The sequence below is a fragment of the uncultured Ferrovibrio sp. genome (assembly GCF_937960835.1).
Lineage (GTDB): Bacteria > Pseudomonadota > Alphaproteobacteria > Ferrovibrionales > Ferrovibrionaceae > Ferrovibrio.
The window spans coordinates 55,822-139,806 of sequence record NZ_CALGPC010000016.1 but is presented as its reverse complement, the minus strand read 5'-3'; the positions used below and the strand labels follow the sequence as shown (position 1 = coordinate 139,806).

Below are 83,985 nucleotides of genomic sequence, written 5' to 3'. Positions count from 1 at the left end.
TGTTCAGGCCGGACTTGGCCCGAACGTTTCGTCCCGGTTGTTCGGTAGTACCTGCCGCTGACCTGGACATGTTCCGTACCTGCAAATCCTCGATACACACCATCGCGTGGTTTTGGCTGATCGCGGTCGAGGTCTTGTGCAGGAAATCGCGGCGGGCATTGCCGATGCGGGAATGAATGCGCTGGACGCGGGCTTTCGCTTTCTTCCAGTTGTTGCTGAACTTCACCTTGCGGCTCAACGCCTGCTGCGCCTTGCGCAAGCGCGTTTCGTGCCGCTTGAAGCTGTTGAGTGGCGCATAGAACGTACCATCCGATAGCGTGGCGAACCGGGCAATACCCATGTCGATGCCAACCGCGCCGCCCTGCGGAATGGACTGCTCGACCTCGCGCTCCGTCTGAATGCTCACGTACCACTTGCCGCACGACTGGCTCACGGTAATGTTTTTCACCACGCCCAACACTTCGCGGCTGTTGCGATAACGCACCCAGCCGAGCTTGGGCAGAAATAGGCGGCTGTTGGCTTGGTCGAGCTTGATCTGTTTCGGGTCTGGATAGCGGAAGCTGTCTGACTGGCCTTTCTTCTTGAAACGCGGGAAGTCGGCTCGCTTGGCGAAGAAGTTGTTGTAGGCCCTTTCCAAGTCCTTGAGCGTCTGTTGCAGCGGATGCACCGGCGCATCCGCCAGCCACTGGGTATCGGCGCTGTTGCGCCACTCGGTGAGCAGCTTGCACAGCCCAGCGTAACCAAGCTTCTTCTCGCCTTGCTCGTAACGCGCTTTCTGCAACGCCAGCGCCTTGTTGTAGACGAACCGACACGAGCCAGCGAAGCGGCGCATTTGCCGTTCCTGCTGGCCGTTGGGCATCAGTTCGTACTTGAAGGCTTGAAGTCGTTGCATGGCTCAATCATACTCTTGGTCTATGAGTTATGACAGCGAAATTAGACACGGACGGCACTGCGTTTTCAAGATGCACGTCCACTTGGTCTTTGTGGCGAAATATCGTCGCAGGGTGTTCGATGGCGACGCCATCAACCGGCTACGTACGATCTTCGCCAAGGTCTGTGCCGACTTCGAGGCGCAACTGATCGAAATGGATGGCGAGGATGATCACGTTCACCTACTCGTGGAATACCCGCCAAAAGTCGCCGTTTCCAACCTCGTGAACAGCCTGAAAGGCGTCTCCAGCCGCCTGCTGCGCAAGGAGCGACCAGACATCCAGAGGCGCTACTGGAAAGGCGTGCTGTGGTCGCCGTCCTACTTTGCTTCAAGCTGTGGTGGCGCACCGATTTCCATCGTGCGCCAGTACATCGAGCAGCAGCAGACTCCACACTAAAACCAAAAGACAAGGACGGCTACGCCGTCCGCGCTATCCTTCCCCGCCCTGAACGGCGGGGCTTGCCGCGCACCGGGTCACTTCTTGGCTTTCCAGAATGCTTGGGCTTTCCAGAATGCGGAAATCCGACTGCCGGCTTGCGGGTCGCTAGCGCATCCCGGCAGCGGGTCCGAGCCGGGCTTGCAGATAGGCCTGCAGCATCCGCGCTAGTTCGGCCAGCGCCGCCGGCCGGCCCGGCAGGGTAACGTCGGCCTGCAGCGCCGCAGCGGATTTCATCATCTGCAGCACGGCGGCCGCGGCGGCGGCCAGTTCGGCAGCCGGCAGATGCGGCGCGCGGCGCCGCAGGATGGCGGCGACCTGCCGGCGCATCGCCTTGCGGATTTCGACAATCGTCGTCGCATCGATATTGCCGCTGTCGAGCAGCGCGACGAAAGCGGGATTGGCGCTGCGCGTCGCCACCAAGGCGTTGCATAGTGCATGCGCCAGTTCAGGCAACGGCTGCGTCGCCGCCTGCGCCGCAATGCCGCTCAGATGCGCACGCACGATATTCATGTGCTGCTCTAGCAACGCATCAGCCAGCGCTGCCTTGGTCGGAAAGAACTGGTAGAGCGAGCCGATCGACGCACCCGCGCGCGCCGCGATCTCGGTCATCGTCGCGGCGTCGTAGCCTTTTTCGGCAAAGACCGCGGCGCCAGCCGCCAGCAGGGCGGCGACACGCGCCCGGCCGCGTCGACGCGACGGCATCCGGGCCGCGGGCATCGGCGCCCTAGTTGCTGCTGCGGTTGCTGCTCCGCTTGTCACTGATGGCCGCGCGGCTTTCCGCGCGGCGTCGCCCCGGGATTTCGCCGGGGTTGCCTTTTGTGAGGGCATCCTCATATCTCCTTATTCATGAGGATAACCTCATATAACTGCCCTGCAAAGTCCTGGGTGCAATACCCTAAGGCGGCAACGACTGGAGATTCGAATGGATAAGCTCGACCCCCGCAGCACCGCACTGGTACTGATCGACCTGCAGAAGGGCATTCTGCCGCTAGCTCGCGGCCCTTACGGCACCGATACCGTGCTGCGCAATGCCGCCGCGCTGGCCCACCGCGCCCGTGCGCTCGGCATGCCGGTGGTGCTGGTCAGCGTCGGCTGGTCGGCCGGCTATGGCGACATGCTGCGCCAGCCGGTGGACCAGCCCATCGCGGTGCCGCCCGATGCACTGCCGGCGGACTGGACCGAATTGGCGCCGGAATTGGCGCGGCAGCCAGGCGACATCCCGATCCTGAAACGGCAATGGAATGCCTTTCACGGCACCGAACTCGACTTGCAGCTGCGCCGGCGCGGCATCGCGACCATCCTGCTCGGCGGCATCTCGACCAATCTGGGCGTCGAATCGACTGCCCGCGCGGCCTGGGAACATGGCTATGCCGTAGTGCTGGCGGAGGATGCCTGCAGCGCCGTGCACGGCGACGCGGCGCATCGCTTTTCCATTGAAACAATCATGCCACGCATCAGCCGCGTGCGGCGCAGCGCCGACATCCTGTCGGCGCTGGCGGCCTAACGGCAAGGGACTGTTTGCCCCGGCGCTGCACCGGCATTGGCGGCATCACGCCGCTGACGCGCGCCAGCTCTCACCCGCCGCGCAACAGCGCGAGCGTGAGCATCAAGTGGATGCCGAAGCGCGCCCCAGGTCCGGCTCCGCTTCGGTATCCAGCCTGCCTACGCGCAGGCGAAGCTCGAAGGCGGCGGCCTGATCGATTACCGGTGCTATCCTGCGGCAGAAGGAGCACCACTCCGCCCAGAAATCCTCGGACCAGAAATCCTCCGCCCAGAAATCGACCCGCAACGGCAGATCGGCGGCGCCGAAGGGTGTTTGAAATCGCCCGTGGTGGGCGTGAGCGGCCGGTTGGCGAACAGCTGCTGGCGGTATTTGCCGCATTCGCCGTCATCCGTCTGACGCTCTGTCCGCAGACGGCCAATGCATTCCTCGCAGTTTTCCCGGACGTATCCGCAAGCTGGCGATTGTAAAGCCGTATTCGGCTCATTCTTCGCTAGGGAGATCAGCCGCTCTGTGGAATCCTAGCGGCAGGTTCCGTGCTTTCGCGTCATGCAGGCCGGCAACAGACCGGCCGCAGGCCGCCTTCCCGACGACAACTCATGCATGAGGGAGGATAGCCTATGACCACCGGATCATCTGCCGCCCCCAGAGTGGCGGCCATCGTCGGCCCCTATACGGCCGGCAAAACCACTTTGCTCGAAACCCTTCTGTTCGTCGCCGGTGCGATCCCGCGCAAGGGAACGGTCGCCGCCGGCAGCACGGTGGGCGATGCCGCGCCGGAAGCGCGCGCCCGGCAAATGACGATCGAGCCCAATCTCGGCCATTGCAGCTTCCTTGGCGACCCCTGGATCTTCGTCGACTGTCCCGGTTCGGTGGAGCTCGCCCAGGAGACCCTGGCGGCGCTGATGATCGCCGACATCGCCATTGTCGTCGCCGAGCCGGATCCGGCGCGCGCCGTCACCCTTGCGCCATTGCTGAAATTCCTCGACGCGCGCCGCATCCCGCACGTGCTGTTCGTCAACAAGCTCGACAAGACAAGCATCCGCATGCGCGACCTGCTGGCGGCCCTGCAGCAGGTCTCGGCACGCCCGCTGGTGCTGCGCGAGGTTCCGATCCGCGAAGGCGATGGGATCACCGGCTATGTCGATCTGGTGAGCGAGCGGGCCTATCGCTACAACGAAAACAAGCCCTCCGACCTGATCGAGATGCCGGATACCATCCGGCCGCGGGAATCCGAAGCGCGGCAGCAACTGCTGGAGACGATCGCCGATTTCGACGACGCGCTGCTGGAGCAATTGCTGGAAGACCGCACGCCGGCACCCGCCGATATCTATGCGCAGCTCAGGAAGGATCTAAGCGGCGGCTTGATCGTACCGGTCTTCTTCGGCTCGGCGGAACGAGGCAACGGCCTGCTGAGGCTATGGAAGGCTTTGCGGCATGAAACGCCCTCGCATAGCGCAACGGCAAAACGGCTCGGACTGGGCCTGAGCGATGGCGCAATCTGCGGCACCGTATTCAAGACCTTGCATCAGCCGCATACCGGCAAGCTGAGCCTGACCCGTCTGTGGCAGGGCGAGATCGCCGAGAATGCCTCGCTGGGCGGCAAACGCCTGGGCGGGCTGTATCGGGTAATGGGCGGCCATGTCGACAAGACACCGCAGGCGACCGCAGGCGATCTGGTCGCGTTGGGGCGCATTGACGATCTCGTCACTGGACAGATGCTGAATGCAGATGGTCCCAGCGAGATGATCGTCGACTGGCCGCAGCCCGCGCCGCCGGTGCATGCGCTGGCGCTGATGCCGACCGACCGCAAGGATGAAGTGAAGCTGACCGCGGCTTTGCACAAGCTGTGCGAGGAAGATCCCAGCCTGCATATCGAGCAAAGCACGGGACAATTGCTGCTCAAGGGCCAGGGTGAAATCCATCTCAAGCTGGCAGTCGACAAGCTGCAGCAGCGTTTCAATGTCGGCGTGCGGACGGCGCAGCGGTTGACCGCTTACCGCGAAACGATCCGCCAGGGCACGCACCAGCATGCGCGCTTCAAGCGCCAGTCGGGCGGCCATGGGCAATTCGCCGACATCAAGGTGGAGATCGCGCCGCAGCCGCGTGGCGCCGGCTACAGCTTCGTCAACCGCATTGTCGGCGGCGCGATCCCGAAGAACTTCATTCCCGCCGTCGATGAAGGCATCCAGGAAGCCCTGCAACGCGGGCCGCTCGGCTTCCCGGTCGTCGACGTGATGGTGACCCTGGTGGACGGCCAGTTCCATTCGGTCGACTCTTCGGACCAGGCCTTCCGCACGGCTGGCGGCATCGCGATAAGCGAGGGGCTGCCGAAATGCGGGCCGGTACTGCTGGAGCCGATCCAGGCGGTGACCTTTGCTGTGCCGAATGAATATACCGCCAAGGTGCATGCGATCGTCTCTTCACGGCGCGGACAGATCCTGGGCATTGCGGCCAAGGACGACTGGCCCGGCTGGGATGAGATCGAGTGCTACCTGCCGGAAGCCGAGATGCAGGATCTCGCGGTCGAGCTGCGCTCGATGACCTTGGGCGTCGGCACTTTCGTTGCCCGCTTCGATCACCTGCAGGAACTGTCCGGCAAGCTGGCCGACCGCGTGGTGGAGGACCGCCGGCGGGCGCTGGCGGCCTGAACCGCCGCCTGTTCAAAAGGCCGCCTCCACGATGAGGCGGCCTTTTCTAATCCGCGATCACAAACACACAGACCGGCTCGAAACTGGCGGCATAGGTCAGGGTCGGCGCCTCGATGAAGCGCTGATCGTCCGGCTCCAGCACCTGGGCGCAGACGATCGTGTCGACGCTGACGCCGTCCTTGGCGAGCGGGCAGAGCAGCCGCCGCGTGGTTCCCATGCGGCCGCTGCGGGCGCGATAGCGTGTTTCGGAATAGACCGGCAGCCGATGCTGCATTGTCATCCGGTAAAGGCCGGTGAGATACCTGGCATAATCGCGGTTGGGATTGAGCTCGTCGACATATCGCCCGGTGAGATCGAGACCGGCATCGGCATTCATCCGCGTGCCCGACAGGCGATAGCGGAAGCGCGCGCCGCCATCGATGGGTTCGATCAGGGCAAGAATGGGCAGCATCCCGGCCCCGAGTTCGACGGGGTCGATCGCGGGCTTAGGCGGCAGGCGACCCGCCGCCGGCCGCTTGCTGCGCCAATAATTCAGGAAGTCCGCAATGCGGCGGTCGTCCTGCCAAGGTTGCGCCGCCGCATCGCTCATGGCGTCAGCCTGCCGGCACGGTTGCTTTAAGCGATGGCCGTTCGAAGAAGGTTGCAGCCCAGGCGGCAGCCTGCGGGTAGTCCTTGCGCCAGTCGAGATGGGCGTAGCGGAAATCGAGATAGCCGAGCGCGCAGGCGATAGTGACCGTGCCGATATCGACCCGGTTGCCGAAGCTTGGCGCAAGCTTTTCGATCTCGGCCAGAGCGCCGCGCAGCTTTTTCATCTGTCCATCGCTCCAGGCCGTCCAGCGCTTGTCTTCAGGGCGCAGGAAACCTTCGTAGCGCACCAGCAGGGCCGCATCGAGCAGGCCATCGCCAAGCGCCTGCTCGCGCAGCGCGATCCAGCGCGCCGCGCCCGTTGGAAAGAATTTCGGCCCCTGATGCAGGCCATCCAGATATTCGCAGATCACCCGGCTGTCGAAGAGATGCAGGCCCTCGTCGGTAACGAGCGCCGGCACTTTCACCAGCGGATTGGCATTGGCGAGATCCGGACTCTGCTCCACCGGCGTGGTGGTCACGGGAACACGCTCGATCTTCGCATCGAGGCCAGTTTCCATCGCCAGCGCGGTGACTTTGCGCACATAGGGCGAGGTCGGGGAGTAATACAGCTTCATTGGGATTCCTCTGCTAGTCGGGGCAGACTAGGAGGAATTGCGCACCGGAGAAAGGGCGGGCAAAAAAACGCCGGCAATGGCGGTCGAAACCGCCATGGCCGGCGCAAGTGTCCGTCTCGCCACCCGGCCGGAATCGGAGATCGGGCCGGGTAATCGCAGGCCGATGCGCCTCGGCACCGGATGCGTCTTCCACGTAGCAGAATTCATGCCAGCGCCGCGTCCCCGTCTTGCGGTTCAAAAAAGGCGAAAAATCGTGGATAGCTGCGCAAGAAGCAGGCGCGTCCGTATCCGGACTGCCTATCGACCGGGCACAGGGAACAGGTTCAGCCGAGCGGCAGCAACTCGACGGCAACGCCGATGCGATGCGGTCCACCGCCCAGTACCACGCCCCGGACCGGGCTGATATCGCCATAATCGCGGCCCAAAGCAGCGGTGACATGCTGGTCGGAGCAGATCATGTTGTTGGTGGGATCGAGATCGACCCAGCCCAGTTCCGGCCCGCACCAGACCGACAGCCAGGCATGGCTGGCATCGGCACCGCGCAGGCCCGTCGTCTCGCCTTCCTTCAGGGTGCGGATGTAGCCAGACACGTAACGCGCCGCCAAACCCAGGCCCCGCAGCATGCTAATCTGCAGATGCGCGAAATCCTGGCAGACGCCAGCGCGCTGCTTCATCACCTCGCTCACCGGCGTGAACACTTCCGTCGCGGCCGGATCGTAGCGGAAATCGCGGAAGATGCGCTCCGTCAGTTCCTTCGCCGCGGCAAGAACCGGCCGGCTTGGCGTGAAGGATTGCAGCGCATAGGCAACCGCCTCGGCATCGGCCTGCGCAAAAGGCGAGGCGTGAACGAATTCGCTTTCCAGCACCGGCGCAGGAAAGCCGTTGCCGTCCAGCATGTCGCGTAATGACTCCCATGGCGGCGTCGCCTCGGGATCGACGCCGGCGAAAGGATCAACCTCGACTTCGGCGCGCAGTTCGACATCGAAGCGTTTATGCGGCGCGTCGATGGTCAGATAGGCGACGCGATTGCCGAAATGATCGATCTGCGCCGAAAGCCGCCCGGAATTCGGATTGGTCGTCACCGAGCAGGCATGCACGCGCTGACGCGGCAGTTCCGGCAGGGCGAGATGCAGCAGGTGGTAGGAAATATCGACGGCCCAGGAATAGGTGTAGGAGGTCGTATGCCGCAGACGATAGCGCATCGCCGCCCCCTTAAGAGCCGAAACCGAAGCTGTGCGCGACCTGCACATGACTGAAATAGGTGCGCGTGAGCTGATCCGAGATATCCATCAACGCCTGACAGGCCGCATCCAAGCTGCCGCGCAGGCGGTTGGCCAGTTGTGCTTCTTCCTCGCGGCCGATCTCGTCGCGGTCGAAACTGGCGACCAGATCGGCAAAAGGCTGCGTCAGGGCGAGGCAATCGGCGCTGCGCGGCGGCGCATCGGGATTGGGCATGGCATCCAGATGCTGGGCCATGCCATGCAGCTGGAACGCAAGCGCATGCGGATTGCTAATATCCAGAAGCAGCAGATCGAAAACCGCCGCGGCCTGCAAGGCTGAGCGGTAGCGGCGGCGGTAGGTCAGGCTGGAATCGTTGACCTCCAGCGCGATGCGGAATGCGGAATCGGTGCTGGCGCCGATCATCGTCGTCGCCGCCGAGACCGTGCGCGCGATGAAGACGCCGCGTTCCAAACGACGTCCGAAATCGAGGAACCGCCAGCCCGAGCCGCGCGTCATATGCTCCGACAGCATGCCGGAGATCGCCGCGGTGGCGCGGATCATCTGATCGCAGAAGGCCAGGGTGCCGTCGGCATCGCCCAGGGCAGCCGGGCGACTGAGCCGCAGCTCGCCCAGCAGATGATTGAACATCCGCCACATATCGGCGGAGAAGCGATGGCGCGACACCACCGCCAGACGCTCGATGCCATCCAGGGTCTGCCCCAGCAGCTGCCCCGGCGCGCAGGCGCGGGTGAGCGCGCCGGAAAACAGCGCCGTATCCGGCGGCGCCGCGGCGGCCTTCTGGTCGACGATGCCGCAGCGCGCCAAAGTCCGCGCCAGCACCGTCATCTCCACCATGTCGCGGGCAGATGCGAATTCGCCGACCAGACGCGACAGCACTGCCCGCAGCAGACGCGCGCCGTCATCCAGCCGTTCAATGCTGCGGCCCAGCCAGTAGAGATCGTCGGCAACGCGGCTTTGCAGGGTGCCGGAGGAACGGCGCAGGGGCATGCGCTGGCGTGAAGCCGTGCCGCGGATCACCGTCGGCCCCTGCTCCTTCGCCACGACCCAGACATCCTTGTTGATGCCGCCGCGCTGCAGGGTCGCGCCGAAGGGATCGTTCTTCTCGGGCACGCGCGCAAGGCCGCCCGGCATCACCACATAATCGTCGCCGTCGGCGACCACCAGCACGCGCAGAAGAATCGATTGCGGCTCCAGTCCCTTTTCGCCCAGGCCTGGCGAGACGGACGGCAATATCCGCTCCTGCGCGACATAATTGCCCGGCCGCGCCTTGATCCGCTGCAGAAAGGCTGCGCGCTCTGTATCCGGCAGATCGGACACCACGACCGGCTGCTCACCCAGATCGTAGGCGCCGCGCACGACCACGGAATCGAAACGCTGGATGGCTTCCTGCAGCGCATAATCCTGGCCGCACCACCAGGTCGCAATCGAGGGCAGCTTCAGATCCTCGCCGAGGAAATGCCGCGCCAAGGTCGGCAGGAAGGCCTGTAAAGCCGGCGCGCCGACAAGGCCGCTGCCGATGGCATTGCAGATCGCGACATTGCCTTCGCGCGCTGACTGCAGCAGGCCGACCACACCCACGGCGGAATCGGCGCGCAGTTCCAGCGGATCGCACCATTCGCCATCCAGCCGACGCAGCAGCACATCCACCTGTTCGAGGCCTGCGAGCGTCTTCAGGAAGATGCGGCCATCGCGCATGGTGAGGTCGGCGCCTTCCACAAGCGTTGCCCCCAGTTCGCGCGCCAGATAGATATGTTCAAAATAGGCCTCGTTATACGGGCCCGGCGTCAGCAGCACGACGCGCGGATTGTCGGATTGCGTCGGCGCGCGGGCAGCAAGATCGGCCTGCCAGTATTCGAAGAAAGCGTTCAGCGGCCGCACGCGGCATTGCCGCAAGGCCTGCCCCATCAGGCGCGACAGCACCCGGCGGTTCTGCAAGGCATAGCCGGCGCCGACCGGCGCCTGCGTGCGGTCGGCAATCACCCGCCAGACGCCATCGGGGCCGCGCACCAGTTCGGCCGCGTAATGCTGCAGCATGCGCGGCGGCTTACCGGTCATGGAGCGCGCCGGACGCAGAAATTCCCGATGGCCGAAGATCAGCGCCGGCGGAAAGCGCTGCTCGTGCAGCAGCGTCATCGGCCCGTAGAGATCGCGCAGGATCAGATCCAGCAGATGCGCGCGCTGAATTAGCCCGGCTTCGATGCCTTCCCATTCCTCAGCGGAGAGCAGCACCGGCACCGGATCGAGACGCCAGGGCCGCTGCTCGGGCAGAGGCGGCGCGATCTCAGCCGCGCCACGCCCGGAACCACCGGGCAATTCATAAAGATTGTAGGTGACGCCTTCGTTTTCGAGATATTGCCGCCCGCGCTCGGCGCGCTCCGCCAGACCGTTCGCTCCCAGAAGGCTGAGCGTCGCCAGCAGCGGTTGCCAATGCGGGCGGATCACCCCCTGCCCGGTCACCATCTCGTCGAAGGCGTCGAGCGGATTAGGCGGGATGACCGGTATGGCCTCCGCCCCCTTCTGTGAGACCGTGGCCGGCAAGGGCAAGCTCATCTGTGATGACCGAATCGGCAAGGAAGTCTAGCCGGTTCGCAGATCGGGGGTAAGCGGCTGTTCTTGCGCGCAACGATGCCGCTGTGCCGCAATCGATCAATTTCTGTGCAATTTCGTCCAGCTTAGAAGCCGGCTGCGGCGCCGTCGCTGCGCGGATCGGAGGCACCTTCCAGCACGCCGTTGGCATGGCGGACGATGGCGCCGGCATGGCCCATCGTGCCGGTGAAGGCCTCCAGCAGCTCAACGTCATGGCCGGCCGCCTTCAGCTCGGTCACCACTTCACGGCTGAAGCGGCTTTCCAGTTTCAGCGTGACGCTGTTCTCGCCCCAGGTCTTGCCCAAGAGCCAGCGCGGCGCGGTGATCGCCGTCTGCAGATCCTGCCCGAACATGGCATAGCGGCTGAAGAGCGCCGCCTGGGTCTGCGGCTGGCCTTCGCCGCCCATGGTGCCATAGACCATCACGCGGCCATCATCGAAGCGCGCCAGCGCGGGATTGAGCGTGTGGAATGGCATGCGGCCCGGCGCAAGCAGGCGCGGCCCGCCTCCTTCCAGCAGGAAGCTGGAGCCACGGTTCTGCCAATGGATGCCGGTATCGGGCAGCACGCAGCCGGAGCCGAATTCAAAATAGATCGACTGAATGAAGCTGACCGCCAGGCCATGGCCGTCAATGGCGCCCATCCACGTGGTGTCGCCAGCGGAAGCCGGCTGCGGCCAGGGCAAGGCGCGGCGGCGATCGATGCGCGCCGCAAGATCATCCAGCACCTCATCAGTGAGATAATCCTCGGGTGCTTCCGTCATCTCATCGGGATCGCCGACGATCCGGTCGCGCACCAAAAAAGCCTGCTTGGTGGCTTCCACCAAGCCATGGACGTGATCAAAGCCTTCCGCCTCGGCCACATCCAGGCGGTCGAACAAGGCGAGAATCATCAGCGAGGTCAGCCCCTGGGTCGGCGGCGGAAAGTTGTAAAGCCGTGCGCCGCGGATCGCGACGCTCAGCGCATCGCGGCGGCGCACCTTGTGCTGCGCCAGATCCTCCGCCGATACCGGACTGCCGATCCTGGCGAGATCGGCGGCAATACTGCGCGCCAGTTCGCCCCAATAGAAATCGTCGACGCCGCGCTCGCCCAGCAGGCGCAAAGTGCGCGCCAAAGCAGGCAGCTTCATCACCTCCCCGGCCCGCGGCGGGCGGCCTTCGATCAAAAAAGCAGAGGCAAAGCCCGGGACATCCTTCAGCTCGGCCAGCTTGCTGCGCGTCAGGTCTTCCTGGCTGGCGGTGACCGCAAAGCCGTTCTCGCCATGCCAGACCGCATCTTCGACCAGACGAGACAGCGTCATGCGGCCGCCGAGTTCGGTGCTGAAACGCAGCGCTTCCGCCCAGCCGCTTAATGTCGCGGCCACCGTATTGACAGCCAGCGGCCCACGCCAGGGAATGCCGTCATGGCCCTTGCGCCGGTACAGCGCAGGCGTTGCAGCTCTGGCTGCGCGGCCACAGGCCTCGATGGCAATGGGTTCGCGGTCCGGCACGGCGATGAGCCAGAAGCCATCGCCGCCGATGCCGGTCATATGCGGATAGACCACCGACAAGGTAGCCGCCATCGCAACCGTCGCTTCGATGGCGTTGCCGCCCTCGCGCAGGACGCGCAGTCCGGCTTCGCTGGCCAGATGATGCGGGGCGGTCACCATGCCCCGCCGGGCGCGTGCAGTATTCAACATAGCCGGAATCCTAGGACAGCAGATCGTAAAACATACGCAACGCCGTGAAGCCAAGGAAGACGGCAAAAACGCGCTTCAGCTTCTTGGTGTTCAGGCCATGCGCCATCCTGGCGCCCACCGGGGCCAGCAGCATCGAGGTCGGCACGATCAGCGCAAAGCCGATCAGGCTGATATAGCCCAATGACAGCGGCGGCCGGTCCGCAACATCCCAGCCGGTGATCACGAAGCCGATGGTGCCGGGAATGCCGATAATGAAGCCGATGGCCGCGGCCGTGCCGACAGCGCGATGAATCGGATAGCCGAACAAGGAAAGGATCGGCACGCTCAACGTGCCGCCGCCGATGCCCATCATCGCCGATATGGCACCGATTGCGCCGGCGAGACTGATCCTGCCCGCATCTTTCGGCAGATGATCAGAAATGCGCCAGTCCTGCTTGCCGAAACCCATATGCAGCGAGACGACCAGCGCCACAGTTGCGAACACCGCGGTCAGGACCGGGCCGCGCACGAAACCGGCGATGGCCGTCCCGGCGAGCACGCCGATGAAGATCCATAATCCCCAGGCGCGCAGCAGTTCGAAATCGACTGCGCCGCGCCGGTGATGCGCCCGCACTGAGGCCATCGAGGTGATAATGATGGTGGCAAGCGACGTGCCGACAGCGACATGCATGCGCACCGCTTCATCGATGTCGAGCGCATCAAACAGATGCCACAGCACCGGTACGATGACGATGCCGCCGCCCACGCCCAGCAATCCCGCCGTCACGCCGGCCACGGCGCCGGCTGCCAGCAGCAGGGTGCCGAAGATCAGAATCTCGGACAGAGGCAGATTCATAAGGACGGCCTTTATTCCATGCCGTATCCCGCCCGCGTTACCAGCCGATGGCTTTCGGCAGCCAGGTTGCGAGGGACGGATACAGGAAAACGATGGCGAGCGTTATGAGTTGCAGCCCGATGAATGGGACGACACCACGGTATATGTCAAGGGTGGCCACCTGGGGCGGTGCCACGCCTCGCAGATAAAACAGCGCCCAGCCGAATGGCGGCGTCAGAAACGAGCTTTGCAGATTCACCGCGATCAGGATCGCCACCCAGACGAGGTCGACATTGGCGGCCTGCAGGATCGGCAGGAATAGCGGCACGACGATATAGCTGATTTCAATCCACTCGATGAAGAAACCGAGCACGAAGATCAGCGCCATCATGAAGAGCAGCACACCGGTGATACCGCCGGGCACCATGTTGAAGAGGTCATGGACAAGCTGCTCACCCTGCAAACCACGGAAGGCCAGGGCGAAGACCTGAGCGCAGATCAGCACGAACATCATGGTCGCGGTGATGCGCGTGGTCGAATAGACCGCCTCGCGCAGCACCGACCAATTGAACCGTCCGGCGGCGGCAACCACAAGAATGCTGCCCAGAGCCCCCATGGAGGCAGCCTCGGTCGGCGCCGCCACGCCGCCGATGATCGAGCCGAGCACGGCGATCACCAGGCCGATTGGCGGCAGGCCGACGCGCAAGACCTTGATCCAGAGATCGCGGCGCGCCAGGGCATCGCGTTCCTCCACCGGCACCGGAGGGACCTTGTCCGGCCGCAGCCAGCCGAGGCCGAGGAGATAGATGACATAGACGGCCGACAGCAGCAGACCCGGCATCACCGCCGCAGCGAACAACGTGCCGACCGACTGGCCGAGAATGTCGGAGAGCAGGATCAGGATCAGGCTGGGCGGAATCAGCTGGCCGAGTGAGCCCGATGCGCAGATCGCGCCGCAGGCGACGCTCTTGTCATAGCCGCGCCGCAGCAAGGCCGGCAGTGTGAGCAGACCCAGCGTGACGATGGTGGCGCCGACGACGCCGGTGGTGGCGCCCATCATCACGCCGACCAGCACGAGGCCAATCCCCATGCCGCCGCGCAGGCTGCCGGCCAGATGGCCGATCACATCCATCAGTTCATCAGCAAGCCGGGATTTTTCCAGCATCACGCCCATGAAGACGAAAAGCGGAATGGCAATCAGCGTGTAATTCGAGATCACGCCGAAGATGCGCGCCGGCAGCAGATTGAACAGCAGCGCGCCGAAGCCGATATAGCCGAAGACAAAGCCGCTGACGGCGAGCGTCAGCGCAACCGGGATACCAAGCGCGAGAAGAACGAAGAAGGAGACGATACAGGCAATAGCCAGAATTTCATTCAGCGGCATGCTCGGCCAATACGGGAGAAGGCACAGACATCTTAGCAACAGGGCGCATCAGCGCCTGCAAGGCGCCGGCCAGACTCTGCAGAGTCAGCAGGATGAAGCCTGCCGGAATGCAGGCTTTCAGAATCCAGCGATACGGCAGGCCACCCGGATCGGGCGAGCCTTCGCCGATCCGGTAGGACTGCATCACATAAGAAATCGAGAGATAGACGATCAGAACGGAAATCGCCGCAACCAGCAGGAAGGAAATCACCTCGATCATCTGCTGCAGGCGCGGCGAGAACCGTCCATAAAGCACGTCGACGCGCACATGGCCGTCATGCTTGATCGCATAGGCCATGGAAAGCAGCGCGATCGGTGCCATCAGGTGCCATTCCAGCTCCTGCATCGCAACCGATCCGGTATTGAACGCGTAGCGCAGCAGTACATTGAAAGCCATCACGAGGACAATCGCCAGCGACGACCAGGCCGTGACGCGGCCGCAAACCTCGACGATGGCATCCAGCCTTTGCGCTACGCGTTCCATCTCTCAGTCCCTGCCAGTTAGATCGACATTGTCAGATCGACATCGCGGCGCGGATCTGCGACTGATAGACGCTCTCGGAGATGCCGGCCCATTTGTCATGGATCGCCTTGAAGGCCATGAAGCTGTCATGGATCTTCTTGGTGGCGGGATCCTTCGCGGCCGCATCGGCCAGCACCTGCTGGGTGATCTCCTTCAGCTTGGCCACGATCTGCGGCGGCAGCGGCTGCGCGATCACGCCATGGTTCTTCACCAGGTCGTCCAGCGCTTCCGCATTGGTCGCCTCGCACCAGGTATGGCTGATGGTGTTGCAGGCGGCAGCGGCGGCCTTGACGATCTCCTGCAGATCGCTCGGCAGCGACGCCCAGGCCTTGGCATTGATGATCAGCTCGGTGACGTTGGACGGCTCATGCCAGCCGGTGGTGTAGTAATACTTCGCCGCCTTCTGCAGACCGAGGCGCCGATCCTGATACGGGCCGACGAATTCGGCGGCATCGATCACGCCACGCTCCAGTGCGGGGAAGATTTCGCCGCCGGGCAGCAGCTTTACGTCGACGCCAAGCTCGGCATAGACCTTTCCGGCCAGACCCGGGATGCGCATCTTCAGGCCCTTGTAATCCTCGATCGACTGCACCGGCTTGCGGTACCAGCCGGTCATCTGCACGCCGGTATTGCCCATCGGCATCGGCACCAGATCGAAGGGCTTGTAGAGCTCTTCCCACAGCTTCATGCCGCCGCCGTGATACAGCCAGGCATTCATGCCCTGGAAATTCAGGCCGAAGGGAACCGTCGTGAAATACTGCGCGGCAAAGCTCTTGCCGGCCCAGAAATAGGCATTGGCGGCGTTCATCTCCACGATGCCCTTGGAAACGGCATCAAAGCCTTCCAGCGCCGGGATCAATTCGCCGGCGGCGAAATGCTGAATGACCAGGCGACCGCCCGACATCTTCTTCACCATTTCGCAGAAATCCATCGGGCTGCCCGGGCCGGTCACATAGAAAGGCGAACCCGGGCCATAGGCATTGGTCATCTTCCACTGGAAGGTCTTGTTCTGGGCAGCGACGATGTTGGGCTTGGCAAAAGGAGCAACGGCAGCGCCGGCAAGGCCGGCTTTGACGAAGGAACGGCGTTTCATTGGCTTCACCCCGATTGGCTATGGGCTGGCAGCCCGGTCTTGAAGGCACAGCAGGTCTGACGCCCGCCTCGTGTATGCAATCGCAATGCAACCGATATGCCAGCACCAATGCGGCATTAATCTATTGAAATGGCTGAATTTCTATTTTGCGTGAACAGCAGAGGGCGACTTGAAAGTGGCCATCACACACTTTCTGGGCAGCGAAACGCTCAAATAATGGGCTAACTCAGACTTAGGCTAGAGATGATCCAGACCGTGTTGCTGCAGCAGGTCGATCAGCAACTGCCCCGCCCTTGAGCGATGCTGCCGGTGCAGGCGATGCGCCGCTTCGGGGTCGCGGCTGCGGATGGCCTCGACCACCGCAGCATGTTCGGCATTGGAGGTTTCCGGCTTGGGCCGCAGCTTCAAGGTCGCCATGCGGGCGCGGTGCGACTGGTCGCGGACCGTCTCCACCATCGCCTGCAGACGCCGGTTGCGGCTGAATTCGACCAGCAGGCGGTGAAAGCGGGCATCACCTTCCGCCCAGCCGGTCAGATCGTCACGCGCCAGAGCCGCCTCCATATCGGAAAGCGCTGTCTCCAGCGCCTCCAGCTCGGTTGCCGAAAGGCCGCGGCGCGCAATGATCTCCGCCGCCATGGCCTCCAGGCCGGTCAGCAGATCGTAGATCTCGCGCAGATCGTCCATCGACAGCGGCAGAACGCGCATGCCATGGCGCGGCCGCACCTCGACCATGCCGTCCTGCGCCAGGCGGATCAGCGCCTCGCGCACCGGCGTGCGGCTCATGCCGAGCCATTCGGCGACTTCCTGCTCCAGGGCCTGGGTGCCGGGCGGCAGTTCATTGTCCAGAATGCGGCGCTTGATCTCGATATAGGCGCGCTTGGTCTGCGACAGGCGGTGGTCGCGGATCATGCCCCGGCCTGTCATGCCCGACCTACCTGCGGCCGGCAGCCGCTTCAGCCGTTTTGATCCGCCTGCCGAGCCATCTGCGATACGCTGCTGTTCCGGTTCGATGCCCATCATTCCCCCCGCTTCGCCGCGGCGTTTTTTTGCTCATCGGCTGAAGCAGAATAGCGGATTTGATGGCCGCCCTGCCATAAAACGGAAACGAAAAACAGACCGTTCCTCGCCGCGATCTTGCCGCATTCTTTTGTCTGGATGACGGCATGAGACATGCAAGGCTTGCCGCAGCCCTCGCCCTGGCCGCTTCCCTCAGCGCCTGCGCCGGCGATTCCGACCGCGTTTCACCGGATCAGTTCGAGCTGACCCGGCAGACCCGCGAGAGTGAAACTTGGGCCCGGTATCTGCCGCAGGTCTATGGCGGCCTGATGGCCTGCCTGCGCGCCCATCCCGCACAGCCGGCCTATGCCGAACATCTCGTGCCGCAGAATCATGGCATGATCCTGGTGCAGGTGGTGGGCGCCGATGGCAGCGCGCAGGAATGCAGCACTGACACCGATGGCCGCACGACGCCGCAGCTGTCGCCGGTTGCTGCCAGATCGCCCAACGATTCCAGCCCCGAGACGGCCATGTTCACCCCCGCAGGCATGTCCGAGCCGCTGCTGCGCTGCACGACGTTGCATCCGGTCTCCCATCGCGATGGCAAGCTGCTTGGCTGGGTCAGTCTGCCGCGCTCTGGTTGCCACGAGACAGGACCGGCGGCGCAATCGAGCTGGCGGGCTTTCGGCAACGAGCCGTTCTGGAATCTGCGCATCACGCCGGAAGCCATCGTTCTGGACCGGCTGGGCTCGTTGCCGCTGCAATATCCGTCCGAGCCGGGCGAGGAACAGGGCAACCGCTGGAGCTGGAATCTGGCGCCGCCTGATGGCGATCAGCGCAACCGGCTGGAGATGAACATCCTCAATACACCCTGCAGCGACAGCATGGCGGACCGGCGCTACGATTATCGCGCCGAGGGGCGGTTCGGCGGCCAGGAACTGCGTGGCTGCGCGGAGAAGATCAACACGATTCCCTGATATCGCCTTCTGACTTGCAGGCCGCGACGTTGCAGCCCTTGACGCAGCAGGACGGGTAAGGCACGCCTGCGGCCGATGACGCCACAGGAATTGCAATCCCGCCTGCTCTATCGCGATGGGCTGATGCTGGTGCTGGACAAGCCGGCCGGCCTCGCTGTTCATGCCGGGCCTGGCGGCGGCGATAATCTGGAACGCTATTTCGGTCATCTGCGCTTCGGCCTGCCCAAGCCGCCGGCTCTGGCGCATCGTCTTGACCGCGATACTTCCGGCTGCCTGGTGCTTGGCCGACATCCGAAAGCGCTGCGCAAACTGGGCAAGTTGTTCCAGGAAGGCAAGGTCGAGAAGATCTATTGGGCGGTGACGCGCGGCGTTCCGGCGCGGACAGAGGGGCGCATCGATGCGCCGCTGAAAAAACTGAGTACCCGCTCGGGCGGCTGGCGCATAGTGATCGCCGAAGACGGACAGACTTCCGTCACCGATTACCGCGTCCTGGGACAGGCAAATGGCCTGAGCTGGATTGAATGCCGGCCGCGGAGCGGACGCACGCATCAGATCCGCGTTCATCTCGCCAGCCTGGGCTGCCCGATCCTGGGCGATGCGCAATATGGTGATGCGGCGCGAGAGAAAGATGTGCCGCTGCATCTGCATAGCCGCGGCATCACCGTTCCGCTGTATCAGAAGCGGGAACCGATCACGGTTCTTGCGCGTCCGCCCGCTGCCATGCAGGCGGCATTGATGGCCTGCGGTTGGTCAGCCCCTGAGGACGAAGCGAATCAGCAGGCCCACAAGACCGACGGCGGCGACACTGCCCGCCCATAGCGTGACGAACCAGAGCAGCCGGCTCCATAGCGGCCGCTGTTCGGGCTGATCAGTGGTAGCCGGCATGTTCTTCCACCTTGCCGCGGAAAACCCAGTAGGCATAGGCCGTGTAGGCCAGGATGATCGGCATCAGGATCACGGCGCCGATCAGCAGGAAACCCAGACTGGCATCGGGCGCAGCCGCATCCCAGATGGTGATCGAAGGCGGCACCATCAGCGGCCAGAAGCTGATCCCCAGGCCGATATAAGACAGAACGAACAGCGCAAGCGCCGAGAAGAAAGGCAGCGGTTCGGGCTTGCGGCGCTGCAGCCCGCGCCACAATCCGTAAGCCGCCGCCAGCACCAGCAAGGGCATCGGCGCGGTCAGCGCGATATTCGGCCAGCTGAACCAGCGGATCAGGAATTTCTCGCCGAGAAACGGCGTCCACAGGCTGACGGCGCCGATCATGATGACGAGCAGGATGCCGAGACGAAGCGCAAGCTGGTAGCAGCGGTCCTGGATCTCGCCGCCGGTCTTCATGATCAGCCAGGTCGAACCGAGCAAGGCATAGCCTATCACCAAGGCCACGCCAGTCAGCAGGCTGAACGGCGTCAGCCAATCCCACCAGCCGCCGGCATAGGCGCGATCGACGATGGTGATGCCCTGGATGAGACCGCCAAGGGTGACGCCCTGCATGAGGGCTGCCAGCAGCGATCCGCCAAAGAAGCTGAAATCCCAGACGCGCTTCCAGCGCGCCGTCCGCCAGCGGAATTCGAAAGCAACCCCACGGAAGATCAGGCCCAGCAGCATCGCGATCAGCGGCGCATAGAGCGCCGGCAGAATGATTGAATAAGCCAGCGGAAACGCAGCCAGCAGGCCGCCGCCACCCAGCACCAGCCAGGTTTCATTGCCATCCCAGACGGGCGCGACGGAATTCATCGCCACATCGCGCTCCTTCTCCCGCTTGAACAGCGGAAACAGGATGCCGATGCCGAGATCGAACCCATCCATGATGACGTAGGCCAGCACGGCAAAGGCGATGAGGGCGGCCCAGATCAGCGGAAGATCGAGTGTCATGATGTCACCTCTCCGCCCCGGCCGGTTCGCTGCCAGGCAATCTGTCATCGCGCTCAAACATTAGACCGGCCGCCGGCGTGATTCCGGCGGCACGGATTGGCACTTTCCGCTCGGCCGGCTCCTCCCCGCCCGGCGTTTTTTGCAGCAGGCGGAACAGGTAGAAGATGCCGGCGCCGAAGACGATGAAATAGACGACGATGAAGGCGATCAGCGATGTCGCCACACCGGGCAGTCCGATCGGAGAGACGGAATCCACGGTGCGCAGCAATCCGTATATCGTATAAGGCTGACGGCCGACCTCGGTGGTGATCCAGCCGGCGATCACGGCGACAAATCCCGCCGGTCCCATGGCAATGGCGGCGCAATGCAGCCAGCGCGTGGTGTAGAGGCCGCCGGTAAACCGCCAGATCAGGCTGAGCAAGCCCAGCAGCGCCATCAGAAAGCCCAGGCCCACCATGACGCGGAAGCTCCAGAAGACCAAAGTTGAGGGCGGCCGCTCCTCGCGCGGCCATTCCTTCAGGCCTTTGACCTCGCCCTCCCAATCATGGGTCAGGATCAGGCTGCCGAGTTTCGGCACGGCGATGGCAAATTTCGTTTCCTCCGCTTCATCATCGGGCCAGCCGAACAGATAGAGCGGCGCGCCGCGCTGGGTTTCATAATGCCCCTCCATCGCGGCGATCTTGGCGGGCTGATGCTCCAGCGTGTTGAGGCCATGCAGATCGCCGGCAACGATCTGCACCGGCGCGACGATGGTCGCCATCCACATCGCCATCGAGAACATCACCCGTGCACCTGCATTGCCCTGATCCTTCAGCAGATGCCAGCCCCCCGCCGCACCGACCACGAGCGCGGTGGTGAGATAGGCGGCCAGCACCATATGCACCAGGCGATAGGGAAAAGACGGGTTGAAGATCACCGCCCACCAGTCGATCGGGACATATTGGCCATTTGGCGCGATGTCGTAACCGGCCGGCGTCTGCATCCAGCTGTTGGCGGAAAGAATCCAGAAGGCCGAAAGAAACGTGCCCAGTGCCACCATCACCGTGGCGGCGAAATGCAGCCCCTTGCCGACACGGTTCATGCCGAACAGCATCACGCCCAGGAAGCCGGCCTCCAGGAAGAAGGCCGACAGCACCTCATAGCCCATCAGCGGACCGATGATCGGTCCGGCCTTGTCGGAAAAGGCGCTCCAGTTGGTGCCGAACTGGTAGCTCATGACAATGCCGGAGACGACGCCCATGCCGAAAACCACGGCAAAAGGCTTGAGCCAGAAGCGGAAGACCTGGATGTAGACCTCGCGCTTGGTCAGCAGCCACAAACCTTCCAGTACCGCCAGATAGCTGGCCAGCCCAATGGTGAAGGCGGGAAACACGATGTGGAACGCCACCGTGAAGGCGAATTGGAGGCGGGCGAGGAAAACGGGATCGAGCAGGGCTTGCATCGGTTATCCTCTGCGCTGCGGCGCCAGCCAGAAGCCCGGTTCGTGTGCCGGGGCAGACCTGGCACTTGGAAGCTAGCGCCATATATCGTCCTGAAAAGACGAAACCGCCGAATCTTGTGGTCAACTGTGCTGGTCAGCCTGTGCGCACCGGCAAATGTTCCGCTGCGCAAGCTGCTGCAGCCCCCGACCGCGGGAATGTCATGGGACCGCGGAATGTCGTGGGACCGCGGGAATGTCATGGCTGCCTTGCTAAAAACGCAACGATTGGAAACGGTTATCTTTCTATGATGTTCCGCTTCGCATGATGCCTACCAGATGTTGATCCCCCTTATCGTCGCCTGCGCGCTGTTCATGGAAAACCTCGACAGCAGCGTTCTGGCCACAGCCTTGCCCAGCATCGCCGAATCCCTGGGGGAAAGCCCGCTCAAGCTCAATCTGGCGATCACGTCTTATTTGTTTAGCCTTGCCGTCTTCATCCCGGTCAGCGGCTGGGTCGCCGACCGCTACGGCGCCCGCACCGTGTTCCGCGCCGCGATTGCGGTCTTCACCATCGGCTCCCTGCTCTGCGGCCTGGCGGATTCCTTCTGGACCCTGGTGGCGGCCCGCGTCCTGCAAGGTATCGGCGGGGCGATGATGGTGCCGGTTGGGCGCCTCGTGATGCTGCGCTCGGTGCCGAAAGCCGATCTGGTGCGCGCCGTCGCCTGGCTGACGGTCCCCGCCCTGGTGGGCCCCGTGATCGGCCCACCGCTCGGCGGCTTCCTCACCACCTATCTGTCCTGGCGATGGATCTTCTGGATCAACCTGCCCATCGGCCTGCTGGGGATCGTGCTGGTCACGCTCTACATTCCCAATATCCGCGAGGAGAAGCTGCCGCCGCTGGACTGGCACGGCTTCCTGCTGACCGCGGTCGGATTGCTGGGCCTGGTTTTCGGTTTCGAGACCATCGGCCGCGACCTGCTGCCCGATACGGCTGTCGCCGGCCTGCTGCTGGCTGGCGCCATCGGGCTTGGGCTTTATCTGTGGCATGCGAAGCGCCATCCGCATCCCCTGCTCGACCTGAGCCTGCTGCGGGTGCCAACCTTCCGCGCCGGGATCGCCGGCGGCTTCCTGTTCCGCATCGGCACTGGCGCCATTCCCTTCCTGCTGCCGCTGATGTTCCAGCTCGGCTTCGGGATGACGGCCTTCGAGTCCGGCATGGTGACCTTCGTATCGGCAGCCGGCGCACTGACCATGAAGATGGCGGCCGGACCGATCCTGCGCTGGCTCGGCTTCCGCCAGGTGCTGATCGGCAATGCCGTGCTCAGCGGTTTGGCCATCGCCGTCTGCGGCCTGTTCCGGCCGGAATGGCCGCATGCGCTGATCCTGGGCGTGCTGCTGTTCGGCGGCTTCTTCCGCTCACTGCAATTCACCAGCATCAACACGATGACAATTTCCGACATTGCCACCGAGCGGATGAGCCGCGCCACCAGTTTCACCTCGATGATGCAGCAATTGTCGCTGTCGGCCGGCGTGGCCGTCGGCGCGATGGTGCTGCATGCGACGGTTACGCTGAGCGGCGGCCTTGATGCCATGACGGCCGCAGATTTCATGCCGGCCTTCTTCACCGTCGGCACCGCCGCTGCGCTGTCGACTTTCATCTTCGTACGCCTGCCCGCCGATGCCGGGGCCGAAGTCAGCGGCCACCGCCTGGTGGCACCGACCAATCGCCTGAGCCAAGGCACCCCGCCTACAGAGAACGCTGGACGTCCCGCTGAATGACCGAGTTTGATTTTGCCTGGGCAGCCATTCCCGCCCGTGGACTGGCTGCCGCTGTTTTTGTCGCTGGCGTGATCTGGCTGATGGAGCGCAGCTCGCCTTTCATCGGCGGCATCGTTCTGGCTTTGCCGATCGTGACCGCACCGGCCTATGTCTTTCTCGTTCTGCATCACGATCCGGCTTTCATCGGCGAAGCCGCGCTGGGCAGCCTGGCAACGGTGGGCGCCGTGCTGCTGTTCCTGGTCTGCGTCATCGCGATGATCCGGCGCGTACCGATGCCAGCAACGCTGGCCTGCGCCGTGGCAACCTGGCTTGCCACCGCAACCGTGATCCGCTTTCTGCCGTCGAGCCTGACGATCTCGCTGATCGTGCTGGGGCTTTGCGCTGCCACCGCTTGGTGGAGCGGACGCCTGGTGCCGCTGACGGCACCAGCGGCGCGCGGCCGATCACCGCTTTTCGAAATCATCCTGCGCGGTGCAACCGCCGGCCTCTTGGTCATTGGCGTCAGCATCCTGGCCGAGCAGGTCGGGCCGCAGATTGCGGGAATCTTCACGTCCTTCCCGGTGGCCTTGCTGACCGTGTGCTGGTTCCTGCCGCGGCGTCTGGATGCAGCCGGCATCCGCGCCTCCCTGCGCGCAACCCAGATCGGTCTTGCAAGCCACGTGCCCTTTTTCCTCAGCCTGGCGCTGCTCGGCCCCTTTGGTGAGACCGGCGATTTCACTGCTTTCGGCGTGGGAATTCTCGGCTCCATCGCCGTGGCGCTGATCATTGCCCTGCTGCGCCGCCGGCAGGTCAGACGCTAGGTCTTTTGAGCGCCGCCTGAGCGTGATACATCGGCGTTTCGCGTTGCAACCTCACCTCTGCCTGCTGCCATGAATCCCATCTTCGCCGACCTGCCGACCACCATCTTTGAGACCATGTCGCGGCTGGCGGGCCAGCATCAGGCGATCAACCTGGGTCAGGGCTTCCCCGACGATCCCGGCCCGGAAGACGTGCGTCGCAAGGCCGCCGAAGCCGTGATCTCGGGCTGGAATCAATATCCGCCGATGATGGGATTGCCGGAACTGCGCCAGGCGGTGGCTGCCCATTACAAGCGCTTTCACAATCTTGAGCTTAACTGGGAGACCGAGGTGATGATCACCTCCGGCGCGACGGAAGCGCTGGCCGACAGTCTGCTGGCGGTGATTGAGCCGGGTGACGAGGTCGTGCTGTTCCAGCCGATGTATGACGCCTATCTGCCGCTGGTGAAGCGCGCGGGCGGCATCGCAAAATTCGTCGGGCTGAAGCCGCCGCACTGGCGCATTGACGAGGACGCCTTGAAGGCCGCCTTTTCCAACAAGACCCGCGCGGTGATCTTCAACAATCCGCTCAATCCCACGGCCTCGGTGTTTCCGCGCGAGGACCTGGAGCTGCTGGGCCGGTATCTGGAGAAGTACAACGCCATCGCGATCTGCGACGAGGTCTGGGAGCATGTGCTGTTCGACGGCCTGGAGCATGTGCCGCTGATGGCGATCCCGGGCCTGCGCGAGCGCTGCATCAAGATCGGCTCGGCGGGCAAGATCTTTTCGCTCACCGGCTGGAAGGTCGGCCTTGTCTGTGCCGCGGCACCGATCATGAAGGTTTTGGCCAAGGCGCATCAGTTCGTCACCTTCACCACACCGCCGAATCTGCAGGCCGCCGTGGCCTACGGCCTTGGCAAGGACGACAGCTACTTCCTCAATATGCGTGAAAGCCTGCAGGCATCGCGCGACCGCTTTGCTGCTGGCCTGTCCAAGGCCGGCCTGACGGTGCTGCCGAGCCAGGCGACCTACTTCCTCAATATCGATCTGTCGAACGTTTCCAACGACATCGACGACGCGGCCTTCTGCCTGCGCATGGTGGAGGAGGCGAAGGTGGCAGCAATACCGGTCAGCGCCTTCTATGCGCAGGACCATGTAAAAAGCGTGGTACGCTTCTGCTTTGCCAAGACCAACGACAAGCTGGATGGCGCGGTGGAGCGGATCGCCGACTTCGTGAAGCGCGGCTAGAGGCCATTTCGCATCATCGTTGTGGAACGATGGCAGTGATATCACTGCTATCAAATCCGGGCCTTTCGAGCCCCGTTTTCGTACCATTCGAGCCTGTTTGGCTCCATTCGATGCCCGCGCGAAACCAGCGACGACCGGTGCGGCTCGTTCCAGCCTGGACACATTCATCAGGCCGAACGAAGCACCCTCAGGGCCAACATTGCGCCTTTGCCGCATATGGAAATGCGTGGAAACGCGCGCTTCAGGATCAAGCCGGCGATGACGAAAACCCAGCCCTCCCGAGCAGGCCGCCTGAGCAGGCCGGGCCGTGGCGCGCAGAGCCTCCTTCATGATAGGCATAAGCGCCTTCCTCGCGCGGGCGTCCGTCAAGCAGCCAGACAACAAGACCAAACAAGCCCAGATAAAACAAATGACCGCTTATCTGCAGTCTCGCCTCGCTACCAGTCTCCGCGTCTTCTGGCAGCTTTTGAAGATCATGGTTCCGGTGATGATCGCCGTGCGCATCGCCGAGGAACTGGGCCTGATCGAGGCCCTGGCGCCGACATTGGCACCGGTGATGGAGCTGGTGGGCCTGCCGCCGGAAGCCGGCTTCGTCTGGCTCGCCACTTTGACAGTCGGCATCTATGGCGGACTGGGCGCGCTGCCGCTTCTGGCCGATCTGCCGCTTAGCGTCGCCCAGGTCAGCATTCTTTGCGCCATGATGCTGTTCGCCCATGCCCTGCCGGTAGAGCAGGCCATCGTGCGCAAGGCCGGCGCCAGCTTCTGGGCGACCGCCGTATTGCGCTTCGCTACCGCGATCGTATACGCCGCCGCCATCTCCGCGATCAGCAAGGCCACAGGATGGCTGACGCAGCCCGCCGAGACCGGATTGCTGCGCAGCATGGCCCCGGCCGGCGACGGCTGGCTGGACTGGCTGACGGCATCTGGCATTTCGCTGGTGGCGACCTTCGGCATCATCGTCGTGCTCATCCTGCTGCTGGATGTCTTCGAGCGCACCGGCATCACCAAGCGGCTGACGCAGGGCCTGCAGCCGGTGCTGCGGGTATCGGGTTTAAGTGGCGAGATGGCGCCGGTGACGACCGTGGGCGTGCTGCTGGGCCTGACCTATGGCGGCGGCCTGATCATGAAGGAGACCCGTGAGAAGAATTTCGCGCCCGATGCGCGCGTGCTGGCGCTGTGCTGGATTTCACTCAGCCATTCGCTGCTGGAGGATACCGGCCTGATGCTGGCCATAGGTGCCGATATCTGGGTGGTGCTGGCCGGCCGCGTGCTGCTGACCCTGGTTCTGGTGCGATTGATTGCGGCTGCAATGACTGCCGCACCGCAGCTGACACGCTGGCTGGCCGTTTAGAATCTAGACCAGACAGTGCGGACACAGCAAAGAAACCGGCGAATGGCATAGCACGCGGACCAACATAGGAGCAGCCCCTAGGCTGTCTCCTGCCACACCAACCGGTATCGGGGTCTGCACCGGCGGTTCGAGAAGTCGACGTCACGAGAACTGCCTCAGCGGTCTCAATACACAGCACAAGTGACGCTCGACGACCGCCAACGGTCCCGTGCAGCAAGCCTTCAACGTACCCGACGATCAGGCCTCTGTCGCCCTTCATCATACCTGACCCGCGCACCGTAAGTATCTCCATTGATGGTAAAAGCAAAGGAACTACGCGAGATGTCATCAGGATTACCACGGGCGCGGAGCAATCGCCGTGACCGGTGACCGGGAAGTACTAGTTGAATTTACCATGGCTGGTACGGCCACCAGAACGGCTACCGTGCCGGGCCGTGATGGGCTGCAGCATCACCAGTCAACACCTCTTGAAATGTACTCCGATTGTGATCACAATAGAGGCAGGGATCAGAAAGGAAAAAAACCATGCCCAGAACGGCGGAAACCAAGGATGACCGGCTACAGGTACGCCTCGACGCGGAGTCGAAAAGCGTACTCCAGCGCGCGGCCAGCTACCGGCACAAGACGGTCAGCCAGTTTGTCCTCGCGACGGCGCTGGAGGAAGCCGCAAAAGTCATCCGCGAGAACGAAATTGTCACCTTGTCCAGTTCGGATTGGAAGGTGTTCTACGACGCGCTGACCAACCCGCCGGCGCCGAATGCGGCCTTGCGCAAGGCCTTCGCCAAATTCAAGAAGACGGCCGGATGAAGCAGGCACTGGCGCCGTGGCAGATCGTGCCGCTCAATAGCAAGGTCCACGATCGGTTGGCCTTCTCGTGTGGTGCTCCTGAACTCGACCGTTACATCCGGGAGCATGCTTCGCAGGACGTGAAGCGGGATGTTGCCCGCGTCTTTGTGGCTATACCGACCGATACACTGACGGTTCGTGGTTACTACAGCCTGAGCGCCACCAGCTTTCAACGGAGCAATCTTCCGGTCGACCAGGCGAAGCGGCTGCCGCGCTACCCCGTGCCCGCTGCCCTGCTTGGCCGGTTAGCCGTCGATAACAGTATGCGGGGCCAGGGACTGGGCACCTTTCTGCTCATGGATGCCCTGAACCGCATTCTGCTCGCAACGCAAACCCTCGCAGTCCATGCGCTGATTGTCGATGCTAAAGATGACCAGGCCACCGCGTTTTATCGTAAGTATGGCTTCATCCCGTTTACAGGCGAGGGCCGACGGCTGTTTCTTCCGATGACGACAATACGCCAACTGGCAAAATCCTGATCACTGTCATTACCCACCGATCAGACTGAGCGCTTTAATGTTGTGACCGGTTTCAACAATGACAGCATTTGTTAAAATTGACGATTCAGTGAAAGAGAAATAAGCAGAGGGGCAATTTCTCGTTGCAATAACATTACAATGATACATGGCGCCCATATTGCTCTGCATGAATTTTATTGACGAAATCTGAAGACCAAATACGATTTTGAAATTCAGCTTTGCTGAAAAAGCGGCCGCATGAGGTGCTGGGAACACCTCATGCGACCTAACCACAACCCAAGCTCAGCAAGGGAGCTCGGATCATGGCTAAGTCGATTCATAGCATAATTCCGTCTTGTGCAACCGCTCGCACTCGAAGCGGCCATCCGGCAAATCAATGCCCTGCCTCATGGCCGGAGCGTGACATTCACCAGACAATACGCCAGCGAGGCGTTGGCAGCGGAACACAGCAACTGATGGTCTGAGGGAGGCCGGCATGCCTCGCCTGACCGGCATCCGCGATGAGCTGGACCGGCAGCTCATCGCTCTGTTGCAGACCAATGCCCGGCAATCCACCATGACCTTGGCAAAACGCCTGCGGCTGGCGCGCAGCACGGTGCATGAGCGCATCCGCCGGCTTGAGCGCGATGGCGTTATCCGTGGCTACGGCGTTCTGCTCGGCTCGGATCCATATGAGAACCACACCCAGGCGGTCATTCTTCTTGCATTGGCACAACGCCAGCAGCGCCAGGTGATCGATCGCATCAAACTGCTCCCCGAGATCAAACTCTGCGCCACCATAGGAGGCGAGTTCGACCTCATCCTTCTTGCAATAACGCCGCAGCTGGAGGATCTCGATGCGCTGCTGGAGGAGATACAGAAAATACCTGGCGTCGAGCGCTGCCGCCCTCTTGTATTGCTTGCGGAAAAACTGAACCGCCTGACAGCAGCAACGCCCAACTAGATGGAACGATGGGCGGCCGGGCCTGGGGTGCACGCTGAAATGAGTGTCTTTGCGGAACTGTCCCGCTTATGCTCCGATCAGGCGAGGGAAGGAATGCTTGCGCATTGAGGTGCATGACACCGGCGCCGGCATAAGTGCTGCCGACCAGGAAAGGCTCTTTCTGCCTTTCGAGGGCGGCGACCGCAGCTGGGCCAAAGTCCCTGAGGGGATGGGGCTGGGGTTGGCGATTTGCCGGGAACTGGCCGCCGCAATGGGTGGCCATATCGGTGTCTCGAACAGACTGGAGAGGGCGGCTGTTTAGTGTCGGGCAGCAGAACAGACTACGCAGAAAATCGGTAAGTGAGCCCGAGAATAGGCGAAGCTTTCTGCACGAAAAAAGCGAGCGGACCTTTCGATCCGCTCGCCGCACCCCCAACCTAACTCGAAGCACCCAAACTCGTAGGCCGGATCATGCCCGCAGAATTATCCGCGGGCAAATTACTTTCCAGTAATGGCAAGTCTGCAAGTTAACACCAATCACGCCCGGCAGATTCCCCGTCGTCCAGTCATCCCTCGCGGCAGGCATAATTGAAGCTGATCGAGATGCGCTCGGTCTTCGTGAAGCTTGGCGGCACTTCATGGCGCAGCCAGCTTTCGAACAGCACCAGATGGCCAGGCTTTGGCCGCACGCTGAAATGGGTGCGCTCACGCGGCGCAAGATCGTCGCGCTTTGGCGGCGCCGCCATCAGGCGATCCAGGCGCGGATCTTCGAACTTGATCGCCGCAGCGCCTTTCGGTACCTGCACATAGTAGGTGCCGCTGATGAAGGACAGCGGATGCAGATGCAGGCCATGGGTGACCGGGCCCGACATCATGTTGGCCCAGCAATCGGTCATCACAACGGTGCGGCCGCGCATGTCGTAGCCGAGCTCGCGCGCGTAAGCCTTCACATGCGGCGTGATCGCCTTTTCCAGATCGGCAAACAGCGATGAGATGCAATGCAGCTTGTCGTGGCTGCCATAAGAGGTATAGCCGCCGGGATAGTTTTTAGCGCTCCAGCGCTGGCCGGCAATGTCGGCCAATCTTAGCGACTCGCACTCATCGGCGAGATCGCGGTTCAGGCGCTCAAGCCCGCGCGACTTCAGCGGCGCAAAATAGATGCGGGTGGGGAACAGGGAGATGGTGGGCATGGATATCCTGAAAATATCGCCCCGGGCGCGGCCTGCGCAGACGCATCGCCGTTCCGGGAAATGCCCCGATGAACCAGAAAATGCCGCCCCCGGTCAAGCCCGAGGGCATGCAGCATGCTAGAACATCTCGAAATATTCGCGGTGCTCCCACTCGGTGACTTCGAGCTGGAAGCGGGCGATCTCGGCCTCCTTGATATGGAGGAAATAGCTAACGAAGAGATCGCCGAAGGCCGCGCGGTAGCAGGCATTCTCGCGCAAAGCCGCAAGTGCGGCTTCAAGCGAGCGCGGCAGCGGCGGCGCGGGCGTCTCGTAAGGCGCATCGGCCGAGGGCGGCGGTTCCAGCTCGCGGGCAATGCCATCCATGCCTGCGGCAAGCTGGGAGGCGAGATAGAGATACGGATTAGCGGCGGGCTCGCCCAGGCGGTTCTCGATCCGGGTCGCCGCATCGCCAAGGCCGCCGAGCACGCGCGCCATCACGCCGCGATTGTCCTGCCCCCAGATGGCGCGGTCCGGCGCCAGCGAATAAGGCCGGTAGCGGCGATAGGCGTTGATGGTGGGCGCGGCAAAGGCAGCCGAGGCCGGCGCATGGTCGAGCAGGCCGGCGAGAAAATGCCGGCCGAGCGCCGACAGCGGCTGGCCGGCTTCAGTCGGGATGAAGGCATTGGCGCCGGATCTGCGGTCCTGCAGCGACTGATGCAGATGCCAGCCGCTGGAAAAAATGTTCGGCAGCCTGGGCCGGCACATGAAGGTGACGTGATAGCCGTGACGGCGGGCAACCTGCTTGGCTGCAGCACGGAACAGCACCATGGTGTCGGCGGATTCGAGATTGCGCCCGGGCCGGAAGGTGAATTCGCATTGCGTGGGGCCGAATTCGACTTCCATCGAGCGCAAAGGCAGGCCGAGCCCCTGCACATTCTTGCGCAGGATTTCGTAGATCTCGTCATGCTGATCATAACGCTGCTCGGTCAGATACTGATACCCTTGGGTGATCAGGCTGACATCGGGCGGCGTGCCGGGCTGACCTGCATCTGCCGGTTTGAGATGCGGATTCTCAAGCTTGAAGACATGGAATTCGACTTCAAGGCCGGTGACGTAATCATAGCCCTGCTCATTCAGCCTGTTCAGCGTGTTGCGGTAAAGCTGCCGCGTCGAAAACGGCACCGGGCGGCCGTCGGCAAAATAGAGATCACACAGCAGCCAGCCGGTATGCGGCGCCCAGGGCAGCACCTTGAAGGTGGTGGGATCGGGCAGCATCAGGATATCGGCCGCGCCCTGCATCTCGCGCAGACCGAAGCCGCCGCCTTGCGTGAAAACAGGAAAGACCGTGCGGTGCGAGGTATCCTTGGCCAGCAAGGTGGTTGTGAACGAACAGCCATTGCGCAGCGCGGCGGGAAGCTCTTCCGCCACGATGGTCTTGCCCCGCAGCACGCCATGCTGATCGGCGAATGAGAGGCGGATCACGCCAAGGCCGCGTCCGGCAACATCCTTCTCGACGGCCCTGGCGGCCTGCTGCTGCTCGGCAGACCACAGGCCATGCTTGTCGACGAAACTCGGCATGCTGCTCACAAGCGCCTCCGTTCTCAGACCGGCCGTCTGCCGCCTGGATCATTCTGCCGCCTGCGGCATCGGCGCCTTCCAGGGCGCGTTCTGCCGCTTGCGCGCGTCGACGTCGCGCCAGTATGCCTGCCAATCGGTGGTGGCAGCAATGCCATCGACGGTGATCGGGCCGCGGATGCGGCGCGCCTCGGCCTCACTGAGCACCATCAGAGGGCGTTCTTCGCCTTTCTCGACCTGGTCGATGGCCTTCATCAGCATGGAGCGGTAGTTGATGATCGCCTTGTCGGTGCTGCCCAGATGTTCGCGCGTGCGGTCCTGGATCGGTCCCTGGCTTTCCACCGCCCACTGATCGTGCACGTTGATGTCGAAACCCATGCCGGTATAGGTCTGGGTCTTCTGTTGCAGCGGATCGAAGCCGTAATTGTTGCTCTTGTTCAGCCGCGGCATGTAATCGGGCAAGGTGTAGAGCTCCAGCCGCTGGGCGCGCATCTGCGCCTTGTCGACCGGCGCGCCGAAGCTGGTGAAGATCGCATACCAGTAGCAGTTCACATCATCGACCGGCACATGCCATTGCGTGATCGTCATCTCGGCCGACAGCGGAATGACAAAAGCCTGCGGGAACAGCAGATTGGTGACGCGGACATGGGTTGAGCGTTCGCTGATCTGGCGCAGCGCGAAAAGCCGCATGCCGTAATCGGTGCGCTCGATTTCGATCTGCGGGCGGGCGAATTCACGCAGCACCTTGGTCATCGGCATGTCGGAATCGGCAGAGGTTGCACGGAACTGCCGGCCGTAATTGGCGCCCGGATCTTCATCCTCGAAGAAGCGATGCAGGAAGGAGGCATGCGCCGGATCGATGCCGACCTCCAGCGCCTGCAGCCAGTTGCAGGCAATATGGCCCTTGAAGGCGAAGACATGGCTGTCGGGTGCAATGAAGCAATCGAGATCGGCGAAAGCCGGTGGATCGCCCTCACCCAGATAAGCGAACAGAATCCCGCTTTTCAGAACGACCGGATAGCTCTTCTGCCTGATGCGCTGGCAGAGCCTGCTGCCTTCCGGCTCGGCCGGGGTTTCCAGGCAGCGACCGGCGACATCGAACAGCCAGCCATGGAAGGGGCAGCGCAGGCCGCCATCCTCGGGCCGGCCGAAGGCGAGATCGGTGCCGCGATGCGGGCAATCGCGATCCAGCAGGCCGTAGCGCCCCTGCTCGTCGCGGAAGAGGACGAAATCCTGCCCCAGCACCTTCACGGCGCGGACCGGGCGCTGCTCGTCCAGTTCCTCGATCAGCGCCACCGGCTGCCAGTAGCGGCGCAGCAGCCTGCCCGCTGGCTTGTCCGGCCCGACCAGAGTCATGCGCATGTTCTGATCGTGGGTGGTCATGGCGCGCCTCCCTTTATGTCCGATTAACGAACATGTGTGCGATTTTACCCTTGCCGCCAAATTGCGACAAGGCGATAAATCCGCAATGGCCCGCCTTCGCAGTATCGATGCAGAAAAACGCCGCCTGAGCGGCTATGGCCCGGATTTTCTGGAAGCGCTTGCCCGCGGATTGAGCATTCTGTCCGCTTTCGACGCAGATAAGCGCCAGATGACCTTGAGCGATGTGGCGCGCCAGGTGGATCTGCCGCGCGCCACCGTGCGCCGCGCGCTCTATACGCTGGAGCAGCTTGGTTATCTGGAAAGCGACGGACGGCTGTTCCGCCTGACGCCGAAAGTGCTGCAGCTTGCCGGCGCGTTTCTGGGCTCCAGCGGCAATGCGACGGCGCTGCAGCAGACCTGCGACCAGCTTTGCCGCGATCTAAATGAAGCCTGTTCGGCGGCCGTGCTGGATGGCAGCGATGCGGTGATGGTGGCGCATGCCTCGCCGCCGCGCTTCATGTCTTCGGCACCGGGTATCGGTTTCCGTGTGCCGGCCTTCTGTTCGGCTTTGGGCCGCGTGCTGATTGCGGGCATGAATGCCGATCAGCGCGATGCGTATCTCGGCACCGTGGCGCTGAAACCGCTGACGCCGAAGACGGTGACCGGCAGGGCTGAGCTGAAGAAGATCATCGAGAAAGCGGCGCGCGATGGTTATGCGCTGGCTGACCAGGAGGCCGAGCTTGGCTTCCGCTCGCTGGCCGTGCCGGTGCGCCGCTTCGACGGCCGCGTGGTGGCGGCGCTGAATGTCGGTGTGCGGGTCGAACGCGCCACGCCGAAGCAGATGAAGGAGGCCTTCCTGCCCGCGCTGCTGCAGGCCGCGCAGGATCTGAAGGAACGGGTGGTTTAGCCAAGGAGGGCATCATCCGCTGACCTTTCGCCATCCAGCGCAGGATGCCGGGCCGGCCCCGGGCATAACGAGGATGCTTCGCAAACACCAAATTAGCCGTTGAAGCCGCGTGCAAAAATGCCGACCATGGCGGCATAAACGGAGGAAGCCCCATGTTCGATCGGCATTTTGCCGTCTGGCCCCAGGGCGTGCCGCGCCACCTGACGCTGCCGGAAACAAGCCTTTATGAGAACCTTGCCATCTCGGCGCGGCGCTTTCCGCACAAGGCCGCGATTCTCTATTACGGCACGCCGCTCACTTACGCGGCGCTGCAGCGCGATGTGGGCCGGCTGGCGGGCTATCTGGAAAAAGCCTGCGGCGTGAAGAAGGCCGATCGCGTGCTGCTCTACATGCAGAACAGCCCGCAATTCGTCATCGCCTATTACGCCATCCAGCGGCTGACCGCCGTGGTCGTGCCGGTCAACCCGATGAGCCGGACGGAAGAGCTGCGCCATATCGCCAGCGATACCGGCGCCAGCACAATTGTCTGCGGCCAGGAGATTTTCGAATTCGCAAAGCCGCTGCTGGACAGCGGATTGCTGCAACACGCAATCATCGCTGCCTATGGCGATTATGTGCGCGAGCAAACCGATCTGGCCTTGCCGGATGTGGTGGCGGCACCGCGGATCGCGGTCAGCGCCGCCGGTGCGGTAGCGTGGATGGATGCACTGGCAGCAGGACTGGAAGCAGGCCCGCATCGCGCAACGCCGGATGACTGGTGCGTTCTGCCCTATTCCTCCGGCACGACCGGCGCGCCGAAAGGCTGTCTGCATTCGATCCGCAGCGTCACGGCGACCCTGTTCGCCTATGTCGCCTGGAAGCCTGGCTCGCCCGAGGCGGTGCATCTGGTGACCCTGCCGCTGTTCCATGTCACCGGCATGCAGAATTCGATGAACACGCCGATTTTTGCCGGCGCGACCATGGTGATGATGACCCGCTGGGATCGGCGCACGGCGGCCGAGCTGATCCGCCGGCATCGGGTGACGCAATGGCGCAGCATCACCACCATGGCGATCGATTTCCTGTCCGACCCCGAGGTTGCTTCCTTCGATCTGTCCAGCCTGACCGGCATCGGCGGCGGCGGCGCGGCGATGCCTGGTCCTGTGGCGGCCAAGCTGAAGGAACTGACCGGGCTGGACTATATCGAAGGCTACGGGCTGTCGGAGACGATTGCGGCGACGCATATCAATCCGCATGAGCGGCCGAAACCGCAATGCCTAGGCATTCCGATCTTCGATGTCGATTCGCGCGTGATCAACCCGGACACGATGGAAGAACTCGGCCCCAACGAGACCGGCGAGATCGTCGTCTCCGGACCGCAGATCTTTCTCGGCTACTGGAACCGGCCGGAGGAAACGGCGGCGGTGTTCTTTGAGCGCGACGGCAAACGCTTCTTCCGCACCGGCGATCTCGGCTATTACGACGAGGAAGGCTATTTCTTCCTGGTCGATCGGCTGAAGCGCATGATCAATGCATCAGGCTTCAAGGTCTGGCCGACCGAGATCGAAGGCATGATGTATGCCCATCCGGGCATCCGCGAGGTCTGCATCATTGCAGCCCCTGATGCGCATCGCGGCGAGACGGTGAAGGCGGTGATCGTGCCCAAGGACGACGCCACGGATCTAACGCCGGAAAGCATTCAGGCCTGGTGCCGCGAGCGCATGGCGGCTTACAAGGTGCCGCGCATCATCACCTTTGCCGACAGCCTGCCGAAATCGGGCAGCGGAAAGATTTTGTGGCGCGTGCTGCAGGACGAAGAGCGCAGGAAGGCGGCAATGCCGTCAGCCGTGGCGTAATTCGGCGCCGGTCAGCCAACCGTCATCCGACGGGCGTTGCGGGCGAAGGCGGAGAATTAATGCGACAACCGGAAATGGGCCAGCAGCTCGGCCAGCGTCTCCGCCTGCTGGGCCATCGATTGAGCTGATGCGCTGGTCTGCTCGACCAGAGCGCCGTTACGTTGCGTCATCTCGTCCATACTGATGACGGCGGCATTGACCTCCTGAAGGCTGCGCGCCTGCTCCACCGAGGCGGCAGCGATCTCCGCCACAATGTCGCTCACCTTCTTTACCGCAGCGACGATCTCGGTCAGCGACGCGCCCGCCTGATTGACCAGTATCGCCCCCGTCTTGACCTGGCCATTGGAGGCCTGGATGAGCTCCTTGATCTCCTTCGAGGCGCCGGCCGATCTTTGCGCCAGCGCCCGCACCTCCTGCGCCACCACGGCAAAGCCCTTGCCGGCCTCACCAGCCCGCGCAGCTTCGACCGATGCATTCAAGGCCAGAAGATTGGTCTGGAATGCGATCTCGTCTATCAGGCTGATAATATCAGAAATTCTGCGCGCGCTGTCTTCGATATCCTTCATCGCATCGACAGCCTGGCTGACGATCCCGCCGCCCTTGCTGGCAATATCCCGTGCTGCGGCGGCGAGACGATTAGCCTCCTCGGCATTGGCGGCATTCTGATTGACCGTTGCGGTCACTTCGTGCATCGAGGCAGCGGTCTGTTCGAGTGCCGACGCCTGGCTTTCGGTCCGCTGCGACAGATCCTGACTGCCGGCCGAGATTTCGGCGGAAACATCCCGCACTGTCTGGGCGGCATTGCCGATCTGCTGCAGGGCTTGCGCCAGCATGGCGCTGGTCCGGTTGACGCTATCCCGCAACTCGCCATAAAGACCGTGATAGGTTGTCTCCACACGCCGGGTCAGATCACCGGCAGCGATAGCGGCCATGACATTGGCCATGTCGCGGATCATCGCTTCCAATGTGCCGGCCAGGCGGTTGATTTCGCGGCTGACGGTCAGGAAGAAACCGTCCTTGCCGTTCTCATCCAGACGATCTGCAAGATCACCATCGGCAAGGCGGTTGACCAAGGCGGCAATTTCCGCGCCGGCTGCCGCCTCCTGCGCCTCGCGTGCAATGCGCCGCTGCTCGGAAGCCTCCCGTTGCCGGGCGATCTCGGCCTCCGCCGCGTCGCGGGCGATCATGTTGTCCTTGAAGACCTGCACCGCCTCGGCCATGCGGCCGAATTCGTCGCGGCGATCCCGGCCGTAAACCTCAATATCGCGATTGCCGCCCGCCAGGTGAGCCATGACAGCGGTAAGACGCGCCACCGGCACAGTGAGCGACCGCCCTGTCAGCACGGCCATAACGATGCCGATCAGGACGGCAATTCCGCCGACGATCAGGATCAGGTGCAGCATCGTGGCAAACACGGCGGCTGACTCATCATAGACCGCGTCGAACCGTGCCGCTTCACCCGTGCGGGCCTCCGCCAACTGGCGGATCATGCTTTCTGCCTGCTGCGCCATCTTGCCCTGCACAAGGTTGCGCATCGCCTCCACCGCAGCCGTCATTTCGTCGATGGTTGCGACATACTGTTCTGCCGTGGCGGTGATGTTTTCCGCGCTGCGCTTTTCCTCGCCTTGCAGGCGCTCCCGGAGATTGCGCAGACGCGCCTTCACATCGTTTGCGCGCAGGCCAATCTGGGCATAGGCCTCTTGTTCCTGACTGATCAAATATTGGTCGACCGCGACGATCAGTTGAACGATGGCATCATTCGTCCCGGCGATGAGGGCCAGCTGCCGCGAGCCGCCAAAAGCGGCATTTTCCAGCATTTCGTAGATTTCGAAATAAATCTTCTCGGCGGCCGGTACCAGGCGTTCGACATAAAGACGGTTGCGCTGACGCCGCAGGTCGATCGCCTGATTGAGATTGTCTCCATAGTGCCGAAGCTGTTCGACGACATTCTGCAAAACAGCCGTCTGCGCATCGCCGCCCTGTTCCGTCAGAATCCGCTCCAGAGGCTGTGCAATGGAGGCGATCAGGCTGCGTGCTTCGTTATGCGCCGCCTCGTCGCCGGTCTCCACGGCCCAGGCCGCCGTGCGGCTCAAGGCCATGATGTTCCGCTCGATCCCGGCCAGATCCATCATACGGTCCGAGGCGCGGTCGAAGGCCAGAAAGGATGCCGTGCCTTTATCGATGGCGTTCAGTCCTGCCGCCGCGATGACGACGAGGAGCAGGATGAGAAGGGAAAATCCGCCGAAGATGCGGGTTCGGATACTCAGCCGGGAGGCCAGCGCAATAGCCATTTTGGTTCTCGCTTGTCTTTATTTTTCGAGATCAGATTCGTCGGTCCGGATGCCCGCTGCTTAGAATATCAAATGGCAAACGGGCGGATCCTGTTGAGGATGGCTCGTATGGTACTGTATGCCGCCAATGACGAAGTCTTCGGATTGCTGGCCAATGGCCGGCCTTTGATCGTGAGGTGCATTTCACCGAATGCGCCTCGCGCCGTGATCTCGTGAATGTTATCCGAGATGGCCGGGTCCGCGATCATCTGGACCTCGGTGCGATCCAAGCCGAGGGAGGCCAGCGCCACTGTTGCCGCAACATTGGCGTTCTTGGGATAATCCTTCGCGGCGGCACGGGCAGTGCCGCGATAGTGCACGGCCGGTGCGGTCAGGTCATCGAGCGCAACGGCCTGCTCCGCTGGCGTGCCGCGCCATGCAGATGGCGGCTTGCGCGAGGTGTAGGACACCTCGTCAAGGCCTCCGATCAATGCGGCATTCAGTGCATCGATACCGGGAACGGCGCCCGCGGGAAGAATCAGCTGGCTGCCGCCTTCCAGCGCAGCCTCCTGCAATTGACTGCGGAGGTGATCGTCGGCCAGGGCGCCGATTGACGCCGTGATCAGATCGATCCCCTGGCGCAGCAGCGCCGGACCATATTGCCGGACCGCAGAATGGCTGGCGCATTCCACGGCGACCCGGGGCTTGAACTTCAATTCCGCCAGATCGCCGATCACCGGAACCGTTTTCAGCTCCGCAGCGACCGCCGCCACCTTTTCCGGCCGCACCAGGACGGCGCCGATCTCGTACGCACCGCTTTGCGCGGCGTGGCGACGGACCTCTGCGGCAATGGCGCCGTGGCCGATGAGCAGGATTCGGGGAGTCATGATGCTTTGCGTACCGGAGGACCAGCGAAGGCGCTGGCAAACGGGCCGATCGCCGTCATGTCAACTTCCAGCATGCGCGGCCCCGCCTCGGCGGCGACCTTCGCCACCAGCGCTTCGGCATCGGCGATATTGCTCAGGCTGTAATGCTTCCAGCCCAGCGCCTTGGCAAGATCGGAAAAGCTCGGCGTATGAAGGTCGGCATAGTAGTGACGTCCGCCGAATTTGGCGTCCTGGATATTGCGGATGACACCATATCCATTGTCATTCATGACGATCAGCATCAGATCGGCATTTTCCTGCACGGCGGTGGCCAATTCGCCCAGATTGAGCATCAGGCCGCCATCGCCGGAAAGCGCCACCGTCTTGCGGCCATTCGCCGCCAGGGCAGCCCCCACGCCCATCGCCGCGCCCATGCCGATGCCGCCGCCGAGCGCATGCACGCCGTTGCGCGGACCATCGATCTTCAGCAGGCGGTTGCCCCAGGTGCTGTTCGACACGGTCACGTCACGCACCCAGACAAAATCCGATGGCACCGCCTTCTGCAAGGCGGCGACCAGGGCATCATAAGGGCCAAGACTGTCGCGCAGCTGCTTCTCGGCAGCGGCACGGGCATTCCTGGCATCGGCGGCAAAGCGTGGATCGATCTTCGACCGGCCGCTAAGACGCGCCACCAAGCCGGCCAGCGCCAGCTTGGCATCGCCGGCGACGAAGTAGTCAGCGGTATAACCGCGGCCATGCGCCTGCGGGTCTGCATCGATCTGATACAACGGCCGCGGCAGCTTGAGATTATATTTCAGCGTCTCGTTGCCGCGCAGACGCGAGCCGACAACCAGCAAGGCATCGCAGCTCTTGTAGAAATCCTCCACCGGCGCAGAGACGTTGAAGGCACCCAGGCTGCGCTCGTCCTGCTCTGGCAGGATGCCTCGGCCCTGGACGCTGGTCACCACGATGAAGCCCAGATCGGCCAGCGCACGCACCTCCTCGCCGGCATGGCGAGCGCCGCCGCCCAGCCAGATCAGCGGACGCTTGGCCGTGGCCAGACGATCCGCCAGTTCGTCGAGGGCCGCCGCCGACGGTGCGGCAGCGACGACCGGCAGAGGCGCGAGACTGGCAGGCAGCGGAACCAGCGCCTCCTGCACATCGATGGGAATCTCCACGCTGACCGGACCGGTCGGCGCCGTCAAAGCGCAGCGCACGGCTTCCTGCAGAACACCCAGTGCGCTGTCGGGCGACCAGACCCGGAAAAAGGCCTTCGACACCGCCTTCAGCATGCCGGGCTGATCGTGCGCCTCATGGATATAGCTCCAGCCACGGTCCAGATACGGCAATTCGATCTGACCGGTGATATGGAGCAAGGGCGTGCCCGCCGTCCGTGCCTCGACCATCGCGCCGGCGGCATTGCCGGCCGCCGTGCCGGTGCTGGTGACGGCCACGCCGAGATGACCCCGCACGCGGGCAAAGGCATCCGCCATGTTGACCGCGCCAGCCTCGCCTCGGCTGGGCACAAACCGGATCGCATTGCGCCGGCCGAAGGCATCCAGGATCGGCATGTTATGGATGGAAATGACGCCGAAGGCGGTATCGACGCCGCAGGCTTCCAGGAAACGGGCGGTAAGTTCGCCAACGGTGATCTGTTCAGGCATGGACGCGCTCGCTTCTCCTGGTCTTCTTGCCGGATGTTGAGGTGGACATGTCCGCCGTCTGTAATTCGCGCGACATATCGCGGTTGAGCCAGCGGGTAATTTCTGCAGCAGCCGCCAGCACGGCATCCTTCAGGGCGCCATGCATGGCCGGCAGTTCGATATAGGCATCGACGGCGGTGATATTGATGGCGGCGACGATATTGCCGGCGCCATCCCGGACGGGGGCAGCGATTGAGCTGACGCCACGTTCGAAGAACGACTGGCTGACGGCATAGCCCCGCTCGCGGTCTTTCTTCAGCATTTCCTTGAGGGCCGCCAGAGTTGTCGGCGTCTGCTCGCTGAAGCGCTGCAGGGGTTCCGTCGGAAACAGCGCGGCAAGCTGCTCGTCGCTGTACTCGCAGATCATCATGCGCCCCATGACCGTCGCATGAATCGGAAACCGCGTTCCGATATTGACGTTGCTGGCGACGGTCGAGCGCGCTGGGAACCGCGCGACATAGACGATCTCGCGGCCGTCACGCACCGCCATGTGAGCCGACAGTCCGGTTTCGTCGCGCAGGCGCTGAAGGATCGGCTGGGCCACCTCGATGATATCGAGCGATGCCAGATACTCGAAACCGCGGCTTAATAAGGCGGGGCCAAGGCTGAAATGGCGCTCGTCGGGCTCCCGCCGCACATAGCCCATCAGTTGCAGGGTGTGCAGCAGACGGAAAACCGTAGTACGCGAAAGAGACAGCTTCTGAGCGATTTCCGGCGCCGTAAGGCTCGGACGCTCGCGGCTGAATAAGGAAAGAATGCTCAATCCCTGGGCAAGAGCCGGCACCACGTATTTGCCCTGCGGTATGACCTCATCGGCGCTCATCATGCTTCTCCATAAGCATTGCGCGGTCAGTTGAAGACAAATCCGCCATTGACCGGCAGCAGCTGTCCCGTGACGAAGCCGGCGGAGGCACTCAGCAGGAAGACCACGGCGCCGGTCACATCTTCGGGAAATTGCTGCCGCTGCATGGCGCGGCCGGACACATAAAGCTGGTGACGTTCCTGGGGAACGTATTCCGTGGCTTCGACCACAACAAGGCCGGGAGCTATGGCGTTGACAGTGATGTTGTCTGGACCGAGTTCCCGAGCCAGAGAACGCGTCATGGCGATGATCGCTCCCTTGCTGCCGACATAATGCAGCAGCCGCGGCGCTCCCCAGAGGGCGGTATCGGATGCGAGATTGACGATGCGCCCGCCATCTTCCGCCTTGCGCAGCAATGGCGCCATCGCCTTCACCATCAACCAGGTGCCGCGCACGTTGACGCTCATCACCCGATCCCAGGTTTCGATATCGATTTCCTCGAAGGTCTTGCCGCCGATGCCGGTGGCAATCGCGGCATTATTGACCAGGCCGTCCACGCGGCCGTAGCGGTCCGCCACCAGCTTGGAGAAATCCTCGATGGATTGCGGCTGCCCCAGATCAACCGGCAAAAAGATCGCATCGGTCCCCCGCTCGCGCAGGACCTGTGCGGTCGCCTCGCCCCATTCGGCATTGATATCGGCCACGACGATAGCCGCGGCACCGGCCTTGGCGCAGGCTTCGGCGAAGCTGCGCCCCAGGCCGCGGCCGGCCCCGGTAATGACGAGGATGCGCCCCTGCAGCGTCATGCGGTCTTGCGCGCCCGCGCCGGCAGGTAATGCAGAATCCGGTTCTCGATCAGCACGATGGCGCCGTAAAGCGCAATACCGATCAGGGTCAGCATGATGATGGCGACGAAAACCATCGCCGTATTGCCCGCGCCTTCGCCAAAGGTGAGCAGATAGCCCAGGCCGGTATTGCCGCCGACCAGCTCGCCGACCACTACGCCGATCACCGCCAGAGTCGCGGCAATGCGCAGGCCGGCGAAGAAAGGCGGCATTGCGGCAGGGAACTCGATCTTCCAGAAAACCTGCAGGCGGCTGGCGGTAAAAGATTTTGCCAAGCGGACGATATCCGGGTCGATGGCCCGCACGGCGCCCAGCACATTGATCATCACCGGGAAGAAAACGATGAGAACGGCGACCAGGATTTTCGGATAAACGGTATAGCCGAACCAGATCACGAAGAGCGGCGCGAAGGCCACCTTCGGGGCAATCTGCAGCGCCAGGATATAAGGCGACAGCATGAATTCCGCAGTCGGCGACATGCCCAGCACAAAGCCGACAATCATGCCAAGCAGAACGCCGAGCAGGAAGCCGACCAGCACCTGCATCGCGGTGATCATGGTATGGAACAGCAGCCGGTCATTGGCCAGCATGTGCAGGAACTCGTCCCAGACCTTGGAGGCCGGCGGGATGATAAAGGCGGGGATACCGAACAAGCCGGGCAGCCATTCCCACGCAACCAGGAACAGGATCAGCAGAACAAAGCTGCCGATCATCATGCGTTGCGTCGACGTCTGTGGCAAAAGGGCATCCATCGTCTTGATCTCCGCCGGCCTCCCGATTTGGGCCGTTACTGAATGAACTGGTTGGTGTAGAGGTCCTTGACCGGCGTCTTCTCGCGAACGATGCCTTCCTTGAGATAGAAGTCCTGCAGGGCGCTCAGCCGCTGCTCATCCATCTCGCCCAGCACCTTCTGACCCTGGTAGACATATTCGATGTACATCTTGAAGATTTCGGTCATGGCGGCTTCCTTGCCGGCATGCTCGGGCACCGCCTTGATGTAATCGGCGGCGCTGGCGGCCGGATCGTCCATGATCGCCTTCATGCCCTTGAGGGTGGCGCGGACGAGCTTGCGGATCAGCTCAGGATTCTTCTGGATCGTCTCATCCGAGGCGAGGATTGCCTGCGCCATGCTGCGGAAATGCGTATCCGACGGGATGATTTCCAGATTGATCTTGCTGGTGCTCATCACGTTGTAGGTCCAGTCGGGCGTGGAGGCCATGGCATCGGCCTCGCCCGCCGCGAACAGCTTCCAGACGTTGAGCGGACCGACCGCCTGCGCATTGACGTCATTCTTGGTCATGCCCTGCGTAGCTAGCATGCCGAGCAGAGCGAAGAAGGTGGTGTCCTGATAGGCCATCGTGGTGACGGTCTTGCCCTTCAGGTCCTTGATTGACTTGACCTTGTCCTTGTTGATTACCAGCTGCATCAGGGACCGGCCGCCGATGACGGCAACCGACTTCACCGGCACGCCGTTCGGACGCACCAGGATCGGCGTATCGCCGATTGCGCCGCCGATCACGGCATTGCCTGCGCCGACCTGCTTGGCGACATCGACGCCACCCTTGCCGATCTGGAAGGTGACGTTCAGCCCCTCATCTTTGAAATAGCCGCGCTGCTGCGCCACCATCCAGGGACCGAAGGCCGGCAGAACCTGAGGCGCCGGCAGCAGATACGTGACATCCTGGGCCTGAGCGGCCGGAACGGCTGCCGCCAATCCGATACAGGCCAGTCCTCCCAATACGATCTTACGCAATCTTGTCATGACGCCCCCTTTCCTTCTCGATTGTCTGCAATCAGGCCGCTGCCTGATCGATATGCAGAAGTTCCATCAACGCTGACACATACGGGCCAACTTTCGGGCTTTTCCGGCGCTCCATCGGATTGTCCCGATTGCCGATATCGACTTTGATTTCCTCGATGATGCGTCCCGGCCGCTGACTCATCACCAGCACGCGATCGGAAAGCGCGATCGCCTCGGCCAAATCGTGGGTGATGAACAAAGCCGTCTTGCCGGCCTCTGCCAGCGTGCGGCCGAGATCCTGCTGCAGAACCATCTTGGTCTGCGCGTCGAGTGCCGAGAACGGCTCATCCATCAGCAGCACGGCAGGGTCGACCGCCAGAGTGCGGGCCAGCGCCGCGCGCTGGCGCATGCCGCCGGAAAGCTGATGCGGGTAATGATGCACGAAATCCTGCAGGCGGCATTTTGCCAGCAGGTTCTCGGCGATGCGATGACGTTCCTGAGCCGGGCGGCCCTGGATCTCCAGGCCGAGTTCGACATTCTCGCGGATGGTGCGCCAGGGCAGCAGCAGGTCCTTCTGGAGCATGAAGGCGACATGCTCGTTGGGTCGGGTTACCAGCTCGCCATCGACAAAGACCTGACCCTCGCTGACGGGATCAAGCCCGGACCCCATGTTCAGCAGCGTGCTCTTGCCGCAGCCGGACGGGCCGATGATCGACACGACCTCGCCATCGCTGATCGTGAACGATACGTCCTGTACCGCGGTGATCGGCTCGCCATTGCGCTGCTGCGCCGGAAAGCGTTTCGTGACCTTGCGGAACTCAAGGCGAATCTTCGCCATCACCGTTTCTCCGTCAGAAAGCGACTATCGGCATTGGGGGCCCCGGTCTTCTGGCGCCGGGTGTTGCCGTCGAGGCCGCCGGCCACCGCCCATTCGGCGAAGACCGTCGGACCCGGTTCGAAATCGCGCGGCTGCCATTTCTCGGTCAGCTCGTCTTCATCGGCATAGTATTCGACCAGCGCCCCGGCCGGGTTTTTGAAGTACCAGAAATAGGCCGAAGAAATCGGATGCCGGCCAGGGCCAAGCTGGGTCTCCCAGCCGCAGCGCGAGATGTGCAGCCCGCCGCCAAAGACCTCATGGATGTCACGCACAGTAAAGGCAATGTGATTGAGGCCGCGGCGCGCCTCCGGCGTCTGCAGCAGGAAAAGATCGTGATGACCGCCGCGTTCGGCGCAGCGCATGAAATGCCCGCGGCCGGGATAGCGGTCGGACAGGCAGAAACCAAGCTTCTGGTAGAAGGCCGTGGTCGCCTCGAGCGCATTGGTGAAAAAGACGACATGGCCGACCTCGATCGGCTCGGCGCGCTCATAAACCGGACCGGGCACATCGATACGCTCGGTGCGCCCCCAGCTGTTGCTTGCGGCGCCAACGACATCCACCGGACGCTTGCGCGAGACGCGCAACCCCATCCCCATGCCATTGGGATCGATGGCAAAAAGGGTATTGTCCTGTTCGCTAAATCCCGGCGCTGCGGCCAGATGCGGACGATAAGCATCGAGATCGGCCGAACTTTCGACTCCCCAGATCACTTGGCGCAGCGTCGGCCCCTCTTCGAAGGCCGGCGGCAGGCTGGGATCGGTCGTCTTGCGTATCCAGACCTCGCATCCATTCAGGCTTTCGAAATCGAGGCCGTTTTCATCCTCCCGGACCAGCTTCAGCCCCCAATCGAGGAAGAACTTGCGGCAGGCCGCGAGATCGTCGACGCCGTAGGTGATGCGATCAATTCCCAAAACACTCATGGCGTCCCCCGTCACAAATCCAAAACCAGGCGGTCGCCCTTGCAGCGCGACACGCAGATCATCATCGACTTGTTGGCTTCCTGCTCGGCTTTGGTCAGCACGGAGTCCCGATGATCCGGCACCCCTTCCAGCACGCGGATCTCACAGGTGCCGCAGATGCCGTCCAGACAGGAGCTCTCAACGCTGACGCCCTGCTGCACCAATACGTCGAGGATGCTCTTGTCAGCAGGAACGACGTATTCCCGACCGGTACGGGCCAGAACCACCGTGAAAGTATTGCTCTCGGCGGCCGGATCCTGCGGCTTGGGCGAAAAATATTCGACATGGACGAGATCGGCCGGCAGATGCTCCGTGGCCTGCTCGAAAGCCGTCAGCATCGGCGTCGGACCGCAGCAATAGAAATGCGTGCCTGCAGGATACTTCCGGATGATGGCGGCGAGATCGAGCGGACGGCCGCCCTGTTCCTCATCGCAGTGAACATGCACAGGGCCCAGCGCCTGGACAGCGGTCAGAAAGGCCATCCGCCGCCGGTTTCGGGTGGCATAGTGCAACTCGAACTTCCGCCCCAGGGCATTGAGGCGGCGCATCATGCAGAATAACGGCGTGATGCCGATGCCGCCGGCGATGAACACCACCTGCTCGGCATCCTCGACCAGCGGAAAATGGTTGCGCGGGCCGTCGATCGTCAGCATCTGCCCGACGCGCAGCTGATTGTGGATATAGGACGATCCGCCACGGCTGGCCGCATCCAGGCCAACGCCGACCACATAGCGCTGACGGTCCGATGAATCACTCGACAGCGAGTAGCTGCGGACCAGTCCGTTCGGCAGATGAATATCTATATGTGCGCCCGCGGTAAATTCTGGCAGCGGCTCATTGTCCGGGCGGCGCAGCTCCACGCTGATGACGCCTTCAGCCTCCCATTCGATGCGCTGCACGCGCACCGTCAGGGATTTGGAGGAATGAGCCGCATCAGTCATTAATCAAGAACTCCAGGAAGCAGCCGGTCAGGCACGCAGATCAACACTCAAATTGGCGAAGGCATCGACCTCCACGAGAAGGTCCGGAAAGACCAGGCCACTGACCTCGACCAGGGTCGAACAGGGATAGATCGGCTTGAAGAAAGCCGCGCGGGCCGCGTTGACCTCGTCCTTGCGAGCGATGTCGGTGACGTAGACAACCAGCTTGTAGATGTTATGCACACCACCGCCAGCCGCCTCGACCAACTGCCGGATGCGATCGAAGATCGCCAGCGTTTGCTTCTCGACGCTGTCGCCGCCGATCGCCTTGCCGTCCGCACCGCGCGCGGTAATCCCCGACAGCACGATTTCGTCGCCGATGACCAGACCATTCGACCAGGTCGCATTCGGCGGCTCTGCAACGCCCGGCGCGACGATCCTGCGGACTAACTTCGACACGTAACGCTCCTATTCCGCGTGACCTGCAGCAGCCAGGCTCTGCAGTTGCGCTTCGGCCTTGTTGCGGAAGTAACGCCGCAGGCGCACAAGGCCCATATCATGCTGGTAGAGGATCTCGCGCTTGTTGGCGTCGGGTTCGAACTCCTCAAGCATCACGCGATCCTGCTCAAGCACCGCCCAGTGACGGGCCTCGAGCCGGTTCTTATAGAGGAACCGCCAGGTATCCCGCTGCCAGCCGCTCAGCCGGCGGCAGCGCCAATGGAATACTGCCGAAACGCCCGGCGTAATCGGCGTGTACATGCCGACGATATGGAAGTTACCGCCGGGGCCGCCGGTGGGCGGATACGGAATCTCCAGGCGCAGCCAATGGATTCCGGTGTCGCCAAACTCGGTCCAGTCAAAGTTCACGTTGCGCTGGCCGATCTTCTCGAAGACGAAGCCGGTATCGGTATCGCGGATCTGGAATTTCGCCTTGGTATCGCCGAACGACATGGAATGGGACTGCTTATGCAGGTAAGTCCCATGCATCGGGTCCATGACATTGTCATAGACATAGCGGTAATCGCCGCGCCATTCGGCATAGCAGAGGAATGAACTGAACTCTTCCGAGGTCAATTCCTCGGGTAGCTTCATTTCCACCGGATCGGGATGCTGCTCGTCGCCCACATAGGCGAAGATCACGTCGTTGGTTTCCTTGACCGGAAAAACCTTGACGCATTTCATGCCTTCCAGCTTACAGCCCGGGCTGCCCGGCACCGAAACGGCGACGCCATCCTTGCGCACCTGCACCCCGTGATAGCCGCAGGCCAGGCGGTCATCCATCACAATGCCCAGCGACAGCGGCGCACCGCGATGCGGGCAATGGTCCTCCAACGCATTCACCGTGCCGTCGCGCTCGCGCCACAGCACCATCTTGTAGCCGAGCCGGCGCAGGGAAACCGGCTTGTCCTTCACGAAGCTGGACGGGCAAATCGGATACCAGAGATTACGCAGACCCTTGGCGAGAAGATCTTCGACTGCGGCTTCAGAGATTCCGGTCATCGCTGTTCTCCTGAGCTGAATGCATCAAGCGCCAAGGCGTTTCATTTCCTGCCTGAACAGTTCAGGTGTCCAAGGCTGGCCGCCCGGAGCCGGAACGCAATTCTCGTTCAGCTTGGCAACGAGGCCTTCGAGGTCATGGATGCCAGCGGCGTAGCAGCGCTCGATGGCGTCGCCCAACAGATTCTCGTAGGCATCTGGCTCGTGATCCCGGGTCTGATGCGGATTGAGATAAAGCGATTGTGGCTGCATCACTTGCCCCCATTACGCACACGCTCTTTGATTTTTTCGCGGACCGGCAGGAAGTCGTAGGCCGGCATGCATTCAGTGCGGAACACGCCCCAGGCCGAGCGCTCCAGTTCCACGTTCACCGCTCCCAACTTGGAGGGCGGCAGCCGCAGGGTCACGATCTGCCCGAACCCCATAGCGACATACCAGGAAACGACCTCCACGCCCGCCGGCGGAAAGCGATCCCACCACTCGGCCTCTTTCAGCTTGGTCTGGATGGCATCGAGGTTGTTCGACTGATCATGCCGCAGGAACACGGTAAGGAGCATTGTCTCGGCGGTGTCGCTCATGGAGCCATCCCTAGTGCTTCAAAGAGACGTTTCAATAGAGAAACGTCATTTCTTATTTAAAACAGGCTAGAGTTTCGATACGCTTTTGTAAAGCGGATTCTCAGTCAGCGAGTGTTGCATGCATCCCCTTCCCCTTTATCTCGGCGGCGAATGGCGCATCGGCCGCGGCGCTCCCCTGGAAACACGAAACCCGCACGACAACAGCTTGCTGGCAGAGGTTTCGACGGCCGATACCGCGGATGTTGCTGAAGCGGTAAGCTGCGCTGAAAGGGCAATGGCGGATCCGGCATGGCGCAATCTGCTGCCTCATCAGCGGGCGCTGTATCTGCAGCGCATTGCCGCCTTGATCGAACGCGATGCCGAACGGCTGGCACAGCTGCAGCGCCAGGATAATGGCAAGCCCATTCACGAAACGCGGGCCCTGGTCGCCAGCGCAATCGGCACCTTCCGCTATTTCGCAGCCGCTTGCGAGACGCTGGGCGGCGAGATCACGCCGCCGCGTGGCGACTATCTGTCGATGAGTGTTTACGAGCCGCTTGGGCCGATAGCCGCCATCACGCCGTGGAATTCCCCCATCGCAAGCGAAGCGCAGAAAATCGCGCCCGCTCTGGCCGCTGGCAATGCGGTGATCGTCAAGCCCTCCGAGCTCACACCCTTGCTGGCACTGGAACTGGCCAAACTGGCCGATGAGGCCGGGTTGCCGAAAGGCCTGCTTAGCGTGCTGCCCGGCACCGGCGCGATCACCGGCGCGGCCCTGGTGGCGCATCCCGGAATCCGCAAGGTGACATTTACCGGCGGCACGGTCACCGGCCGCGCCATCGGCCGCGTCGCCGCCGACAAGCTGATGCCCGTTTCGCTCGAGCTGGGCGGCAAGTCACCGAATATCGTCTGCGCCGATGCCGATCTTGCCCAAGCCATAAACGGCGTGCTGTTCGGCATCTTCTCAAGCCAAGGGCAATCCTGCATCGCCGGTTCGCGCATCTTCGTTGCCCGCGCCATCTATGACCGCTTTGTCGCGGAACTGGTCCGCCGCACGGAAGCGCTGCGGATCGGCAATCCCGCCGATACGGCGACTCAGATTGGACCGCTTATTTCCCGCGACCACCGCGCCAAGGTGCAAGGATATGTAAAGCTGGCGCAGGAAGAAGGCGGGCGCATCCTGTGCGGCGGCGCGGTGCCGGACGATGCGGGCCTGGAGGCAGGAAACTACTTCCAGCCCGCCCTGATCGACGGCTTGACCAATAGCTGCCGCACCGCACGCGAGGAAATCTTCGGTCCGGTTGGCGTATTGCTCCCCTTTGACGACGAAGACGATCTCATCGCCCAGGCCAATGACAGCGTCTACGGGCTGGCCTGCGGTATCTGGACAGCCGATTACCGCCGCGCCTGGCGCATCGCCCGCGCGGTGGATGCCGGCACGGTCTGGATCAATACCTATAAGCTGTTCAGCATCGCCACACCCTTCGGCGGCAACAAGGAGAGCGGCATGGGACGCGAAAAGGCCCTGGATGGCTTGCGCGCCTATATGCGGCAAAAGAGCGTGTACTGGGACCTGAGCGGACGGCCGCTCCCCTGGGCGAATTGAGAGGCGGGAAATGGATTTCGGAATCAAAGGGCGCAAGGCCATTGTTTGTGCCGGCAGCAAGGGCCTGGGACGCGCCTGCGCGGAAGCACTGGCGGCCGAAGGCGTCGATATCGTGCTGAACGGCCGCGATGCGGAGACGCTGAAAGCGGCCGCCGATGCCATAGCGACGGCGTATCAGGTTACGGTCACGCCGGTGGCGGGTGACATCAGCACGGAAACCGGCCGTGCCGCGCTCCTTGCCGCCTGCCCTGCGCCCGATATCCTGATTAACAATGCCGGCGGACCGCCGCCAGGAAAGCTGCAAACCTGGTCGGATGCCGACTGGTCTCAGGCGCTGGCCAGCAATCTGCGCGCGCCAGCGGCGATGATTGCTGCCGTGGTGGACGGCATGGCCGAACGCGGCTTCGGCCGCATCGTCAACATCACCTCCAGCGTGGTGCGCCACCCGATCGACATGCAGGGCTTGAGCGCCGCGGCGCGCGCGGGCCTGCATGGCCTGGTCAGCACCTTGGTGCGCAGTCACGTCAGCCGCAACGTGACGCTCAACAACATCCTGCCCGGGCCTTTCGCCACTGACCGGCTGGTCAGCAACTTCGCGTTCCGGGCCAAGCAGCAAGGCATCAGTACCGAGCAAGCTCTGGCCGCCCGTCGCGCCGAGTTGCCGGCTGGCCGTTTCGGCGAGCCGAGCGAACTGGGCAAGCTCTGCGCGTTCCTGTGCAGCGCGCATGCCGGCTACATCTCAGGACAAAGCATCCTGATCGACGGCGGAGCGCATCCTCAGATCATCTAAGGAGACCGGCAAGGATCGCATTGAAGCGATCCGGCTTCTCCAGATACAGCGCATGTCCCGCCGCCGGAATCACATGCACGGGCGCTGACGGACGCAGGGCTGCGACCTCCAGATTCCGCGCCGGCGGCGTGATCACATCCGCATCGCCGTAGACGATCTGCAGCGGCATGGCAGGTGGCAGACGTTTTACGTCGGCCTTCACATCCCCCGTCGACAGCATGCGCGCCGCCTGGGCATAGCCATCCGGCCGAATGGCTCCCATTGTATCGACCACGCGCCGGATCATCTCCGGCGAGGCATCTGGACCAAGGAGCCGCGGTCCGCGCTTTTCGGCCATGCCACGCGGCCCCAAAGCCGCAACATCCTCCAGCCGCTGGCTCAGCAGCTTCTGCCGTTCGGCTTCCGGCAGCGAGGCATGACCGATGGCAATACTGGATAATGTGAGGCTGAGAACGCGATCCGGATGGATGGCGGCGAAGCGTGCCGCCATCAGGCAGCCAAGCGAATGTCCGACCAGATGACAGCGCTCCACATCCAGGCTGTCGAGAAAAGCCAGGAGCGCAGCCGCATAATCACCTGCATCCGGGTGCGCCATGCCCAGGGCGGCCGATTTGCCATATCCTGGCGCATCCCAGGCGATGACACGGCAACGATCGGACAATCCGTCGATCTGATCCCGGAAGGAGGCCGCGGCCGAGCCGATGCCGTGCAGCAGTACCAGCGCGGTGCCGCGCCCCGCCTCCAAATACGAGATGGTCATATCCCTTGGAACTTTTCCGTTTCCGGTTCCGGCGTGCCGACCACCATGGTGAATTGCACGTCTGTCGGACCGTCGTTCCGGAAATAATGCTTGCGTCCCGCCGGATTGAAGATGAGGTCGCGCGCGCCAAGGCGCTGTTCGACCACCTTGCCATTCTCCTCCCAGCCAACCGTCAGCACGCCGTCGAGGACGAAATACGTATCCTCGACATCGCGCGCATAGGCGCGAATGCCGGCGCCTCGCGGCAGGTGGATCATGTCCATGCGATAGCGCTGCGGCGGGGCTGCATCCTCGCCAATATAGACAAGGCGGGCAAAACCGGCCGGATCCCAGATCGGCTTGCGATCGCGATACCGCACCACGTGCTGGGCGAATTCCCGCTGACGCGGATCGCTGCTGTCGGGCCGGAAGGGATGCACCTTGGTGGCACCGAAGGCGCGGGCCAGCTCCAAGGGCTTGTCCTTCGGATGGCAGGTATAGACGGGCGGCTCGGGTTTGCCGCTGCCTACGGTAATCTGCATCAGCACCGGCTCGACGCCATCATTGCGGAAGCCATGCGGCCGGCCGGTCTTGTTGAGAACCATGTCCTTGGGACCAAGCTTGACCTCAATCGCCTCGTCGCCCCAGATCCAGCCGACAGTCAGCACGCCCTGCAGAATCAGGAAATGCTCGACCACCTCATGAGCATGGGCGGCAGCGAATTTGCCGGCCGGCTTATGCACCAGGCTGAAGGTGAAATTCTGCGCCTTCAACGTCGCCGGATCGTTGACCTTGGGCGAACCGCCGCCGCCGACATAGCGCATCTGTGCGCGCTCCAGATCAGGGAAGCCGCGATTGCTGGGGAAGGCATCCCAGTCGAAGGTTTTGTCGGTATGCCGGCCAATGAATCCGGCCATGACTTCAGCCAGATCGGCGGCAGCAGGAGAGACAGGATCGGCGGACATGGCAGCCTCTGAGTGATGTCTGAACAGACACGATCAAAGGCCAGTCCGGTTGCAACCTCAATAAAAAAGGACTTAACTTGCGGTTAAGTCCGGGACGCCATGCATGCTGCCGCCGAATTCCGTCACCACCCGCCATTTCGAGATCTTTCTGACCATGCTGCTGAGCCGCAACATGGCGGAAGCCGCCGACAAGCTCGGCATCTCGCTGGCGGCCGTCAGCAAAAGCCTGAAAACCCTGGAACGGGAGACCGGGCTGACCCTGTTCCGGCATGTCAACGGCCGGCTGACGCCGACCGCCGAAGCTGAGCGGCTGATGCCGTTTGCGCAACGCGCCGTCGATCACCTGGAAAGAGCGCGCGAGGTGGCGCTGGCCTTGCGCGGCGGCGATATCGGTCATCTGGTCATCGGTACCGCGGGGCCAGCCCTTGCGTCGCTGCTGCCTGCCGCCATCAAACGCTTTCATGCGCAATGGCCCGATATCCGCGTTGAGGTCCAGATCGACAGTACCCGCAACCTGCTCGACAAGGTGGCCAGCTATCATGTCGATCTGGGAGTCGGCACACCGCTAGTTCGTGAAATTGATGCCCGTGTCATGCAGCTCTGCACGGCGCAGGATCTATGCGAAACCTGGCTGGTTGCCGTCCTGCCGAAAGCACATCGGCTGGCCCGGAACACGACGATCCGGCCGCAGGACCTGGCACAGGAAACCCTGATCGGCCTGCCGGCCGACTCCGCCACCACCCATCTGATCGGTGCAATGTTCCAGCAGGCTGGCGTCGCCTATACGACCCCGATCGTCGCGGCCAACGCCATCGGCGTCTGCAGCCTGGTACAGCAGGGAATCGGGATCGGATTGATCAATCCGCTCGTTATTGCAGAAGGCATCTTTCCCGGACTCGTCGCCAGGCCTTTCCGGCCGCGCGTCCTGCTGCGAACCTGCATTTATTATTCCAAGCTGCATGCGCCCACGCCGCCTGCCGCCCGGTTCATCGAATGTCTTTTGCAGACCGCCGATAGCCTCGTTGCCAAGCTGAAGCCTTGAAAGGCGCGCGGCATCAACGGCCGGCCAGATCCTTTGGTTCGAGGAACAGGCCGAGGATATCCCGCTCGCCCTTGCCGTCCGCCACGGCTGCCTTGACGAGCGAGCGGAAATGATCGGCCAGAAAAAGATGCTGGCTCTGGAGATCGGGAGGCACCTCCAGACATTCCAGGTCCTTCAGTGCCCGAACCAGCGAAAATCCTTCACTGAAGTTGCTGGACAGTATCTTTGGCATCCGGTCGTTGATCAGCGGATGCGCCGGTGCGCCGTTCTGGAAGACATCCAGCAATAACGAGCGCTCGATCCCCAGCTCCTCGCCCAGACGAATAATCTGGGCGAAAATCAGGTTGTATCCGATATAAGCAATCTGATTGAGCGCCTTGATCTGGCTGGCCTGCCCAGTCGCGCCGGCATATCGCACCGTCCTGGCGATAATCTCCAAATAGGGCTGCACAGAGTCATAGGCTGTACGGTCTCCGCTGACGATGGCCACCATATCGCCGGTGATCGCACCACGCTCTCCGCCACTGAGCGGACTTTCCAGATAGACCGCCTTCCGCTCTGCGGCCCGCTCTGCCAGATGGCGTGCCATAGTGGGCGATACCGTGGTGAAATCCACAACCACGGTGCCAGGGGCAAGCGTAACTCTCCAGCCATCGAATAGCCGCGCGACATTGCTGGGCGCTGGCAGGCAGAGAAAGATATATTTATGTCCGGAAGGATCGGCCGACGGATCCGGCGCTATATCCGCGCCCATGGCGGAGATCTGGGCCACAACCGCCGGCGAGATGTCGAAGAAGCGGACCGTCACCCCGGCTTTCAGCAGCCGGGCGATGATCGGCCCGCCCATCTTTCCCGCCCCGATGAACAGGATCGGTTCTCGGGGCGGATGACCGTTCTGCACAGCTCTACTCGGCGGCTAACGCGCCATAATGCTCGTTGATCCGCCGCGCCTGCTCCTCGGCGATCTTTTTGAGCATACGCCGGATGCGGGAGACGCCGATATCGCATTGGATCATGGCTTCGCGGCCCGCCGCCTCGGCGGGAATCGCTTCAATGATCGCCCTGTCCTGCTCGATGACGTAGTCGTGCCGCGCCTCGAGCCTGTTCTTGTACAAAAAACGCCACAGGTCGCGGCGCCAGCCCTGCGATTTCTGGCACCGCATCACCCAGAGATAGGTGCGATGCTCGTCGATCGGAGTGAGATGGCTGACGATGGCGAAGAAGTTGCCGCCAGCAGCCTTCGGATAGGGAATCTGGGTGAAGACGAAAACATTGCTGCCCGGCTTGTAGACAACCTCGGTACGGTCGATGTTCACGCCGCGCTGGTTGTCGCGCTCAATGACGAAACCGTGCTCGGTTTCCGTCAGATTGATGACGCTCGTCTTGACGCCATAGGCCAGAGTGAAGGAATCGGCATGCAGATAGATGGCATGCATCGGATCGAGCCGGTTATCCAGCGGAAGCTGGTAATGGCAGTTCCATTCCTGCGCATAGATGAAGCCCGACCACTCGGGAGAGGTCAGCTCGTTCGGCAGTTCGAGTTCCGGCACATGATCATCGATGCCATCCGAGAAGTAGAGCCAGATCGCGCCGGCTGCTTCACGAACCGGATAACCTTCGATCAGCTTGCGCCCAACCAGAGGACAATTATGGACAGGCGGCACATCGGTGACGGTTCCCGTCCCGTCGACGGCCAGCCCGTGATAGCGGCAAGCCAGTTTTCCGTCGACCACCAAGCCGTGCGACAGCGGCGCGCCGCGATGCGGGCAGAAATCTTCAACCGCGTGCGCCTTGCCCTCCGCATCGCGCCACAACGCGATATGCCGTCCAAGCCGGGTAAGCCGGATAGGCGTGGCGCCCAGATCACTGCTTTTGCAGACCAGATACCATTGATTCAGGATGCCGGTCTTCAGGATCTGCTCGGCTGTGACCGGAAGATTGGGTTTTCTGATCATTGTTACGCACTCTCCGCTAGCCGATGCAGTTCTGCCTGCAGATTCTCAACAGTCCAGGCTCTGCCATCCGGCAGGGTGATGCCCTGAGCATTCAGGCCGGCAGATAGGGCCGCCAGATCGTCGGCACCATTCGCCAGAAGATGTTCAAGGGCATCGCCCAGGCGATCCTCGTATGTCTTGTCAGATGCGACCGCGTTGTCGTTCGCCATCCTTAGCGCTCCTCGGTTACGAACTGATTTGTAAACAAGGCTTCCACCGGGCTCTTTTCACGCACTACGCCTTCCGAGACATAGAAATCCTGCAGCTTGGCCATTCTTTCGGGATCAATCGCGCCCAGAACCTGCTGGCCGGGATACACATGGGTCGCGTAATACTCAAAGATGGTTTTGACGGTGGCTTCGCGGCCATTGTTTTCTGGAGTTGCCTTCACGAAATCGGCAGCGGCCTCCGCAGGATTCTTCATGATATCCTGCATGCCGCGCAGCGTGGCGCGGACAATCCGGCGGATGAGCTGCGGATTCGTCTTAATCAGGTCATCGGAGGCGACAATCGCCTGCGCCATGCTCTGGAAATAGGTATCGCCCGGAATTGCCCGGATCTTGCCCTTCGCCTCGGTGACGTAGCCGATATAGTCAGGAACCGCGGCCATTGCGTCGGCCTTGTTCGACAGGAAGAGCTGCCAGATGCCGCTCGGCCCCGCCGAATGGATGTCGAGATCGTTCTTGGTCAGGTTTGCACTGGCCAGCATGCCGAGCAGTGCATAGAACGTGGTGTCCTGATAGGACAGTACCGTAACCGTCTTGCCCTTCAGATCAGCCGGCCCCTTGATCGGGCTGTCTTCATGAAGGATGAGCTGGGTCACGCCGCGGCCGCCCAGCAGCGCCACGGCCTTAACCGCAATGCCGTTCGGCCGCACCAGGATCGGCGTATCACCCAGAGCACCGCCGATCTGCGCATTGCCCGCACCAACCTGCTTGGCGACATCGACGCCACCCTTGGCAGTCTGGAAGGTGACGGAGAGCCCCTCCTTCTCATAGTAGCCGCGGTATTGCGCAATCGTCCAAGGACCAAAGGCCGGGCGCGCCGCAGGCGCCGGCAAAAGATAGGTCACCTGGTCGGCCGCATGAGCCGAGACCGATAAGAGGCCTGTGAGCCCGAGTGCCGCGATCATCAAATGCCGGAATCTGCAAACCATTTAGTCCTCCACTCCCCGGGCCTTGCGTTCCATATATGGAACAATGTACCTTATATGGGACAAGGGTATGAGCGCATGCCAACCCTGTCAAGACGATTTCTCGATCAGCTCAGGAGGAAGCAGCATGACGATCATCCAAATCAGCAGCCCCGATGTTCCCGAGCCTTCGCATCGGCTGTTTTCGAATTGCCTGCGGGTCGGCGACAGCGTTTTCCTTTCCGGTCAGCATGCCGGCACGGACGATGGCGGACTGCTCGGCGATGGCAGCATGGCGAGCCAGACCCGCGAGACCTTCCGGAAAATCGAAGCGCTGCTGAACGCCGCAGGGAGCTGCATGGCGGACGTGGTCAAGCTGACGTTTTACGTCACCGATCTTTCCCTGCGGAAAGAAGCGAGCCTGGTCCGGCGCGAATTCTTCACCGATCCCATGCCATGCTCGACCCTGGTCGGCGTCTCTGGCCTCGCCGCCCCCAATTTGTTAGTGGAAATCGACGCGGTCGCCGTCCTTGGGGCATCGCGGCGCGAGGGGGAACGAAAATGAGTGGAGTACCGGGACTTGAGCGAGGAATCGCCATTTTGCGGCTCCTCAACAGGGATCGGCGCCGGATAACGGCGCCCGAAATCGTGGCTGAACTCAAGATTCCACGTTCGACGGTCCATCGCCTTTTGCAATGCCTTACGGAACTGGACCTGCTCCGCAAGGAGCCTGGCGATGCCTTCTCGGCCGGAGCGGGCGTACTCAGCCTTGGCTTTGAGTATCTGGCGTCGCTCGATATCGTCCAGCTGGCCAACCCGATCCTCGCCAGGCTGCGCGATGAGACCAATTGCAACACCCATCTTGCCGTTCTGGAGGGCTGCAACTCGATCTTTCTGCTGCGTCACCTCAGCGACATTCCCTTCTCGGCAACCATCAGCGTCGGTTCCTCGATTCCGGTATATGCAACGGTGACCGGCCGCATGATGCTGGTCGACCATTCGGAGGCCGAGATCAGAAGAATGTTCAAGGGCGTTTCGTTCCGCGCCTTCGGTGACAACACGCCGACCTCGGTCGATCAGTTGCTGAAGCTGCTGGAGACCGATCGCGCCAATGGCTATGCCCTGGGTGAAGGCGTCTTCGGCAATGTGCTCGCAATCGCGACCGCAGTTCGAGGTCACGACAATAAAATTGTCGGCGCGATCAGTGCCATCGCCGCGCGCGGGACACTCACCCGGAAGGAACTCCTGACATCCGTGAAGGCAAAGCTGCTGGCAGCCGCCAGGGAAATTTCCCAGTCCATGGGAGCCAGCGCACCGGACATGTCCGGCCGGGGACGGCGCATGGCCGCCGCCGATTAACTCAGCCTGAGAGCAAAAAACTGTTCCTGCCAGGCGCATTGGCCGCGCGAAGCCAAAACTGCAACGATGGCTATTTGAGCGGCAGCATGACGTATTTGCGATAAGCCTCGCGCGAGGCAAGCCGCTCATGCCAAGCCTGGAGATGCGGCAGGACCGGGCGCTCGATCGGCAGGTTGAGCCAGCGATAGACGAAAATCCCGAGAGAGAACTCCGCCATCGTCATCGACTCGCCGCAAAGATAGGGCCGGCTGGCGAGATGGCGATCGAGAATGCGCCAATAGATTTCGTTCTGCTTGCGGCCATTCTCGATGGCGGCATGGTCGCGCTGTTCGGGGGGCGTGCGGAGAAGCCCGAAGAACATGGGCGAAAGGCCGGGCAGGATATGGCAAAGCTGCCAATCCATCCAGCGCTCGGCGTCGGCCCGCTGTTCCGGATCAGCCGGATAGAAGGTGCCGTAAGAGAATTTCGAGCAGAGGTACCGCAGGATCGTATTCGATTCCCACAAGGTGAAGATCTTGCCGTCCACCTCGATCTGGATGGTCGGAATCCGGCCATTGGGGTTCAATGCCAGATAATCGGGATCGTCCAGACCGCCATACTCGCCCCCCAGATCGATCCGCTCGTATTCGATGCCGATTTCATTGCAGCACCAGAGCAGCTTCATCACGTTGGCGGACGTCGCGCGGCCCCAGATCTTCAGCATAATCGTCCTCCCAAAAAGGAAGCGGCGCAGTCTGTGCTGCGCCGCTGTTTTTCGTTACTTGACCAGGCTGTCTTCCGAAAGCCCGTATTTCTTGAAGATGCGCAGCAGAGTGCCGGTATCCTGCAGCTCATCGATGAAGTAGTTGACCCAATCACGGAAGAAGTAGTCGCCCGCCTTCATGGCAAAGCTGACCTTGCTGTAGCCGACCGGCGGACCCGGCAGGCGCACCAGGCTGGGCTGTTCCTCGCCGACCTTGATGAAGGAGTCGACCGGGCTCGCCCAGGCGTCGGCGCGACCAGTCAGAAGCTGGGTGATGCTGTCCGGAGCCGCCTTCACGCGCAGGATCTGCGAATTCGTCATGGCGCGGGTCACGAACATGTCGGCATTCGAACCCAGCGTGACCGAGATGCGGGCCGTCTGCACGTCCATATCCGACCAGGTCTTGTACTTGGCCAGATCGTCACGCCGGATCATCAGGCCGACCGCGCTCTGATAGACCGGGCGCGAATAGGTGACCGACAGCGCCCGCGGCAAGGTGATGGCCAGGGACGGGATGGTGATGTCGAACTTGTTCGACTGGATGCCGGCAATCAGGGTAGCCCAGTTGTCCTCGATCAGTTCGAGCTTGACGTTCAGGCTCTTGGCCAGTTCCTCGACGATCTCATGCGAAACACCCGTCAGCTGATTGGTCTTGGGGTCGCGATAGAAATGCGGATAGATCACCGCCCAGCCAACGCGCAGGGTGCCACGCTTCTGAATGGCGTCCAATGTCGGGCTGGGCTGCTGGGCATTAGCCGCATTGGCGAAGATGGCAACTGTCAACGCCATCACAGCGAGTGAACAGGAACGCAGGATACGGGTTAAACTCATCGCACTGACCTCCTCAGCAGGTTTCTCTTCGAGTTTAATGACTGTTTATTTCACCGAGATGCGCCATGGTCCGGCGCAAGAACGTACGGGTTCTCTCATGCTCGGGTTCGGCAAAAATCTTTTCAGGTGGGCCCTGCTCCAGGATTTGGCCATTCCCCAGAAAACACACACGATCTGCCACATCGCGTGCGAAATGCATTTCGTGGGTAACGATGACCATCGTCATCCCGTCATCGGCCAGTTGACGCATGGTTTCGAGGACCTCGCCGACCAGTTCTGGATCAAGAGCCGAAGTCGGCTCGTCGAACAGCATCAGCTTGGGCTCCATGGCCAGGGCCCGCGCGATTGCAACGCGCTGTTGCTGTCCGCCTGACAGCTTCGACGGATAGACATTGAGCTTCTCTGCCAGGCCGACCTTTTCGAGCTGCCGCTCGGCCAGGGCGCGCGCTTCAGCCTTCGGCAGCTTGCGGACCAGCAGCGGCCCCAGCATCACATTGCCAAGAACCGTAAGGTGCGGGAACAGGTTGAAGCGCTGGAACACCATGCCGATATGAGCGCGCCGCTGATCCAGAATGCTGTCGGCCAGGGGGCGGAAGCTTCCATCCGGCTGATGCAGCCCCATCGGTTCGCCTTCGATGAAGATACGCCCGCGCTCAGGCACCTCCAGCAGGTTGATGCAGCGCAAAAGGGTCGTCTTGCCCGATCCGCTGGCGCCGATCATGACGACAACCTCGCCGGTCGCCACTTCCAGATCAACGTTGTTGAGGACCTGCAGCTTGCCGAAGCTCTTGTGCAGCGCCTCAACTTTCACCATGGATGACATCGTCAAGCCCTCAATCCGCAACGGCGAGCCGCTTTTCGAGCCGGCTTGCCAGATATGAAAGCGCAGAACAAATCGCCAGATATTCGAGCGCCAGGAAGGTGAAAATCTCGAGCGGCCGGAAAGTGGTCGTCGCCAGAACCTGCGCATTATAGGTGAGATCGGCGACGCCAAGGATCGATACGAGCGAAGAATACTTCAGCAGCGTCACGGCCTGATTCACCAGCGGTGCCAGCATCCGCCGCAGGGCCTGCGGCAGGATGATGCGTGTCATGGTCTGCCAGCTCGACAGGCCAAGCGTTCGCGCAGCTTCGCTTTGCCCCCGATCGATGCCGGCAATGCCGCCGCGCACGATCTCGCCGATATAGGCTCCCGATTGCAGTGAGAGCGCGATGATGCACGAAATTGTGGTCTGGAGTTCCAGACCGGTCAGAATGGGCAGGCAGTAATAGACCCAGATCAGCTGCACCAGCGCCGGCGTATTGCGCAGCACCTCGATGTAAAGCCACGCGATCCGCGACAGATAAGGACGCTTCGACAGGCGCAGAACGCCGACGATGATGCCGATGATCAGCCCGATGCCAAGGGCCGAAAGCGTCACCAGAACCGTTATGCCGATACCGGAGACCAGATAATGCCAGTTCGCCCAGACGGCATTGAAGTTAAAGACGTAGTTCATGCGTCGGCCCTTCCCCTGGCCGCTACTCCACTTTAGCTGTTGGCCAGGCTTCGCTTGAAGAATGGGATCGCGATATCGAGAAACTTCTCCGGATACTCCAGCGCCACGCTATGAGCGCATTGGCCGAGAATGACGACGTCCGATTGCGGGATCGACTTACTCAGATGCAGCGACGTGTCCTCTGCGGCGAAGGAGCGATCGTTGGCGCCATGCATGAACACTACGGGACATTTGATGGCTTGCAGTTCAGCTTCCGTCACCGCGCTTGCGCCGATGAATGCTTCCTGCTGACCGTCGTACATCTTGGTGAAGTATTCGCGATAGCCTGGCGCGTTCAGCACCTGCATGCGGCGTTCGATCTCGGCGTCGTCGATCAGCGACTTGTCGAAAACCGTGTTCTGGACCTGGGCAAGCAGCTGTTCTTTCGATTCGGGAAAAACCCAGCCGCGGCCGGCGGTGCGGCGCGCGGTCGCCACGCCCATGGTGCCGGTCGTGACCACGGCTGCCACTTCAGGATGAGCGGCAGCCGCCTTGAGCACCAGGGCGCCGGAGAGGGAATGACCGATCAGTCCGATCCGCGGGCTGTCGACCATCTTGATCAGATGCGACAGCTGGCGCCCCCACATGGCCATGTCGAAATACGGCTCGGTGGTTTTGCGGCCCGATTGACCGTAGCCGATCAGATCGGCCGCCAGAACGTGGAAATGCAGCGCGAGCGGCTCAAGCACCTTGCGGAAATTCGACAGCGTGGATGCTCCGGTTCCGGAGCCATGCATCAGAATCAGCGGAGCGCCGGTGCCGCCCTCCCAGTAATGGATATGGGTGCCTTCGAATTTCGTATCGTTCTCGCGAAGCTTTACCATGGGATCTGTTCGGTGCGGGAATCGTATGGGGCCCAATAGATGAATGGCGGCTGGCCGGATCGGTCCGACCAGCCGCCGGTTTCGTCAGCCTGCCTTGGCTATCCGCTGGCGGGCATGCTGCGTGATCGCCGCCAGTATCTTGGTAACATCCGCCTGGACGCGAGCGAATTCCGGCTTCTTCTTGAAGGTCTTCACGTCCATGAAGAGCTTCTTGTTGATCTCGACCATGATGCTGTCGATGCCGTCCTGGGGCCTGCCGAAGCGGGTGTTCAGCTCGCCGCCGCTATACGGGTCGTTGATCGTGCAGGAATAGCCGAGCGACTGGATCGTCTTCTGGACGAATTCAATGAATTCGCGCGACGAGGTCGTGCCATTCACATCGCCGAGACAGAAATCCGGGCGCTCCTTGCCAGGATCCGGGTGGGTGGGAGCGCCGACGGCCGACATGCAGTGGCAGCTCAGATGGTAGACAAAGCCGAAGGCGGATTTCATCCGGTCGATGTTCTGCTTCAGCTCGGCGTAATAGGGGCGGTGATACTTCTTGATCCGCTCCATCACCTCTTCGACCGTCAGCTTGCGCTCATGCACCGGCTCGCCGTAGCGCGACTTCGACTTCAGCAGGCCCAGGCCACGCTTGGACACCGTCGGCTGGAGGGGAACCGGCCATTCGCCGTCGATCAGATCGGCATCGATATCCAGCTCGTTGCGATTGGCGTCGATCCAGAAGCTCGGAAAGGACGCATACAACATGGTGGCGCCGTAGTCCGGAGCGGCCTCCCACAGATCGTCGACATACATCGAGACGTTGTCGTGCAGGACGGTGAAAGGAACCATCGACCGGAACTCGGCGGGATATTCCCGCCCGCTGCGCGATACATCGACCATAACCGGTACCGGCGGCACTGTCGGATCAAAGCGATGGTATACGCCACGAAGCACGTTACTCATTTACGCCCCCTTGAGGATTCGGTGTTTACTAGGGGCATGGTGACCATAATCTTCGAAAATGTCAAACTTATTCGAATATAGATCGATTTTGCAAAAAACGCAGGGGCCTAATCCATCCTGGAGGCGGACAGGCTGGTCAATGACAAGCGAAATCAATGAGATGGCTGGGGCAGCCGGACTATTCAGCAGGAGTCTTCGCCGGATCCAACATCTGGCCGGCAGTGCCGAGAATGTGCCGGCGCAGTAGCATGCAGGCCATTTCCTCGTCGCGCGCAAGGATCGCGTTCACCAGGGCCTCATGCTCAGAGTACAACGCCTCGCCCTTGATCCGCGGCGGCGGATTGAGGTTGCGGTAGCGAGCCGCATGGTCCCAGAGCATGTTCTGGAAATGCAGCAAAGTCGTTGATTTAGCTGCAGAAAGTATAGCCTGGTGGAAGTCGCGATGGGCGATTTCCCATTCCCGCGTGATCGTTGCGTCGTCGCTGGCATACATCGCGGTATTCTTGAGCCGATGAAACGCAGCCAGAATACGCCCGTCCCAATCCAAATCGGCATACTGGAAAGCATTCCGCAGGGCCAGGGTCTCGATGTGATGGCGTGCGGCCATGATATCAGCGCGATGCTCCGGCGATACGGGCGCCACGCGAAACCCGCGCTGATCCTCGGCAATGACAAGGAGCGAGGTGGAAAGCCGATACAGCGCCTCCCGCAACGGCGTAATGCCAACCGCATAGCGCTCTTTGAGAGAATCCAGTGTAAGTCTTTGACCGGGCTTTAAAACTCCTGTCACGATGTCGTCGCGCAGCCGATCATAGACCCAGGATCCCAGGGTTTTGCCCTCTTCCAGAACTGCGGTGGCAGCCATAAGCCTCTCCGTGATAGGACTTGTGTTTCTTCGAAATTAGGACATAATTTATATACTTTTCACCCAGCCTCCAATCCAGAAGGGCCAAAGTTCAATGAAATTAGTGACTTATGAAACATCCGGTGATTTCCAGCTGGGTGTATTGGACGAAAACGCACAATATGTTCTCAATCTTAGCAGAAGTGGCCTGCCAAACGATATGGTCACCTTGATCGAAATGGGGCCGGCTGCCCTGGAGAAGATCAAGGCAGCCGTTGAGGCAGCTCCGCGCAGTGCCTGGCTTGCCCTGACCGAGGTGACTTTGACGGCCCCGATCCGGCGGCCGCGGCGCAATATCCTCTGCGTCGGCAAGAACTATCACTCCCACGCCAAGGAGTTTCATCGCAGCGGTTTCGACTCGAGCGCCGGCGCCGATGAAATTCCGGCCCTCCCCATCATCTTCTCCAAGGCGCCGACCTCGGTCATCGGTCCGAACGTGGCGATTCCCTCCTATCTGGATGACACCGGCACCACCGATTACGAAGGCGAGCTCGGCGTCATCATCGGCAAGGGCGGCCGCGGCATCAGCAAGCAGGCGGCCATGGACCATGTCTTCGGCTTCACGATCATCAACGACGTCACCGCGCGGCAGCTGCAGCGCGATCACAAGCAGTGGTTCATCGGCAAGTCGATCGACGGTTTTTGCCCGATGGGCCCCTGGCTGGTCACCCGTGACGAGATCACGAACCTGCCCGATATCGAGCTCCGGACTTTCGTAAACGACGAGTTGCGGCAGAAGGCCAAGCTGGCCGACCTGATCTTCGACATTCCGACCATCATCGAGACCATTTCGCGCCGCACTACGCTGGAGCCAGGCGACATCATCGCCACCGGCACGCCGGATGGCGTCGGCATTGGCTTCACGCCGCCGCGCTTCCTCAAGCCGCGCGATACCGTTCGCATCGAAATCGACAAACTCGGCGTTCTGCACAATGTCGTGGGATGATGCGAACAGGGTCGTTTCTGAATTGAAAACAGTGCAAGGCGGAAGGGTTGAGACTCATGACGAGTAAAACGAAGAAGCTGGTCATCAAGAATGGCACGGTCATCGACGGCACCGGCAAGGCGCCCATGGCGAATACCACCGTCGTCGTCGAGGGCAACAAGATCACGTCGGTGGGCGGCCAGATCGACGCTGCCACGCTTACGGACGCGACCGTCATCGACGCGACTGGCAAGTATGTCATGCCTGGCATGATTGATGGCCATGTCCACCTTTCATCGCATCAGGGCGCCATTCCTGGAGTCCGCTATACTTCCAGCCCGGATTTCGCCGCCCTGTGGACGGCGCGCATCGTCAGCCGTGTGCTGCATGCCGGCGTCACCGGCGTTTCCGTGCCAGGCGGCAAATGGTTCGTCGATGCGACCATCCGTGAAGCGGTCAATGGCGGCCTGATCGAAGGACCGCGCATCTTCTGTGCCGGCCGTGCCCTGACCCCCTATGGCGGCATCTTCGACAGCACCAACCCCCTGACCGGGAAGACCGCAGATGATTCGGTCGGCGTGCTTTGCAACACCATTGACGACTACATCCGCGAGACGAAACGGCAGTGCAAGCGCGGCGTCGACATGATCAAGATCGCCGATTCCTACTGGGGCGACACCCAGACAGTCAGTCGCGACGAGATCGCGGCTGTCGCCGACGAAGCGCATCGCCGCGGCAAGGTGGTCAGCATCCACGCGCGCGGATCCGGCTCGACGCGCGACGCCGCACTTGGTGGCGTGGACTGGATCTTTCACGCCGACCTGGCGACCGAGCAGGATCTGGAGGTCGTGGCTAAGGCGGGCATCCCGATTATGCCGGTCTTCACGCAGTGCCAGCTCATCACGGAGCAGGACGAGAGCAAGGGCTTTACCAAGCCGATGCGCGAGCGCGTGAGGGCTCAGCTGGAGAAGAACTTCGAGGCGATCCGCAAGGCGCGTGCCATGGGCATCGAAATCCTGGTTGGCACGGATTCAGGCAATGCTGCCGCATTCGAGCATGGCCGCTATCATGGCCGCGAGGCAGAAATCCTGGTCAATGAAATCGGCATGTCGCCCATGGAAGCCATCGTGGCCTATACCAGCCGCAATGCAAAGGTGATCGGCCTGGATGGCCAGGTCGGCGAGATCGCCCCCGGAAAGCTGGCGGACATCATCATCTGGGACAAGGATCCGCTCGCCGATATCCGTGTTCTGCAAAAACCCGAACTGCTCTCGGCCGTGATCAAGGACGGCCGGGTGATAGATCGCTCCGTTGTCGGTTTCCGCCATCTAGAGACGGAACCTGGCCGAGCCAACATCACGCCGCAGGGTTAATCAGAAGCAACCAGAGCCGGAGCCAGCCTCCGGCTCTGGCACTTTTGGCCACGGCGTTGCCGCCGCCTGGACAGTGGCCGTTCATTCACCCCTGATACGGCCGGGAGAGTGAGATTAAGATGTCTCGCGTTACCATTGCCAATTACCTCGGCGCCGCTCTGAGCGACAGGTTGTCCGGCCATGCCTCCCAACCGCGATTGCTTCCCATACCGGCCAACCGGCCGCCATGGGAGGTTCCTGCCGAAGCAGAAATTCTCATCACCAGCCCCTCGCTAGGCTGGAAGGATGCCCCCTCGCAGCGGCCGGACGGCTGGCCGCGCGCGCTGAAATGGATTCAGCTTTCATCCACCGGCATCGACACATTTCCGACCTGGCTGCTCGAGGGACCGATGGTCACCTGCAGCCGAGGCCTTTCCGCCGTGCCGATCGCAGAGTATGTGATGGCCGCCATCCTCGAAAACGAGAAGCGGCTTTCTGAAAACCAGATCCGCGATGCGGCACAATGGCGGCCGCAGGTGCTGGGCTTGGTCGCCGGAAAAACGATCGGCCTGTTCGGCTTCGGCACCATCGGCCAGGAAATTGCCCGGCGCGCGCGCGCCTTCGGCATGACGGTGATGGCCCACCGGCGCGTGATGCCGCACGAATCGGTGGCAGACGTGACATTCCAGCCGACACTGACCGCCTTGCTGGCTGCCGCCGATTATCTCGTGCTGGCAGCGCCGCTGACGTCGGCGACCCTGCGGATCATCAACGCCGATACGTTGCGCCACGCCAAGCCAGGCATGCATCTCATCAACGTTGCACGCGGACCACTCGTCGACCATCAGGCGCTGCTCGCCGCACTCGACGATCACCTGCTGTCGGGCGCAACCCTGGACGTGACCGACCCCGAACCCCTGCCCCCGGGTCATCCTCTCTATACCCACCCGGCGGTGCGCATCACGCCGCATGTTTCCTATAGCAGCGAAAAGCATTTCGACAGGCTGGCGGACATGATCGTCGCCAATCTTGACCACTATCTGGCCGGCCGGCCGCTGACCGGGCTGGTCGACATGACTGTGGGATATTGAACCGATGCCGCTGCGCATGGCAGTCCCTGCCGCCTTCCTTCCGCTGCGGCACAAGCGCTATCGCGATTTCTGGCTGAGCAATATCTGCACCAATTTCGGCATCTGGATTCAAACCGTCGCCGCCACCTGGCTGATGATATCGCTCACCCCGCGCAGCGACATGGTGGCGATGATCCAGACCGCCATGACCCTGCCCGCGATCATCTCCTGCCTGCTGGGGGGAATCCTTTCCGATCTCTGGACACGCCGCGTCGTTCTGATGGCCGGACAAATGATCGTCATCGGCGGAACGGCCATGCTGGCCATCCTACAGGGATTTGAGAATCTGACACCGTGGCTTCTTCTCGGCTTTACGTTCATGGTCGGCGCGGGCACCCATATGAACCTGCCCGCCATGCAGGCTTCTGCCAGCGATCTTGTCCCTTATGACGACATCCCGCATGCCATCGCCCTGAATGCCATTGGCTACAATATGGCTCGCTCCCTCGGCCCCGCCATTGGCGGCAGCCTGGTGGCGATTTACGGTGTCGCAACCGCCTTCGCCGTCAGCGCCGTTTTGCACCTGATGCTGCTCATTACGCTGCTGCGCAGCAAAATGGGCAGCAAAGGCCGTGAATTTCCGCCGGAGCCCTTCTTCCCGGCCATCGCTGCCGGCTTTCGTTATGCCAGACGCGCGCCTTCTGCCATCGCATCTATGGCCCGCTGCGCGGTCTTCACCTTCTGCGCCGCCGCAGTCTGGGCCCTGCTGCCGCTGCTGGCCGAACGCGAAAATTCTGGAAGCCCTCTTCTCTATGGGATGCTTCTGGCCTGCCTCAGCATCGGTGCTGTCGCCGGCGCGCTGCTGTTCAACAGCTTGCGCAAGAAACTCGGCGGCGAGGCTTTATTGAATACCGGCAGCGGCGTCCTGGCAGTATCCCTGCTGCTGCTGGCCGTCCCCTCCTTCTGGCTGCCGCTGTTGCTGGCCCTGTTCGCCGCCGGCGTGGTCTGGGTGACCAATCTCACCATCCTCAACATCACCGTGCAGCTCTCGGTGGCGGAATGGGTGCGAACGCGAATTCTTGCCCTGTATTACATCGCCATGGCCGGCGGCATGGCCGCTGGAAGCTGGTTCTGGGGCGTCATTACCCAGTCCTTCGGCCTGGAGGTCGCTTTGCTGGGCGCCGCCGGTGTCACGGTCTGCAGCCTGCTGCTTGCCTTTCTGCTGCCGATCCCCGACCAGCTGCCGAACGATCTCGCGCCGATTGAGAATACCTTGCCGGTCGATCTGCCGACGGGCATCGATCCTGCCCGCGATCCGGTCGTCATCCAGGTCGAATACCAGATCGATCCCAGCCAGACCGTTGCCTTTCAGCAAGCCATCGACCAGTTGCGGATCATTCGCCTGCGCGACGGCGCCTATCGATGGGCGCTGTATCAGAGCATCGCCGAGCCCAATACCTGGATCGAAAGCTTCCTGCTCGACTCCTGGACGGAATATCTGCGCCGTCGGCGCCAGCTGACCCAGCGCGACTGGAAGACCATAAAGGCGGTTCGGCAGTTCCACACCGGGCCAGACAGGCCCCGTGTATCGCGCTTCATCCAGCGCCAGCCCTGACGCTCTCAGCCGGCAATCTGGTTCTGCGGCTGCACGAAGCAGCGATATTGGCGCGTCTGACCAAGGCTGTGGCTACCCGGCATTTCCTGCGCGCAGCGCTCGATTGCAGAAACGCAGCGGCTGTAGAACGGGCACCCGCTGCCCTCGGGCCGGGCAATGATCAGGCGGCGAACAGCCTCGATATCATCCCCATCGATATGGGGCACAGCCGCCCAAAGCAGCCGCGTATAGGGATGTGCCGGGTTTTTCAGCACTTCGCTGGCTGGCCCCTCTTCGACAATCATGCCGCGATACATGACCACGACCCGATCGGCAAAGACCTCCGCGATGGAGATGTCATGCGTGATGAACAGGATCGAAAGCCCTTCCTCGCGCCGCAGGTCCAGCAGCAGATTGAGTATCTGTCCGCGGATCGAAACATCGGCTCCCGAAAGCGGCTCGTCGGCAATGATGATCTTCGGCTTGGCTGCCAGGGCTCTGGCAATCCCCAGACGCTGACGCTGGCCGCCGGAGATTTCGTGCGGATAGCGATCGATGAAATTCGCCGCCGGGGTGAGACCGACCCGATGCAGGATTTCCAAGGCTAGCCGTTCCGGGTCTGCGGTGTGCCCGCTGCGGCAGGCAATGGCCTCATAGAGCACCTGACGGATCGAGCGGCGCGGATTGAAGGCGGCCGTCGGATCCTGGAACACCGGCTGCATCGCAATGCGACGACGGCGCAACTCGCGCTTGGACAGGCGCAGCAGATCCCGCCCTTCCAGGCGGACGCTGCCCTTGTCGGGCAGCTCCAATGCCAGCGCTATTTTCGCCAGGGTGCTCTTGCCTGAGCCGCTTTCGCCGACCAGGGCGACGATTTCGCCCGGGGCAATGTGCAATCGGCTGGGCCGCACCGCCTTGACCTCAGACCCGTCCCGACCGACGAAGGTGCGCTCTACCTCGTCGAGTTCCAGAACAGGCGCGGCATCGACAGCGATCATGACAGAGAATTCCCGGATACGATCATGGTCTAGGAGTGCATATGGCAGCGCGCTGAATGACGGCCATTGTCATTCACGTGGGCCAAGGATGGCAGCACGGTATCGCATTGCGGCATCGCGACGCCGCAGCGCGGCGCGAAAGGACACCCCTTGCCCGCCTCGACAAGGCGCGGGACATCGCCGCTGAGAGTGACGAACCGCCCGTCTTCGCCGCGGACCGCGCGGGCGGTATGGATCAGCGCCTGCGTGTAGGGATGTGCAGGGGTCGACAGGATCTTTTCGCGCGCGCCGGTTTCGATCGTGTAGCCGCCATACATCACAAAGACGCGCTCGCAGAGGCTGGAGACGACGCCCAGGTCGTGGCTGATCAGTACCAGGGACATGCCGATTTCGCGCTTGATATCCTTGATCAGAGCCAGAATCTCGGCCTGCGTGGTCACATCAAGCGCCGTGGTCGGCTCGTCGGCAATCAGCACCTTCGGACGGCAGCCCAGCGCAATCGCAATGAGCACGCGCTGTCGCATGCCGCCGGAGAGTTCGTGCGGATAAGCCGTCAGGCAACGCTGCGGCAGGCGTACAAGATCAAGAAGCTCCCGCACGCGGTGATCGACATTCGCGCTCGGATCGTTGAGCCTGATCGCCTCAACGATCTGGCTCCTGATCGTCATCAGCGGATTGAGGTAGCTCAGCGGGTCCTGAAACACCATGGCAAAGGTGCGACCGCGCAGCCGCGCCATGCCTGATTTGTCGACCATGTCATAGGACACGCCGTCGATCTCCATGACGCCGGAAGCCACGCGGGCATTCGTCGCCGGAAGAAGCGCCATCATCGCACGGGCAAAGGTCGATTTCCCCGAGCCCGATTCGCCGACAATGCCGACGCCTTCGCCCATCTTGAGATCGATGAAGGCATTCTTGACCGCGAAGAGCTCGCGCCCGTCGATCTCATAGACGACGCTGAGATCCCTGATTCGCAACATGCTGTCCGCTGCGCTCATGACGGCCCCTTCACGACTTTGGGTCCAATGCCTGGCGCAAGGAGTCACCCAGGACATTGAAGGAGAACACGGTGAGAAAGATCGCCATTCCCGGGAACAGCGACAGCCACCAGGCCTGGAAGATATAGCGCTGCCCGGAAGTCAGGATGCGGCCCCAGCTGATGGTGTCCGGGTTGGTCAGGCCGAAGAAGCTGAGCGACGCCTCCAGCAGAATGGCCTGCGCAACGGTGAGCGTACCAAGCGCAATCACCGGCGCCAGGCAGTTCGGGACAACCTCCTTGATCAGGATAACGGTTTCCGACTGGCCAAGGCAGCGTGCCGCAGTCACGAAATCCAGCCGCTTCACCCGCAGCACCTCGCCGCGCATCAGGCGGGCGGTCTGCGGCCAGGACAGCAGGGCAATGACCAAAATGACGCGATTGTTGCCCGGTCCGAGCAAAGCGACGATCAACGCTGCCAGGACGAAGGTCGGCATCGACTGGAAGATTTCCGTCACCCGCATGATGAGGGTGTCGATGCGTCCGCCGACATAGCCCGAGACGGCGCCGATCAGGCCGCCCAGGATGGTGGCCGCAAAAGCGGCACTGAATCCCACATACAGCGACACCTGGGCACCATGCACGATGTATTGCAGAACATCGCGGCCGAGCTCGTCGGTACCGAATGGAAATTCGGCTGAGGGCGGCGCCATGATCGACATCGAAATCGTATTCGGATCGACATCGCCAAACAGATACGGCCCGACGGTCGCCATCAGGATCAAGGCCAGAATGAAAGCCGCGCTGAACCAGGTGGTTGGTGAGCCGGCCAGTCGTGAAATCGCCCTGTTACGCGCCACGGCTGCCATTGCGCATCCTCGGATCAATTATTTCGTATACGACATCAGTGACAAAGTTGGAGACGACCACGGCCGCTCCGGCGAGCAGGAAGATGCCCTGCAGCGTCGGGTAATCACGGGCGATGATCGAGGCCATGAACAAGGCGCCAAGGCCAGGCCAAGCAAAGACGGATTCCACCAGGATGGCGCCGGTCAATGCCAGGCCAAAGTTGTAGCCGATGACGCTGACGATCGGGACAAGGCCATTCGGCAGGACATGGCGCCAGAAAAGCCGGCGCTGCGACGTCCCTTTAGCCAAGGCCGTAACAATATAGTCGCCCGTCACCGCTTCCTTGAGGCTGGCACGCGCCACACGCGCCACGATGGCCGCATAGAAGATCGTCACGGCAAAGCCCGGCATCGCCCAGTGGGCCAGATAGTCCAAAAAGGGCGGCAGGTCGGTTTGCAGGGCGAACATCCCCTGTGCCGGCAGCCATTGCAGCTCGACGGCAAACAGGATGATCAGGACCTGACCGAGCCAGAAGATCGGCACCGAATAGCCGAACAAGGACAATCCTGTCAGGGTGCTGTCGAGGAAACGGGCCGAGGTCGACAGCGAAACGCGGCCGATGAGGATGCCGAGCAGGGAAGCGAAGATAAGGCCCGGCACCATCAGGGCCAGGGTGTTGAGCGCTTTGCCCAGAATGAGCGAAAGGACTGGCTGCCGGTTGGCGAAGGAATAGCCCAGGTCGCCCTGGAACACATGGCCCAGATAGATCAGCAGCTGCTCGTGGATCGGCCGATCCAGGCCCATCTGGGCCCGCAGCTGTTCGGCATACCCCTCAGGGGTCGGGTATTCGCCGATGATCGAGGTGATCGGATCGCCCGGCGCCAGCCGGACGAGCACGAAATTCAGCACGACGATCACCAGCAGAACCGGAATGGCCCAGACCAGTCTGTTCCAGAACAAGCGCAGCATCGGAAAAACCACCCCCTGCCATGGCCCTTTGGGGCTCAGGCCTGTGCATCCTCTTGTGCCTTCTCCGCTGCGCCGCCCAGCGTTGCGCATAGGGCGGCAGCAAACTGTTCGGTTAGCTCGCGGGATTTCGACACGATCATCTTATGCCCAACGGCGCCGAGCATGCCGCCCAGAGCCGGCTGGCTCATCAACTGCACGCGGGTTGCGCCATCGTCCGTGGTCTCGAATTCAACAAGATCGTTCGAGCGCAGATTGCCGATCGCCCCACGTACCGTACGTCCCACCGAGGAGAACTTCATGTACTTGTGGGTTTCGAATTCCTCGCGCTTGGTAGTGACCTCAAAGGTCGCCGAGAAGAAGCCGATCTTCTGCGCGATGACGACCTTGTACTGATCCTTGTCGAGGATTTCGACGCTTTCCAGTCCAGGCACGCATTTGCTGACCCGCTCCACGTCCTCGAAAAAGCTCCAGACGGTTTCCACCGGCGCCGGCACGATGAAACTTTCACGAATTTCCATGACGTGAATCCTGTTTCTTCTTCACAACTACGCCATCAAGACCAGCACGACTTCAGGCGGCTTTCTTCTCCGCCGCGCGCAAGGCGCGCCAGATCGTCTCCGGCAGGATGGGAATCCGGTTGATCTCGATACCGTATGGCGACAAGGCGTCGCTGACCGCATTGGCCACCGCGCCGGCGGCGCCGATAACGCCGCTTTCGCCAACACCCTTGATGCCGAATGGAGTGACCGGCGAAGGGCTTTCCAGATGCGCGAGCTCGAATTTCGGCATGTCGGCTGCGGTCATCACCATGTAGTCGACCATGCTGCCGTTCACGAGCTGCCCCGAATCCGGGTCGTAGATGATGTTTTCCATCAACGTGGCGCCAAGCCCCTGGCAGATGCCGCCCGCAACCTGACCTTCGACAAGCATGGGATTGAGCATGGTGCCGCAATCATGGGCGACGATGAAACGCTCAAGCTTGAACTCGCCCGATTTCGGGTCCACCTCGACCATCGCCACCACGGCGCCGAAGCCGAAGGACGGACCCGGCTGCGTCCAGTAGGCCGTCGCCTCCAGGCCGGGCTCGTCGCCCTGCGGCAGGTCCATGCCCAGGATCGCCATTTCGGCAATCTCCGAGACCGGCAGCTGTATGCTCTTGTCTTCGTGCGAAGTGATGATGCCGTCGTTGATATCCAGCGATTCAAGTGAAACGCGCAGTTCGTGCGCGGCAAGGCGCAGAATCTTGGCGCGGATCTCACCTGCAGCCTTGCTGATCGCGCCGGCACCAGCCAGCGTTCCGCGGCTGCCAAAGGCGCCGACGCTTTGCGGCGTGCCCAGGGTGTCACCCGGCTTCACGACGACCTGCGAAGGCGACAGGCCGAGACCGCTGGCGGCAAGCTGGGTGAAGGCGGTTTCCAGGCTTTGGCCGAAATTCGGAATACCCGTGAAAACGGTCGCCTGGCCGCTCATGTCGAGACGGATCGTGACGCTTTCGAAGGTGCCGAAGCGGCGGCCGGTATGCCGGCTGATCGACGCCGCGGAATAGCCCGCATGCTCCACATAGCAGGACATGCCGATGCCGACCAGACGTCCCTGCTTGCGAGCTTCGGCCTGACGTTGCCGCTGCTCCTTGTAGCCAAGCTTGTCCAGCGCCAGGTCAAGGCAACGGCTGTAATCGCCGCTGTCGTAGATGGCCCCCGATTTCGAGGTAAACGGCATCTGCTCCTTGCGCACCATGTTCTTCTTGCGCAGTTCCGCGGGGTCCATGCCGAGCTTGCGGGCAATGCGATCGATCAGAACCTCGCGCACGAAATTCGATTCCGGCGGCCCGTAGCCGCGATAGGCGCCCATCGGCACCTTGTTGGTCACGACCACGCGGCGCCGCGCGCGAAAGCCGGAGAAGTTGTAGGGGCCCGGCATGGTGACGCTGGCAAGCACGCTGGGACCCCAGGGACCGTTATAGGCACCGATATCGATGAAGTAATCGTCGTCGAGGGCAATCAGCGTGCCGTCCTTGGAGGCGCCGATCTTGATGCGATGGGTCGATTCGCGGCCATGGACGGTGGCGCGGAAGTGCTCCATGCGATCTTCGATCCATTTCACCGGCCGCCCGGTATCGATCGCAAAGAGGGATGCGATGATCTCTTCCGGATAGAGGCCGAGCTTGTTGCCGAAGCTGCCGCCGATCGTGCCGGCGCTCAGGCGGATCTGGCTTTCCGGCATGCGCAGCGACTGCGCAAGCTGCGAGCGGGTCAGATGCGGCGACTGGTTGGAGGTCACCACATCAAGCATGCCGGCGGCACGGTCATAACGGGCCACCACGCCGCGCGTTTCGATCGGCAGCCCTAAGACGCGGCCGAGCTGGAAACGGTCCTCCACCACGACATCGGCCGCCTCCAGCAGCGGCGTGGGATCGCCGGCGTCGAGCGTGTTGTCGACCACGACATTGGTGCCGAGTTCCGGATGCAGGATTGGCGCGTCGGCGGCGGCGGCCCGCTCGGCATCGACCACATGCGGCAGCGGTTCGTAGTCGATGATGATCTGCTCCAGCGCATCCTCGGCGACATAGCGGTCGCGGGCTGCAACTGCTACGACAGGCTCGCCCTCGAAACGCGCAACATCCTGCGCCATTGCATAATAGCTATGCCGCAGCAATCCGGGCAGCGGACGCAGCACCGAGATCGGCTCGGTCCGGGCACGGATGTCGGCCCCGGTCAGGATCGCAAATACGCCGGGCATGGCGCGGGCTGCCTCGACATCGATGGACTTGATCCGGGCATGGGGATAAGGGCAGCGGCCGATGGCAAGATGGACCATGCGGGGATCATCGCAGTCGTCGACAAAGCGGCCAGCGCCCTGCAGCAGACGCTCGTCCTCCTTGCGCAGCATGTTGACGCCGATGAGCTTGTCCTTGCCGGTCTTCATGGTCTTGTCGTTCATTGTGCCGCCCCCCCCACCTTCTCAAGGTAGGTCTCGACGGCGGTAACGATATTCGCGTAGCCGGTGCAGCGGCAGAGATTGCCGGCCAGCTCCTTGCGGAGGGCGTCGCCCTTCAGCACCTTCTTTTCCTCACCCAGTGCGGCTGCCACCATGAGGAAGCCTGGCGTGCAGAAGCCGCATTGCAGGCCGTGGGCGTTGCGGAAGGCTTCCTGCACGTCATGCAGAACGCCGTCCTTGGCCAGGCCTTCAACCGTGGTGATCTCGTGGCCATCTGCCTGGATCGCCAGCATCAGACAGGATTTGATCGCGCGGCCATCGAACTGCACCGTACAGGCACCGCAGGCCCCCTGCTCGCATCCGGCATGGGTGCCATAAAGCATCAATTCGTGACGCAGAAAGTCGACCAGAAGGCGCCGCGATTCGACCTCCGCCTCATACAGCTTGCCGTTTACGGTAACCTTGATCCGATGCGTGCCGCTCATCGGCCCTCTCCTTTCAAAAGCGCGGTCAATGCACGCGAGATGTAAACTGGTGCCAGGCTAATCCGGTATTCGGCGGTGGCACGCACGTCGTCGATGGGATCGATATTGTCCGGCAATATCTGGCTGGCCTCCGCTATCAACGCTTCCGTCAACGGCTTGCCTTCCAGGAAGGCGCAGAGGCTGGCGGCCGGCAGCGGCCGATCCGACAGCCCGCCCATGCCGATGCGCCAGTTGGTCCAAACGCCGTCCTTCACGATGGCGGCGGCGGCAACGCTGATGGTCGGAAAATCGCCATGGCGCCGGGTCTGCTGGGCGAGTGTCACCCTGGCGCCGGGCATGGCGGGGTAGACGATCTCCACCAGCATTTCGAGCGGATCGACCGCGGTGGTATAGGCGCCTTGGAAGAAATCGATGGCCGCCACTTTGCGGCGCCCTTTCGGGCCGGCAATCACCATCTCGGCCCCCAGGGTTTGGGCACAAAGGGGCATCTGGGCAGCCGGATCGGAATGACACAGGCTGCCGCCCAAAGTGCCCCGGTTGCGGACCTGGCGATCAGCCACACGGCGGACGGCATGCGCCACCAGCGGAAGATGTTCCTGAATCAGAGGCGACGTTTCCAGCATGCGGTAGCGCGTCAGCGCACCGACATGGACGCGGCCGTCTTCCAGGCGAATGGTGTCGAGATCGGGAATCCCGTTGATGTCGATGATGCCGGCTGGCCGCAGCATGCGCATGTTCATCAACGGCATCAGGCTTTGGCCGCCAGCCAAAATTCGTGCGTCGCCGTCAAATCTCCCGAGTGCAGCTAGCACCTCTTCGACGCTACTGGCTTTCACATACTCGAACGCACCCGGCTTCATGGTATTTACACTCTTTTCTTTTGTCGCGGCAGTCGACTAACGGCAGGTTGTTTTTTCCGGTGGGCCAAAGGCTGATGCTACTTTTTCGCTAGAAGCGCCAAGCCGCGGCAAAGCGGCTTGGCGCAAAAGCGGCCTTTATTTCGATAGCCAAGCGTTGTTCCAGGCACCGTAGCCCTGCACGCCCCAGATGCCATTGAGGCGTGCGGAAACCGCATCCTCATGCTGGTATTCATGCAGCGTCATAACCGGCACATCGACGGCAAGGATCTCCTGCACCTTATGGTAGTAGGTCGCACGCTCATCCTGATCGGTCGTACGCGCGCCCTTCTCGAAGAGTGCATCGACCTCCGGATTGCTGTAGCGCGAGGCATTGCCGAAGGGGCGACCGATGGCTTCGCTGACGAAGACGCGGGCAATACCCAGGGCCGGATCGCCGTAGCTGGTGTAGCCGACGATCGTCATGTCGAAATCGCCCTTGTTGTAGATGCGATCCGGGAAGGTGGATCCTTCAGCGACTTCCAGCTTCACCTCAACACCAATCGCGCGCCACATGCTCTTCATCGCTTCGGCCGCCTGCGCCGCATCGGCATCCTCGGCGCGATAGACGAAGGTCAGGTCGAACCGCTTGCCGCGCGCATCCTTGGTCACACCTGCTTCGTCCAGCAGCGCGTTGGCACGCTTGGGGTCGTAGGGATAGAGTTTGCGGTAGTCGATATTCGGGTGGGCCGACCAGCGCAGCTTGCTGGTGAACGGCATGATGCCAAGGCCACCGGTCTCAAACCACACCGCCTTGTAGAGGAAGTCCCGATTGGTGGCCATCATCAGCGCCTGACGCACGCGCTTGTCGCTCAAGTACTTCTTCGTCGTATTGATGAAGGCCATCTTGGCGCCCGGAGCGAAGCCGGAATTCTGCAGCTTCAGGCCCGGTGTCGAACGGACCACCGAGTAATCGCTCGGCGGCACGTAGTAGCCGCCGATATACTGAACCTCGCCGGCACGCAGGGCCTGCAGGCGCGACGAAGCCTGGCTGATGACCTTGGCATAGACCTGGTCCAGATAAGGCTTGCCATTCTCCCAGTAATCGGGATTGCGGACCAGCCGCACGAAATCGCCGCGCTTCCACTCCGCCAGCTTGAAGGGACCGGTACCGACCGGTGCGCTCGAGGAGGCTGGATTGGTCAGCGGATCGGTCCCGCGGAAGATATGCGCCGGCATGATGGCGCCGTTCTGCGGGCAAGCCAGCGACATCAAAAACGGGCCGAAGGACTGCTTCAGCTTGACGATCACCTTGTCGGGAGCCGGCGTCTCAACGCTGTCGATCAGCTTACCACTGGCGGCGAAGATCGGACCGTATTTCGCGCTGACCTCGGTCAGCGAGTACTTGACGTCCTCAGAGGTAAACGGCTTGCCGTCGTGCCAGTTCGCTTTCACCAGATCGAAGGTATAGACGAGTCCGTCCGGAGAGATGGTCCAGGACTTGGCAAGCAGCGGCTGGATCTTCGAATCGATCGAAACCTGCACCAGGCCCTGATAGATCATGCAGCCCAGCAGCTGGTTCGCGTAGTTGGACGACAGATTCGGGTTGATATTGGTCGGATCGCTGCCGATCGCCATGGTGACGACGCCGCCGCGCGGCGGCTCCTGGGCCACAGCCCCATCCGCAAAACCAAAAATTGAAGCAATTCCGGCACTTAGCAGGCCAGTTGCAGCCAAAATACGCCATTTACAAGCCACGGTCTTCATTCACTCCCCCTAAGCTCCTGAACGAAATCCAAGCTCGATGATGGGTTCGATATTCGATAATGTCAAATTCTTTCGAAACTCATGCCGGATGATTTGCCTTTTTGGCCTTTCTGTCGGATCAGGGCCTCCAGCACGGGGGCAGCGGCATTGGTGATGTGCCGGCGCAGCAGCAAGCACGCCATTTCCACATCCCCCTGCTCGATGGTTCGGGTCAGTTCCGCATGCTCGGCCTGCAGCTCGGCTTCGTCCAAAAGCGCAGGCGCCACGATATTTCGGTAACGCGCTGCATGGTCCCAGAGCATGGTCTGGAAATGCAGCAGCGCCTTCGAGCGCGCAGCAGAGAGCACCGCCTGATGGAACCGCCGGTGCGCCGTCTCCCAGGCCCGGCTGATCGGGCCGTTGTCCATTTCATACATCGGCGTGCGCTCAAGCAGCTTGAATGCCGCAAAAATCGCAGCTTTCCAGTCTTCTCCCCCGTGCCGGAAGGCATCGCGCAGAACCAGTGTCTCGATATGCTCGCGGGAGGAAATGATGTCTTGCAGATGCGCCACCGTGACTGGCGCCACGCGGAACCCGCGCTGATCTTCCGCCTCGACAAGGAGAGAAGAGGACAGACGGTAAAGAGCCTCGCGCAAAGGCGTGACGCCGACCGTGTAGCGCTCTTTCAAACTGTCCAAGGTCAGCTTTTGACCTGGCGCAAGCGAGCCGGCGACGATATCGTCCCGCAGGCGGTCATAAACCCAGGATGCCAAGGTTTTGGCGTCCTCGCCAAAAGGCGGCGTTGCCGTCGACGACATTCAAGATCTCCAGCCGCTTTGTTTACACATTCGAATATTCTGTATTATTTATAAGTTTTCCAGCCGCGATGGAAGCCGTATGACCATTACCGCCTCTTTTCCACGCCAGCATCGACAGGGCCGTCCCATGCCGCGCGGCCGCCAGGCGAGCGAGGATGATCATGCCGCTCTGCGCGCCCTGCTGGGCGAGACACCGTTGCGCCGCGATCTCCTGATCGAATATCTGCACGCAATCCAGGATGCGCGGGGCCATCTGCCGACCGGGCTGCTGGTCGCGCTGGCCGAGGCCATGCGGCTGCCGCTGGCCGAGGTCTACGAGACCGCGACCTTCTACGCGCATTTCGACATCGTCGATCACGGCGAGGCGCCGCCGCCGCCCGTCACCATCCGTGTCTGCGACAGTTTAAGCTGCGAGATGGCCGGTGCCGATGCCCTGGCCGAGCAGCTGAAGCAGCTTGGCAGCGATGTGCGCGTTTTGCGCGCGCCCTGCATGGGGCAGTGCGACCGCGCGCCCTGCGCCACCTATGGCAAGAATGTCTTCGCACCGGCCAGCCTCGCTGAGCTGACCGCCGCCCATGAAGGGCGGGCACTGCATCCGACGCTCCCACGCTATCAAGGGCTGCAGGCCTATCGCGCCAGCGGCGGCTACAGCGTGCTGGAGAAATGCCGCAGGGGCATCATCAGCCGCGATGCGCTGATTGACGAGGTCGACAAGGCCGGTCTGCGCGGCATGGGCGGCGCCGGTTTTCCGACCGCGCGCAAATGGCGCGCGCTGCTCGGTCAGCCGAAACCGCGCCTGCTTGCCGTCAACGGCGATGAAGGCGAACCGGGCACATTGAAGGACCGCTTCTTCCTGGAGAACGAGCCGCATGCCGTGCTGGAAGGCATGCTGATCGCCGCCTGGGCCATCGAGGCGGAGGCTGCCTATATCTATCTGCGCGACGAATATCCGGCCTTGCATCACGTCATTGCAGCGGAATTGCAGGCGCTGAAGGAGGCCGGGCTGCTGGACGGACTGCATGTCGAATTGCGACGCGGCGCCGGCGCTTATATCTGCGGCGAGGAATCGGCGATGCTGGAAAGCATCGAGGGCAAGCGCGGCCTGCCGCGCCAGAAACCACCCTATCCGAGTGAGGTCGGTTTGTTCGGTCGGCCGACACTGATCAACAATGTCGAAACACTCTATTGGGTCGCGGCGATTGCCGACAAAGGCGCTGACTGGTGGCGCAGCCATGGGCGTCATGGCTGCACGGGTCTGCGCAGCTATTCGGTTTCCGGCCGCGTGCGGCAGCCCGGCGTGAAACTGGCGCCTGCCGGCATCACAGCAATGGAACTCATTGAGGAATATTGTGGCGGCATGGCGCCCGGTCATCGCTTCGCCGCCTATCTGCCAGGCGGGGCGTCTGGCGGCATCCTGCCGGCCAGTATGGCGGACATCCCGCTCGATTTCGGCAAGCTGGAGCAATACGGCTGCTTCATCGGCTCCGCCGCCGTGATCGTGCTGTCCGATCAGGACGATCTGAAAAAAGCGGCGCTCAATCTGATGCGCTTCTTCCGCCATGAATCCTGCGGCCAATGCACCCCATGCCGGCTGGGTACCGAGAAGGCTGCCGAATTGATGGCGCGGGAGACCTGGGACGAACCGCTGCTGCGCGATCTGGCGCAGGTAATGCGCGATGCCTCGATCTGCGGCCTCGGACAGGCGGCGCCCAATCCGCTGCTTTCGGTGCTGGAGCGATTCAAATGACGCGTTTTATCCTGGACGGCGAAAGCGTCGAGGCAAAGCCGGGCGAGACGATCTGGCAGGCGGCGCAGCGCCACGGCACAACGATCCCGCATCTCTGCTACACGCCGCAGCCCGGCTATCGCGCAGATGGCAATTGCCGCGCCTGCATGGTCGAGATCGAAGGCGAGCGCGTTCTGGCGCCGAGCTGCAAGCGCCAGCCGACCGAAGGCATGGTGGTAAAGACCGCCAGTCATCGTGCCCAGCGCGCCCGCGAGCTGGTCTTTGAATTGCTGCTGGCCGATCAGCCGCCGCGCGAACAGACGCATGATGCGGATTCCAAATTCTGGCAATGGGCATCCGATATCGGCGTCACCGCCAGCCGGTTTCCGCAGCGTCAGAACAAGCCCGCGCCGGATCGCAGCCATAGCGCCATGGCGGTCAATCTCGATGCCTGCATCCAGTGCAATCTCTGTCTGCGCGCCTGCCGCGAGGTGCAGGGCAATGACGTGATCGGCATGGCTTTCCGCGGCCATCACGCCGAGATCGTCTTTGATTTCCGCGATCCGATGGGCAACAGCACCTGTGTTGGCTGCGGCGAATGCGTGCAGGCCTGTCCGACCGGCGCCTTGCTGCCGGCAGCATTGGTGGATGCGCAAAATCGCGGCATCGAGAAGGCGGAAACGAAGGTAGATAGCCTCTGCCCCTTCTGCGGCGTCGGCTGCCAGCTCACCTTCCACCTGAAGGATGACAGGATCCAGTATGTCACCGGGAGGGACGGCCCGGCCAACCACGGCCGGTTATGCGTCAAAGGCCGTTTTGGCTTCGATTACGTGCATCATCCGCATCGCCTGACCAAGCCGCTGATCCGCCGGGACGGCGTGCCGAAACATGGCGGGGATATCGTCGATCCGGCCAATCCCTACACGCATTTCCGCGAAGCAAGCTGGGAGGAGGCGCTGGATCGCGCGGCTTCCGGACTGAAGCGCATCCGCGACAGTCATGGCCCCAAAGCCCTGGCCGGCTTCGGTTCGGCGAAGGGCTCGAACGAGGAAGCCTATCTGTTCCAGAAGCTGGTGCGCACCGGCTTCGGCTCGAACAATGTCGATCACTGCACGCGGCTTTGTCATGCGTCTTCGGTGGCGGCTTTGATGGAAGGCATCGGCTCGGCCGCGGTGACGGCACCCTTCTCCGCCGCCATGGATGCCGAGGTCATTGTGGTCATCGGCGCCAACCCGACGGTGAACCATCCGGTTGCGGCGACTTTCATAAAGAATGCCATCCGTCAAAAGGGCGCCAAGCTGATTGTGATGGACCCGCGCGGCCAGGCATTGGCGCGCTATGCCAGCTATAACCTGCGCTTCAAGCCGGGCTCCGACGTGGCGCTGCTGACCGCGATGCTGCATGTCATCATCGCAGAAGGGCTGACGAATGCAGCTTACATTCAGCGCTTCGTCGATGGCTTCCCCGACCTTGAACAGGCTGTGCGCGAGGCCTCCCCGGAAGCCATGTCCCCGCTATGTGGCATCGCGCCGGATGTCATCCGGCAGGTGGCGCGGCTTTATGCGACCTCGAAAGCTTCGATCATCTTCTGGGGCATGGGCGTGTCGCAGCATGTCCATGGCACCGACAACGCGCGCTGCCTGATCGCCCTGGCGCTGATCACCGGCCAGGTCGGACGGCCGGGCACGGGACTGCATCCGCTGCGCGGGCAGAACAATGTGCAGGGCGCTTCCGATGCGGGTCTCATTCCCATGGTGTTGCCGGACTATCAATCCGTCGAAGATGCGGCCAAGCGCGCGGCGTTCGAAGCAGTCTGGGGACATTCGCTGGACCCGCAGCGGGGCCTCACGGTGGTCGAGATCATGAATGCGACTCTCGCCGGTGAGATCCGCGGCATGTATATCATGGGCGAGAATCCGGCGATGTCGGATCCGGATGCGGCCCATGCGCGTGAGGCGCTGGCCAGTCTCGAGCATCTGGTGGTGCAGGACATCTTCCTCACCGAGACCGCCTTTCATGCCGATGTGATCCTGCCGGCTTCGGCCTTCGCCGAGAAGACCGGCACCTTCACCAACACGGATCGCCGGGTTCAGCTTGGCCGCGCCGCCCTGAAGCCGCCCGGCGAGGCGCGGCAGGACTGGGAGCTGATCCAGGCGATTGCCCAGCGGATCGGCCTCGACTGGCATTACACCCATCCGAAGGACATCTATGCCGAGATGGCGTCTGTGATGCCGTCACTGGCGGGCATCAGCTGGGAGCGTCTGGAGGCGGAAGGCGCTGCAACCTATCCGCAGGGGCATGAGATCATTTTCGGCGACGGTTTCCCGACGGCAAGTGGCCGCGGCCGCGTCGTGCCAGCGAAGGTGTCACCGCCCGCCGAACTGCCTGACGACGAGTATCCTATGGTCCTGTCCACCGGGCGAATTCTGGAGCATTGGCATACCGGCGCGATGACGCGACGCGCCACGCATCTCGATGCGCTGGAGCCGGAAGCCATCGCCATGCTGCATCCGCGCGATATGGAAAAGATGAAACTGCTGCCCGGCGACCGCATCCGCGTGTCGACGCGGCGCGGCAGCATCGAGCTGAAAGTTCGCGCTGACCGCGATGTCGCGGAGAACATGGTGTTCATCCCCTTCGCCTTCTTCGAGGCG

General features: G+C 62.3%; 83 protein-coding genes (1 of these 83 only partly in view). 26 read left to right on the top strand and 57 right to left on the bottom strand.

The features are described 5' to 3' along the window. Positions 1–892, bottom strand: an 892-nt coding sequence (locus Q0603_RS16565; RefSeq protein ID WP_298727726.1) for a transposase, incomplete at its 3' end; no start/stop codon positions are given. A 22-nt stretch (positions 893–914) separates the two neighbouring features. Between Q0603_RS16565 and tnpA the strand changes: the two genes are divergently transcribed. Next, entirely contained in the window at positions 915–1,328 is a 414-nt protein-coding gene (gene tnpA, locus Q0603_RS16560; protein ID WP_298727724.1) for an IS200/IS605 family transposase, read from the top strand. Positions 1,329–1,475: 147 nt separating this feature from the next. Here tnpA and Q0603_RS16555 read toward each other — a convergent pair whose 3' ends face one another. After that, positions 1,476–2,072, bottom strand: a complete 597-nt coding sequence (locus Q0603_RS16555; protein WP_298727722.1) for a TetR/AcrR family transcriptional regulator — start codon at positions 2,070–2,072, stop codon at positions 1,476–1,478. A gap of 220 nt (positions 2,073–2,292) precedes the next feature. On the opposite strand from Q0603_RS16555, the gene Q0603_RS16550 reads away from it, so the two are divergent. Further along, positions 2,293–2,874 carry a hydrolase gene (locus tag Q0603_RS16550; protein ID WP_298727720.1) on the top strand — a complete coding sequence of 194 codons (582 nt, stop codon included), beginning with the start codon at positions 2,293–2,295 and terminating at the stop codon, positions 2,872–2,874. A 102-nt stretch (positions 2,875–2,976) separates the two neighbouring features. On the opposite strand, the gene Q0603_RS16545 is transcribed toward Q0603_RS16550, so the two are convergent. Beyond that, positions 2,977–3,252 (bottom strand): thioredoxin family protein, encoded by a 276-nt coding sequence (locus Q0603_RS16545; RefSeq protein ID WP_298727718.1) that lies wholly within the window; start codon positions 3,250–3,252, stop codon positions 2,977–2,979. 239 nt (positions 3,253–3,491) lie between these two features. Between Q0603_RS16545 and Q0603_RS16540 the strand changes: the two genes are divergently transcribed. Further along, on the top strand, positions 3,492–5,522 hold the full coding sequence (locus Q0603_RS16540) for an elongation factor G (protein WP_298727716.1): 2,031 nt from the start codon (positions 3,492–3,494) through the stop codon (positions 5,520–5,522). A 46-nt stretch (positions 5,523–5,568) separates the two neighbouring features. Here the strand turns inward: Q0603_RS16540 and Q0603_RS16535 are convergent, their stop codons facing one another. The 11 genes from Q0603_RS16535 to Q0603_RS16485 form a co-directional block, all read right to left on the bottom strand. Beyond that, complete coding sequence (locus tag Q0603_RS16535; protein ID WP_298727714.1) at positions 5,569–6,111, bottom strand: PAS domain-containing protein; 543 nt, start codon at positions 6,109–6,111, stop codon at positions 5,569–5,571. Between the two features lie 4 nt (positions 6,112–6,115). Further along, the gene (locus Q0603_RS16530; protein WP_298727712.1) at positions 6,116–6,724 is read right to left on the bottom strand and encodes a glutathione S-transferase; all 609 of its coding nucleotides are present in this window, start codon (positions 6,722–6,724) and stop codon (positions 6,116–6,118) included. A 323-nt stretch (positions 6,725–7,047) separates the two neighbouring features. Further along, positions 7,048–7,926, bottom strand: coding sequence for a transglutaminase family protein (locus tag Q0603_RS16525; protein WP_298727710.1), 879 nt, complete (start codon positions 7,924–7,926; stop codon positions 7,048–7,050). Between the two features lie 10 nt (positions 7,927–7,936). After that, on the bottom strand, positions 7,937–10,516 hold the full coding sequence (locus Q0603_RS16520) for a circularly permuted type 2 ATP-grasp protein (protein ID WP_298727708.1): 2,580 nt from the start codon (positions 10,514–10,516) through the stop codon (positions 7,937–7,939). A gap of 122 nt (positions 10,517–10,638) precedes the next feature. Then, on the bottom strand, positions 10,639–12,228 hold the full coding sequence (locus Q0603_RS16515; RefSeq protein WP_298727700.1) for a gamma-glutamyltransferase family protein: 1,590 nt from the start codon (positions 12,226–12,228) through the stop codon (positions 10,639–10,641). 10 nt (positions 12,229–12,238) lie between these two features. Further along, the gene (locus tag Q0603_RS16510) at positions 12,239–13,063 is read right to left on the bottom strand and encodes a sulfite exporter TauE/SafE family protein (RefSeq protein WP_298727698.1); all 825 of its coding nucleotides are present in this window, start codon (positions 13,061–13,063) and stop codon (positions 12,239–12,241) included. Positions 13,064–13,100: 37 nt separating this feature from the next. Next, positions 13,101–14,426 carry a TRAP transporter large permease subunit gene (locus Q0603_RS16505; protein ID WP_298727696.1) on the bottom strand — a complete coding sequence of 442 codons (1,326 nt, stop codon included), beginning with the start codon at positions 14,424–14,426 and terminating at the stop codon, positions 13,101–13,103. Then, positions 14,413–14,949 carry a TRAP transporter small permease subunit gene (locus Q0603_RS16500; protein WP_298727694.1) on the bottom strand — a complete coding sequence of 179 codons (537 nt, stop codon included), beginning with the start codon at positions 14,947–14,949 and terminating at the stop codon, positions 14,413–14,415. Before Q0603_RS16500 ends, Q0603_RS16505 begins: the two co-directional genes overlap by 14 nt. A gap of 31 nt (positions 14,950–14,980) precedes the next feature. Beyond that, the gene (locus Q0603_RS16495) at positions 14,981–16,081 is read right to left on the bottom strand and encodes a TRAP transporter substrate-binding protein (RefSeq protein WP_298727692.1); all 1,101 of its coding nucleotides are present in this window, start codon (positions 16,079–16,081) and stop codon (positions 14,981–14,983) included. Between the two features lie 237 nt (positions 16,082–16,318). Continuing rightward, positions 16,319–17,101, bottom strand: a complete 783-nt coding sequence (locus Q0603_RS16490; RefSeq protein WP_298727690.1) for a GntR family transcriptional regulator — start codon at positions 17,099–17,101, stop codon at positions 16,319–16,321. After that, positions 17,098–17,253: a hypothetical protein gene (locus Q0603_RS16485; RefSeq protein WP_298727688.1), complete on the bottom strand. Its 156-nt coding sequence runs from the start codon at positions 17,251–17,253 to the stop codon at positions 17,098–17,100. The genes Q0603_RS16490 and Q0603_RS16485 overlap by 4 nt, the downstream gene beginning before the upstream one ends. Between Q0603_RS16485 and Q0603_RS16480 the strand changes: the two genes are divergently transcribed. Continuing rightward, positions 17,245–18,054, top strand: a complete 810-nt coding sequence (locus Q0603_RS16480) for a hypothetical protein (protein WP_298727687.1) — start codon at positions 17,245–17,247, stop codon at positions 18,052–18,054. The two genes, Q0603_RS16485 and Q0603_RS16480, sit on opposite strands and share 9 nt — an antisense overlap. 75 nt (positions 18,055–18,129) lie before the next feature. After that, entirely contained in the window at positions 18,130–18,873 is a 744-nt protein-coding gene (locus Q0603_RS16475) for an RNA pseudouridine synthase (protein ID WP_298727685.1), read from the top strand. On the opposite strand, the gene Q0603_RS19395 is transcribed toward Q0603_RS16475, so the two are convergent. From Q0603_RS19395 to Q0603_RS16460, 3 genes are read right to left on the bottom strand one after another with little or no spacing between them, the layout of a single operon-like run. After that, positions 18,805–18,975 carry a DUF2474 domain-containing protein gene (locus Q0603_RS19395; RefSeq protein WP_366132924.1) on the bottom strand — a complete coding sequence of 57 codons (171 nt, stop codon included), beginning with the start codon at positions 18,973–18,975 and terminating at the stop codon, positions 18,805–18,807. The genes Q0603_RS16475 and Q0603_RS19395 overlap by 69 nt on opposite strands. Further along, positions 18,923–19,930 carry a cytochrome d ubiquinol oxidase subunit II gene (gene cydB / locus Q0603_RS16465; RefSeq protein ID WP_298727683.1) on the bottom strand — a complete coding sequence of 336 codons (1,008 nt, stop codon included), beginning with the start codon at positions 19,928–19,930 and terminating at the stop codon, positions 18,923–18,925. The genes Q0603_RS19395 and cydB overlap by 53 nt, the downstream gene beginning before the upstream one ends. Positions 19,931–19,934: 4 nt before the next feature. Further along, a complete protein-coding gene (locus tag Q0603_RS16460; RefSeq protein ID WP_298727681.1) occupies positions 19,935–21,371 on the bottom strand; it encodes a cytochrome ubiquinol oxidase subunit I in 1,437 nt (478 codons plus the stop codon). Between the two features lie 315 nt (positions 21,372–21,686). On the opposite strand from Q0603_RS16460, the gene Q0603_RS16455 reads away from it, so the two are divergent. The 8 genes from Q0603_RS16455 (at position 21,687) to Q0603_RS19390 (ending at position 29,073) form a co-directional block, all read left to right on the top strand. Continuing rightward, the gene (locus Q0603_RS16455; protein WP_298727679.1) at positions 21,687–23,129 is read left to right on the top strand and encodes an MFS transporter; all 1,443 of its coding nucleotides are present in this window, start codon (positions 21,687–21,689) and stop codon (positions 23,127–23,129) included. Beyond that, positions 23,126–23,929 carry a hypothetical protein gene (locus Q0603_RS16450; protein ID WP_298727677.1) on the top strand — a complete coding sequence of 268 codons (804 nt, stop codon included), beginning with the start codon at positions 23,126–23,128 and terminating at the stop codon, positions 23,927–23,929. Before Q0603_RS16455 ends, Q0603_RS16450 begins: the two co-directional genes overlap by 4 nt. Positions 23,930–23,998: 69 nt before the next feature. Beyond that, positions 23,999–25,153, top strand: a complete 1,155-nt coding sequence (locus tag Q0603_RS16445) for an aminotransferase (protein ID WP_298727676.1) — start codon at positions 23,999–24,001, stop codon at positions 25,151–25,153. 409 nt (positions 25,154–25,562) lie between these two features. After that, positions 25,563–26,504, top strand: a complete 942-nt coding sequence (locus tag Q0603_RS16440; RefSeq protein WP_298727674.1) for a nucleoside recognition domain-containing protein — start codon at positions 25,563–25,565, stop codon at positions 26,502–26,504. Between the two features lie 525 nt (positions 26,505–27,029). Next, positions 27,030–27,311: a DUF1778 domain-containing protein gene (locus tag Q0603_RS16435; protein WP_298727672.1), complete on the top strand. Its 282-nt coding sequence runs from the start codon at positions 27,030–27,032 to the stop codon at positions 27,309–27,311. After that, complete coding sequence (locus Q0603_RS16430) at positions 27,308–27,829, top strand: GNAT family N-acetyltransferase (protein ID WP_298727670.1); 522 nt, start codon at positions 27,308–27,310, stop codon at positions 27,827–27,829. The genes Q0603_RS16435 and Q0603_RS16430 overlap by 4 nt, the downstream gene beginning before the upstream one ends. Positions 27,830–28,304: 475 nt before the next feature. Then, entirely contained in the window at positions 28,305–28,772 is a 468-nt protein-coding gene (locus Q0603_RS16425) for an Lrp/AsnC family transcriptional regulator (protein WP_298727669.1), read from the top strand. Positions 28,773–28,815: 43 nt separating this feature from the next. Beyond that, on the top strand, positions 28,816–29,073 hold the full coding sequence (locus tag Q0603_RS19390) for an ATP-binding protein (protein WP_366132919.1): 258 nt from the start codon (positions 28,816–28,818) through the stop codon (positions 29,071–29,073). Between the two features lie 244 nt (positions 29,074–29,317). Here the strand turns inward: Q0603_RS19390 and Q0603_RS16420 are convergent, their stop codons facing one another. From Q0603_RS16420 to Q0603_RS16410, 3 genes are all read right to left on the bottom strand, one after another. Next, entirely contained in the window at positions 29,318–29,941 is a 624-nt protein-coding gene (locus tag Q0603_RS16420) for a TIGR02466 family protein (RefSeq protein WP_298727667.1), read from the bottom strand. Positions 29,942–30,058: 117 nt separating this feature from the next. Then, positions 30,059–31,498: a glutamine synthetase family protein gene (locus Q0603_RS16415; protein ID WP_298727735.1), complete on the bottom strand. Its 1,440-nt coding sequence runs from the start codon at positions 31,496–31,498 to the stop codon at positions 30,059–30,061. Between the two features lie 48 nt (positions 31,499–31,546). After that, positions 31,547–32,878, bottom strand: a complete 1,332-nt coding sequence (locus Q0603_RS16410; protein WP_298727665.1) for an aromatic ring-hydroxylating dioxygenase subunit alpha — start codon at positions 32,876–32,878, stop codon at positions 31,547–31,549. Between the two features lie 85 nt (positions 32,879–32,963). On the opposite strand from Q0603_RS16410, the gene Q0603_RS16405 reads away from it, so the two are divergent. Both Q0603_RS16405 and Q0603_RS16400 read left to right on the top strand, forming a co-directional pair. Continuing rightward, the gene (locus Q0603_RS16405) at positions 32,964–33,764 is read left to right on the top strand and encodes an IclR family transcriptional regulator C-terminal domain-containing protein (RefSeq protein ID WP_298727663.1); all 801 of its coding nucleotides are present in this window, start codon (positions 32,964–32,966) and stop codon (positions 33,762–33,764) included. A 152-nt stretch (positions 33,765–33,916) separates the two neighbouring features. Further along, positions 33,917–35,599: a long-chain fatty acid--CoA ligase gene (locus Q0603_RS16400; RefSeq protein WP_298727661.1), complete on the top strand. Its 1,683-nt coding sequence runs from the start codon at positions 33,917–33,919 to the stop codon at positions 35,597–35,599. A gap of 56 nt (positions 35,600–35,655) precedes the next feature. Here Q0603_RS16400 and Q0603_RS16395 read toward each other — a convergent pair whose 3' ends face one another. From Q0603_RS16395 to Q0603_RS16330, 14 genes are all read right to left on the bottom strand, one after another. Beyond that, positions 35,656–37,890, bottom strand: coding sequence for a methyl-accepting chemotaxis protein (locus Q0603_RS16395; protein WP_298727659.1), 2,235 nt, complete (start codon positions 37,888–37,890; stop codon positions 35,656–35,658). 68 nt (positions 37,891–37,958) lie between these two features. Further along, positions 37,959–38,756 (bottom strand): aspartate dehydrogenase, encoded by a 798-nt coding sequence (locus Q0603_RS16390; protein ID WP_298727657.1) that lies wholly within the window; start codon positions 38,754–38,756, stop codon positions 37,959–37,961. Beyond that, positions 38,753–40,399: a thiamine pyrophosphate-binding protein gene (locus Q0603_RS16385; protein WP_298727655.1), complete on the bottom strand. Its 1,647-nt coding sequence runs from the start codon at positions 40,397–40,399 to the stop codon at positions 38,753–38,755. Before Q0603_RS16385 ends, Q0603_RS16390 begins: the two co-directional genes overlap by 4 nt. Beyond that, entirely contained in the window at positions 40,392–41,261 is an 870-nt protein-coding gene (locus tag Q0603_RS16380; RefSeq protein ID WP_298727653.1) for an IclR family transcriptional regulator, read from the bottom strand. Before Q0603_RS16380 ends, Q0603_RS16385 begins: the two co-directional genes overlap by 8 nt. Before the next feature lie 26 nt (positions 41,262–41,287). Beyond that, positions 41,288–42,046 (bottom strand): SDR family oxidoreductase, encoded by a 759-nt coding sequence (locus tag Q0603_RS16375; protein WP_298727651.1) that lies wholly within the window; start codon positions 42,044–42,046, stop codon positions 41,288–41,290. Then, positions 42,043–42,837, bottom strand: a complete 795-nt coding sequence (locus tag Q0603_RS16370) for an ABC transporter permease (RefSeq protein WP_298727649.1) — start codon at positions 42,835–42,837, stop codon at positions 42,043–42,045. The genes Q0603_RS16375 and Q0603_RS16370 overlap by 4 nt, the downstream gene beginning before the upstream one ends. A 35-nt stretch (positions 42,838–42,872) precedes the next feature. Then, positions 42,873–43,847, bottom strand: coding sequence for an ABC transporter substrate-binding protein (locus Q0603_RS16365; protein ID WP_298727647.1), 975 nt, complete (start codon positions 43,845–43,847; stop codon positions 42,873–42,875). A 31-nt stretch (positions 43,848–43,878) separates the two neighbouring features. Next, positions 43,879–44,664, bottom strand: a complete 786-nt coding sequence (locus Q0603_RS16360; RefSeq protein ID WP_298727644.1) for an ABC transporter ATP-binding protein — start codon at positions 44,662–44,664, stop codon at positions 43,879–43,881. Beyond that, complete coding sequence (locus Q0603_RS16355) at positions 44,664–45,623, bottom strand: VOC family protein (protein WP_298727642.1); 960 nt, start codon at positions 45,621–45,623, stop codon at positions 44,664–44,666. The genes Q0603_RS16360 and Q0603_RS16355 overlap by 1 nt, the downstream gene beginning before the upstream one ends. Positions 45,624–45,634: 11 nt before the next feature. Continuing rightward, complete coding sequence (locus Q0603_RS16350) at positions 45,635–46,603, bottom strand: PDR/VanB family oxidoreductase (RefSeq protein ID WP_298727640.1); 969 nt, start codon at positions 46,601–46,603, stop codon at positions 45,635–45,637. A 27-nt stretch (positions 46,604–46,630) separates the two neighbouring features. Then, entirely contained in the window at positions 46,631–47,041 is a 411-nt protein-coding gene (locus Q0603_RS16345) for a RidA family protein (protein ID WP_298727638.1), read from the bottom strand. Between the two features lie 9 nt (positions 47,042–47,050). After that, the gene (locus tag Q0603_RS16340) at positions 47,051–48,082 is read right to left on the bottom strand and encodes an aromatic ring-hydroxylating dioxygenase subunit alpha (RefSeq protein ID WP_298727636.1); all 1,032 of its coding nucleotides are present in this window, start codon (positions 48,080–48,082) and stop codon (positions 47,051–47,053) included. Positions 48,083–48,106: 24 nt separating this feature from the next. Then, on the bottom strand, positions 48,107–48,331 hold the full coding sequence (locus Q0603_RS16335; RefSeq protein WP_298727634.1) for a recombinase-like helix-turn-helix domain-containing protein: 225 nt from the start codon (positions 48,329–48,331) through the stop codon (positions 48,107–48,109). After that, entirely contained in the window at positions 48,331–48,657 is a 327-nt protein-coding gene (locus Q0603_RS16330; protein ID WP_298727631.1) for a hypothetical protein, read from the bottom strand. The genes Q0603_RS16335 and Q0603_RS16330 overlap by 1 nt, the downstream gene beginning before the upstream one ends. A 118-nt stretch (positions 48,658–48,775) precedes the next feature. Between Q0603_RS16330 and Q0603_RS16325 the strand changes: the two genes are divergently transcribed. Next, complete coding sequence (locus tag Q0603_RS16325; RefSeq protein WP_298727629.1) at positions 48,776–50,242, top strand: aldehyde dehydrogenase; 1,467 nt, start codon at positions 48,776–48,778, stop codon at positions 50,240–50,242. Positions 50,243–50,252: 10 nt separating this feature from the next. Further along, positions 50,253–51,032, top strand: coding sequence for an SDR family oxidoreductase (locus tag Q0603_RS16320; protein ID WP_298727628.1), 780 nt, complete (start codon positions 50,253–50,255; stop codon positions 51,030–51,032). Here Q0603_RS16320 and Q0603_RS16315 read toward each other — a convergent pair. Beyond that, complete coding sequence (locus tag Q0603_RS16315) at positions 51,025–51,792, bottom strand: alpha/beta fold hydrolase (protein WP_298727627.1); 768 nt, start codon at positions 51,790–51,792, stop codon at positions 51,025–51,027. The two genes, Q0603_RS16320 and Q0603_RS16315, sit on opposite strands and share 8 nt — an antisense overlap. Beyond that, complete coding sequence (locus Q0603_RS16310) at positions 51,789–52,736, bottom strand: cupin domain-containing protein (protein ID WP_298727624.1); 948 nt, start codon at positions 52,734–52,736, stop codon at positions 51,789–51,791. The genes Q0603_RS16315 and Q0603_RS16310 overlap by 4 nt, the downstream gene beginning before the upstream one ends. A 103-nt stretch (positions 52,737–52,839) precedes the next feature. On the opposite strand from Q0603_RS16310, the gene Q0603_RS16305 reads away from it, so the two are divergent. Next, positions 52,840–53,778: a LysR substrate-binding domain-containing protein gene (locus Q0603_RS16305; protein WP_298727622.1), complete on the top strand. Its 939-nt coding sequence runs from the start codon at positions 52,840–52,842 to the stop codon at positions 53,776–53,778. Positions 53,779–53,791: 13 nt separating this feature from the next. Here Q0603_RS16305 and Q0603_RS16300 read toward each other — a convergent pair whose 3' ends face one another. Genes Q0603_RS16300 through Q0603_RS16285 form a run of 4 tightly spaced genes read right to left on the bottom strand, consistent with a single transcriptional unit; the run spans position 53,792 to position 56,928 of the window. Continuing rightward, a complete protein-coding gene (locus Q0603_RS16300) occupies positions 53,792–54,679 on the bottom strand; it encodes an NAD(P)-dependent oxidoreductase (protein ID WP_298727620.1) in 888 nt (295 codons plus the stop codon). A gap of 4 nt (positions 54,680–54,683) precedes the next feature. After that, on the bottom strand, positions 54,684–55,733 hold the full coding sequence (locus tag Q0603_RS16295; RefSeq protein ID WP_298727618.1) for an aromatic ring-hydroxylating dioxygenase subunit alpha: 1,050 nt from the start codon (positions 55,731–55,733) through the stop codon (positions 54,684–54,686). A gap of 2 nt (positions 55,734–55,735) precedes the next feature. Next, a complete protein-coding gene (locus Q0603_RS16290; RefSeq protein ID WP_298727616.1) occupies positions 55,736–55,942 on the bottom strand; it encodes a recombinase-like helix-turn-helix domain-containing protein in 207 nt (68 codons plus the stop codon). A 2-nt stretch (positions 55,943–55,944) separates the two neighbouring features. Further along, positions 55,945–56,928 carry an ABC transporter substrate-binding protein gene (locus Q0603_RS16285; protein WP_298727615.1) on the bottom strand — a complete coding sequence of 328 codons (984 nt, stop codon included), beginning with the start codon at positions 56,926–56,928 and terminating at the stop codon, positions 55,945–55,947. A 124-nt stretch (positions 56,929–57,052) separates the two neighbouring features. On the opposite strand from Q0603_RS16285, the gene Q0603_RS16280 reads away from it, so the two are divergent. Both Q0603_RS16280 and Q0603_RS16275 read left to right on the top strand, forming a co-directional pair. Next, the gene (locus Q0603_RS16280; protein ID WP_298727612.1) at positions 57,053–57,469 is read left to right on the top strand and encodes a RidA family protein; all 417 of its coding nucleotides are present in this window, start codon (positions 57,053–57,055) and stop codon (positions 57,467–57,469) included. Next, positions 57,361–58,263: an IclR family transcriptional regulator gene (locus tag Q0603_RS16275; RefSeq protein ID WP_366132906.1), complete on the top strand. Its 903-nt coding sequence runs from the start codon at positions 57,361–57,363 to the stop codon at positions 58,261–58,263. The genes Q0603_RS16280 and Q0603_RS16275 overlap by 109 nt, the downstream gene beginning before the upstream one ends. 70 nt (positions 58,264–58,333) lie before the next feature. Here Q0603_RS16275 and Q0603_RS16270 read toward each other — a convergent pair whose 3' ends face one another. From Q0603_RS16270 to Q0603_RS16240, 7 genes are all read right to left on the bottom strand, one after another. Continuing rightward, positions 58,334–58,966, bottom strand: a complete 633-nt coding sequence (locus Q0603_RS16270) for a glutathione S-transferase (RefSeq protein ID WP_298727608.1) — start codon at positions 58,964–58,966, stop codon at positions 58,334–58,336. Positions 58,967–59,020: 54 nt separating this feature from the next. After that, on the bottom strand, positions 59,021–59,836 hold the full coding sequence (locus Q0603_RS16265; RefSeq protein ID WP_298727606.1) for an ABC transporter substrate-binding protein: 816 nt from the start codon (positions 59,834–59,836) through the stop codon (positions 59,021–59,023). A gap of 34 nt (positions 59,837–59,870) precedes the next feature. Beyond that, complete coding sequence (locus Q0603_RS16260; RefSeq protein WP_298727731.1) at positions 59,871–60,659, bottom strand: amino acid ABC transporter ATP-binding protein; 789 nt, start codon at positions 60,657–60,659, stop codon at positions 59,871–59,873. Between the two features lie 10 nt (positions 60,660–60,669). Further along, a complete protein-coding gene (locus tag Q0603_RS16255) occupies positions 60,670–61,335 on the bottom strand; it encodes an amino acid ABC transporter permease (RefSeq protein ID WP_298727604.1) in 666 nt (221 codons plus the stop codon). Between the two features lie 32 nt (positions 61,336–61,367). Continuing rightward, positions 61,368–62,198, bottom strand: a complete 831-nt coding sequence (locus Q0603_RS16250) for an alpha/beta hydrolase (RefSeq protein WP_298727602.1) — start codon at positions 62,196–62,198, stop codon at positions 61,368–61,370. Between the two features lie 84 nt (positions 62,199–62,282). Then, positions 62,283–63,146 carry an N-formylglutamate amidohydrolase gene (locus tag Q0603_RS16245; protein WP_298727600.1) on the bottom strand — a complete coding sequence of 288 codons (864 nt, stop codon included), beginning with the start codon at positions 63,144–63,146 and terminating at the stop codon, positions 62,283–62,285. A gap of 178 nt (positions 63,147–63,324) precedes the next feature. Further along, positions 63,325–64,011 (bottom strand): FCD domain-containing protein, encoded by a 687-nt coding sequence (locus tag Q0603_RS16240; protein WP_298727598.1) that lies wholly within the window; start codon positions 64,009–64,011, stop codon positions 63,325–63,327. A gap of 199 nt (positions 64,012–64,210) precedes the next feature. Between Q0603_RS16240 and Q0603_RS16235 the strand changes: the two genes are divergently transcribed. From Q0603_RS16235 to Q0603_RS16220, 4 genes are all read left to right on the top strand, one after another. Next, on the top strand, positions 64,211–64,996 hold the full coding sequence (locus Q0603_RS16235) for a fumarylacetoacetate hydrolase family protein (RefSeq protein ID WP_298727596.1): 786 nt from the start codon (positions 64,211–64,213) through the stop codon (positions 64,994–64,996). Between the two features lie 56 nt (positions 64,997–65,052). Further along, positions 65,053–66,348, top strand: a complete 1,296-nt coding sequence (locus tag Q0603_RS16230) for an amidohydrolase family protein (protein ID WP_298727594.1) — start codon at positions 65,053–65,055, stop codon at positions 66,346–66,348. Positions 66,349–66,518: 170 nt separating this feature from the next. Next, on the top strand, positions 66,519–67,418 hold the full coding sequence (locus Q0603_RS16225; protein WP_298727593.1) for an NAD(P)-dependent oxidoreductase: 900 nt from the start codon (positions 66,519–66,521) through the stop codon (positions 67,416–67,418). 4 nt (positions 67,419–67,422) lie between these two features. Beyond that, positions 67,423–69,012 carry an MFS transporter gene (locus tag Q0603_RS16220; RefSeq protein ID WP_298727592.1) on the top strand — a complete coding sequence of 530 codons (1,590 nt, stop codon included), beginning with the start codon at positions 67,423–67,425 and terminating at the stop codon, positions 69,010–69,012. Positions 69,013–69,017: 5 nt separating this feature from the next. On the opposite strand, the gene Q0603_RS16215 is transcribed toward Q0603_RS16220, so the two are convergent. From Q0603_RS16215 to Q0603_RS16170, 10 genes are all read right to left on the bottom strand, one after another. Then, a complete protein-coding gene (locus Q0603_RS16215; RefSeq protein WP_298727591.1) occupies positions 69,018–69,989 on the bottom strand; it encodes an ABC transporter ATP-binding protein in 972 nt (323 codons plus the stop codon). A 29-nt stretch (positions 69,990–70,018) separates the two neighbouring features. Then, complete coding sequence (locus Q0603_RS16210) at positions 70,019–70,987, bottom strand: ABC transporter ATP-binding protein (protein ID WP_298727590.1); 969 nt, start codon at positions 70,985–70,987, stop codon at positions 70,019–70,021. 10 nt (positions 70,988–70,997) lie between these two features. Then, complete coding sequence (locus Q0603_RS16205) at positions 70,998–71,834, bottom strand: ABC transporter permease (protein ID WP_298727588.1); 837 nt, start codon at positions 71,832–71,834, stop codon at positions 70,998–71,000. Then, positions 71,815–72,783, bottom strand: a complete 969-nt coding sequence (locus Q0603_RS16200) for an ABC transporter permease (protein WP_298727587.1) — start codon at positions 72,781–72,783, stop codon at positions 71,815–71,817. Before Q0603_RS16200 ends, Q0603_RS16205 begins: the two co-directional genes overlap by 20 nt. 35 nt (positions 72,784–72,818) lie before the next feature. Beyond that, positions 72,819–73,301: an SRPBCC domain-containing protein gene (locus Q0603_RS16195; RefSeq protein WP_298727585.1), complete on the bottom strand. Its 483-nt coding sequence runs from the start codon at positions 73,299–73,301 to the stop codon at positions 72,819–72,821. 52 nt (positions 73,302–73,353) lie between these two features. Then, entirely contained in the window at positions 73,354–75,723 is a 2,370-nt protein-coding gene (locus Q0603_RS16190; RefSeq protein WP_298727584.1) for a xanthine dehydrogenase family protein molybdopterin-binding subunit, read from the bottom strand. Then, positions 75,720–76,205, bottom strand: a complete 486-nt coding sequence (locus Q0603_RS16185; protein WP_298727582.1) for a (2Fe-2S)-binding protein — start codon at positions 76,203–76,205, stop codon at positions 75,720–75,722. Before Q0603_RS16185 ends, Q0603_RS16190 begins: the two co-directional genes overlap by 4 nt. Beyond that, the gene (locus Q0603_RS16180; RefSeq protein ID WP_298727580.1) at positions 76,202–77,065 is read right to left on the bottom strand and encodes a xanthine dehydrogenase family protein subunit M; all 864 of its coding nucleotides are present in this window, start codon (positions 77,063–77,065) and stop codon (positions 76,202–76,204) included. Before Q0603_RS16180 ends, Q0603_RS16185 begins: the two co-directional genes overlap by 4 nt. 135 nt (positions 77,066–77,200) lie before the next feature. Next, a complete protein-coding gene (locus tag Q0603_RS16175; protein ID WP_298727578.1) occupies positions 77,201–78,715 on the bottom strand; it encodes an ABC transporter substrate-binding protein in 1,515 nt (504 codons plus the stop codon). Between the two features lie 155 nt (positions 78,716–78,870). Beyond that, positions 78,871–79,605, bottom strand: a complete 735-nt coding sequence (locus tag Q0603_RS16170; protein ID WP_298727576.1) for a GntR family transcriptional regulator — start codon at positions 79,603–79,605, stop codon at positions 78,871–78,873. Between the two features lie 79 nt (positions 79,606–79,684). Between Q0603_RS16170 and Q0603_RS16165 the strand changes: the two genes are divergently transcribed. After that, the gene (locus Q0603_RS16165) at positions 79,685–81,352 is read left to right on the top strand and encodes an NADH-ubiquinone oxidoreductase-F iron-sulfur binding region domain-containing protein (RefSeq protein WP_298727574.1); all 1,668 of its coding nucleotides are present in this window, start codon (positions 79,685–79,687) and stop codon (positions 81,350–81,352) included. Then, positions 81,349–83,985, top strand: partial view of a formate dehydrogenase subunit alpha gene (gene fdhF, locus Q0603_RS16160; protein WP_298727573.1) — the 5' portion only. Its footprint extends 108 nt past the window's final position; the window shows 2,637 of its 2,745 coding nt (coding positions 1–2,637); it begins with the start codon at positions 81,349–81,351; its stop codon lies off the right edge, out of view. Before Q0603_RS16165 ends, fdhF begins: the two co-directional genes overlap by 4 nt.

What these genes read in the sequence shown, in the direction of transcription:
- Q0603_RS16400 (WP_298727661.1), top strand. Translation starts at nt 33,917, where the DNA reads ATGTTCGATCGGCATTTTGCCGTCTGGCCCCAGGGCGTGCCGCGCCAC.
- Q0603_RS16450 (WP_298727677.1), top strand. Translation starts at nt 23,126, where the DNA reads ATGACCGAGTTTGATTTTGCCTGGGCAGCCATTCCCGCCCGTGGACTG.
- Q0603_RS16235 (WP_298727596.1), top strand. Translation starts at nt 64,211, where the DNA reads ATGGTCACCTTGATCGAAATGGGGCCGGCTGCCCTGGAGAAGATCAAG.
- Q0603_RS16380 (WP_298727653.1), bottom strand. Translation starts at nt 41,261, where the DNA reads ATGAGCGCCGATGAGGTCATACCGCAGGGCAAATACGTGGTGCCGGCT.
- Q0603_RS16370 (WP_298727649.1), bottom strand. Translation starts at nt 42,837, where the DNA reads ATGGATGCCCTTTTGCCACAGACGTCGACGCAACGCATGATGATCGGC.
- Q0603_RS16460 (WP_298727681.1), bottom strand. Translation starts at nt 21,371, where the DNA reads ATGCAAGCCCTGCTCGATCCCGTTTTCCTCGCCCGCCTCCAATTCGCC.
- Q0603_RS16500 (WP_298727694.1), bottom strand. Translation starts at nt 14,949, where the DNA reads ATGGAACGCGTAGCGCAAAGGCTGGATGCCATCGTCGAGGTTTGCGGC.
- Q0603_RS16475 (WP_298727685.1), top strand. Translation starts at nt 18,130, where the DNA reads ATGACGCCACAGGAATTGCAATCCCGCCTGCTCTATCGCGATGGGCTG.
- Q0603_RS16480 (WP_298727687.1), top strand. Translation starts at nt 17,245, where the DNA reads ATGAGACATGCAAGGCTTGCCGCAGCCCTCGCCCTGGCCGCTTCCCTC.
- Q0603_RS16200 (WP_298727587.1), bottom strand. Translation starts at nt 72,783, where the DNA reads ATGCTGCGCTTGTTCTGGAACAGACTGGTCTGGGCCATTCCGGTTCTG.
- Q0603_RS16395 (WP_298727659.1), bottom strand. Translation starts at nt 37,890, where the DNA reads ATGGCTATTGCGCTGGCCTCCCGGCTGAGTATCCGAACCCGCATCTTC.
- Q0603_RS16245 (WP_298727600.1), bottom strand. Translation starts at nt 63,146, where the DNA reads ATGAGTAACGTGCTTCGTGGCGTATACCATCGCTTTGATCCGACAGTG.
- Q0603_RS16295 (WP_298727618.1), bottom strand. Translation starts at nt 55,733, where the DNA reads ATGATCAGAAAACCCAATCTTCCGGTCACAGCCGAGCAGATCCTGAAG.
- cydB (WP_298727683.1), bottom strand. Translation starts at nt 19,930, where the DNA reads ATGACACTCGATCTTCCGCTGATCTGGGCCGCCCTCATCGCCTTTGCC.
- Q0603_RS19395 (WP_366132924.1), bottom strand. Translation starts at nt 18,975, where the DNA reads ATGCCTACTGGGTTTTCCGCGGCAAGGTGGAAGAACATGCCGGCTACC.
- Q0603_RS16165 (WP_298727574.1), top strand. Translation starts at nt 79,685, where the DNA reads ATGACCATTACCGCCTCTTTTCCACGCCAGCATCGACAGGGCCGTCCC.
- Q0603_RS16335 (WP_298727634.1), bottom strand. Translation starts at nt 48,331, where the DNA reads ATGCAGCCACAATCGCTTTATCTCAATCCGCATCAGACCCGGGATCAC.
- Q0603_RS16555 (WP_298727722.1), bottom strand. Translation starts at nt 2,072, where the DNA reads ATGCCGTCGCGTCGACGCGGCCGGGCGCGTGTCGCCGCCCTGCTGGCG.
- Q0603_RS16285 (WP_298727615.1), bottom strand. Translation starts at nt 56,928, where the DNA reads ATGGTTTGCAGATTCCGGCATTTGATGATCGCGGCACTCGGGCTCACA.
- Q0603_RS16260 (WP_298727731.1), bottom strand. Translation starts at nt 60,659, where the DNA reads ATGTCATCCATGGTGAAAGTTGAGGCGCTGCACAAGAGCTTCGGCAAG.
- Q0603_RS16550 (WP_298727720.1), top strand. Translation starts at nt 2,293, where the DNA reads ATGGATAAGCTCGACCCCCGCAGCACCGCACTGGTACTGATCGACCTG.
- Q0603_RS16490 (WP_298727690.1), bottom strand. Translation starts at nt 17,101, where the DNA reads ATGATGGGCATCGAACCGGAACAGCAGCGTATCGCAGATGGCTCGGCA.
- Q0603_RS16440 (WP_298727674.1), top strand. Translation starts at nt 25,563, where the DNA reads ATGACCGCTTATCTGCAGTCTCGCCTCGCTACCAGTCTCCGCGTCTTC.
- Q0603_RS16420 (WP_298727667.1), bottom strand. Translation starts at nt 29,941, where the DNA reads ATGCCCACCATCTCCCTGTTCCCCACCCGCATCTATTTTGCGCCGCTG.
- Q0603_RS16255 (WP_298727604.1), bottom strand. Translation starts at nt 61,335, where the DNA reads ATGAACTACGTCTTTAACTTCAATGCCGTCTGGGCGAACTGGCATTAT.
- Q0603_RS16170 (WP_298727576.1), bottom strand. Translation starts at nt 79,605, where the DNA reads ATGTCGTCGACGGCAACGCCGCCTTTTGGCGAGGACGCCAAAACCTTG.
- Q0603_RS16535 (WP_298727714.1), bottom strand. Translation starts at nt 6,111, where the DNA reads ATGAGCGATGCGGCGGCGCAACCTTGGCAGGACGACCGCCGCATTGCG.
- Q0603_RS16330 (WP_298727631.1), bottom strand. Translation starts at nt 48,657, where the DNA reads ATGAGCGACACCGCCGAGACAATGCTCCTTACCGTGTTCCTGCGGCAT.
- Q0603_RS16525 (WP_298727710.1), bottom strand. Translation starts at nt 7,926, where the DNA reads ATGCGCTATCGTCTGCGGCATACGACCTCCTACACCTATTCCTGGGCC.
- Q0603_RS16305 (WP_298727622.1), top strand. Translation starts at nt 52,840, where the DNA reads ATGCTGCCGCCGAATTCCGTCACCACCCGCCATTTCGAGATCTTTCTG.
- Q0603_RS16360 (WP_298727644.1), bottom strand. Translation starts at nt 44,664, where the DNA reads ATGGCGAAGATTCGCCTTGAGTTCCGCAAGGTCACGAAACGCTTTCCG.
- Q0603_RS16265 (WP_298727606.1), bottom strand. Translation starts at nt 59,836, where the DNA reads ATGAGTTTAACCCGTATCCTGCGTTCCTGTTCACTCGCTGTGATGGCG.
- Q0603_RS16540 (WP_298727716.1), top strand. Translation starts at nt 3,492, where the DNA reads ATGACCACCGGATCATCTGCCGCCCCCAGAGTGGCGGCCATCGTCGGC.
- Q0603_RS16415 (WP_298727735.1), bottom strand. Translation starts at nt 31,498, where the DNA reads ATGCCGAGTTTCGTCGACAAGCATGGCCTGTGGTCTGCCGAGCAGCAG.
- Q0603_RS16375 (WP_298727651.1), bottom strand. Translation starts at nt 42,046, where the DNA reads ATGACGCTGCAGGGGCGCATCCTCGTCATTACCGGGGCCGGCCGCGGC.
- Q0603_RS16195 (WP_298727585.1), bottom strand. Translation starts at nt 73,301, where the DNA reads ATGGAAATTCGTGAAAGTTTCATCGTGCCGGCGCCGGTGGAAACCGTC.
- Q0603_RS16215 (WP_298727591.1), bottom strand. Translation starts at nt 69,989, where the DNA reads ATGATCGCTGTCGATGCCGCGCCTGTTCTGGAACTCGACGAGGTAGAG.
- Q0603_RS16340 (WP_298727636.1), bottom strand. Translation starts at nt 48,082, where the DNA reads ATGACCGGAATCTCTGAAGCCGCAGTCGAAGATCTTCTCGCCAAGGGT.
- Q0603_RS16280 (WP_298727612.1), top strand. Translation starts at nt 57,053, where the DNA reads ATGACGATCATCCAAATCAGCAGCCCCGATGTTCCCGAGCCTTCGCAT.
- Q0603_RS16365 (WP_298727647.1), bottom strand. Translation starts at nt 43,847, where the DNA reads ATGACAAGATTGCGTAAGATCGTATTGGGAGGACTGGCCTGTATCGGA.
- Q0603_RS16455 (WP_298727679.1), top strand. Translation starts at nt 21,687, where the DNA reads ATGTTGATCCCCCTTATCGTCGCCTGCGCGCTGTTCATGGAAAACCTC.
- tnpA (WP_298727724.1), top strand. Translation starts at nt 915, where the DNA reads ATGAGTTATGACAGCGAAATTAGACACGGACGGCACTGCGTTTTCAAG.
- Q0603_RS16250 (WP_298727602.1), bottom strand. Translation starts at nt 62,198, where the DNA reads ATGGTAAAGCTTCGCGAGAACGATACGAAATTCGAAGGCACCCATATC.
- Q0603_RS16220 (WP_298727592.1), top strand. Translation starts at nt 67,423, where the DNA reads ATGCCGCTGCGCATGGCAGTCCCTGCCGCCTTCCTTCCGCTGCGGCAC.
- Q0603_RS16350 (WP_298727640.1), bottom strand. Translation starts at nt 46,603, where the DNA reads ATGACTGATGCGGCTCATTCCTCCAAATCCCTGACGGTGCGCGTGCAG.
- Q0603_RS16520 (WP_298727708.1), bottom strand. Translation starts at nt 10,516, where the DNA reads ATGAGCTTGCCCTTGCCGGCCACGGTCTCACAGAAGGGGGCGGAGGCC.
- Q0603_RS16180 (WP_298727580.1), bottom strand. Translation starts at nt 77,065, where the DNA reads ATGAAGCCGGGTGCGTTCGAGTATGTGAAAGCCAGTAGCGTCGAAGAG.
- Q0603_RS16485 (WP_298727688.1), bottom strand. Translation starts at nt 17,253, where the DNA reads ATGTCTCATGCCGTCATCCAGACAAAAGAATGCGGCAAGATCGCGGCG.
- Q0603_RS16210 (WP_298727590.1), bottom strand. Translation starts at nt 70,987, where the DNA reads ATGAGCGCAGCGGACAGCATGTTGCGAATCAGGGATCTCAGCGTCGTC.
- Q0603_RS16390 (WP_298727657.1), bottom strand. Translation starts at nt 38,756, where the DNA reads ATGACTCCCCGAATCCTGCTCATCGGCCACGGCGCCATTGCCGCAGAG.
- Q0603_RS16290 (WP_298727616.1), bottom strand. Translation starts at nt 55,942, where the DNA reads ATGGCGAACGACAACGCGGTCGCATCTGACAAGACATACGAGGATCGC.
- Q0603_RS16325 (WP_298727629.1), top strand. Translation starts at nt 48,776, where the DNA reads ATGCATCCCCTTCCCCTTTATCTCGGCGGCGAATGGCGCATCGGCCGC.
- Q0603_RS16445 (WP_298727676.1), top strand. Translation starts at nt 23,999, where the DNA reads ATGAATCCCATCTTCGCCGACCTGCCGACCACCATCTTTGAGACCATG.
- Q0603_RS16435 (WP_298727672.1), top strand. Translation starts at nt 27,030, where the DNA reads ATGCCCAGAACGGCGGAAACCAAGGATGACCGGCTACAGGTACGCCTC.
- Q0603_RS16505 (WP_298727696.1), bottom strand. Translation starts at nt 14,426, where the DNA reads ATGCCGCTGAATGAAATTCTGGCTATTGCCTGTATCGTCTCCTTCTTC.
- Q0603_RS16320 (WP_298727628.1), top strand. Translation starts at nt 50,253, where the DNA reads ATGGATTTCGGAATCAAAGGGCGCAAGGCCATTGTTTGTGCCGGCAGC.
- Q0603_RS16240 (WP_298727598.1), bottom strand. Translation starts at nt 64,011, where the DNA reads ATGGCTGCCACCGCAGTTCTGGAAGAGGGCAAAACCCTGGGATCCTGG.
- Q0603_RS16410 (WP_298727665.1), bottom strand. Translation starts at nt 32,878, where the DNA reads ATGACCACCCACGATCAGAACATGCGCATGACTCTGGTCGGGCCGGAC.
- Q0603_RS16385 (WP_298727655.1), bottom strand. Translation starts at nt 40,399, where the DNA reads ATGCCTGAACAGATCACCGTTGGCGAACTTACCGCCCGTTTCCTGGAA.
- Q0603_RS16190 (WP_298727584.1), bottom strand. Translation starts at nt 75,723, where the DNA reads ATGAACGACAAGACCATGAAGACCGGCAAGGACAAGCTCATCGGCGTC.
- Q0603_RS16425 (WP_298727669.1), top strand. Translation starts at nt 28,305, where the DNA reads ATGCCTCGCCTGACCGGCATCCGCGATGAGCTGGACCGGCAGCTCATC.
- Q0603_RS16275 (WP_366132906.1), top strand. Translation starts at nt 57,361, where the DNA reads ATGCTCGACCCTGGTCGGCGTCTCTGGCCTCGCCGCCCCCAATTTGTT.
- Q0603_RS16355 (WP_298727642.1), bottom strand. Translation starts at nt 45,623, where the DNA reads ATGAGTGTTTTGGGAATTGATCGCATCACCTACGGCGTCGACGATCTC.
- Q0603_RS16185 (WP_298727582.1), bottom strand. Translation starts at nt 76,205, where the DNA reads ATGAGCGGCACGCATCGGATCAAGGTTACCGTAAACGGCAAGCTGTAT.
- Q0603_RS16270 (WP_298727608.1), bottom strand. Translation starts at nt 58,966, where the DNA reads ATGCTGAAGATCTGGGGCCGCGCGACGTCCGCCAACGTGATGAAGCTG.
- Q0603_RS16315 (WP_298727627.1), bottom strand. Translation starts at nt 51,792, where the DNA reads ATGACCATCTCGTATTTGGAGGCGGGGCGCGGCACCGCGCTGGTACTG.
- Q0603_RS16530 (WP_298727712.1), bottom strand. Translation starts at nt 6,724, where the DNA reads ATGAAGCTGTATTACTCCCCGACCTCGCCCTATGTGCGCAAAGTCACC.
- Q0603_RS16495 (WP_298727692.1), bottom strand. Translation starts at nt 16,081, where the DNA reads ATGAAACGCCGTTCCTTCGTCAAAGCCGGCCTTGCCGGCGCTGCCGTT.
- Q0603_RS16545 (WP_298727718.1), bottom strand. Translation starts at nt 3,252, where the DNA reads ATGCGGCAAATACCGCCAGCAGCTGTTCGCCAACCGGCCGCTCACGCC.
- Q0603_RS16230 (WP_298727594.1), top strand. Translation starts at nt 65,053, where the DNA reads ATGACGAGTAAAACGAAGAAGCTGGTCATCAAGAATGGCACGGTCATC.
- Q0603_RS16310 (WP_298727624.1), bottom strand. Translation starts at nt 52,736, where the DNA reads ATGTCCGCCGATCCTGTCTCTCCTGCTGCCGCCGATCTGGCTGAAGTC.
- Q0603_RS16515 (WP_298727700.1), bottom strand. Translation starts at nt 12,228, where the DNA reads ATGTTGAATACTGCACGCGCCCGGCGGGGCATGGTGACCGCCCCGCAT.
- Q0603_RS16405 (WP_298727663.1), top strand. Translation starts at nt 32,964, where the DNA reads ATGGCCCGCCTTCGCAGTATCGATGCAGAAAAACGCCGCCTGAGCGGC.
- Q0603_RS16205 (WP_298727588.1), bottom strand. Translation starts at nt 71,834, where the DNA reads ATGGCAGCCGTGGCGCGTAACAGGGCGATTTCACGACTGGCCGGCTCA.
- Q0603_RS16430 (WP_298727670.1), top strand. Translation starts at nt 27,308, where the DNA reads ATGAAGCAGGCACTGGCGCCGTGGCAGATCGTGCCGCTCAATAGCAAG.
- Q0603_RS16510 (WP_298727698.1), bottom strand. Translation starts at nt 13,063, where the DNA reads ATGAATCTGCCTCTGTCCGAGATTCTGATCTTCGGCACCCTGCTGCTG.